105 protein-coding genes (2 of these 105 cut by a window edge) are annotated in these 113,279 nt (G+C 67.7%); 40 read left to right on the top strand and 65 right to left on the bottom strand.

The genetic code is table 11. From position 1 onward, the window contains the following. The 6 genes from hudA to LE197_RS30110 all read left to right on the top strand — a co-directional run. A protein-coding gene (gene hudA / locus LE197_RS30135) for a UbiD family decarboxylase HudA (RefSeq protein ID WP_057386691.1) crosses the window boundary here: on the top strand, positions 1–482 show its 3' portion. 1,009 nt of this gene lie to the left of the window's left edge; the window shows 482 of its 1,491 coding nt (coding positions 1,010–1,491); the start codon falls outside the window, past its left edge; its stop codon occupies positions 480–482. A 40-nt stretch (positions 483–522) separates the two neighbouring features. Beyond that, positions 523–999, top strand: a complete 477-nt coding sequence (locus LE197_RS30130) for a MarR family winged helix-turn-helix transcriptional regulator (protein ID WP_003121665.1) — start codon at positions 523–525, stop codon at positions 997–999. A gap of 91 nt (positions 1,000–1,090) precedes the next feature. Beyond that, the gene (locus tag LE197_RS30125; RefSeq protein ID WP_003123838.1) at positions 1,091–1,378 is read left to right on the top strand and encodes a hypothetical protein; all 288 of its coding nucleotides are present in this window, start codon (positions 1,091–1,093) and stop codon (positions 1,376–1,378) included. 264 nt (positions 1,379–1,642) lie between these two features. Beyond that, a complete protein-coding gene (locus LE197_RS30120; protein WP_003118118.1) occupies positions 1,643–2,284 on the top strand; it encodes a suppressor of fused domain protein in 642 nt (213 codons plus the stop codon). Positions 2,285–2,438: 154 nt separating this feature from the next. Next, positions 2,439–2,873, top strand: coding sequence for a CBS domain-containing protein (locus tag LE197_RS30115; protein WP_003112686.1), 435 nt, complete (start codon positions 2,439–2,441; stop codon positions 2,871–2,873). 77 nt (positions 2,874–2,950) lie between these two features. After that, the gene (locus LE197_RS30110; RefSeq protein ID WP_016852339.1) at positions 2,951–3,397 is read left to right on the top strand and encodes a GNAT family N-acetyltransferase; all 447 of its coding nucleotides are present in this window, start codon (positions 2,951–2,953) and stop codon (positions 3,395–3,397) included. Here LE197_RS30110 and LE197_RS30105 read toward each other — a convergent pair. Next, the gene (locus LE197_RS30105; RefSeq protein ID WP_031631629.1) at positions 3,394–4,260 is read right to left on the bottom strand and encodes a helix-turn-helix domain-containing protein; all 867 of its coding nucleotides are present in this window, start codon (positions 4,258–4,260) and stop codon (positions 3,394–3,396) included. The genes LE197_RS30110 and LE197_RS30105 overlap by 4 nt on opposite strands. 177 nt (positions 4,261–4,437) lie before the next feature. On the opposite strand from LE197_RS30105, the gene pobA reads away from it, so the two are divergent. From pobA to LE197_RS30085, 4 genes are all read left to right on the top strand, one after another. Beyond that, positions 4,438–5,622, top strand: a complete 1,185-nt coding sequence (pobA, locus tag LE197_RS30100; protein WP_003112685.1) for a 4-hydroxybenzoate 3-monooxygenase — start codon at positions 4,438–4,440, stop codon at positions 5,620–5,622. A 163-nt stretch (positions 5,623–5,785) separates the two neighbouring features. Further along, a complete protein-coding gene (locus LE197_RS30095) occupies positions 5,786–7,291 on the top strand; it encodes an MDR family MFS transporter (protein WP_023089560.1) in 1,506 nt (501 codons plus the stop codon). Between the two features lie 116 nt (positions 7,292–7,407). After that, the gene (gene aroQ / locus LE197_RS30090; RefSeq protein ID WP_003106162.1) at positions 7,408–7,854 is read left to right on the top strand and encodes a type II 3-dehydroquinate dehydratase; all 447 of its coding nucleotides are present in this window, start codon (positions 7,408–7,410) and stop codon (positions 7,852–7,854) included. Next, positions 7,851–8,705 carry a shikimate dehydrogenase gene (locus LE197_RS30085; protein ID WP_023089561.1) on the top strand — a complete coding sequence of 285 codons (855 nt, stop codon included), beginning with the start codon at positions 7,851–7,853 and terminating at the stop codon, positions 8,703–8,705. The genes aroQ and LE197_RS30085 overlap by 4 nt, the downstream gene beginning before the upstream one ends. 39 nt (positions 8,706–8,744) lie before the next feature. Here the strand turns inward: LE197_RS30085 and LE197_RS30080 are convergent, their stop codons facing one another. Further along, positions 8,745–9,413: a TetR/AcrR family transcriptional regulator gene (locus tag LE197_RS30080; RefSeq protein ID WP_003101858.1), complete on the bottom strand. Its 669-nt coding sequence runs from the start codon at positions 9,411–9,413 to the stop codon at positions 8,745–8,747. Between the two features lie 92 nt (positions 9,414–9,505). After that, positions 9,506–11,410, bottom strand: a complete 1,905-nt coding sequence (gene quiC, locus LE197_RS30075; protein WP_017148898.1) for a 3-dehydroshikimate dehydratase QuiC — start codon at positions 11,408–11,410, stop codon at positions 9,506–9,508. A 545-nt stretch (positions 11,411–11,955) separates the two neighbouring features. On the opposite strand from quiC, the gene LE197_RS30070 reads away from it, so the two are divergent. Together LE197_RS30070 and LE197_RS30065 are read left to right on the top strand one after the other, a co-directional pair. Beyond that, on the top strand, positions 11,956–13,278 hold the full coding sequence (locus LE197_RS30070) for an MFS transporter (protein WP_023086784.1): 1,323 nt from the start codon (positions 11,956–11,958) through the stop codon (positions 13,276–13,278). 65 nt (positions 13,279–13,343) lie between these two features. Then, entirely contained in the window at positions 13,344–14,594 is a 1,251-nt protein-coding gene (locus tag LE197_RS30065; RefSeq protein ID WP_023120047.1) for an OprD family porin, read from the top strand. A 25-nt stretch (positions 14,595–14,619) separates the two neighbouring features. Here LE197_RS30065 and LE197_RS30060 read toward each other — a convergent pair whose 3' ends face one another. From LE197_RS30060 to LE197_RS30045, 4 genes are all read right to left on the bottom strand, one after another. Next, a complete protein-coding gene (locus tag LE197_RS30060; protein WP_003101866.1) occupies positions 14,620–15,498 on the bottom strand; it encodes a DMT family transporter in 879 nt (292 codons plus the stop codon). Between the two features lie 149 nt (positions 15,499–15,647). Further along, positions 15,648–16,463: a sugar phosphate isomerase/epimerase family protein gene (locus tag LE197_RS30055; RefSeq protein ID WP_003084082.1), complete on the bottom strand. Its 816-nt coding sequence runs from the start codon at positions 16,461–16,463 to the stop codon at positions 15,648–15,650. A gap of 22 nt (positions 16,464–16,485) precedes the next feature. Then, positions 16,486–17,529, bottom strand: a complete 1,044-nt coding sequence (locus tag LE197_RS30050; RefSeq protein ID WP_079743183.1) for a Gfo/Idh/MocA family protein — start codon at positions 17,527–17,529, stop codon at positions 16,486–16,488. 242 nt (positions 17,530–17,771) lie between these two features. Further along, positions 17,772–18,551 (bottom strand): IclR family transcriptional regulator, encoded by a 780-nt coding sequence (locus tag LE197_RS30045; RefSeq protein ID WP_033944041.1) that lies wholly within the window; start codon positions 18,549–18,551, stop codon positions 17,772–17,774. Between the two features lie 305 nt (positions 18,552–18,856). Here LE197_RS30045 and LE197_RS30040 point away from each other — a divergent pair, with 305 nt between their 5' ends. After that, positions 18,857–20,203: a 4-hydroxybenzoate transporter PcaK gene (locus LE197_RS30040; protein ID WP_003101875.1), complete on the top strand. Its 1,347-nt coding sequence runs from the start codon at positions 18,857–18,859 to the stop codon at positions 20,201–20,203. 542 nt (positions 20,204–20,745) lie between these two features. Here LE197_RS30040 and LE197_RS30035 read toward each other — a convergent pair. From LE197_RS30035 to LE197_RS29990, 10 genes are all read right to left on the bottom strand, one after another. Beyond that, positions 20,746–21,579 (bottom strand): hypothetical protein, encoded by an 834-nt coding sequence (locus LE197_RS30035; protein ID WP_003101885.1) that lies wholly within the window; start codon positions 21,577–21,579, stop codon positions 20,746–20,748. Positions 21,580–21,769: 190 nt separating this feature from the next. Then, positions 21,770–22,711, bottom strand: a complete 942-nt coding sequence (locus tag LE197_RS30030; protein WP_003084073.1) for a LysR family transcriptional regulator — start codon at positions 22,709–22,711, stop codon at positions 21,770–21,772. 174 nt (positions 22,712–22,885) lie between these two features. Continuing rightward, on the bottom strand, positions 22,886–23,287 hold the full coding sequence (pcaC, locus tag LE197_RS30025) for a 4-carboxymuconolactone decarboxylase (protein ID WP_003084072.1): 402 nt from the start codon (positions 23,285–23,287) through the stop codon (positions 22,886–22,888). Between the two features lie 10 nt (positions 23,288–23,297). Further along, positions 23,298–24,089 carry a 3-oxoadipate enol-lactonase gene (gene pcaD / locus LE197_RS30020; RefSeq protein ID WP_003084070.1) on the bottom strand — a complete coding sequence of 264 codons (792 nt, stop codon included), beginning with the start codon at positions 24,087–24,089 and terminating at the stop codon, positions 23,298–23,300. A 14-nt stretch (positions 24,090–24,103) separates the two neighbouring features. Further along, the gene (locus LE197_RS30015; RefSeq protein ID WP_003112675.1) at positions 24,104–25,483 is read right to left on the bottom strand and encodes a 3-carboxy-cis,cis-muconate cycloisomerase; all 1,380 of its coding nucleotides are present in this window, start codon (positions 25,481–25,483) and stop codon (positions 24,104–24,106) included. A 22-nt stretch (positions 25,484–25,505) separates the two neighbouring features. Beyond that, on the bottom strand, positions 25,506–26,804 hold the full coding sequence (locus LE197_RS30010) for an MFS family transporter (protein WP_003101889.1): 1,299 nt from the start codon (positions 26,802–26,804) through the stop codon (positions 25,506–25,508). Positions 26,805–26,953: 149 nt separating this feature from the next. After that, positions 26,954–28,159 carry a 3-oxoadipyl-CoA thiolase gene (gene pcaF / locus LE197_RS30005; RefSeq protein WP_034009402.1) on the bottom strand — a complete coding sequence of 402 codons (1,206 nt, stop codon included), beginning with the start codon at positions 28,157–28,159 and terminating at the stop codon, positions 26,954–26,956. After that, complete coding sequence (locus LE197_RS30000) at positions 28,156–28,938, bottom strand: CoA-transferase subunit beta (protein ID WP_003084062.1); 783 nt, start codon at positions 28,936–28,938, stop codon at positions 28,156–28,158. The genes pcaF and LE197_RS30000 overlap by 4 nt, the downstream gene beginning before the upstream one ends. Then, entirely contained in the window at positions 28,935–29,786 is an 852-nt protein-coding gene (locus LE197_RS29995; protein WP_003084060.1) for a CoA transferase subunit A, read from the bottom strand. Before LE197_RS29995 ends, LE197_RS30000 begins: the two co-directional genes overlap by 4 nt. 150 nt (positions 29,787–29,936) lie before the next feature. Continuing rightward, complete coding sequence (locus LE197_RS29990; protein ID WP_003084057.1) at positions 29,937–30,476, bottom strand: helix-turn-helix domain-containing protein; 540 nt, start codon at positions 30,474–30,476, stop codon at positions 29,937–29,939. Positions 30,477–30,630: 154 nt separating this feature from the next. On the opposite strand from LE197_RS29990, the gene LE197_RS29985 reads away from it, so the two are divergent. Continuing rightward, complete coding sequence (locus tag LE197_RS29985) at positions 30,631–31,413, top strand: aldolase (RefSeq protein ID WP_003084054.1); 783 nt, start codon at positions 30,631–30,633, stop codon at positions 31,411–31,413. Between the two features lie 59 nt (positions 31,414–31,472). Beyond that, positions 31,473–32,354, top strand: coding sequence for a dihydrodipicolinate synthase family protein (locus tag LE197_RS29980; protein WP_003101895.1), 882 nt, complete (start codon positions 31,473–31,475; stop codon positions 32,352–32,354). A gap of 77 nt (positions 32,355–32,431) precedes the next feature. On the opposite strand, the gene LE197_RS29975 is transcribed toward LE197_RS29980, so the two are convergent. From LE197_RS29975 to LE197_RS29960, 4 genes are all read right to left on the bottom strand, one after another. Next, on the bottom strand, positions 32,432–33,490 hold the full coding sequence (locus LE197_RS29975; protein WP_003101898.1) for an ABC transporter substrate-binding protein: 1,059 nt from the start codon (positions 33,488–33,490) through the stop codon (positions 32,432–32,434). Positions 33,491–33,653: 163 nt separating this feature from the next. After that, positions 33,654–35,036 carry an aspartate aminotransferase family protein gene (locus LE197_RS29970; RefSeq protein ID WP_003112673.1) on the bottom strand — a complete coding sequence of 461 codons (1,383 nt, stop codon included), beginning with the start codon at positions 35,034–35,036 and terminating at the stop codon, positions 33,654–33,656. A 30-nt stretch (positions 35,037–35,066) separates the two neighbouring features. Beyond that, entirely contained in the window at positions 35,067–36,500 is a 1,434-nt protein-coding gene (locus LE197_RS29965; protein ID WP_003084045.1) for an APC family permease, read from the bottom strand. A 57-nt stretch (positions 36,501–36,557) separates the two neighbouring features. Beyond that, complete coding sequence (locus LE197_RS29960; RefSeq protein ID WP_003112672.1) at positions 36,558–38,048, bottom strand: aldehyde dehydrogenase; 1,491 nt, start codon at positions 38,046–38,048, stop codon at positions 36,558–36,560. Between the two features lie 350 nt (positions 38,049–38,398). On the opposite strand from LE197_RS29960, the gene LE197_RS29955 reads away from it, so the two are divergent. From LE197_RS29955 to LE197_RS29945, 3 genes are all read left to right on the top strand, one after another. Then, a complete protein-coding gene (locus LE197_RS29955; RefSeq protein ID WP_003084035.1) occupies positions 38,399–39,319 on the top strand; it encodes a LysR substrate-binding domain-containing protein in 921 nt (306 codons plus the stop codon). A gap of 191 nt (positions 39,320–39,510) precedes the next feature. Next, positions 39,511–39,948, top strand: coding sequence for a hypothetical protein (locus tag LE197_RS29950; RefSeq protein WP_003101914.1), 438 nt, complete (start codon positions 39,511–39,513; stop codon positions 39,946–39,948). Positions 39,949–40,135: 187 nt separating this feature from the next. Continuing rightward, positions 40,136–41,065, top strand: a complete 930-nt coding sequence (locus tag LE197_RS29945; RefSeq protein ID WP_003084019.1) for a LysR substrate-binding domain-containing protein — start codon at positions 40,136–40,138, stop codon at positions 41,063–41,065. 84 nt (positions 41,066–41,149) lie between these two features. Here LE197_RS29945 and madM read toward each other — a convergent pair whose 3' ends face one another. The 10 genes from madM to LE197_RS29895 form a co-directional block, all read right to left on the bottom strand. Next, positions 41,150–41,914, bottom strand: a complete 765-nt coding sequence (gene madM / locus LE197_RS29940; protein ID WP_003084016.1) for a malonate transporter subunit MadM — start codon at positions 41,912–41,914, stop codon at positions 41,150–41,152. Between the two features lie 5 nt (positions 41,915–41,919). Then, on the bottom strand, positions 41,920–42,324 hold the full coding sequence (madL, locus tag LE197_RS29935; RefSeq protein ID WP_003084010.1) for a malonate transporter subunit MadL: 405 nt from the start codon (positions 42,322–42,324) through the stop codon (positions 41,920–41,922). A gap of 56 nt (positions 42,325–42,380) precedes the next feature. Continuing rightward, entirely contained in the window at positions 42,381–43,313 is a 933-nt protein-coding gene (mdcH, locus tag LE197_RS29930) for a malonate decarboxylase subunit epsilon (protein ID WP_003112670.1), read from the bottom strand. Then, complete coding sequence (locus tag LE197_RS29925; RefSeq protein WP_003118606.1) at positions 43,310–44,002, bottom strand: malonate decarboxylase holo-ACP synthase; 693 nt, start codon at positions 44,000–44,002, stop codon at positions 43,310–43,312. Before LE197_RS29925 ends, mdcH begins: the two co-directional genes overlap by 4 nt. A gap of 15 nt (positions 44,003–44,017) precedes the next feature. Continuing rightward, on the bottom strand, positions 44,018–44,824 hold the full coding sequence (gene mdcE / locus LE197_RS29920) for a biotin-independent malonate decarboxylase subunit gamma (RefSeq protein ID WP_003112668.1): 807 nt from the start codon (positions 44,822–44,824) through the stop codon (positions 44,018–44,020). Then, positions 44,821–45,684: a biotin-independent malonate decarboxylase subunit beta gene (locus LE197_RS29915; protein WP_003084003.1), complete on the bottom strand. Its 864-nt coding sequence runs from the start codon at positions 45,682–45,684 to the stop codon at positions 44,821–44,823. Before LE197_RS29915 ends, mdcE begins: the two co-directional genes overlap by 4 nt. Then, the gene (locus LE197_RS29910; RefSeq protein ID WP_003084001.1) at positions 45,677–45,976 is read right to left on the bottom strand and encodes a malonate decarboxylase subunit delta; all 300 of its coding nucleotides are present in this window, start codon (positions 45,974–45,976) and stop codon (positions 45,677–45,679) included. The genes LE197_RS29915 and LE197_RS29910 overlap by 8 nt, the downstream gene beginning before the upstream one ends. Before the next feature lies 1 nt (position 45,977). Further along, entirely contained in the window at positions 45,978–46,859 is an 882-nt protein-coding gene (locus tag LE197_RS29905) for a triphosphoribosyl-dephospho-CoA synthase (RefSeq protein ID WP_003117235.1), read from the bottom strand. Continuing rightward, entirely contained in the window at positions 46,859–48,523 is a 1,665-nt protein-coding gene (gene mdcA / locus LE197_RS29900; protein WP_057386929.1) for a malonate decarboxylase subunit alpha, read from the bottom strand. The genes LE197_RS29905 and mdcA overlap by 1 nt, the downstream gene beginning before the upstream one ends. 110 nt (positions 48,524–48,633) lie before the next feature. Beyond that, positions 48,634–49,215 carry an alpha/beta hydrolase gene (locus LE197_RS29895; RefSeq protein ID WP_003106176.1) on the bottom strand — a complete coding sequence of 194 codons (582 nt, stop codon included), beginning with the start codon at positions 49,213–49,215 and terminating at the stop codon, positions 48,634–48,636. Positions 49,216–49,430: 215 nt separating this feature from the next. On the opposite strand from LE197_RS29895, the gene LE197_RS29890 reads away from it, so the two are divergent. Continuing rightward, entirely contained in the window at positions 49,431–49,643 is a 213-nt protein-coding gene (locus LE197_RS29890) for a DUF3079 domain-containing protein (RefSeq protein ID WP_003118603.1), read from the top strand. Between the two features lie 180 nt (positions 49,644–49,823). Here the strand turns inward: LE197_RS29890 and LE197_RS29885 are convergent, their stop codons facing one another. From LE197_RS29885 to LE197_RS29845, 9 genes are all read right to left on the bottom strand, one after another. Continuing rightward, a complete protein-coding gene (locus LE197_RS29885; RefSeq protein WP_003106175.1) occupies positions 49,824–50,225 on the bottom strand; it encodes an ExbD/TolR family protein in 402 nt (133 codons plus the stop codon). A gap of 1 nt (position 50,226) precedes the next feature. After that, a complete protein-coding gene (locus tag LE197_RS29880) occupies positions 50,227–50,946 on the bottom strand; it encodes a MotA/TolQ/ExbB proton channel family protein (RefSeq protein WP_003083979.1) in 720 nt (239 codons plus the stop codon). Positions 50,947–50,974: 28 nt separating this feature from the next. Continuing rightward, a complete protein-coding gene (locus tag LE197_RS29875; RefSeq protein ID WP_010793567.1) occupies positions 50,975–51,787 on the bottom strand; it encodes an energy transducer TonB in 813 nt (270 codons plus the stop codon). 342 nt (positions 51,788–52,129) lie between these two features. Next, positions 52,130–53,566 carry an NAD(P)(+) transhydrogenase (Re/Si-specific) subunit beta gene (locus LE197_RS29870; protein WP_003083975.1) on the bottom strand — a complete coding sequence of 479 codons (1,437 nt, stop codon included), beginning with the start codon at positions 53,564–53,566 and terminating at the stop codon, positions 52,130–52,132. Beyond that, the gene (locus LE197_RS29865) at positions 53,566–53,874 is read right to left on the bottom strand and encodes an NAD(P) transhydrogenase subunit alpha (RefSeq protein WP_003083974.1); all 309 of its coding nucleotides are present in this window, start codon (positions 53,872–53,874) and stop codon (positions 53,566–53,568) included. Before LE197_RS29865 ends, LE197_RS29870 begins: the two co-directional genes overlap by 1 nt. Positions 53,875–53,949: 75 nt before the next feature. Then, positions 53,950–55,068: a Re/Si-specific NAD(P)(+) transhydrogenase subunit alpha gene (locus tag LE197_RS29860; RefSeq protein WP_003083972.1), complete on the bottom strand. Its 1,119-nt coding sequence runs from the start codon at positions 55,066–55,068 to the stop codon at positions 53,950–53,952. A gap of 646 nt (positions 55,069–55,714) precedes the next feature. Next, positions 55,715–56,614: a TauD/TfdA dioxygenase family protein gene (locus tag LE197_RS29855; RefSeq protein ID WP_010793568.1), complete on the bottom strand. Its 900-nt coding sequence runs from the start codon at positions 56,612–56,614 to the stop codon at positions 55,715–55,717. Between the two features lie 67 nt (positions 56,615–56,681). Beyond that, the gene (locus LE197_RS29850) at positions 56,682–57,584 is read right to left on the bottom strand and encodes a TauD/TfdA dioxygenase family protein (RefSeq protein ID WP_003118597.1); all 903 of its coding nucleotides are present in this window, start codon (positions 57,582–57,584) and stop codon (positions 56,682–56,684) included. 39 nt (positions 57,585–57,623) lie between these two features. After that, a complete protein-coding gene (locus tag LE197_RS29845; protein ID WP_003158508.1) occupies positions 57,624–59,996 on the bottom strand; it encodes a TonB-dependent receptor in 2,373 nt (790 codons plus the stop codon). A 349-nt stretch (positions 59,997–60,345) separates the two neighbouring features. Here LE197_RS29845 and LE197_RS29840 point away from each other — a divergent pair, with 349 nt between their 5' ends. Further along, a complete protein-coding gene (locus LE197_RS29840) occupies positions 60,346–61,263 on the top strand; it encodes a LysR family transcriptional regulator (protein WP_003083964.1) in 918 nt (305 codons plus the stop codon). Between the two features lie 23 nt (positions 61,264–61,286). Here LE197_RS29840 and LE197_RS29835 read toward each other — a convergent pair whose 3' ends face one another. Then, positions 61,287–62,012 carry an acid phosphatase gene (locus tag LE197_RS29835; RefSeq protein ID WP_057386930.1) on the bottom strand — a complete coding sequence of 242 codons (726 nt, stop codon included), beginning with the start codon at positions 62,010–62,012 and terminating at the stop codon, positions 61,287–61,289. 247 nt (positions 62,013–62,259) lie between these two features. On the opposite strand from LE197_RS29835, the gene LE197_RS29830 reads away from it, so the two are divergent. After that, positions 62,260–63,618 (top strand): OprD family porin, encoded by a 1,359-nt coding sequence (locus LE197_RS29830; protein ID WP_003142446.1) that lies wholly within the window; start codon positions 62,260–62,262, stop codon positions 63,616–63,618. A gap of 37 nt (positions 63,619–63,655) precedes the next feature. Here LE197_RS29830 and LE197_RS29825 read toward each other — a convergent pair whose 3' ends face one another. The 3 genes from LE197_RS29825 to LE197_RS29815 all read right to left on the bottom strand — a co-directional run bounded on the left by LE197_RS29825 (position 63,656) and on the right by LE197_RS29815 (position 66,828). Beyond that, positions 63,656–64,537 carry an AEC family transporter gene (locus tag LE197_RS29825; RefSeq protein WP_003107192.1) on the bottom strand — a complete coding sequence of 294 codons (882 nt, stop codon included), beginning with the start codon at positions 64,535–64,537 and terminating at the stop codon, positions 63,656–63,658. Then, positions 64,534–65,349, bottom strand: a complete 816-nt coding sequence (locus tag LE197_RS29820) for a TauD/TfdA family dioxygenase (protein WP_003107194.1) — start codon at positions 65,347–65,349, stop codon at positions 64,534–64,536. The genes LE197_RS29825 and LE197_RS29820 overlap by 4 nt, the downstream gene beginning before the upstream one ends. 417 nt (positions 65,350–65,766) lie before the next feature. Further along, positions 65,767–66,828, bottom strand: a complete 1,062-nt coding sequence (locus LE197_RS29815; protein WP_003112655.1) for an ABC transporter substrate-binding protein — start codon at positions 66,826–66,828, stop codon at positions 65,767–65,769. Positions 66,829–67,094: 266 nt separating this feature from the next. Between LE197_RS29815 and LE197_RS29810 the strand changes: the two genes are divergently transcribed. The 3 genes from LE197_RS29810 (at position 67,095) to atsA (ending at position 71,245) form a co-directional block, all read left to right on the top strand. After that, positions 67,095–68,711: an ABC transporter permease gene (locus LE197_RS29810; protein WP_003106694.1), complete on the top strand. Its 1,617-nt coding sequence runs from the start codon at positions 67,095–67,097 to the stop codon at positions 68,709–68,711. After that, positions 68,708–69,547, top strand: coding sequence for an ABC transporter ATP-binding protein (locus tag LE197_RS29805; protein WP_034003121.1), 840 nt, complete (start codon positions 68,708–68,710; stop codon positions 69,545–69,547). The genes LE197_RS29810 and LE197_RS29805 overlap by 4 nt, the downstream gene beginning before the upstream one ends. An 87-nt stretch (positions 69,548–69,634) precedes the next feature. Beyond that, positions 69,635–71,245, top strand: a complete 1,611-nt coding sequence (gene atsA / locus LE197_RS29800) for an arylsulfatase AtsA (RefSeq protein ID WP_003106692.1) — start codon at positions 69,635–69,637, stop codon at positions 71,243–71,245. A gap of 99 nt (positions 71,246–71,344) precedes the next feature. On the opposite strand, the gene LE197_RS29795 is transcribed toward atsA, so the two are convergent. Beyond that, positions 71,345–72,097, bottom strand: coding sequence for a 3-oxoacyl-ACP reductase family protein (locus LE197_RS29795; protein ID WP_003106691.1), 753 nt, complete (start codon positions 72,095–72,097; stop codon positions 71,345–71,347). Positions 72,098–72,213: 116 nt separating this feature from the next. Here LE197_RS29795 and LE197_RS29790 point away from each other — a divergent pair, with 116 nt between their 5' ends. The 11 genes from LE197_RS29790 (at position 72,214) to siaB (ending at position 84,962) form a co-directional block, all read left to right on the top strand. After that, positions 72,214–73,146, top strand: a complete 933-nt coding sequence (locus tag LE197_RS29790; protein WP_003083951.1) for a LysR family transcriptional regulator — start codon at positions 72,214–72,216, stop codon at positions 73,144–73,146. A gap of 180 nt (positions 73,147–73,326) precedes the next feature. Beyond that, positions 73,327–74,511, top strand: a complete 1,185-nt coding sequence (cttP, locus tag LE197_RS29785) for a trichloroethylene chemotactic transducer CttP (RefSeq protein WP_009875676.1) — start codon at positions 73,327–73,329, stop codon at positions 74,509–74,511. Positions 74,512–74,708: 197 nt separating this feature from the next. Continuing rightward, positions 74,709–75,074 carry a response regulator gene (locus tag LE197_RS29780; protein ID WP_003083943.1) on the top strand — a complete coding sequence of 122 codons (366 nt, stop codon included), beginning with the start codon at positions 74,709–74,711 and terminating at the stop codon, positions 75,072–75,074. A gap of 27 nt (positions 75,075–75,101) precedes the next feature. Next, entirely contained in the window at positions 75,102–77,021 is a 1,920-nt protein-coding gene (locus LE197_RS29775; protein ID WP_023083869.1) for a chemotaxis protein CheA, read from the top strand. After that, positions 77,008–77,493, top strand: coding sequence for a chemotaxis protein CheW (locus LE197_RS29770; protein ID WP_003083938.1), 486 nt, complete (start codon positions 77,008–77,010; stop codon positions 77,491–77,493). Before LE197_RS29775 ends, LE197_RS29770 begins: the two co-directional genes overlap by 14 nt. 35 nt (positions 77,494–77,528) lie before the next feature. Next, positions 77,529–79,568, top strand: a complete 2,040-nt coding sequence (gene aer2 / locus LE197_RS29765) for an aerotaxis transducer Aer2 (RefSeq protein ID WP_003112650.1) — start codon at positions 77,529–77,531, stop codon at positions 79,566–79,568. Between the two features lie 69 nt (positions 79,569–79,637). After that, on the top strand, positions 79,638–80,480 hold the full coding sequence (locus LE197_RS29760) for a CheR family methyltransferase (protein WP_003102222.1): 843 nt from the start codon (positions 79,638–79,640) through the stop codon (positions 80,478–80,480). A gap of 5 nt (positions 80,481–80,485) precedes the next feature. Further along, a complete protein-coding gene (cheD, locus tag LE197_RS29755; RefSeq protein ID WP_003102220.1) occupies positions 80,486–81,088 on the top strand; it encodes a chemoreceptor glutamine deamidase CheD in 603 nt (200 codons plus the stop codon). Positions 81,089–81,107: 19 nt separating this feature from the next. Continuing rightward, positions 81,108–82,157, top strand: a complete 1,050-nt coding sequence (locus LE197_RS29750) for a protein-glutamate methylesterase/protein-glutamine glutaminase (protein ID WP_003083922.1) — start codon at positions 81,108–81,110, stop codon at positions 82,155–82,157. Between the two features lie 262 nt (positions 82,158–82,419). Further along, a complete protein-coding gene (gene siaA / locus LE197_RS29745) occupies positions 82,420–84,411 on the top strand; it encodes a biofilm regulation protein phosphatase SiaA (RefSeq protein ID WP_015647826.1) in 1,992 nt (663 codons plus the stop codon). Between the two features lie 8 nt (positions 84,412–84,419). Beyond that, positions 84,420–84,962 carry a biofilm formation regulator kinase SiaB gene (gene siaB / locus LE197_RS29740; protein ID WP_003083916.1) on the top strand — a complete coding sequence of 181 codons (543 nt, stop codon included), beginning with the start codon at positions 84,420–84,422 and terminating at the stop codon, positions 84,960–84,962. Between the two features lie 190 nt (positions 84,963–85,152). On the opposite strand, the gene LE197_RS29735 is transcribed toward siaB, so the two are convergent. Beyond that, positions 85,153–85,467, bottom strand: a complete 315-nt coding sequence (locus LE197_RS29735) for an ArsR/SmtB family transcription factor (RefSeq protein ID WP_008294929.1) — start codon at positions 85,465–85,467, stop codon at positions 85,153–85,155. 111 nt (positions 85,468–85,578) lie between these two features. Here LE197_RS29735 and LE197_RS29730 point away from each other — a divergent pair, with 111 nt between their 5' ends. The 4 genes from LE197_RS29730 to siaD all read left to right on the top strand — a co-directional run bounded on the left by LE197_RS29730 (position 85,579) and on the right by siaD (position 89,196). Further along, positions 85,579–86,613 carry a permease gene (locus tag LE197_RS29730; protein ID WP_000098298.1) on the top strand — a complete coding sequence of 345 codons (1,035 nt, stop codon included), beginning with the start codon at positions 85,579–85,581 and terminating at the stop codon, positions 86,611–86,613. Positions 86,614–86,625: 12 nt separating this feature from the next. Then, positions 86,626–87,903, top strand: a complete 1,278-nt coding sequence (locus tag LE197_RS29725) for an ISL3 family transposase (RefSeq protein ID WP_000610830.1) — start codon at positions 86,626–86,628, stop codon at positions 87,901–87,903. Between the two features lie 78 nt (positions 87,904–87,981). After that, positions 87,982–88,362 carry a biofilm formation regulator SiaD modulator protein SiaC gene (gene siaC, locus LE197_RS29720; protein WP_003102215.1) on the top strand — a complete coding sequence of 127 codons (381 nt, stop codon included), beginning with the start codon at positions 87,982–87,984 and terminating at the stop codon, positions 88,360–88,362. 6 nt (positions 88,363–88,368) lie between these two features. After that, entirely contained in the window at positions 88,369–89,196 is an 828-nt protein-coding gene (siaD, locus tag LE197_RS29715) for a biofilm formation regulator diguanylate cyclase SiaD (RefSeq protein ID WP_003083910.1), read from the top strand. Positions 89,197–89,202: 6 nt separating this feature from the next. Here the strand turns inward: siaD and LE197_RS29710 are convergent, their stop codons facing one another. From LE197_RS29710 to LE197_RS29690, 5 genes are all read right to left on the bottom strand, one after another. Next, positions 89,203–89,793 (bottom strand): IMPACT family protein, encoded by a 591-nt coding sequence (locus LE197_RS29710; protein WP_003117224.1) that lies wholly within the window; start codon positions 89,791–89,793, stop codon positions 89,203–89,205. Between the two features lie 5 nt (positions 89,794–89,798). Continuing rightward, a complete protein-coding gene (locus LE197_RS29705; RefSeq protein ID WP_003083903.1) occupies positions 89,799–90,464 on the bottom strand; it encodes a TetR/AcrR family transcriptional regulator in 666 nt (221 codons plus the stop codon). Positions 90,465–90,556: 92 nt separating this feature from the next. Continuing rightward, positions 90,557–91,963: a uracil-xanthine permease family protein gene (locus LE197_RS29700; protein WP_003162957.1), complete on the bottom strand. Its 1,407-nt coding sequence runs from the start codon at positions 91,961–91,963 to the stop codon at positions 90,557–90,559. 244 nt (positions 91,964–92,207) lie between these two features. Next, complete coding sequence (locus tag LE197_RS29695) at positions 92,208–93,044, bottom strand: outer membrane protein OmpK (RefSeq protein WP_003102209.1); 837 nt, start codon at positions 93,042–93,044, stop codon at positions 92,208–92,210. Positions 93,045–93,715: 671 nt separating this feature from the next. Beyond that, the gene (locus LE197_RS29690) at positions 93,716–95,332 is read right to left on the bottom strand and encodes a gamma-glutamyltransferase family protein (protein ID WP_003128380.1); all 1,617 of its coding nucleotides are present in this window, start codon (positions 95,330–95,332) and stop codon (positions 93,716–93,718) included. Between the two features lie 77 nt (positions 95,333–95,409). Between LE197_RS29690 and LE197_RS29685 the strand changes: the two genes are divergently transcribed. Further along, positions 95,410–96,207, top strand: a complete 798-nt coding sequence (locus LE197_RS29685; RefSeq protein ID WP_003083886.1) for an AraC family transcriptional regulator — start codon at positions 95,410–95,412, stop codon at positions 96,205–96,207. A gap of 28 nt (positions 96,208–96,235) precedes the next feature. On the opposite strand, the gene LE197_RS29680 is transcribed toward LE197_RS29685, so the two are convergent. The 14 genes from LE197_RS29680 to LE197_RS29615 form a co-directional block, all read right to left on the bottom strand. Then, a complete protein-coding gene (locus tag LE197_RS29680) occupies positions 96,236–97,570 on the bottom strand; it encodes an OprD family porin (protein ID WP_033940180.1) in 1,335 nt (444 codons plus the stop codon). A 586-nt stretch (positions 97,571–98,156) separates the two neighbouring features. Next, the gene (locus LE197_RS29675) at positions 98,157–98,342 is read right to left on the bottom strand and encodes a hypothetical protein (RefSeq protein WP_003083879.1); all 186 of its coding nucleotides are present in this window, start codon (positions 98,340–98,342) and stop codon (positions 98,157–98,159) included. Positions 98,343–98,457: 115 nt separating this feature from the next. Further along, positions 98,458–99,396, bottom strand: coding sequence for a LysR family transcriptional regulator (locus tag LE197_RS29670; RefSeq protein ID WP_003118585.1), 939 nt, complete (start codon positions 99,394–99,396; stop codon positions 98,458–98,460). 198 nt (positions 99,397–99,594) lie between these two features. After that, on the bottom strand, positions 99,595–102,642 hold the full coding sequence (triC, locus tag LE197_RS29665) for a triclosan efflux RND transporter permease subunit TriC (RefSeq protein ID WP_003102199.1): 3,048 nt from the start codon (positions 102,640–102,642) through the stop codon (positions 99,595–99,597). Continuing rightward, a complete protein-coding gene (gene triB / locus LE197_RS29660; protein ID WP_003161029.1) occupies positions 102,639–103,709 on the bottom strand; it encodes a triclosan efflux RND transporter adaptor protein TriB in 1,071 nt (356 codons plus the stop codon). The genes triC and triB overlap by 4 nt, the downstream gene beginning before the upstream one ends. Next, a complete protein-coding gene (triA, locus tag LE197_RS29655; protein ID WP_024946948.1) occupies positions 103,706–104,857 on the bottom strand; it encodes a triclosan efflux RND transporter adaptor protein TriA in 1,152 nt (383 codons plus the stop codon). Before triA ends, triB begins: the two co-directional genes overlap by 4 nt. A gap of 152 nt (positions 104,858–105,009) precedes the next feature. Beyond that, complete coding sequence (locus LE197_RS29650) at positions 105,010–105,849, bottom strand: IclR family transcriptional regulator C-terminal domain-containing protein (RefSeq protein WP_003083866.1); 840 nt, start codon at positions 105,847–105,849, stop codon at positions 105,010–105,012. A gap of 206 nt (positions 105,850–106,055) precedes the next feature. Further along, the gene (gene pcaG / locus LE197_RS29645) at positions 106,056–106,661 is read right to left on the bottom strand and encodes a protocatechuate 3,4-dioxygenase subunit alpha (protein ID WP_034054434.1); all 606 of its coding nucleotides are present in this window, start codon (positions 106,659–106,661) and stop codon (positions 106,056–106,058) included. Positions 106,662–106,671: 10 nt separating this feature from the next. Next, positions 106,672–107,391: a protocatechuate 3,4-dioxygenase subunit beta gene (gene pcaH, locus LE197_RS29640; RefSeq protein WP_003102187.1), complete on the bottom strand. Its 720-nt coding sequence runs from the start codon at positions 107,389–107,391 to the stop codon at positions 106,672–106,674. 134 nt (positions 107,392–107,525) lie between these two features. Further along, positions 107,526–108,443 carry a pca operon transcription factor PcaQ gene (gene pcaQ / locus LE197_RS29635; RefSeq protein ID WP_023114784.1) on the bottom strand — a complete coding sequence of 306 codons (918 nt, stop codon included), beginning with the start codon at positions 108,441–108,443 and terminating at the stop codon, positions 107,526–107,528. A gap of 286 nt (positions 108,444–108,729) precedes the next feature. Further along, positions 108,730–111,117, bottom strand: coding sequence for a TonB-dependent siderophore receptor (locus LE197_RS29630; protein WP_009314967.1), 2,388 nt, complete (start codon positions 111,115–111,117; stop codon positions 108,730–108,732). 147 nt (positions 111,118–111,264) lie between these two features. Further along, positions 111,265–112,260 carry a FecR family protein gene (locus LE197_RS29625; RefSeq protein ID WP_003112643.1) on the bottom strand — a complete coding sequence of 332 codons (996 nt, stop codon included), beginning with the start codon at positions 112,258–112,260 and terminating at the stop codon, positions 111,265–111,267. Further along, positions 112,257–112,802: an RNA polymerase sigma factor gene (locus LE197_RS29620; RefSeq protein ID WP_003112642.1), complete on the bottom strand. Its 546-nt coding sequence runs from the start codon at positions 112,800–112,802 to the stop codon at positions 112,257–112,259. Before LE197_RS29620 ends, LE197_RS29625 begins: the two co-directional genes overlap by 4 nt. A 196-nt stretch (positions 112,803–112,998) precedes the next feature. Continuing rightward, a protein-coding gene (locus LE197_RS29615; protein WP_003112641.1) for an adenosine deaminase crosses the window boundary here: on the bottom strand, positions 112,999–113,279 show its end. 670 nt of this gene lie beyond the right edge of the window; the window shows 281 of its 951 coding nt (coding positions 671–951); its start codon lies off the right edge, out of view; its stop codon occupies positions 112,999–113,001.

The raw sequence follows: 113,279 nt of genomic DNA, 5'->3' as shown, positions 1-113,279 counted from the left end.
CCGGACTGCCGGTGGACATGGTCTGGTGCTCCTACGAGGCGGCGACCTGCTGGGCCGTGCTGTCGATCGACGTGCAACGCCTGGCGGCCCTGGGCACCGACGCCGCGGCCTTCGCCGCACGGGTCGCCGAGACCGTCTTCGGCTCGCATGCCGGACACCTGGTGCCGAAGCTGATCCTGGTCGGCAACGACATCGACGTCACCGAGATCGACCAGGTGGTATGGGCGCTGGCGACCCGCGCGCATCCGCTGCACGACCATTTCGCCTTCCCGCAGATCCGTGACTTCCCGATGGTTCCCTACCTCGATGCCGAGGACAAGGCACGAGGCAGCGGCGGTCGGCTGGTGATCAACTGCCTGTACCCGGAACAGTTCGCCGGGCAAATGCGTGCCGCTACGGCGTCGTTCCGCCACGCCTATCCGACGGCGCTGCGCAGGCGAGTCGAAGAACGCTGGAGCGACTACGGATTCGGCGACGCCTGAGCGCTACAATCCCCGCCCTGGCGAAAGAGGATCGAGGAAGGTGACCGGGCCAATGACCGAGACGAACGCACTGGGGCTGCCCCAAGGCCCGCTGTACCTGATGACGGAGATCGTCCGCCAGCGCGAACGGCAACTCACCGCCCTGCTTGCCCCTCTCGAACTGGGGCTGCATGAATGGCGTGCGTTGCGGATCATCCACGCCTTCGACGGTGACGTGCCGATGAGCGTGCTCATCGAGCACTCACAGACCGACCGCACTGCGCTGGGCCGGACCATCGAACGGCTGGTGCGGCGCGGCTGGGTCAGCCGCCTGCCGGATCCGGACGACGGGCGCGCCGTGCTGGTGCGCCGCAGCCCCGCGGCACAGGCGGTGTTCGAGCAGGCCCTGGCACAGGTCGCAGGGCTCGACGAAAGGCTGCTGGCGGGTCTCGGCTCCGGCCCGGAAGAAGAGGCGCTGACCCTCGTCCTGGGCAAGTTGCTGCGGGCCTTCGACGGGCTTTCCCGCGTGAGGCAATAGCCTTTCGAGGGCATCTCCGGGTTTGCGAAGCAACTCTCATCCCGGTCATGGACTGTCCATCCGGCCCCCTATTTGCTGGCCGATTGATAGCATGGGCGGCCTTCGCAAGCCCATTCGACCTGCAATGCCACGACACCCGCACACCACCCTGCTCCTCTGCCTTTGCCTGACCCTGCCCGGTTGCGAGAGCGGCCGCAGCTACAGCCTTTCCGAAGGCGCGCCTGTCACAGGCATCCGCATCCAGCGCGACGACCGCTCGCCGTTGCAGCGCCTGCGGGACTGCGAACGCCAGGGTTGCAGCGAGCGGCAGAAGATCGACCCGTTCACCCCCGATCCTGACTACCTGCGCGCGGAAGGCCACTTCCCGCTGCCCTGGTAAGCTTCCCTCTTCGCCCGTTCCCGACGGGCTTTTTTCCGTTCCCGACAGATACCCTCAGCTGCCCTCAGCGCTTTCCTACGCACCAAGAAGGAAAGCCTCTCGCCTCTCTCGGAACGAGCCGATTTCTCGGCAGTCGCCGTTCGCATTCCATTGGTCACCCAACGGCAACCAGGATCAGCCATCACTGGTCTGCCCTCGCATGGAAACGGCCGCGCCCCCGGCGCCCCATGTCCGGCCCCACCCGCTAAGTCCAGAGGACCGAAGATGAACGACTACATCGCCCGGCTGCGCGAGAAATACGACGCCCATTTCGGTTGTGCGCCCGCCATGACCCTGGATTGCCGGGACTTCTGGAGACACTGCGTAGCGGCGCCGGAAATGGCGGTCTTCGCTTATCGCCTGGAAAGCACCCGGCGGCCGCACCATGTGGTGATCACCGCCGGGATGAGCCAGGCACCGATGCATTTCGCGCCCTACATGGGCAAGGCGCGCTGGTCCGCCGAGCTGATCTGCTATCTCGACGAACTGGGCGGCGATGACCTGCGCCACCTGCAATGGCTCGCCGGCCTGCCATTCCACGAGCGCCTCGCCCTGGGACATGGACATGCGGTGGCGTTCGGCTTCCCGCTCTACGAGCAGAGCCTGCTGCGGCACTTCCTTCTCCTCCCGGCGCCGCTGGAGGAGGATGCCTCCCTGTTCGACGGCTTCGCCCTGTCGGCGCATCCGGTCGACCTGCTGTGGGTCGTGCCGTTGACCGAGCAGGAATACCAGGTGAACGTCAAGGAACACCTCGAGGGCATCGCCAGGCTGCTGACCGACGCCGGCCACCCGCTCAGCCTCGACCGGCACCGCCATTGCTACGTCACCGGCCAGTCGCCGGAAGGGCTCGCACGGGTGCTGCACTAGCCCCGCAGGGAAAGACTAATAGCGCGGGCCCTACCTTCGTCGGGAAAGCGATGATGACGTTTTTCAATCGGTTCGATGCCGTTTTCCCCGCTTGCCGATCCGCTCGCCGTCTACGATTCTTGCTGGACGTGAGAACGGCTCCGGAGGGGCGCGTATGAAAACCGTGGCACAACTGTTGAACGCCAAGCAGAACCAGCAGGTGTACACCATCGGAGCGGACGAGATGGTGCTCGACGCCCTGCGCCTGATGGCGGAAAAGAACATCGGCGCGCTGCTGGTGGTGAACCATGGCGAGGTGGTCGGGGTGGTCAGCGAGCGCGACTATGCGCGCAAGATGGTCCTCAAGGGCCGTTCGTCCATCGGTACGCCGATCAGCGCGATTATGAGCGCGCCGGTGGTCAGCGTGGACTCGAAGCAGAGCGTCGACACCTGCATGAACCTGATGACCGATCGCCACCTGCGCCACCTGCCGGTCGTGGAAGACGGCCAGTTGCTCGGCCTGCTGTCCATCGGCGACCTGGTCAAGGCGGCGATCGCCGAGCAGGCCGAGCTGATCCAGCAACTGGAACAGTACATCCGCGGCGACTGAAGCGTACATGCCAGCCCTGCCCTTTTCCCGCCGGCTCACGCGATAATCCGCGGCTGTTCCCGTTGCGAGCCGCCGCCATGTCCTCTCCGCCGAAGATCCGCCGCTACATTCCCGCCGACCGCGATGCCACCCTGGCCATCTGGCTGGAGGCCTCGCGCGTCGGCCACGGTTTCCTCGGCGAAGCCGAGTTGCAGAAGCAGAAGGCACTGGTTCGCGATCATTATCTGGATGCCTCGGAAACCTGGCTGGCGCTGGACGGCGATACGCCGCTGGGCTTCATCGGCCTGCTCGATGCCTTCATCGGCGGCCTTTTCGTCGCTCCGGCGGCCCACGGGCGCGGGATCGGCCGGCAACTGGTGGAGCACGCGGCAACCCTGAAGGGCGCGCTGGAAGTCGAGGTCTACGCCGCCAACCGCGAGGCGCTGGGGTTCTACGCGCGCTGCGGCTTCGTCGAGAGCGGCCGACGCCCGCGTGATGATGAGGGACGCGCGCTGGAGATCGTCCAGTTGCGCCGCGAACACTAGTCGCCCTTGCGGAAAGCGCTCGGCGAGACGCCGCTCAGGCGCTTGAAGAAACGGGTGAAGTAGGCCGGCTCGCTGAAGCCGAGGCGGTCGGCGATCTCGTTCACCGTCATCGCCGTGTAGACCAGGTCGCGCTTGGCCTCCAGCAGCAGGCGCTGGTGCACGATGCCCAGTGCGGTCTGCCCGCTGAGGCGGCGCGCCACGCTGTTCAGGTGTGCCGGGGAGATGCCCAGGCGACGCGCGTACTCGTCGATTCCCAGGTGCTCGCGGAAATGCCGCTCGACCAGTTGCGAAAAGACCGATAGGTATTCCTGACCACGACCCGGCCGTGCCTCCGCCCGCCGGACCATCACCTGCCGCCCCAGCCACACCGCCAGCACGCCGATCAGCGACTGCAACAACAGCTCGCGCGCTGGCGCTGCGCCAGCATACTCACCGTCTATGGCGTCGAACAGCGTGTCGATATAGCGCCGGTCCGCGCCCACCGGGTACAACCCCGGCGCCTCCAGCGCCTGGCGCTGCGCGCCGAGGTGCGCCTGCAAGCGCGCCAGCAACGGTGCGGCGAGCGTCAGCACGTAGCCGTCGATGCGCTCGGAGAACTGGAAGCCATGGATGCACAACGGCGGTACGAACTGGATGGAAGGCTGCTCGACGCGAGTCGGCTCGCCCTCGACCTGGAGCTGCGCCCAGCCCTTGCGCACGTAGAGCAACTGAGCGAGATCGGCGTGCCGGTGCGGCTTGATCTCCCAGTCGTGCAGACGACTGCGGGCGGGGATCGACTCGCAGTGCAGCAGGTCCGGGGTCGGCCATTCGAGGGGAGCGCCGTAGAGCTTGAACACCGGGACGTCGCGGATGGAGTCCGTCATCGAGCCCTCCGAGCGAAATGGCCGATTGCCGAACAGACTTTATAAAAGTCCAGAAATAGATCGGCAATTTGCCTTCTATAGCACTCCATGGCAAACAAAAATACAGCCACCTCCAGACAAGATCAGCGCCGGCGCATGCGCCGCCGGCCAGCCATAACAGCGAGAGGGCTATCCGCAATGAAGACTCAAGTCGCCATCATCGGCGCCGGTCCGTCCGGCCTCCTGCTCGGCCAGTTGCTGCACAAGGCCGGCATCGACAACGTGATCCTCGAACGCCAGACCCCGGACTACGTGCTCGGCCGCATCCGCGCCGGCGTGCTGGAACAGGGTATGGTCGACCTGCTGCGCGAGGCCGGCGTCGACCGGCGCATGGCGCGCGACGGGCTGGTCCACGAAGGCGTGGAGATCGCCTTCGCCGGGCAGCGCCGGCGCATCGACCTGAAGCGCCTGAGCGGCGGCAAGACGGTGACGGTCTACGGCCAGACCGAGGTCACCCGCGACCTCATGGAGGCCCGCGAAGCCTGCGGCGCCACTACCGTCTACCAGGCCGCCGAGGTGCGCCTGCACGACCTGCAAGGTGAGCGCCCCTACGTGACCTTCGAACGCGACGGCGAACGGCTGCGCCTGGATTGCGACTACATCGCCGGCTGCGATGGCTTCCACGGCATCTCGCGGCAATCGATCCCGGCGGAGCGGCTGAAGGTCTTCGAGCGGGTCTATCCGTTCGGCTGGCTCGGCCTGCTCGCCGACACCCCGCCGGTGAGCCACGAACTGATCTACGCCAACCATCCGCGCGGCTTCGCCCTGTGCAGCCAGCGTTCGGCCACCCGCAGCCGCTACTACGTGCAGGTGCCATTGTCGGAGAAGGTCGAGGACTGGTCCGACGAGCGCTTCTGGACGGAACTGAAGGCGCGACTCCCGTCCGAGGTGGCGGAGAAACTGGTGACCGGACCTTCGCTGGAGAAGAGCATCGCGCCGCTGCGCAGCTTCGTGGTCGAGCCGATGCAGCATGGCCGGCTGTTCCTCGCCGGCGACGCCGCGCACATCGTGCCGCCCACCGGCGCCAAGGGACTGAACCTGGCCGCCAGCGACGTCAGCACGCTCTACCGGCTGCTGCTGAAGGCCTACCGCGAAGGGCGCGGCGAACTGCTGGAACGCTACTCGGCAATCTGCCTGCGGCGGATCTGGAAGGCCGAACGCTTCTCCTGGTGGATGACTTCGGTGCTGCATCGCTTCCCCGACACCGACGCGTTCAGCCAGCGCATCCAGCAGACCGAACTGGAGTACTACCTGGGCTCCGAGGCGGGCCTGGCGACCATCGCCGAGAACTATGTCGGCCTGCCCTACGAGGAAATCGAGTAGGCCGCGCCACCCCGGCGCACCTTTCCCAAGGCGGGACGCAACGTTGGCGCAGGCGGATATCGACGAAAGACGGCCCACGGATCGATTCTCCCCGGCACCTGTCCTACCCCAGGCGCAGTATGATGCCCGCTGCCTTCGCGTTCCGTCCGCCCCAGGTGCCGTCTTGTCCGATCTCGCCCAGAACCCGCCCGCCGTCCGTACCGTCCTCGCCGGCCTGATGCTGTCGATCTTCCTCAGCGCCCTCGACCAGACCATCGTCGCCGTCTCCCTGCCGGCGATCTCGGCCGACTACGCCGACCTCGACCTGCTGGCCTGGGTGATCTCGGCCTACATGGTGGCGATGACCGTGTCGATGCCGATCTACGGCAAGCTCGGCGACCTCTACGGCCGCCGCCGTCTGATGCTCTTCGCCATCGTCGTGTTCACCGCCGCCTCGCTGCTTTGCGGGCTCGCGCAGAGCATGGGCCAACTGGTGCTGGCGCGAGTGCTGCAAGGGGTCGGCGCGGGCGGGCTGATGGCGGTGAGCCAGGCGATCATCGGCGACATCGTCCCGCCGCGCGAGCGCGGCCGCTACCAGGGTTACTTCAGCAGCATGTACGCCATCGCCAGCGTCGCCGGCCCGGTGCTCGGGGGCCTGCTCACCGAGTACCTGTCGTGGCGCTGGGTATTCTGGATCAACCTGCCGATCGGCCTTCTCGCGCTGGCCATCTCGCGGCGAACCCTGGTCGGCCTGCCGGTGCCGCGCCGGCAACCGGTGATCGACTACCTGGGCATCGTGCTGATGGTGGTGGGCCTCACCGCGCTGCTCCTGGCCATCACCCAGATCGGCCAGGGCGCAGCCTGGAGCGACCCTGCGCTGCTCGGCCTGTTCGCCCTGGCGGCGCTCGCCCTGCTGCTGTTCGTCGCCCAGGAGCGGCGCTTCCGCGAACCGCTGGTGCCGATGCAACTGTTCGCCGTCCGCGCCGCCACCCTCAGTTGGCTGGTTGCGTTCTTCGCCAGCTTCCAGGCCATCTCGCTGACCGTGCTGGTACCGCTGCGCTACCAGAGCGTTACCGGCGCCGGCGCCGACAGCGCCGCGCTGCATCTGCTGCCGCTGGTCATGGGCCTGCCGCTGGGCGCGTACTGCTGCGGGCGGCTGACCGCCAGCCTGGGACGCTACAAGCCGCTGATCCTGCTCGGCGCCGTCCTGTTGCCCTGCGGCATCGCCGGCCTGGCCCTGGTCCCGGTCGGCGACCACTGGCTGTCCGGGCTGTGCATGCTGCTCACCGGGATCGCCATCGGTACCCAGTTCCCGACCAGCCTGGTGGCCGCGCAGAACGCCGTGGAGCAACGCCACATCGGCGTCGCCACCAGCAACGCGACGTTGTTCCGCTCCCTCGGCGGGGCAGTCGGGGTGGCGCTGATGTCGGCGATCCTGCTGGCCCTGCTCAAGCACCTGCGGATCGGCGGCGGGCTCGACCAGGGCTTTTCCGAGAGCGCCCTGCTGAGCAGCCTGGACGCCGCCAGCGGGCCGGCCCGGGTGATCCTCCAGCATGTCCTCGCGGATGCCTTCAAGGTGCTCTTCCTGGTCAACGCGGCGGTGGCGCTGCTCGGCCTGGCGGTGGCCTCGGCACTGCCCGACATGACCCTGCGCGGCCGCGGCGCGACGCAACCGACGGCAGGCGAGTGAGCGGACGCCGATAATCGAACGCTTTCGTCCCGTCGGCGACGGCGTCCGGTTTACAAAAGTAACCGTTCGGTACATTTTCCCGGCATCGATGACATCATTGCTGTGGAGGCTGCGCCATGACGCGCACGGTACTGGTCCTGAACGGCCCCAACCTGAATCTGCTCGGCACCCGCGAGCCACAGACCTACGGCCGGCGGACCCTGGGCGAAATCGCCGACGAATGCGCGGCCTTCGCCGAGACGCGCGGCTTCGCCGTGGACTTCCGCCAGACCAACCAGGAAGGCCAACTGCTCGACTGGATCCACCAGGCCCGCGGCCGGGTCGCCGGCATCGTCATCAACCCCGCCGCCTGGACCCACACCTCGGTGGCGCTGCGCGACGCCCTGGCCGCGGTGGAACTGCCGGTGGTCGAAGTGCACCTGTCCAACGTCCACCAGCGCGAAGCGTTCCGCCACCACTCCTACGTCTCGCCGGTGGCGCTGGGAGTGATCTGCGGATTCGGCAGCCTCGGCTACCGCCTGGCCCTGGAACATTTCGCCGAGCGTTTCGAGGCGGCCGCATGAGCGCGCCGCGATCGGTTCTCGCCGGCCTGATCGGTGCCGGCATCCAGGCCTCGCGGACCCCTGCCCTGCACGAGCGCGAGGGCGACGCCCAGGGCATCCGCTATCTGTACCGGCTGATCGATCTCGACCCGCTGGGCAAGTCGGCGGACGACCTGGAGTTCCTGCTCGCCGCCGCCAGCGACCTCGGCTTCACCGGGCTGAACGTCACCTTCCCCTGCAAGCAGGCGATCATCCCCCTGCTCGACGACCTCTCCGCCGAGGCACGCGGCATCGGCGCGGTGAACACCGTGGTGCTGCGCGATGGCCGGCGCATCGGCCACAACACCGACTGCCTGGGCTTCGCCGAGGGCTTTCGGCGCGGCCTGGCCGACGCGCCGCGCCAGCGCGTGGTGCAGATGGGCGCGGGCGGCGCCGGCGCGGCAGTGGCCCATGCGCTGCTCGCCGAGGGCGTCGAGCGGCTGGCCCTGTTCGACGTCGACCCGGCGCGGGCCCAGGCCCTCGCGGACAACCTCAACCAGCACTTCGGCGCGCCACGAGCGCTCGCCGGCAGCGACCTGGCCGGCGCCCTGGGCGACGCCCAGGGATTGGTCAACACCACCCCGGTGGGCATGGCCAAGCTGCCCGGCATGCCGGTGCCGGCGGAACTGTTGCGCGCCGACCTGTGGGTCGCCGAGGTGATCTACTTTCCGCTGGAAACCGAGCTGCTGCGCCAGGCCCGCGCCCTCGGCTGCCGCACACTGGACGGCGGCACCATGGCGGTGTTCCAGGCGGTGAAGGCATTCGAACTGTTCAGCGGAGTAGAGGCTGACGCCGCGCGCATGCAGGCGCACTTCGCCAGCCTGGGCGACTGAATGGCGCCCCTCTCCCGCCAAGGGGAGAGGGGACCGGAGTCAGGCACGGATGTAGCGCAATACCGCCTCGCCAATCATCCGCCGGTGCCGCTGGCGAACCTCGGCGTCGTGCAGGTCGGTGCGAAAGATCCGCGACACGGTGTAGCGATTGGACACCCGGTAGAAGCAGAACGAACTGATCAGCATGTGCACGTCGAGCGCCTCCAGCCCGGCGCGGAACACCCCTTCCGCTTCGCCGCGGCGGAGAATCTCGGCGATGCTCTGGACGATCGAGCTGTTGACGCTCTGCACCAGTTCGCTGCTGGCGATGTGCTCGCCCTTGTGGATGTTCTCGATGCTGATGATGCGCACGAAATCCACATGCCGGTCGTGGTAGTCGAAGCTGAACTCCACCAGCTTCTCCATCGCCTTGGCCGGCGGCAGCGCGCCCAGCCGCAGGGTGCCCTCGATACCGCGGATGTCGCTGTAGAGCTTCTCCAGCACGGCCTGGTAGAGCTGCTCCTTGCTGCCGAAGTAGTAATAGATCATCCGCTTCGAGGTATGCGTGCGCTCGGCGATGGCGTCCACCCGCGCACCCGAGAGGCCCTGGGCGACGAACTCGTCGATGGCGGCGCGGAGGATGTCCTGGCGGGTCTTCTCGGGATTGTTCTTGCGTCCCTTGCCGCGCGGAGCGGATTCCTCCACGACGGCGGGATCAGGCTTGGACATCGGTGACTCACTCGTGGCCGGCGGGAATTGCGGCCGATTATGCGGGGCCCGCCCGGCTGTAGGAAGAGCACCTGCCGGAGCCCCGACAATTCTCACAGCTTGACCCGGCGCACACCCCGCCGCGCTTGCGCCATCGCCGCCAGGCGCACCGGCACGTTGGCCGCGCCGTAGCCGGCGTAGCCGTGGCGGCGCTGGAGGATCTCGAAGAAGAAGCGCTCCTCGAACGGCTCGGTGAACACATGGAACAGCTCGCCGCCCTGGGCGTCGCGGTCGTAGAGGACGTTGTAGTAGGCCAGTTCGCTGAGGAACTCGTCGTCGAAGTCGAAGCGCGCGGCGAGGTCGTCGTAATAGTTCAGCGGGATTTCCAGCAGTGCGACCCCGGCCTCCTTGGCCTGGGCCACGGCAGCGAAGATGTCGGCGCAATCGAAGGCGATGTGGTGCACGCCGGAACCGCGATAGCTGGACAGCGAACGGGCGATGGCGGTGTTGCGGTCCTCGGAAATGTTCAGCGGCAGGCGCACGCTGCCGCAGGGGCTACGCACGGCGCGACTGGTGACCAGGCCATAGGGGTCGGGCAGCACCACCTCGTCATCGGCGCCGAAGTCGAACAGGCTCTTGTAGAACAGCACCCAGCTGTCCAGGCCTTCGGCGGGCAGCGCCAGGGCCACGTGGTCGACGCGCCGCAGGCCGAGGCCGGAGGTGTCGGCGTCGTTCGTCACGAAGTCGCTGTCGTAGATGCTGCGGCCCTCGGTGTGCCGCTCGACCAGATACAGCAGGCTGCCGTCGAGGGCGCGCACCGCCGGGATTTCCCGCTCGTTGGGGCCGAGCAGTCCGCGGTACGGCTGGCCTCCGTACGCACGAGCGCGCTCCAGCGCCTGGCCGGCGTCACGCACGCGCAGCGCGGTGGCGCACAAGGACGGTCCGTGGGCCTCGAAGAAACCGTGGGCGAAGGAATAGGGCTCGGCGTTCAGTACCAGGTTGATGTCGCCCTGGCGCAACAGGCTGACATTCTTCGAACGGTGCTCGCCGGCCCTGGCGAAGCCCAGTCGTTGCAACCACTGGCCAAGGCGCGCGCCGAGCGTCTCGTCGACGGCGAACTCGAGGAACTCGATGCCGTCGCAGAGGCTCGCCGGCGGCGGCGCGAACAGCTCGTCCACCGCCACGTGCGGCGTCTGGCGTTGCAGGCGCTCGCGGGTCTTCTCCTCGAGGTAGAGCAGCGAGCGCAGGCCGTCGACGGCGTTGGCGCGGGTCGGCGCGGCGCGGAAGCCGTCGTTGAAGACCTCCAGCGACAGCGGACCGCGATAGCCGGACGCGACGACCGGCGCGAGGAAGCCTGCCAGGTCGAAGCCGCCCTGACCCGGGAAGCAGCGGAAGTGCCGGCTCCATTCCAGCACGTCCATTGCCAGCAAGGGCGCGTCGGCCATCTGCACGAAGAAGATCTTTTCCCCCGGAAGATCGGCGATGCCGCGGGGATCGCCGTCCAGCGAGAGGGTGTGGAAGCTGTCGAGGATCAGCCCGAGGTTCGCCTGGTCGGCCCGCCGCACCAGGTCCCAGGCCTGCTCCCAGGTGTTCACCTGGCGCCCCCAGGCCAGCGCCTCGTAGCCGATGCGCAGGCCGCGGACGGCGGCGCGCTCGGCCAGCTGCCGGAGGTCATCGGCCAGCAGCGCCGGTTCGCCGAGGGCATCGGCAGCGACGTTGCTGCACACCAGCACCAGGTCGGTGCCGAGTTCCTGCATCAGGTCGAACTTGCGTTCGGCGCGCTCCAGATTTCGCCCCAGGCGTTCCCGGCGGCAGCCCTCGAAGTCGCGGAACGGCTGGAACAGCAGGATCTCCAGGCCCAGGTCGGCACACAGCCGGCGTACGTCGCGCGGGCTGCCGTCGTAATGAAGCAGGTCGTTCTCGAAGATTTCCACCCCGTCGAAACCGGCGGCGGCGATGGCCTCGAGCTTTTCCGGCAGGGTGCCGCTCAGGGATACGGTGGCGATCGAACGCTGCATGCTTCGACTCCTCAATGCGCCCTACGGCGCCTGGCGCCGCGCGAGGGCCGGCGGCGGAACGGCGGAGGCGCGGATAGCCCGCGCGGGATGCGCCGGGAAGCCACTTCGGGTCGCTGAGACCGCTCGCCCGGCAAGCCGATTATTGGTTTGCGCCAACTGCCGGGCAACGCAAAATGTACGAACTGGTTAGTATTCCGTTCGAATATCGAACGGAAGCACGATTATCGAATTGACGCTTTTTCGACCAATCGCGCACCATCGCTGCCACCCGTGCAGGCCGTCCCGATCTGCCGGAAGCGCTCCGCGCTTCTTTCCGGGCACCTGCGCAACCCACGCGACATAACAATTTCAAGAATCGGGTACCCGCTCATGTCCATCGCCGACCTCTCCGTCCGCCCTCCATCCCGTCCGCTGGCCGCTCGTCCGGCCCGACCGCCCCTGGCCCGCTGACACCGGCGCGGCCCCTGGCCCGCCCGCGTGCAACCCAGAACGACAAATCCAGGCCGGGCGCCCAGGCACCGGCCGCCGAAAGGATGGCCCCGTCAATGATCCACTCTTCCAGCTCTCGACTGCTCGCCGCCGACGCCCCGCGGGAATCCCGCGGCGGCAGGATCCGCAACGCCTTCGCCGTCGGCCGGACGCGCTGGGGCATGCTCGCCCTGGTGTTCTTCGCCACCACCCTGAACTACATCGATCGCGCCGCCCTCGGCGTGATGCAGCCGATCCTGGCCGAGAAGATGAGCTGGACGGCGATGGACTACGCCAACATCAACTTCTGGTTCCAGGTCGGCTACGCCATCGGCTTCATCCTCCAGGGCCGCTTCATCGACAAGGTCGGGGTCAAGCGCGCGTTCTTCCTCGCCGTGCTGCTCTGGAGCCTGGCCACCGGCGCCCACGGCCTGGCGACCTCGGCGGCGGGCTTCATGGTCTGTCGCTTCATCCTCGGCCTGACCGAGGCGGCCAACTACCCGGCCTGCGTGAAGACCACCCGCCTGTGGTTCCCCGCCGGGGAACGGGCGGTGGCCACCGGCATCTTCAACGCCGGCACCAATGTCGGCGCGATGGTCACCCCGGCCCTGTTGCCGCTGATCCTCAGCGTCTGGGGCTGGCAGGCGGCGTTCCTCTGCATGTCGGCACTGGGCCTGGTCTGGCTGGTGTTCTGGTGGCGCAACTACTACAACCCCGAGGAGCATCCGCGGGTGAAGCAGAGCGAGCTGGAATACATCCAGCAGCAGGAGCCGCCCGCCACCCGCGTGCCCTTCTCGCAGATTCTCCGCCGCCGCGGCACCTGGGCCTTCGCCCTGGCCTACTCGATCACCGCGCCGGTGTTCTGGTTCTACCTCTACTGGCTGCCGCCGTTCCTCAACCAGCAGTACGGCCTGGGCATCAGCGTGACGCAGATGGGCATCCCGCTGATCCTGATCTGGTTGACCGCCGACTTCGGCAGCGTCGGCGGCGGCATCCTTTCGTCCTGGCTGATCGGCCGCGGCATGCCGGCGATCCGCGCGCGCCTGCTGTCGATGCTGCTGTTCGCCTGCACCATCGTCGGCGTGGTGTTCGCCGCCAACGCCAGCGGCCTGTGGATCGCCGTGCTGGCCATCGCCCTGGCGGTCGGCGCGCACCAGGCGTGGACGGCGAACATCTGGAGCCTGGTGATGGACTACACGCCCAAGCACCTGATGAGCACGGTGTTCGGCTTCGGCGGCATGTGCGCGGCGCTGGGCGGGATGTTCATGACCCAGATCGTCGGCGGCGTACTGACCGCGACGAACAACAACTACGCGGTGCTCTTCACCATGATCCCGGCGATGTACTTCATCGCCCTGACCTGGCTGTACTTCATGGCTCCGCGCCGGATCGAAGCCTGAGTCCAAGCGCCCGGCGCTCGCCGGGCACCTCCCTGCCTAGAGAACAAGAACGAAGGGACACACCCATGTCGCACCCGAGCCACGTCCGCGCGCTCTGCGCTTCCCTCTGCCTGGGCGCCGGCCTGCCAGTCCATGCCGGGCAAGGTTTCCTCGAAGATGCCAAGGCCAGCCTCACCGCGCGCAATTTCCACCTGCACCGCAACTTCGTCGGCGATGCCAGCCAGGGCAAGGCCGAGGAGTGGACGCAGAGCTTCATCCTCGACGCCCGCTCCGGCTTCACCCAGGGCAGCGTCGGCTTCGGCCTCGATGTCCTCGGTCTCTACAGCCTGAAGCTGGATGGCGGCAAGGGAACGGCCGGCACCCAACTGCTGCCGATCCACGACGACGGCCGCCCGGCCGACGACTTCGGACGCCTGGCGGTGGCCGGCAAGCTGCGCGTCTCGAACAGCGAACTGAAGATCGGCGAATGGATGCCGGTGCTGCCGATCCTCCGCTCCGACGATGGCCGCTCGCTGCCGCAGACCTTCCGCGGCGGCCAGCTCAGCGCCAACGAGATCACCGGCCTGACCCTCTACGCCGGCCAGTTCCGCGGCAACAGCCCGCGCAACGACGCAAGCATGCAGGACATGTCGCTGTTCGGCCGGCCAGCCGCCACTTCCGACCGCTTCGATTTCGCCGGCGGCGAATATCGCTTCAATGGCGAACGCAGCCTGCTCGGCCTGTGGAACGCCGAGCTGAAGGACATCTACCGCCAACAGTACCTGCAACTGCAACACAGCCAGCCGCTCGGCGACTGGCTGCTGGGCGCCAACCTCGGCGGATTCCGTGGCCGCGACGCTGGCAGCGCGCGCGCCGGCAAGCTCGATAACCGCACCGTTTCCGCGCTGTTCTCCGCGCGCTACGGGCTGCATACCCTCTATCTCGGCCTGCAGAAGATCAGTGGCGACGACGGCTGGATGCGGGTCAACGGCACCAGCGGCGGAACCCTGGCCAACGACAGCTACAACGCCAGCTACGACAATCCCGGCGAGCGCTCCTGGCAACTGCGCTACGACTTCGACTTCGTTGGCCTCGGCCTACCCGGCCTGACCTTCATGACCCGCTACCTGCATGGCGACCATGTGCGCCTGGCCGGAGTCACCGACGACGGCAGCGAATGGGGACGCGAGAGCGAGCTGGGCTACACGCTGCAGAGCGGCGCCTTCAAGCGTCTCAACGTCCGCTGGCGCAACTCCAGCCAGCGCCGCGACTGGGGCAGCAATACCCGCTTCGACGAGAACCGGCTGATCGTCAGCTATCCGCTGAGCCTGTTGTGAAGCCTACGCGCCGACCCCGTTGCGTTCAGCGGCCACGGCGCCAGGCGACCACCAGGCCGCTGGCGCAGATGACGAGGATGCCGAGCAGCGCCCAGGCATCCGGCACGTGGCCGAACACCAGCAGGCCGAGCAGGCCGGCGAAGATGATCTGGCCATAGCTGAACGGCGCCAGGGTCGCCGGCGGCGCATGGCGGAAGGCCTGGGTCAGCAGCAGGTGGCCGCCCATGCCGCAACCGCCTAGGGCGATCATCATCAGGCCGTGGAGAAGACTTGGAGTCTGCCAGAAGAACGGCACCAGCAGGCTCATGATGAGCGTGTTGAAGATGCCGGCGAGGAAGTTGCTGGTGGTCGGGCTGTCGCTGTTGGCGAGCATCCGCGTGAGCAGTTGGTAGAGCCCGAAGCACAGCGCCGAGCCGAGCGGGAACAACGCCGCCGGGGTGAACAGCGCGCCACCGGGACGCACGATGAAGAGCACGCCGATGAAGCCGGTGAGCACCGCCAGCCATTGGCCGAGGCTGACCTTCTCCTTCAGCAGCGGCACGGATAACGCGGTCACCAGCAGCGGTGCCAGGAAGTTCACCGCGGTCGCCTCGGCCAAGGGCAGGTAGCGCAGGCCGGTGGTGAAGAACAGGCTGGTGCCGATCAGGCACAGCGCCCGCGCCAACTGCATGAGCGGACGGCGGCTGCGGATCACCGCGAGGCCGTTGCGCGGCACGAACACGGCGACCATCAACAGGGTGTGCACCAGGTAGCGGGCCCAGACCACCATGACGATCGGGTAGAAACCGGAAAGGAACTTGGACAACCCGTCGTGGCTGGCGAACAGGAACACCGCGGCACAGATCAGCAGGATGCCGCGCAGGGTCTGGTCGCTGGCGGGCAGCGGGGAGGTGGATGCGTTCATCGGAGGGTCCGGGCACCAGGGCAAATCGATAGCAGGCTATTTATTCTGACGGTACCCGCCATCGAGGAAAGAAACGATCGGCTTCAACGTTTGGAAACTATAGAACCCCGTTCCATTATGCAAACGGGCAACCTGCCTGCGCGGTGGCGCTACAGGCGGGCGAGCAGCGCCCGGGTCCGCTCGATCGCCAGCCGCGCCCGCTCCGCGCCATCCACGCCGCGCGCGAGCAGATCCAGCGCGGGCACCTCCAGGCTCAGCGGCAGGTTCTCCGGCAAGGCGCGCAGCAGCGCCAGCAGATCGAGCCCGCCATCGCCAGGGAAGCGCCGTTCCTCGCGGGCCTGGCGAAGGATTTCGTCCATCGACGTCGGACGCGGCCCGACGACATCGCAGAGTTGCGCGTAGCCCAGGCGCGCAGGCGGGATCGCCCGCAGGTCTTCCAGGCTGCTGGCCGAGCGGTCGAAATGGAAGGCGTCCAGCAACAGGCCGGCGTTATCCCGCGCCGCCGCCTCGACCACCCGCGCGGCCTGCCGCAGGTCGCGGATCCCGGTCCAGGGCATGAACTCCAGGTGCGGGTCGAGGCCGAGCGGCCGCGCCAGGTCGCACAACGCGGCGAAATTGTCCGCGCTGCGCCGTTCGTCGTCATCGTTGCCGGCCACCAGCACATAGCGCGCGCCGAACTCGGCGCCGACCTCCAGCACCGCGGCGAACTCGCCGACGCGGGTGTCCGGACGCAGGCGCAGGATCTCCACGTCCAGCGTGCGCACTCCGCTGTCGCGCAGCCGCGCCAGGGTCCGCCGGCGCAGGCCGGCATCGGCCAGCAGCGGATAGTGGTGCTCTTCCACGGTGGCCGGCACCAGGCGCAGGCCGACATGACTGTAGCCGGCGCGGGCGGCAGCCTCGACCATGTCCGGGGGCGACAGCTCGAGCACGGTGAGCGCCGCCAGGGAAAGAATCCTCGATTCCATGCACTACCTCATCGTCAGCGGTTCAGAAACTGGCCGGCGCGCAGGCCCAGCCACTGCGCGCGGCCTCGCGAACCGCCTCGACCAGCGCCAGGGTGCGAGCGGCGTCGGTGGCATCCATCAATGGCGCTTCCTCGCCCCGCGCGACCCGGACGAAGTGCTCTAGCTGGCGTTGCAGGGGATCGCCTGTCGCCACGGCCTCCTCGCTGGCCGCCAGCGGGTCGTGCCAGCCCTGCCGGGCCTCGGCGTAGCTCCAGCGGCGGAGCTGGGGAAGGCTCAGGGCACCCTCGGTGCCGGCCAGCAGGTAGCAGGGTTGCTCGGCCTGGCGCGGATAGACCGGGTTCTCCCCGGCTGCCAGCTCCCAGCTCCAGGGCGCCGCCGCAGCGTCGCAACCGGTCAGGCTGCCCAGGGCGCCATTGGCGAAGCGCAGGAGCAGCGCGATGTTGTCTTCGTTGGGCAGGCCACGGATAGCGTTGCCGGCCAGCGCCTGCACCTCCCGCACTTCCCCGCACAGGTGGCGGAGCAGGTCGAGGTCATGGATCAGGTTGGTCAGCAACATTCCCGCGCCGGGCTCGCGACGCCAGGCCACCTCGAAATAACTGTCGGGCTTCTTCAACTGCCAGAGCGCGGTGACCGACAGCAACCGACCGAGCGCGCCCTCGGCGATCAATTGGCGCGCCCGCACGACCAGCGGATTGTGCCGACGATGGTGACCGACCAGCAGCGGAACGCCAGATCGCCGGGCGACGGCCACCAGCTCGCTCACTTCGTCGAGCTGCACGCCGACCGGTTTTTCCAGCAGCAGCGGCACCCCGGCGGCGAGGCAGTCGAGGGCGGTGGCGACATGCAGGTTGTTCGGATTGGCGACGATCGCCGCTTGCGGCCGGGCTTCTTCCAGCAACCTCCGATGATCGCCGAACCAGGGCACGCCGGCGTCCGCGGCGAACGCCTGGCCCTGCGGATCGGCCACCGCACACAGGCGCGCACCGGCGATTCGCTGCAAGCGGTGGTAATGCTGGCGGCCCATATTGCCGGCGCCGATGAGGGCGATGCGAAGCGGTGCGTCCAAGGCGGTCCCCAATCGTTGTTTTCTTGTTCGCTTCATGATTCCAGAACGTCGTTCCAGATTTAGCGAGGGAGATTATTTGAACGAATGGCTGGCCCCGCGCAAGAGCGCTTCGAGACGGCACTACCGCCGGCGCATCCATGGAAGTGCGGAAAGGCCCGCCGCATGCGGGCTCGTGACAGGCAAGAAAGCGTTCGCTATTCGAACGCTGATGTCGGGAAAGGACTGGGGCCGGGCCGGATGGCTCAGCGGAACAGCTCGGACGCCTGGCTGGCGTGGGACAGGTCCTGCGCCGCGGCCAGGAGCAGGGGCACCAGTTCGTGCATGCGCGCCTCGCCGAAGCGTGCGCTCGGCCCGGCCACGCTGAGCACGCCGAGAGCCCGTCCGTCCTCGGGGTGGCGCACCAGTGCGGCCATCGCCGCCATGCCCGGCGCCGAGCATTCGATCTGCCAGGCATAGCCGTGCTCGCGGGCGCGCTTCAGGTAGCGCAGCAGCTCGCTCCTGGAGCGCGGCGCGTTGGGACCGAAGTCCCGCGCCGCCCCTACGCCCTGGCGCTCCACCAGCGCCAGCGCCGCCTTGTCGCTCAGGCTGGCCAGCCAGGCGTGCCCGGATGCGGTGTAGAACAGCGGCGCCTCGCGCCCCATGTCGGGGTCGTAGCGTAGCCCGGAGGTGGCGCCCTGGGACTTGGCGATCCAGGTCTGGCGATCGCCTTCGATCACCCCCAGGCGCACCAGTTCGCCGGTCTCCCGGGCGAGCCCGTCGAGCACCGGCTGGACCAGGTCGACCACCCCGCTGGAAGCGAGGAAGCGGAAGCCCAGCGCGGCCAGGCGGGTGCTGAGGCGGTAGCGGCTGGTGTCGTCGTCCTGGCGCACGTAGCCGAGCCGGATCAGCTCGGCGAGCATGCGGTGCGCGGCGCTCTTGGGGATATCCAGGCGGTCCGCCAGTTGTTGCAGGGGCAGGCCACGGGCATCGCTGGCGAGGAGTTCGAGCAAGCCGAGGGCGCGTTCGATGAGGCTACCGGCCATGGAGGGGCGTTCCTGAGTCGAGGAAAGGCAGGATTCTAGAATCTGGTTCCGGATTTTCACAGCCTGGCGAAGGTCGAGATTTCACAGGGTTTCGTTCGATCAGCGAACCGATAAACGATTATCGGATTGCCACTCCCCATGGCCCTCCGTAATGTGTCTGCACCCCGGCAGGCCGAGCGCCTCCGCTACAAAAACAACAGGGGAATCCCGACATGCCGCAGCACGCCTTGCCTTCCGCCGCCTGCACCTGAGCCACGCGTCCGACCCTCGTCCCACGCCCTCACTCTCGCCGCGGAACCCGTCCCATGAACAGCCCCAGCCTGCCCGCCGTCGAACGACTCGACGTGCAAGCCTTCATCAATGCCCAGCCGCTTTCGCCGTACCAATGGCGGATCGTCCTGCTGTGCTTCCTGATCGTCTTCCTCGATGGCCTCGACACCGCCGCGATGGGCTTCATCGCTCCGGCGCTGACCCAGGACTGGGGCATCGACCGCGCCAGCCTCGGGCCGGTGATGAGCGCCGCGCTGATCGGCATGGTCTTCGGCGCCCTCGGCTCCGGACCGCTGGCCGACCGCTACGGACGCAAGCTGGTATTGGTCGCGGCGGTCTTCCTCTTCGGCCTGTTCAGCCTGGCCTCGGCCTACAGCACCAACGTCGAGCAACTGCTGGCGCTGCGCTTCCTCACCGGCCTCGGCCTCGGCGCGGCGATGCCCAACGCCACCACCCTGCTTTCCGAATACACCCCCGAGCGCCTCAAGTCGCTGCTGGTGACCAGCATGTTCTGTGGCTTCAACCTGGGCATGGCCTGCGGCGGATTCGTCTCGGCGAAGCTGATCCCGCTGTTCGGCTGGCACAGCCTGCTGCTGCTCGGCGGCCTGCTACCGCTGGTCCTGGCGGTAGTCCTGCTGTTCCGCCTGCCGGAATCGGCGCGCTACCTGGTGGTGCGCAACCGCGGCAGCGAGCGGGTACGCCAGGTGCTGGCCCCCATCGCCCCGGCGCAGGTGGCGCTGGCACGGAGTTTCCACGTCCCCGAGCAGCAGACGGTGCAGGCCCGCAACGTGTTCGCGGTGATCTTTTCCGGTACCTACAGCGCCGGCACCCTGCTGCTCTGGCTGACCTACTTCATGGGCCTGGTGATCGTCTACCTGCTCACCAGCTGGCTGCCGACCCTGATGCGCGATAGCGGCGCGAGCCTGGAGCAGGCGGCGTTCATCGGCGCGCTGTTCCAGTTCGGCGGGGTGCTCAGCGCCGTAGCGGTGGGCTGGGCGATGGATCGCTTCAACCCGCACAAGGTGATCGGCCTGTTCTACCTGCTGGCGGGGGTGTTCGCCTGGTGCGTCGGCCAGAGCCTCGGCCAGGTCACCCTGCTGGCGACCCTGGTGCTGCTGGCCGGCATGTGCATCAACGGCGCGCAGTCGGCGATGCCGTCGCTGGCGGCGCGCTTCTATCCGACCCAGGGGCGGGCCACGGGGGTCTCCTGGATGCTCGGTATCGGCCGCTTCGGCGCCATCCTCGGCGCCTGGATCGGCGCCACCCTGCTGGGCCTGGGCTGGAACTTCGAACAGGTGCTGACCGCCCTGGTGCTGCCGGCTGCACTGGCCACCGCCGCGGTGCTGCTGAAGGGGTTGGTCAGTCACGCGGATGCGGGGTGAAACTGCCCCATCGCGTAGGACGCATAACCGCTTGCGGTTATCCGCCGCCGGGCTTCGGTGTATCGGCGGATAACGCCGGTGGCGTTATTCGCCCTACCCCAGGGGTCGGCATCGCGTAGGGCGTATAACCGCTTGCGGTTATCCGCCGTCGGGCTTCGGTGTATCGGCGGATAACGCCGGTGGCGTTATCCGCCCTACTCCAGGGGTCGGCATCGCGTAGGGCGTATAACCGCTCGCGGTTATCCGCCGCCGGGCTTCGGTGTATCGGCGGATAACGCCGATGGCATTATTCGCCCTACCCCAGGGGGCGGCATCGCGTAAGGCGAATAACCGCTCGCGGTTATCCGCCGCCGGGCTTCGGTGTATCGGCGGATAACGCCGGTGGCGTTATTCGCCCTACCCCAGGGGTCGGCATCGCGTAGGGCGCATAACCGCTTGCGGTTATCCGCCGTCGGGCTTCGGTGTATCGGCGGATAACGCCGATGGCGTTATCCGCCCCACCCCAGGGTTGGCGGCATCGCGTAGGGCGACGGCGCTTCGCTTCAGAAGGTGAATTCCATATTCAACGTCGGCGTCGAGGTGCGGCTGCCGGTGCCACCGTCGACGCCGAACTTGTTGTGCCAATACTCGTAGCCGACGCCGAGCCACAGGTTCGGCTGGCGCTTGTCGCCTGGCAGGGCGGCGACCATCAGGGCGGTGCGGACCAGGGTTTCCGCCGCGGTGTCCTTGTCGTTGTAGTCCTCGCCCTTCTCTCCCACGTAGTTGACGAAGCCCTGGAACTTCGCCGCATGGTTGCCGACCTTGAACGGCCGCATCCAGGTCAGGTTAAGCATGTAGGTGGTGTCGAAGGTGTGGTCGGGATGGCGCGCGCCGGGCACGCCGAAGTGGTTCTTCTCGCGGTAGTAGAGCAGGCTCAGGTCGAGCACGCCGGGACCGTTGAACTTGAGGGTCGGGCCGAACACCAGGGCGCGCTTCTTGGCCGAAGCCAGGTTGTTGTTGCGGCTGGCGTCGAAGCCCAGGGTGAAGGCGTAGTCCTTGACCAGGCCGGTGCCCAGCGGCCGGTCGAACACCCGCGAAGCGTAGAGCTGGTGGCGGTAGACCGCATAGACTTCGCTGCCACCATGGTCGGTGCCCTTGCGCGGGTCGCGGTTGTCGGAAAGGAACACATCGAGATTGAAGAAATTGCTGCCGTAGCGATAGCCGTCGGCGTGGGTGAAGCTGTAGATGCGCTTGGCGAACTTGTCCGGGTTGTTCGGGTTGGTGAATTGCTGGCCGTAACGGAAACCGACGCTGTTGCTCATCCATTCCAGCGCCATGCTCTCCCCGGCGCCGACGAGCGCGATCAGGGCGGCGGCGCCCTGCATCATCTTCTTCATGCTGTGTGTCCTGCTGGTTGCTTGTTGTTCTTGTGGCGACTCAGCCCCCGGTTTCGCGCCGGGGTCGCGGGGCAGTATCGGCACTTCGCCGCGCTGACCAAAGAACAGAATATCGAACATGCCGATGCCGAAACGGCATCAGCGGACGGGCAAGCTCGGGCAAGCCGTCTGGCATCGGCGCGAGCGCCGCTCAGGCCTCGTTCAGGCGCGCTTCCTCGCGTTCGCGCAGGCGCACTTCCTCGGCGATCTGCCGGGCCAGGGCGTCCACCGCCACCGGCAGGTAACGGCCGGTGCGCACGTAGAGGCCGAGGTCGCTGTGGATGCCGCCATTGTCTTTCAGCGGCAGGAAACGCAGCTCGCCCTGGGCGATGTCGGCCTCGATCCCCAGGCGGGTCTGGAAGGCGACGCCGAGCCCGCGCCGCGCCAGTTGTCGCGACAGCTCCAGGGAGCTGCTCTCCAGCACCGCCCGGCGCGGTTCGCGCAAACGGCGCTGGAGCGGCGCCAGCAGGTGATGGATGGACAGCTCGCTCTTGGCCATGATCAGGCCATGTTCGACGCAATCGGCGAAGGCGATGGCCTGGTGTCGCGCCAACGGGTGCTGCGGGGAGACGATGGCACCGAGGCGGAAATGGCCGACGCTGACCTGTTGCAGGTCGGCGCTGCGCGGCAGGGCGAAGGCCAGGCCGAGGTCGACCGCGCCACTGCTCACCGCCTCGGGTATCGCCTGGGAACCGAGCAGGGTGACGCCGACGGTGATGTCCGGGTAGCGTTCGCGCATCGCCTTGAGCACGCAGGGCAGCAGGTCGCTGGTCACCGCTTCGATGGTGGCGATCTCCACATGGCCGGTGCGCAGGCCTTGCAGCGCGTCCAGTTCGGAACGCACGCGCTCCATGTCCTGCAGGACCACGGTGACGTGGCGCGCGAAGATCTCCCCGGCTCCGGTCAGGCGCAGGCCGCCGGGCAGGCGGTCGAACAGCGGCGCACCGATCTCGTCCTCCAGCTTGAGGATCTGCCGGTTCACCGCCGACGAGGCGACGTTCAGGCGCCGCGCGGCTTCGCGGATCGAATGGCAGCGGCGAACCATGTCGAAGTAGTGGATCGCGGGCGCGTGGATATGCAGCTTGCGGCTCATGGCGGACCGAAGGGATGACGGAGCTGTCGACCTTCCGGGAAACGCCGGCGATTGGCAAGGGGAAGCGCCGCCTTGCCGACCCACGCGCAGGACGGATAACCGCCGTTGGCCCTCGGGGTATCGGCGGATAACGCCTGCGACGCCATTCGCCCTACCGCTAGCGCCGCCGGCGACCTACCGGGACGCCTGCTGCGACTCCACGCCAAGCTCGTCCCACACCGATTCGGCCAGGTGGAAGGTCGCGTTGGCCGCGGGAATACCGCAGTAGATGGCGCTCTGCATGATCACTTCCTTGATCTCGTCGCGGCTCACCCCGTTGTTCTTCGCCGCGCGCAGATGCAGCTTGAGTTCCTCGTTGCGGTTCATGCCGATCAGCATGGCGATGGTGACCAGGCTGCGGGTGTGTCGCGGCAGCCCCGGACGGGTCCAGATGTCGCCCCAGGCGTGGCGGGTGATCATCTCCTGGAACTCTTCGTTGAACGGCGTCAGGTTGGCCAGGCTGCGCTCGACATGGGCGTCGCCGAGCACCGCGCGGCGCACTTGCATGCCGGCTTCGTAGCGTTGTTTCTCGTCCATCGGCGGCTCCTCAGGCGGACAGCAGGAAATCGACCAGGCGGCGGCTGAAGGCGTCGCCCGCTTCGACGTTGGACAGGTGCGCGGCGGCGAACTCGACCAACTGCGCGTCGGCGATGCGCGCCTGCATGAAGCGGGCGTTGTCCGGAGTGGTCACGGCATCGTGGCTGCCGGCGACGATCAGCGTCGGCGCCTGGACCAGCCCGAGCTGCTCGCGGAAATCGGCGTCGCGTACCGCAGCGCAGTTGGCCGCGTAGCCCTGCGGCGAGGTGGCCGCGAGCATCGCGACGATGCGCTCGACCTGCGCCGGTTCGCGCTCGGCGAAGCCCGCGGTGAACCAGCGCGCCACCGAGGCGTCGCGCAGGTCACGCATGGCCTGCTCGCCGCCTTTCAGGACGGTATCGATGCGGGTGTTCCAGACCTCGTCGCTGGCAATCTTCGCCGCGGTGTTGCACAGCACCAGCCGGCCGAGCCGCTCGCCGGCGTGGATGCCCAGCCACTGGCCGATCAGGCCGCCCATGGACAGCCCGCAGAAATGCACGCGCGGCAGCTCGAGGGCATCGAGCAGGGCAAGCACGTCGGCGCCGAGCTGGCCGATGGCGTACGGTCCGGGGGTGACCAGCGAGGCGCCGTGGCCGCGGGTGTCGTAGCGCAGCACGCGGAAATGGGCGGTGAGTGCGGGGATCTGCGTGTCCCACATGCCCAGGTCGGTGCCCAGCGAGTTTGACAACAGCAGGACCGGCGCGCCGGCCGGTCCTTCCAGGGAGTAGTTCAGGTCGCCGTCGGCGAGGCGTACGGTTGGCACGAAGGGATCTCCAGTCAGGCGGGATGGGGTTCGAAGCCCAGGGCATGGTGTTCGGCGAGCGCGCGCTCGACCCAGGCGCGGGCCTGGCCGAGGTAATGGGCGGGATCGAGCAGGCGGTCCAGTTCGTCGCCGGACAACTCGGCGCTCACCCGCGCCTCTTCGCCGAGCACCGCGCGCAACTCGCGGCGCTGCTCGACGGCGCGGCGGCAGCACTGTTCCACCAGATGGTGCGCGGCTTCGCGGCCGATACGGCGGGCCAGGGCGATGCTCACCGCCTCGGCGAGCACCAGGCCGTGGGTCAGGCCAAGGTTGCGGCGCATCCGCTGGGCGTCCACCTCCAGGCCTTCGAGCAGGCCGATCGCCTGTTGCAGCGCGCCGGCAACCAGGCAACAGAGTTCCGGCAGGGTTTCCCACTCGGCGTGCCAGAGACCGAGGCTGCGCTCGTGTTCCTGCGGCATCGCCGCGAACAGGGTCGAGACCAGCCCCGGCGCACGGGTGGCGGCGGCGATCAGCACCGCGCTGCTCACCGGGTTGCGCTTGTGCGGCATGGTCGAGGAACCGCCGCGCCCGGCGCCGGCCGGCTCGAAGACCTCGCCGGCCTCGGTCTGCATCAGCAGGCTGACATCGCGACCGAACTTGCCGAGGCTACCGGCCACCAGGCCGAGCACGCTGGCGAATTCCACCAGGCGGTCGCGCTGGGTGTGCCAGGGTTGTTCGGGCAAAGCCAGGCCCAGCTCCTCGGCCAGCGCCGCGGCCACCGGCAGGGCCTGTTCGCCGAGCGCGGCGAGCGTCCCCGAGGCGCCGCCGAATTGCAGCACCAGCAGGCGCGGGCGCAACTCGCGCAGGCGCTGGCGGTGCCGGGTCAAGGCACCGAGCAGGCCGGCGAGCTTCATGCCCAGGGTCACCGGGGTGGCGTGCTGCAACCAGGTGCGCCCGGCCAGCGGCGTGTCGGCATGCCGTTCGGCCTGGTCCGCCAGGACCTCGGCAAGACGTTGCAGATCCTGCTCGAGCAAGGCCAGCGCACGGCGCAGTTGCAGCACCAGGCCGCTGTCCATGGCGTCCTGGCTGGTGGCGCCGAGATGCACGTAGCGCTCGGCCTCGGCGTCGCCAGCCGCCACCTGGCGGCCCAGCGCCTTGACCAGCGGGATCGCCGAGTTGCCGGCAGTGGCGACCGCCTCGGCCAGCGCCAGCGGGTCGTACAGTTCGGCGCGGCAGGCCGCCTCGATCGGCGCCACCGCCGTCGCGGGAACCACCCCGGTGCGCGCCTCGGCGCGGGCCAGGGCGGCCTCGAAGTCGAGCATGCCTTGCAGGCGGCCGCGGTCGGAGAACACCGCGCGCATCGGCGCCGCCATGAAATAGGCATCGAACAACTGGTTGGCGGGTACGTCGCTCATCGGTTTTCCTTTTCCCGGCCCGTCAGGGCTCGTCGTTCAGGTAGCTGACCTTGCGCAGGTCCGGCAGGCTCACGCAGACCAGCAGCGCCAGCAGGCACATGGCTGAAACATACCAGTAGAAGACGTTCTCCATCCCTACCGACTTCAGCCCCAGGGCGACGTACTCGGCCGAGCCGCCGAAGATCGCGTTGCCCACCGCGTAGGACACTCCGACGCCGAGGGCGCGCACCTCCGGCGGGAACATCTCGGCCTTGATCAGGCCGCTGATGGAGGTGTACAGGCTGACGATGGCCAGCGCCAGGATGATCAGGAAGAAGGCCATGTAGGGACTGCTCACGGTCTTCAGCGCGAGCAGGATCGGCAGGGTGCAGAGCGTGCCCAGGGTGCCGAACCAGAGCATCGAGGTCTTGCGCCCGATGCGATCGGAAAGCATGCCGAACAGCGGTTGCATCAGCATGTACGCCAGCAGGGCGAAGGTCATCACCGCGCTGGCGGTCTTGGCGCTCATCCCGGCGGTGTTGACCAGGTACTTCTGCATGTAGGTGGTGAAGGTGTAGAAGATCAGCGAGCCGCCGGCGGTGAAGCCGAGCACGGTGAAGAAGGCCCGCTTGTGCTTGAACAGCTCGGCGAAGGTGCCGGATTCCTTGCGCTCCAGGGTCGACTTCGAAGCGGTCTCGTTCAGCGAGCGCCGCAGCCAGAGGGCGATCACCGCGGTGATCGCGCCGATCACGAAGGGGATCCGCCAGCCCCAGGCGCGCAGTTCGTCCTCGCTCAGCAACTGCTGCAGGATCACCACCACCAGCACCGCCAGCAACTGTCCGCCGATCAGGGTGACGTACTGGAACGAGGCGAAGAAGCCGCGCTGGCCCTTGAGCGCCACCTCGCTCATGTAGGTCGCGCTGGTGCCGTACTCGCCGCCCACCGACAGGCCCTGGAACATCCGCGCCAGCAACAGCAGGGCCGGCGCCAGGGTGCCGATGCTGGCGTAGGTGGGCATGCAGGCGATCGCCAGGGAGCCGGCGCACATCATCACCACCGAGATCAGCATGGCGGTCTTGCGCCCGTGCTTGTCGGCGATGCGGCCGAACATCCAGCCGCCGATGGGGCGCATGAGGAAGCCGGCGGCGAAGACCCCGGCGGTGTTCAGCAACTGCACCGTGGGGTTGTCGGAGGGGAAGAAGGCCGGTGCGAAGTAGATCGCGCAGAAGGCGTAGACGTAGAAGTCGAACCATTCCACGAGGTTGCCGGAGGAGGCGCCGACGATGGCGAAGATGCGCTTGCGGCGTTCTTCGTTGCTGTACTGGTGAACAGGGGCAGTCATGCTGTTGTTCTCTCGACAGGGTCCGTTTCATCCTGACCGTGCGACGGAGCGTCCTGTTCCGCTGCACACGCGCCGCGCCGCCGCCGAAACATGGGCAGCGCCGCGCGACGCGCGCTCTTGATACCGGGCGGGCGACCCGGTTGTGCCAGTCAGACCCGCTCGATGGCCAGCGCCAGGCCTTGGCCGACGCCTACGCACATGGTCGCCAGGCCGCGCCGGCCGCCGCTCTTCTCAAGTTGATGGAGCGCGGTGAGGACCAGCCGCGCACCGCTCATCCCCAGCGGGTGGCCGAGGGCGATGGCACCGCCGTTCGGGTTGACCTCCTCACTGTCGTCGGCCACGCCCAGTTCGCGCAGGCAGGCCAGGCCCTGGCTGGCGAAGGCTTCGTTGAGTTCGATCACGTCGAAGGCGTCGATCGCCAGGTCCAGGCGCCGCAGCAGCTTGCGCACCGCCGGCACCGGGCCGATGCCCATGATCCGTGGGGCGACGCCGGCGCTGGCCATGCCCAGCACCCGCGCGCGCGGAGTCAGGCCGTGCTTCTCCACTGCCTCCGCGGAGGCCAGGACCAGCGCGGCGGCGCCGTCGTTGACCCCGGACGCGTTGCCGGCGGTGACGGTCCTCTCCGGCCCGTTGACCGGCTTGAGCCGGGCCAGCGCCTCCAGGGTGGTGTCGGGACGCGGATGCTCGTCGTGCTCGACCAGGGTGTCGCCCTTGCGCCCGCGAATCGTCACCGGGACGATTTCCTCGGCGAAGAAACCGGCCTCCTGCGCCCTGCCGGCGCGCTGCTGGCTGCGCAGGGCGAAGGCATCCTGGTCGGCACGCGACACGCGATAGTCGTCGGCGACGTTGTCGGCGGTCTGCGGCATCGGGTCGATGCCGTACTGCTCCTTCATCAGCGGATTGACGAAGCGCCAGCCGATGGTGGTGTCCTCGATCTTCTGGCCGCGCCCGAAGGCGCTATCGGCCTTGCCCATCACGTACGGCGCGCGCGACATCGACTCGACGCCGCCGGCGATGGCCAGCTCCATCTCGCCGCAGGCGATGGCGCGGAACGCCGTGCCGATGGCGTCCATCCCCGAGGCGCAGAGGCGGTTGAGGGTGACGCCGGGCACGCTCTCCGGCAAACCGGCCAGCAGCAGCGCCATGCGCGCCACGTTACGGTTGTCCTCGCCGGCCTGGTTGGCGCAGCCGAGGAACACCTCGTCCAACGCCGACCAGTCGACCCCCGGGTTGCGCTCGACCAGGGCCTTCAGCGGCACCGCCGCGAGGTCGTCGGCGCGCACCGCGGAAAGACTGCCGCCGAAACGGCCGATCGGCGTGCGCACGGCATCGCAGATGAATACCTCGCGGCTCATTCGTCGCTCCCCTTCTGTCCATGGGCGGCCGCGGTGCGCGCCTCGAGGTCGCGCAGCGCGGCGAGTTCGACCTCGCTCGGCGCGGGCGTCTCGGCGACCCGCTCGGCGAAGCGGATCGCCCAGCCGGTGGCCTCGACCACCTGCTCGCGGGTCACGCCCGGATGCAGCGAAGTGACCACGAACTCGTTGCTGCCGGCTTCCGGCTCCATGATGCACAGGTCGGTGATGATCGCCACCGGCCCCTTGCCCGGCAAGCCCAGGCGCTGGCGCGAGTCGCCGCCCTCGCCATGGCCGACCGAGGTGACGAAGGCCAGCTTGTCGACGAAGGTGCGGTGCGACTGCTTGAGGATGATCAGCACTTCCTTGGCGCTGCCGGCGATTTCCGGCGCGCCGCCGGCTCCCGGCAGGCGCACCTTGGGCTGGCGGTAGTCGCCGATCACGGTGGTGTTGATGTTGCCGAAGCGGTCGACCTGGGCCGCGCCGAGGAAGCCGACGTCGATCCGTCCGCCCTGCAGCCAGTAGCGGAAGATCTCGCCGGTGGGGACCACGGTATCGGCGGTCTCGGCCAACTCGCCGTCGCCGATGGACAGCGGCAGGACGCTGGGCTTGGCGCCGATCGGCCCGGACTCGTAGATCAGCACGACGTCCGGCGAGGAAGTCAGGCGCGCCAGGTTGGCGGCCTTCGACGGCAGGCCGATGCCGACGAAGCACACCGCGCCGTTGTGCAGGCGGCGGGCGGCGGCCACGGTCATCATCTCGTTGGTGCTGTAGCTGCTCATCGCTTGCCCTCCGCGAGCTTGGCCTGGAAGGCGCCGAAATCCTCGGTCCCCCGGATGTATTCGTCGATCCACGCGGTGAAGCTTTCGCGGTCGCGGGCGATCGGGTCCCAGTCCTGGTAGAAGCGGTTGTCGCGCTCGTAGTAGCCGTGGGCATAGGACGGATGCGCGCCGCCGGGCACCAGGCACACGGCGCTGAGCGCCCAGCTCGGCAGGACGCAGGCGTTCATCGGGGCGTCCAGTTCGTCGACGATCTCCTCGACGGTGACGATGCAGCGCTTCGCCGCCAGGGCCGCTTCCTTCTGCACGCCGAGGATGCCCCAGAGCAGAACGTTGCCCTTGCGGTCGGCCTTCTGCGCGTGGATCACGCTGACGTCCGGGCGCACCGAGGGCACCGCCGCCAGCACTTCGCCGGTGAACGGGCAGGTGACGCTGCGGATCAGCGGGTTGACCTTCGGCAGGTCGGAGCCGGCGTAGGCGCGCAGCACTGCGAAGGGCAGCCCGGAGGCGCCGGCGACATAGGCGTTGGCGAGGTCGGCGTGGCTGTGTTCCTCGATCTCCAGCGGTTGCGGCCAGCCCTTCTCCACCGCGTCGCGCAGGCGGTGCAGCGAACCGACGCCGGGGTTGCCGCCCCAGGAGAACACCAGCTTCTTCGCGCAGCCTGCACCGATCAGCAGGTCGTAGACCAGGTCGGGAGTCATGCGGATCAGCGTCAGGTCTTTCCTGCCCTGGCGGATCAGCTCGTGGCCGGCGGCCGTCGGGATCAGGTGAGTGAAGCCTTCGAGGGCGACGCTGTCGCCATCGTGGACGAAGCGTCGCACCGCTTCGCGCAGGGAGAGGATTTCAGCCATCGGTCGGGTCTCGTCTTGTTGTGCGCTGCCTGGACGGCACGTGACGAGAACCTTACGCCGGGGTCCGAGGGCTCACAATCCGATAATCGATTAACAGTTCGATAATCGAACAGAACGTTAGCAAGCATCCGATCGACCGAAGCCGTCGCCTCATTCGTCGCTGTGGATCACCACCAGCAATTCCGCCTGGGTCTCCCCCAGGGAGCGGATGCGGTGCGGCTTCTGTGCGTTGAAATGCAGGGCGTCGCCGCGCTCGAGGATGATCCGCTGGTTCATGAAGTCGACCTCGACCTGGCCCTCATGGACGAAGATGAACTCTTCGCCGAGGTGCTCCTTGAACGTCGAGTGACTGAAATCGCGCGGGGGGTGGACGATGAACGGCAACAGCGCGCGGGCGCCGATCTGCTGCGCGAGGGAGGCGTAGGCCGGGCCGTCGTCGCCGCTGGACAGCGACTTGCGCTGGTCGCGACGAACGATGCTGTAGCCGTCGACACCGTCGCTTTCCTCGGAGAACAGCTCCTCCACCTGCACGTTCAACGCCTTCGCCAGCTTCAGCGCGGCGGCAATGGACGGCGTGTTCAGCCCGCGCTCGACCTTGGACAGGTAGCTCTTGGTCAGGCCGGTCTTGTCGGCCAGGGTCTCCAGCGTGACCCCGAGTTTTTTTCTCAGCAATTTCAAGCGCATGGACATTGAGGACAGCCTTCTCCCGATGGCGATGAAACTTTTCTCTTGCTAATGACACTTTGTGTCATATAACTTGATCCGTGTCATTTACAGCCGGGTCGTTGCGTGGCGCGCAACTGCCTGGCGTTTCCCCCGACTCGCTCCGTCAAAGGAACCTCGCATGGCTACGACACTGGAATTACCCAAGGATCAACTGATCCAGCACGCGCTGAAGCAGATGAAAAGCAGCCTCGGCGATAATACGTGGACTGACCGGCAAAAGCTGGCCCTGACCTGCCGGATTCTCTTCGAGGCCGGCCACGACTCCGGGCTCGCCGGGCAGATCACCTCGCGCGGCCCGGAGGCGGGGACCTACTACACCCAGCAACTGGGCCTGGGCTTCGACGAGATCAGCGCCGGCAACCTGCTGCTGGTCGACGAAGACCTCAACGTCCTCCACGGGCACGGCATGGCGAATCCGGCCAATCGCTTCCACAGCTGGGTCTATCGCGCCCGCCCGGACGTCAACTGCATCATCCACACCCACCCGCTGCACATCGCCGCGCTGTCGACTCTGGAAGTACCGCTGCAGGTCTCGCACATGGACCTTTGCCCGCTATACGACGACTGCGCCTTCCTCAAGGACTGGCCGGGCGTGCCGGTAGGCAACGAGGAAGGCGAGATCATCTCCGCCGCCCTCGGCGACAAGCGCGCCATCCTGCTCTCCCACCACGGCCTGCTGGCCACCGGTGCGAGCATCGAGGAGGCCTGCGTGATCGCGGTGCTGCTCGAGCGCGCGGCGAAGATGCAGTTGCTGGCGATGGCCGCCGGGGAGATCAAGCCGATCCCGCCGGCCCTGGCGCGCGAGGCCCACGACTGGATCTCCACCCCGAAGCGCCACGGCGCCGCATTCAACTACTACGCCCGGCGCTGCCTGCCGCGCAACAGCGACTGCCTGAGCTGAACGACCTTTCCCACCAGGTCCGTCCTGGCATTTCCCACTCAATGTCACGGGTACATCCAATGTCCGCATCCATCCACGGCATCATCGGCTACACCATCACCCCCTTCGCCGCCGACGGAGGTCTCGACCTGCCGGCCCTCGGCCGCTCCATCGAGCGCCTGATCGACGGCGGCGTGCACGCCATCGCCCCGCTCGGCAGCACCGGCGAAGGCGCCTACCTGAGCGACCCGGAATGGGACGAGGTGGTCGACTTCACCCTGAAGACCGTCGCCCATCGCGTGCCGACCATCGTCAGCGTCTCCGACCTGACCACCGCCAAGACCGTGCGCCGCGCGCAGTTCGCCGAATCCCTCGGCGCCGAGGCGGTGATGGTCCTGCCGATCTCCTACTGGAAGCTCAACGAGGCGGAAGTGTTCCAGCACTACCGCGCGGTGGGCGAAGCCATCGGCGTGCCGGTGATGCTCTACAACAACCCGGGCACCAGCGGCATCGACATGTCGGTGGAACTGATCCTGCGCATCGTCCGCGAAGTGGACAACGTGACCATGGTCAAGGAGAGCACCGGCGACATCCAGCGCATGCACAAGCTGCGCCTGCTCGGCGAAGGCCGGGTGCCCTTCTACAACGGCTGCAACCCGCTGGCGCTGGAGGCCTTCGTGGCCGGCGCGAAAGGCTGGTGCAGCGCCGCGCCGAACCTGATCCCGACGCTCAACGGCCAGCTCTACCAGGCGGTGCTCGACGGCGACCTGGAGAAGGCCCGCGCGCTGTTCTACCGGCAGTTGCCGCTGCTCGACTTCATCCTCCGCCGGGGCCTGCCGACCACCATCAAGGCCGGCCTGGGCCTCTCCGGCCTGGAGGTGGGGGCGCCGCGCCTTCCGGTGCAGGCGCTGGATACCGAGGGCTGTCGGTATCTGCAGGGGTTGTTGGAAGAGCTGCGCTGATCACCCCGTCAGCGCTTTGACCCGACGGGCCCGGACGACTTGGGGCCCGTCGTTTTTTTTGCCGACGCGCAGCGCGCTCAGCGCGCCGCCCAGGCATTGAAACGCTGTTCCAGCTCCTCGCCGTGGTCCACCCAGAACTCGGCATCCACCGCCCGCGCGCCTTCGAGGTTGGCCGGCGCGGTCGGCAGCGCCTCCTGCACCGTCTTCGGCAGCAACGCCAGGGTGCCCTTGTGTACCGGCCCGTAGGGGATCTGCTCGGAGAACACCTTCTGCGTCTGCGGCTGGCTGGCGAAGGCGATGAATTTCTCCGCCAGCGCCTTGTTCGGCGTGCCCTTCACCACCGCCCAGTACTCCGGATCGTAGAGACTGCCGGGCCAGACGATGGCCAGTTTCACCCCCTCCTTCTGCGCAGCGGCGATGCGCCCGTTGTAGGCCGCGCTCATCACCACGTCGCCGGCCGCCAGCCATTGCGGCGGCTGGGCGCCGGCCTCCCACCACTGGATGTTCGGCTTGAGCTGGTCGAGCTTGGCGAAGGCGCGGCTGACCCCCTCCGGGGTGGCAAGTACCTTGTAGAGGTCCTCCGCCTTCACCCCGTCGGCCAGCAACGCCACTTCCAGGGTGTACTTGGCGCCCTTGCGCAGGCCACGCTTGCCGGGGAACTCGCGGACGTTCCAGAAATCCGCCCAGGACTGCGGCGCCCTGGCCAGCTTCGTCGAGTCGTAGGCCATCACCATCGACCAGACGTAGGTGGCCACCCCGCACTCGCTGAAAGTGCCGGGGACGAACTGCGCGGGGTCGCCGAAACGCGCCGGGTCGAGGCGTTCGAACAGCCCCTCGTCGCAGCCGCGGAGCAGTTCGGGGCTCTCCACCTCGACCACGTCCCAGCTGACCTTGCCGACGTCGACCATGGCCTTCACCTTGGCCATTTCGCCGTTGTATTCGCCGGCGACCACCTGCCCGCCGCCGCTTCGCTCGAAGGGTTTGAAATAGGCCTGTTCCTGGGCGGCCTTGGTCGCGCCGCCGAAGGAGATCACAGTCAGGCTCTGGCTCTGCGCCTGGGCCGCCGCGGCGAACGCCAGGCCGAACAGGGACAACCGGGAAAACACGTGTGCGTACTGGTGCAAGGACTTGAACATGGAACACTCCCACAGCCGATTGGCATTGTTGTGATGTTGCTGAGGCAGTTGCCGACCAGAGGCCGAAACGGTTCCGCGCGCGGTCGCCAGGCGCCGCATCGTCGTTATGGGGGGACGCTCCGTGTCGCAGGCGACCCGGCCGAGGCCGGGCCGCCGGGGCGCGTCAGAGCACGCCGATCTCGCGCGCGGTGCGATCCACCGCGATACGGGTCTTGTCGATCAGTTCGTCGATCTCGGCACGCCCGGCCACCAGCGCCGGGGCCATGATCATGCGGCCGAGGGTGGAGCGGATGATCACGCCCTCCTCGAAGCCGATGGTGCGGCAGCGCCAGGCCAGATCGTTCTCGTTGGCGAAGCGCTTGCGGGTCACCTTGTCCTCGGCGAACTGCAGCGCGGCGACGAAGCCGGCGCCCTGGACCTCGCCGACCAGCGGATGGTCGCCGAAGACCTCGCGCAGGCAGCGTTGCAGGTAGGGTCCAGTCTCCTCCCTGACCCGCGTGACCACGCCCTCGTCGCGCAGCGCCTTGAGGTTGGCGATGGCCACCGCCGCCGCCACCGGGTGGCCGGAATAGGTCAGGCCGTGGGCGAACACCCCGCCCTGCTCCACCAGCACCTCGGCGATGCGCTTGCCGAGTACCAGGCCGCCCATGGGGATGTAGCCGGACGTCAGGCCCTTGGCGATGGACAGGGTGTCCGGCTGGAAGCCGAAGTGTTCGTGGGCGAACCATTCGCCGGTGCGGCCGAAGCCGCCGATCACTTCGTCGGCGCACAGCAGCACGTCGTACTGCCGGCAGATGCGCTGGATCTCCGGCCAATAGCTTTGCGGCGGGAAGATCATGCCGCCGGCGCCCTGGAAGGGCTCGGCGACGAAGGCGGCGACGTTCTCCGCGCCCAGTTCGAGGATCTTCTCCTCCAGTTGCAGCGCCGCGCGGCGACCGAACTCGGCCGGGCTCAGCTCGCCGCCGTTGGCGTACCAGTAGGGTTCGTCGATGTGGGCGAAGTCCGGCAGCATGCCGCCCATCTCGTGCATGAACTTCATCCCGCCGAGCGCGGTGCTGCCCAGGGTCGAGCCGTGGTAGCCGTTCCAGCGGCCGATCATGATCTTCTTCTGCGGCTTGCCGAGGATCTGCCAGTAGCGCCGCACGGTACGGATCAGCACCTCGTTGGCCTCGGAGCCGGAGTTGGTGTAGATCGCGTGGCTGTAGTGGTCCGGCAGCAGGCTGAAGAGCATCTCGGAAAGCTCCACCACCGCCGGGTGGGTGGTGTGGAAGAACATGTTGTAGTACGGCAGTTGTTCCAGCTGGCGGCTGGCGGCGGCGGCGAGGTCCTGGCGGCCGTAGCCGAGGTTGGTGCACCAGAGGCCGGACATGCCGTCCAGGTAGCGCTTGCCGTCGTTGTCCCAGAGCTGCAGGCCATCGCCGCGGACCATCACCCGCGGGCCTTCGCGGTTCAGCGCCTTCTGGTCGAGGAAGGCGTGGATGTGGTGCGCGGCGTCCAGTTGCTGGTAGTCGCGGGTGTCGCGCTGCGGGTTGAGCTGAGCGGTCATCGTCTGTGTTCTCCTTGTTCCCTTGGCGCGTCAGGCCGAAGGGGATTGCAGGGGATCGAGGGCGACGGACTTGCCCTGGGCAGTCTCACCGGCCGTCTCGAGCGGTTCGGGTACGAAGAGGGGCTTGCGCATCACGCCCTTGATCCACACCACCGCCACCAGCGAGACCACGCCGAGCACCACGCCGGCGCTGGCGAAGATCCGTCCGGTCATTTCCGGGGTCGGCGAGACGTGGACCACCGCGTAGATCATCCCGGCGATGCCGAACAGTTGCGGCAGCGGGTAGAACGGCGTGCGGAACGGACGGGCGATGTGCGGATAGCGACGGCGCAGGGCCAGCACGTCGACGTGGGCGATGATGTAGGCCAGCAGCCAGGCCAGCGCGGCGGCGAGCAGCAGCAGGTTGATCGAGTCCGGGTCCTGGCCGAGGATCAGGATCGGCAGGCCGGTGATCGCGGCGACGAACAGCACCGCCACCCAGGGCGTGCGCGCCCGCCGGCTGAGCTGCTTGAATTGCGGGAAGGCCTGGCCGTTCTGCGCCATCCCGTAGAGCATCCGCGGGATCGCCGCCAGCGACGAGTTGAGGGTGCTGCAGGTGGCGGTGATCGCGGCGATCACCAGGAACAGCTGGCCGTACTCGCCGAACACGCGGTTGGCGAAGAGGAAGTGTGGCAGCGGGTCGCCGGCCAGTTCCGCCTGCGGGATGCACAGCAGCGCACCGAAGCAGTAGAGGGCGATGGTCAGGAAGATGATGCTCAGGCCGAGGATCATCGAACGCGGGATGTTGCGCTCCGGACGCCGCGTCTCCTCCACCAGCGGGCAGACGAACTCGGCGCCGACGAAGCCCCACACGGCCATCGCGGTGAGCGCCAGGGCGCTTACCCCGAGCGGGTTCCAGCCGCTCGCCAGGGCGGTCTGCGCGGAAGCGTGGTCGCTGCTCACCGCACCCAGGCCGAGCACCAGCAGGACGATCATCATCAGCAGCGCCAGCGCGCTCTGCAGGCGCGCGAAGATGTCGATGCCGAGCAGGTTGAGCAGGGTGAACAGGCCGAGCACGCCGTAGGCCACCAGCATCGGCGGCAGCGCGCCGGGGTAGACCTTGCCGATGATCAGGTCGAGCAGCAGCAGTTCCGCCGAGAGGGCGAACATCGCCACCACCACGTAGCCGGAAAAGGTCGCCAGGATCGCCGGGAAATGCCCGATGGCCACCTCGGTGTAGCTGCTCAGGCTACCGGCGCGGGGAATCATCAGGGCCAGCTCGGAAAAGGAAAAGGCGTAGCTCAGCGCCAGCAGGTAGGCCACTCCCAGCGGCACGATGAAGCCCAGGCCGGCCGTCCCGGCGCCTTGCAGCATCAGTACCATCACGCCCTGGGAAACCACCAGGCCGATGGCCACCGCCAGCAGCGGTCCCAGCCCGAGCACGCGGCGCAGGGCCGGCTCACGCACGTTCGGCGTGTCGTTCATTCGATCGTCCTCTTGTTGTCGTTATCGGCATCGAGTCGTGTCGCGTCCGTCGCGTCTTCAGCGCAACTGGAACCAGGTCGTCTTCAACTGGGTGTACTTGTCGAAGGAATGCAGCGACAGGTCGCGACCGAAGCCGGACTGCTTGCCGCCGCCGAAAGGCACCGCGACGTCCAGCGCGTCCACGGTATTCACCGACACCGTTCCGGCATTCAAGCGCCGCGCCACCCGGTGCGCACGGTGCAGGTCGTCGCTCCACAGCGAGGCGGCGAGGCCGTAGCGGCTGTCGTTGGCCAGGCGGATGGCCTCGTCCTCGGAGTCGAAGGCGCTGATCGCCAGCACCGGACCGAAGATTTCCTCGCGGGCCAGCTGCATGTCCGGGCGTACGTCGCCGAACAGGGTCGGTTCGATGAAGTTGTCCGAACCGTTGATCGTCAACTGGCGACCACCGCCGAGCAGGGTCGCGCCCTCGCCTTGCGCCCGCTCGATGGCGGCAAGGATCCCGGCGGTCTGCCGGCGGTCGACGATGGCGCCGGCGCGGCTGGCCGGGTCCAGCGGATCGCCCGGCTGCCAGTCGCGGGCCTTGGCCAGCAGGCGCTCGACGAACTCGTCGTGGATCGAACGCTCCACCAGCAAGCGCGAGTTCGCCGAACAGACCTCGCCCTGGTTGAAGAAGATGCCGAAGGCGGCCTTTTCCGCCGCCAGGTCAAGATCGCGGCAATCGGCGAACACCAGGTTCGGACTCTTGCCGCCGCACTCCAGCCAGACCTGCTTGAGGTTGGATTGCGCGGAATACTGCATGAAGTACTTGCCGACCTCGGTGGAGCCGGTGAACACCAGTGCGTCCACCTCCGGGTGCAAGCCGAGGGCCTTGCCGGCCTGCTCGCCGAGGCCCGGCACCACGTTCAGCACGCCTTCCGGCACCCCCGCCTCCAGGGCCAGCTCGGCCAGGCGCAGGGCGGAGAACGGCGACTGCTCGGCCGGCTTGAGCACCACCGAGTTGCCGGCGGCCAGGGCCGGGGCGAGCTTCCAGGCGGCCATGTCGAGCGGGAAGTTCCACGGCACCACCGCGCCGATCACCCCCAGCGGCACGCGGGTAATGGTGGCCAGGGTCTGCTGGGCGGTCGGCGCGACCTGGTCGTAGAGCTTGTCGAGGCTTTCCGCATACCAGGCGAAGACGTGGGCGGCGCCGGGTACATCGATGTTCCAGGCGTCCATCACCGGCTTGCCCATGTTCAGCGAGTCGAGCAGCGCCAGCTCTTCGCGATGGGCCAGCATCAGCTCGGCCAGGCGCAGCAGCACGCGCTTGCGCTCGACCGGGGCGAGACGCGCCCAGGGGCCTTCGTCGAAGGCGCGGCGGGCGGCGGCCACTGCCGCGTCGACGTCGGCCGCATCGCAGGCCGCGACCCGCGCCAGCAGGCGATTGCTCGCCGGATCGATGGCGTCGAAGGTAGCGCCGCTGGCGGCTGGACGCTGGCGGCCGCCGATCAGGGCCTGGTCGATGAAGCGCTGTGTCGCGGCGCGCCGTTGCCAATCGCTGAGTTCGAACACCCCACCTTCTCCTTGTTATCTCGCCGGTCTGCGCCGGTCGTGGTTCTGCACGCATGGCCCGGACCGCCGGGAGGCGGACCGCTGTCCATGGGGTCGATGGGGAAGGATGGTCGCGCAAGCCGCGGCGAAGGAAAATTATTAAAAATGTCCTCGGGACATAAGAAAAAGCTGGCCAGGCGTGCCCCGGCAAAGTGCGTCGTGCTGGGTTATCGTGCAGGCGGGCAATCGTCGTCGCGGCCAGCGCCGCGACGCCCGGCAGCGGCCTGCAACTTGCTTGCAGCGCGGCGGACACAACAATCGAGGCGCGCACGCCCGGCCCGGGGAGGATGATGCGCCGATGAGGTCTTGCAGTGGCGTCCTATACCTTGCGGCAACTCAAGTATTTCGTGACCACCGTGGAATGCGGCAGCGTGGCCGAGGCCTCGCGCAAGCTGTACATCGCCCAGCCGTCGATCTCCACGGCGGTGAAGGGTCTGGAGGAAAGCTTCGGCGTGCAGCTGTTCATCCGCCACCACGCCCAGGGCGTGTCGCTGACCCCCGCCGGCGCGCGCTTCTACCGCAAGGCCCAGGAACTGCTGCGGATGGCTCACGAGTTCGAGCAGAACGCCCTGGCCGATAACGACGTGATCGCCGGGCAGATCGACATCGGCTGCTTCGAGACGGTCGCCCCGCTCTACCTGCCGGGCCTGATCGCCGGCTTTCGCCAGGCCTATCCGGGGGTGGAGATCCGCATACGCGACGGCGAGCAGCAGGAACTGGTGCAAGGCCTCACCTCCGGGCGCTTCGACCTGGCCTTCCTCTACGAGCACGACCTCGACTCGACCATCGAGACCGAGCCGCTGATGCCGCCGCAACGACCCCACGCGCTGCTCCCCGAAGGGCACCGCTTCGCCGGGCAGGCGCAAGTGTCGCTGCGCGACCTGTGCCTGGAACCGATGATCCTGCTCGACGTGCAGCCCAGCCGCACCTATTTCGTCAGCCTGTTCGAGGAACTCGGCCTGACGCCGAACATCGCCTTCAGCTCGCCGTCCATCGAGATGGTGCGCGGCATGGTCGGCCAGGGCTTCGGCTTCTCCCTGCTGGTCACCCGCCCGCATTCGGAATGCACCTACGACGGCAAGAAGGTGGTCATGGTCGACCTCGCCGAGCCGGTGTCCACCTCCGGGCTCGCCGCCGCCTGGCTGAAACGCGCGCAACTGACCAAGCCGGCACGATTGTTCGTCGACTACTGCCGGGAGCAACTGGGCAAGCTTGCCGAGCGCCGGCACTGACCCTCAGCTTTCCGACATTCCAAGAGGAACTTTCTTTCTGACAAAGACGAATCCGATGACTGTGGCAAAAAGCCTCCGTTGCTAGGGTGGCCGGCGCTCCGGACCACCCCGGTCCGGCAGTCCGGCAGCGCCCAGGGATCGATGGACATTCGGGCCTGCCGCCTCATCGATGAATCATCATGGAGAGTCAGATGAAGAAGTTCCTGTTGCCCGCCCTGCTGTTCGCCGCGGCCTCGCTGACCGGCTGCGCCAGCTACAACGTCAGCCAGCCCATCGCCCCGGTGGCCGGCGCGGTGAAAACCGACCTCAAGGCCGACGTCGCCGTCGGCGAGCCGATCAGCGGAGACTCCTCGGTCAATATCCTGTTCGGCTTCCTCAAGTTCGGCGGCGACAGCCAGTTCGCCGACGGCGTCACCTACGGCGCAGAAAGCGGCTCGGGCCTGAGCCTCGGCGCCTTCGACCCGGTGTCCTCGGCCAAGGCCGCCGCCGCGTTCAAGGCGGTGAAGAACTCCAATGCCGACCTGATCGTGGCGCCGCGCTACGAGGTTTCGGTGAACGACTACTTCCTGTTCAAGAAGGTCGACGTCAAGGTCACCGGCAGCAAGGGCACCATCCGCTCCATCCGCTGAGTTCCGTTAGCCTATCGGCGGCTCAGGCTGCCGAAGCGGGATTCCATCCGGTCAGTGCAACTCCGCCTTCCCCAAGGCGTTTCCAGGCCGTCATGCTCCGCCACGCGCTAGGACATGACGGCCCTTTTTACCCCTCCCGCGCCGCCTCAGGCACAATCCCCCGACGCCACCGGCCAGGGGAACGCGGATGCTGATCGACGAAGAAATCACCCTCAAGAAGCTGGAAACCTTCCTCGCCTTCATGCGCACCGGCAACCTGGCGCGCGCGGCGGCGGAACTGGGCACCAGCAACGTCAGCGTGCACCGCGCCATCCACTCGCTGGAAAGCGCCCTGCGCTGCCCGCTGTTCAAGCACGAGGGACGCAACCTGACCCCGCTGGAAAGCGCCTACGTGCTCGAGGAGCGCGCGCAGAAGCTGGTCCAGGAGGTACTCGACACGGTGCGCCTGACCCGCGAGGCGGCCGGCTTCTCCGCCGAGCGTTTCAAGCTCGGCGCGCTCTATTCGCTGACGGTGAAGACCGTGCCGCAACTGATCATGGGCCTCAAGCTGCGACGCAGCGCGCTGAACATCGACCTGATCCTCGGCTCCAACGTCGATCTGTTCTACCAGCTGAAGAACATGGAGCTGGACGCCATCCTGGTGTCGCTCAACGACAGCGTCAGCGATCCCGACTGCGAGCACCTGCCGCTGTTCTCCGATGACATCTTCCTCGCCGTGCCGGTGGACTCGCCCTACGCCAGGCTCGCCGAGATCGATCTCAGCACCCTGCGCGACACGCCCTTCGTCACGCTCACCCAGGGCTTCGCCACCCATCAGGACGGCACCCGGGTGTTCCAGCAGGCCGGCTTCGAACCGCAGATCGCCATGCAGGTGAACGACATATTCACCCTCCTCAGCATGGTCAGCTCGGGGGTCGGCCATGCGCTGCTGCCCAAACGCATCGAGGCGGTCTACGAGAACCGCGTGCGGCTGATCCCGCTGCAACCGCGCTATCGCCTGCAGCAGCACATCGGCGTGGTGTTCCTCAAGGCCAAGGAGCGCGACCCGAACCTGCTGGCGTTGCTCGCGGAGTGCCGGATGTACAGCCTGCGCCTGGAGCAGGAGGCGGCGGGATAGCGGACGGAAGTCCACATTACCGCTGGCCCGCTGACCTCTCCCCAACCCTCGCCCTTCAGGAAGAGGGTGCCCGGACGAGCCCGCTCACCCAACCAGGCCGCGCACGCTGAAATACAGCAGCGACGGCCCCAGCAGGCAACCGATGGCGGTATAGAACGCCGCGGTCAGGCAACCGTAGGGCACCAGCTTCGGGTCGGTGGCGGCGAGGCCGCCGGCGACGCCGCTGGAGGTGCCCATGAGACCACCGAAGATCACCGCCGTACGTGGATTGTTCAGGCCGATGTAGGGCGCGACGAAAGGCGTCAGGACCATCACCAGGATCGCCTTCACCAGCCCGGCGGCGATGCTCAGCGCCATCACCTCGGAGCTGGCCCCCAGGGCGGCGCCGGTCACCGGTCCGACGATGTAGGTGACCGCGCCGGCGCCGATGGTGGTCAGGCTGACCGCATCGGTGTAGCCGAACGCCATGGCCACCGCGACCCCGGCGACGAACGACGAACCGACTCCGAGGAACAGCGACACCACCCCGGAAACCCCTGCCCGACGCAGTTCCTCGACATTCACCCCGAAGGCCGTGGCGACGATGGCGAAGTCGCGCAGCATGGCGCCGCCCAGCAGGCCGATACCGGACATCAGGGGCACGTCCACCAATCCTTTCTGCCCGCCGGTGGCGACGCCGCCGACGTAGGACAGCACCAGGCCGAGGAAGATCGCGATCGCCGAGCCGTGCAGGCGCCCGCGGGTGAGGCGCGCCGACAACCAGTAGGACACCGCCATGGTCACGCCGATGATGGCGAAGCCGCTGATCAGGCCGTAGCCATTGATGACTTTGTTCAGGGACTCGAACATGGCGCTCACCCCTGCACGCTGGTGCGCGGTTTCAATGGCGGGGCGCCTTCGGCTTTCTTCCGGCCGAAGCGGTCGAGCAGCGGGACCAGGGCGAAGGCCACGGCGACCGCGGCGATGCCGGCGAGGATAGCGGCCGGCCCGCCGCTCAGCGCGCCGAGGACATTCTGCTGGGCGGCCATGGCGACCACGATGGGAATGTAGACCGCGCTCCAGAACTCCACGCCCTGCTCGGTCTTCGCCGAGAGCAGGCCACGCTTGCCCAGGTAGCTGCCGACGAAGATCAGCAGCAGCATGGCGATGCCGACGCCACCGACGTTGGCCGGCACGCCGAGCAGCACGCCAAGGATCTCGCCGATGAACAGCCCGGCGAGGGTACACAGAGACAGCAGTGCGACACCGTAGATAATCATTATTGTTGTCCTCGGTTGCGGATCGATGTTGTTGTTTTTATGCCTCGAACGAACGCTTATCGGGTTCTCTTTTCCTCCTCGCGCAACAGCGCGTCCAGGGTATCCGCCCGGGAGCCTTCGAAGGCCGGCGTGGCGCAGCCGAACAGAGGCCGCGCCAGACCGCTGAGGACCCGTCCCGGCGGCAGCTCGAGATGCAGGCGGGCACCGCGCTCGTAGGCGCTGCGCAATGTCGCCAGCCACTCGACGCGGCGCGCCATGTTGCCGGCGAGATCGTCGGCCAGCGCGGCCGGTTCGGCGACCAGGCGCGCCCGGCTGCTGCTCAGGTAGGGCACGCGCGGCCGATGCAGGCGGATGCCGGCGAAGGCTTCGGCCAGGCGCGCGGCCGGTTCGTCGAGCAGCGCACAGTGCGACGGTACGCTCACCGCCAGGCGCTTCGCCGCGCTGGCGCCGGCGGCACGGGCGCGTTCGGCGAGGGCGGCCAGAGCCGCTTCGCTGCCGGCCACCACCAGTTGCCGCTCGGCGTTGACGTTGGCCAGGTAGAGCGGCGGGTGCTCGCGCCGCACCGCCAGGATCAGCGCTTCCAGTTGCGCCTGTTCGAGACCGAGGATGGCGCTCATCCCGTAGCCCTCGGGCCAGGCGGCCTGCATCAGTTCGCCACGCAGCGCCACCAGACGCAGCGCGTCGTCGAAGTCCAGCGCGCCGGCTACCACCGCCGCCGGATAGGCGCCGATGGACAGCCCGGCGACCAGCCCCGGCCGATGCCCGCGCGTCTCCAGCAGGCGGCTGGCGGCGACCCCGGCGATCAGCAGGCACAACTGCACCGCGCGGGTGCCGCGCAAGGCCTCGGCGCTCTCCAGTTCGGCCGGCGCCTGGCCGAGACAGTCCGCCGCCTGCTCCAGGCAGGCGCGCACCGGCGGTTCGTCGGGCAAGGCCGCGAGCATGCCGGGACGTTGGGCGCCCTGGCCGGGATAGGCGAACAGCACGCTCATGCCTCGACCTCCGCGATCCGCCAGGGGTCTTCCAGCAACAGCGGCGCCTCGCTGCCTTTCGCCAGCACCCGGGGCCGACCCTCGGCCCATTCGCGCAGGGCCACGCCGCCCGCCGGGGTCTGCAGTTGCAGGTCGATCCGGCAGGGACACTGCTCGAAGCACTGCAGCAGGCGCAGCGCGTCATCGCGCGGGAACGGGCGCGGGGTGCGCAGCAGCAGGTCGAGGTCGCTGTCCGGATGCAGCACGGCGACCCCGCTGGCCAGCTCGAAACCGGCGCCGCCGGTCACGCCCCAGGCCAGTCCCAGCGCGTTCAGCGGCGCACGCAGGTCGCGCAAGGCACGCCAGGCCGGCAGATCGCGCAGCATCGCCGGCTCGCGCTGGCCCAGCGCTTCCGGGCGCAAGCGCCGGGTGATTGCCGCCAACGGCATCCAGCCGGCCCAGCGCTGCTCCCGCGCCAGGCCGCGCACGCCGATGGCCACCCGCGCGGGATCTGCCGGCGCACGGCGCACCACCACCGGCCAGCCGGCCTTCAGTGCCGCGCAGACCCAGGCCGGAGCATTCTCCGGCAAATGCGCCGGCGCCATGCCCAGGAGCAAGTCATGGGGTTCCGGCCCTGCCCTGCGACGCATCGGATCAGGAGCGAGCCGTCGCCGGCTGGAGCCCCGCTGTGAGCTGTTCGCGATGACCACGGCTCGCTCCTGAATTCACCACTGCTCGCGCAGCAGCCGGCGCACCCGCGCCGACGCCTCGCGGTTGGCCGCGCCGAGGCGGCCGCCGAGGTCGCGCGGGCCGCCGAGGATATCGGCCAGGGCCTCGCCCAGGCAGGTGCGGACCCGCACCAGGTCCGCCGTCGACGGCACCTCGACGGTCTCCACCGGAAGGGTCCTCCAGAGCAGGCCGAGCGACGCGTAGCTGTCGATGTCGTAGGCCATCGGCGGCACCTTCGCCGCCAACGCCTCCAGTTCCTCGACGCTGCGCAGGGTGATCCGCGCGGCGGCGGCCTTGCCCATGGCGTGGACCATCACCCCCGGATCGTGCAAGGCGATCAGGCGGTTGGCCTGGTAGCCGTGGGCGAGGAACGCGCCGGACATCGCCTTGCCCACCAGCAGGCCGATCAGCGGATGCCCGGCGAGTCGGGCGCGGGCGTAGGCATCCACCGCCCCGGCCAGCGCCTGGTGGATACCCAGGGCCTCCTCGCGGCGGCCGTAGGCCTGGCTCGGCACGTCGACGATGGCCAGCAGCGCGCGCTTGCGTGGCGCCTCGCGGTCGGCCTCCAGCGCCTCGTCGACGGCGGCGGCCAGGCCCCAGCCCTCGAGCAGCCCGACCTCGCCCTGGCGAGCGCGCGGGAACGGATTGTCGGGATCGGGCACGACGGCCAGGAAACGCACCGGGTAGCCGTCCAGCTCGGCATCGGCGACGCGCAACGAAGCAGGATCGCCGGGACGCGGCGCGAGGCTACCGGCCAGCGCCTGGAACCAGGCCAGGCCACGGGAAGCGAACGGTTGGCTCATGTTGCATCTCCTTGGCCCAGCCCCTGGTACAGCCGGCGCACGCCGGCGGCATCCGGTTGCTCGGCGGTATCGAGGTCGCCCAGCCGCCGCAGGTAATCCTCGGCGCGGCGGCAGCGCGGCCGTGCCGGCAGGCCCTTGGCGAAATACGCGAGTACCGAGGTGCGTACCTCATCGAGGTCGTCGGCCAGGTAGGCGTCGGCGAGACCGCTGGCGAAGCGCTGCTCGCCGCCGGTGAGGCTCCAGATGAACGGCCGGTCGCGCGAGTCGTATTCAGCGATGCCGGCCTCCTGTTCGATCACCTGCGGACCGTTCAAGCCGAGGCGCGCCTCGCGGGTCACCAGCACGTAGCTGCACAGCCCGGCGGCGATGGACATGCCGCCGAAGCAGCCGACCGGCCCGGCAATCACCGCCACCACCGGCTGGTAGCGCTGCAGATCGACGATGGCCGCCTGGATCTCGGCGATCGCCGCCAGTCCGAGGTTGGCTTCCTGCAGGCGCACGCCACCGGTTTCCAGCAACAGCAGGGCCCGGGTCGGAACGCCGTTGCGATTGTCCTCGGCGGCCAGCTCCAGCGCGCCGGCGATCTTCGCTCCGCTGACTTCGCCAAGGCTGCCGCCCTGGAAAGCACCTTCGATGGCGGCGAGCACCGCCGGCTGGCCGTCGAGGAGGCCACGGGCGACCACTACCCCATCGTCGGCCTGGGGCACGATGCCCTGTCGTTCCAGCCAGGGCGACTGCACGCCGGCGAAGGGATCGAGCAACTCGCGGAAGCTGCCCGCGTCAAGCAGGGCACGGGCGCGTTGGCGCGCTCCCAGTTCGGTGAAGCTGCGCAGCGCCAGCAGGCGGGCGACGTCAGTCATGGCCAGCCTCCTCCAGTGCCTGCTCCAGGCGCAGGCGGACCACCCCGGGAGTGGCGCCGAAATCGTGGATGCGGATCGACGCGGCCGGCGCCGTGGACGCCGCGAAGACCCGCGCGAAGAGTTGTTGCCAGCGCGGGCCGCTGCCGTTTACCGAGGTCACCACCTGGATGCTCAGCGCGCCTCCGGCGGCCGGCTCGAGCAGCACCTCCAGGTCGCCGGAGCCGACGCAGCCGGCCAGGGCGCGACCGCGCGCCGGAGCGCCGGCGGGAAATTCGAAGGTCAGGGTTTCCATCTCAGAGACTCCCAGCCCACCCACCGGACACGGCGGGCAGGCGATCGAGGAAAAGACAGGCGGCCAGCAGGTCGGCGGCGCCGCCGGGCGAAGCGTTCAGCGCCAGCAGGCGGCGGTCCAGCTCGCACAGGCGGCGACGCCCGGCGAGACTGGCGCTGCCGCCGGCGGCGAGCACCGCGCGGGCGCCATCCTGCATCGCGGCGAGGCCGACGCGGCCGGCGCGGTGCAGCACGCAGGTATCGTCGAGGACGCTCATGATCGCCAGCAGCGCATCGAGCCTGGCGTTCTGCTCGCCAGCGCCGCCTTCGCGGCTGCGCCATAGCTGCGGCAGGCCGTGGCGCACTGCGCGGGGGAAGCCAAGACGCGCCTCCTCGCGGGCGCCGCCGACGCCGTAGCGCCGACGGACGCGCTCGCCGTGGCTGTCGCCGATGGCGGCCGCCGGATCGTCGAGCAGGGCGATGCGTCCTGCGCGCGCGGCCACTTCGCCGGCCTGCGTGCGGCGCGGTTCGAGAGCGGCGGCCGCGACCAGCAGGCCGAGCGCCCAGATCGCTCCGCGATGGGTGTTCACGCCTTCGGTGGTACGCAGCATCGCCGCCTCGCCGTCGCGCCCCAGTTGGCCAAGGACGCCGCGCAGGCGCGCATCGATGCGCCCATGCCGCTGTGCGGCGTCGGCCATTTCCTTGAAACACGGCCACAGGCTCAGCGCCGAGGCCTGCATCAGGCCCAGGTGCAGGTCGGCATGCGCGCCATTGCCGCGGCGGTCCACCAGGGCCGGCTTGGGCGACAGTTCGGCTTCGTCGATGAGGGCGTCCACCGCCAGGTCGGCCAGGCATTCGCCGAGGTCGGCGCACGGCGTCGCCGCGAGGTTAGCGATGGCGTTCATCACCAGCTCCTGAAACGCGCCGGCGGCTGGTACAGCCCGCCGGACCACTCGACCAGCTCGGCGATGCTCTTCGCCGCCAGCAGCTCGCGCGAGGCGTCGGTGCGGCGGATGCCGAGGTCCTCGGGCAGCGCGATCAGCCCTTCGCGGCGCATCCGCTGGGTCTCGCGCGGATCGTGGCGCAGGCCGATCGGACTGATCCCCGCCACCGCCGCGATCATCGCCTGGCGTTCCTCCAGGGAGCGCGCCTTGTACAGGTAGGCGATGCCTTCCTCGGTGAGCACATGGGTGACGTCGTCGCCATAGATCATCACCGGCGCCAGCGGCATGCCGGTCTGGCGCGCCACCTCCAGCGCGTCGAGGCGCTCGACGAAGGTCGGCTTGCCGCCGTCCTGGAAGGTCTCGACCATCTGCACCACCAGCTTCCTGCCGCGCTCCAGCAAGGCCTCGGGTTCGCCCCGCATGTCCAGCCAGGCCGGCGTCGAGTGGCGCCGGCCGCGCGGGTCGTGGCCCATGTTCGGGGCGCCGCCGAAGCCGGCCAGGCGTCCGCGGGTGACGGTGGAGGAATGGCCGTCGCCGTCGACCTGGAGGGTAGCGCCGATGAACAGGTCGACGGCGTATTGTCCTGCCAGTTGGCAGAACATCCGATTGGAACGCAGCGAGCCGTCGCGACCGGTGAAGAACACGTCGGGACGCTGGGCGATGTAGCCCTCCATGCCCAGCTCGGTGCCGAAGCAGTGCACGCTCTCGACCCAGCCGCTCTCGATGGCGGGGATAAGGGTCGGGTGCGGGTTGAGGGTCCAGTGTCGGCAGATCTTGCCCTTCAGGCCGAGGGACTCGCCGTAGGTCGGCAGGATCAGCTCGATGGCCGCGGTGTTGAAGCCGATGCCGTGGTTCAGCGACTGCAGGTTGTGCCGCTGGTAGATGCCGCGGATCGCCATCATCGCCATCAGCACGTGGACCGGCTTGATGTGGCGCGGGTCGCGGGTGAACAGCGGCTCGATGTAGAACGGCTGGTCGGCCTCGACCACGAAGTCCACCCAGGACGCCGGGATATCCACTCGCGGCAGGTCGCGCGGGTCGTCGACGATACGGTTGACCTGGACGATGACGATGCCGTCGCTGAACGCGGTGGGCTCCACCAGCGCCGGGGTGTCTTCCGTGCTCGGCCCGGTGTACACGTTGCCTTCGCGGTCGGCGACGAAACCGGCGACCAGCGCCACGTTGGGGATCAGGTCGACCACCAGCCGCGCGTACAGCTCGATGTAGGTGTGGATCGCGCCGATCTCCAGCAGGCCGTCTTCGAGCAACTGGCCGATGCGCAAGCTCTGCGGGCCGGAGAAGGAGAAGTCGAGCTTGCGCGCGATGCCCAGTTCGAACAGGTCGAGATGCTCCGGGCGGCCGACGCTGGGCATGATCATGTGCAGGTCGTGCAGCTTGCCGGGATCGACCCGCGCCAGCGAACGGGAGAGGAAATCCGCCTGCTTCTGGTTGTTGCCTTCCAGCACCACCCGATCGCCCGGCGCGATCAGCGCCTCCAGCGCGGCGACCAGGCGTTCGCGCGGCAGCACCGCGCCGTCAGCCAGGCCGCGCACGCGCTCGAGGCGCCGCTGCTTTTCCTGGCGGCGCCGCGACCACTGCGGCGGGGGAGAGATCGGTGTCGTCATGTCGGCTCCAGGTTTCACGCTGTCGTGAGGAGCCACGTTAGGCAGGCCGCCAGGCCTGTTCAATCAAGCCGGGCGACGAACCGTTACGCCAAGGTTAACGATCTGGAGGATCAGGCGCGGCGACGAGCCTGGCTGTCGATCAGGTACTGCAAGCGGAACAGGTGACGGTAGCCGGCCTCCCAGGCGCCGTGGCCGGACTTCACGTTGATGTGCCCGGCCTCGGGCAGGATCACCGTCTCCGCGCCCCAGGCGCGGGCCAGGTGCATGGCGCGCTGCGGGCTGCAGGCCTGGTCGTTGTCGGAACCCACCAGCACGCTGGGGAACGGCAACGGCTCGCGGCTGATCGGCGCGAAGTTGCGCAGCGCCTCGGCGCAGCTCTCGCGCTCGACGTCGGCCGGCGCCACCAGCAGGGCGCCGCGTACCTGGTCGCGCACCCGGCGCTCGGCCTGGGCCGCCCACAGCGCCACTGTCACACAACCCAGGCTGTGCGCGATCAGCACCACCGGCCCGGGCTGGCGGCGGATCTCGGCGTCCAGCTCGGCGATCCAGTCGGCGCGCAGCGGGGTGATCCAGTCCTGTTGCTCGACCCGTGAGGCATTGGGCAGCGCGCGCTGCCAGTGACTTTGCCAATGGGCGTCTTCCGAGCCGTACCAACCGGGCACCAACACATAACGGACGCGTTCGCTGTGCATGGAGAACCCTCCAGAAAAATTCATCACCAGGGAAGTGTAAGGGCGCAGCCTTTTTTCTCTAAGGAATAAAAAGCAATTTTAATATTCTATTAATACATATACGCCAATCGAGTTGATCCAGCGCAAGCCGAAGCCACTTTTCCGCGACAACGCCTGGGCGGCGCAAGCCATCGGCGGTATACCTGAGCGCAGGCATCAGGTATCGGGACAGGATCATGGCCAAGAAATTTCCTCTCCATCCCAGCCATCCGGAGCGCATCTGCTGGGGTTGCGACCGCTATTGCTCGGCGGAATCTATGGGCTGCGGCAACGGCGCCAGCCGCACCCAGCATCCCAGCGAACTGTTCGGCGAGGACTGGGCCGGTGAATGGGAAGTCGAAGGAACGGAGGACGCCAAGGAGCAGGATGCGCCGGCACGCCAGGCCTGAGCGCCCAGGCGTGGGACGTGCGAGCGCCGGACAGGGTGCGCGACGCATTCGCGAGCCCGGCCTCGGCGGACATGCCCGAGGAGCGTCCATCCGGAATAAAAAAGACCGCTCTCCCCTGCCCGGATCGGAGCGGTCGAAACCGTTGCCCGCCCGGCCTGCGCCGGACGGCGTGGATTCGCTTCAGCGTGCGGTGATCACCGCCAGCCTGGTGATCCCGGCGCGCTCGATGGAAGCCATGGCCTTCGCCACCTGGCCGTAGTTCACCCCTTCGTCGGCCTGCAACTGCACGCGGACCTCGGCGTCCTTCGCCTTGGCCGCGGCCAGGTTGCTCTCCAGCAGCTCCGGCTGGATCTCGTCCTTGTTGACGAACAGCTTGCCGGCGCCATCGATGCTCACCACCAGGGGATCCTTCTGCTCCGGCGGGGCCACCGATTCGGTCTTCGGCAGGTTGATCGGGATCGAGTTGGTCAGCAGCGGCGCGGTGACGATGAACACCACCAGCAGCACCAGCATCACGTCGACCAGCGGGGTGACGTTGATTTCGGAAAGGACTTCGTCGCTGTCCTGGGTCGAGAAGGCCATGTCAGGACGCCTCCTTCACGTTGCGCGAGGGGTTGCCGGCCTGGCGCGCGGCGGAGGGATGGACGATGACGCGGAACGCGCTCTTCTGCGCCAGGCTGTAGAAGTCGTGGGCGAAGTCGTCGAGGTCGGCGGCGGTCAGCTTCAGGCGCCGCAGGAAGTAGTTGTAGACCAGCACCGCCGGCACCGCGACGGCGATTCCCACGCCGGTGGCGATCAGCGCGCTGCCGATCGGCCCGGCCACGGTCTCCAGGCTCGCCGAGCCGGCCGCGCTGATCCCCTTGAGCGCCTCCATGATGCCCCAGACGGTGCCGAACAGACCGATGAAGGGCGAGGTCGAGCCGATCGAGGCGAGCACCGCCAGGCCCGACTCCAGGGAACGCCGCTCGCGCTGGATCTGCTGGCGCAGGGCGCGTTCGAGACGGTCCTGGTGGTTGATCGACTGGGCCAGGTCGGGCTGGCCGTTGTCCTGCACCTGGATCGCGGCGAAGCCGGCCTGGGCCACGCGGGCGCCGGCGCCCTGCTTGTCCTGCGCCTGCTCGCCGGCGGAGTCGAGGCTGGTGGCGCTCCAGAACTGCTTCTGGAACTGGCGGTCCTGGCGCTTCTGCCGGGCGAACTGCACGCCCTTGACCAGGGCCAGGCCCCAGGTGACCACGGAAAAGCCGACCAGCAGCCAGATGACGGCGCCTTCGACGGATTCGAGCGGGGTGGTTAACAGACTCATGACGGATGCTCCTCGTGACGCTGCAGATTCAGTTCAACTTGAAATCGATCGGTACGCTGACCCAGCCGTCCTCGGCCTTGTCGCCGCGCTTGGCGGGAACGAAGGACCAGCGCTTGACCGCTTTCACCGCGGCCTGGTCGAGGGCTTCGCGTCCGCTCGACTTCTGCACTTGGATCTCGCTCGGGCTGCCGCTGGCGAGGACATGCACCCGCAACAGCACGGTGCCCTCCCAGCCGCGGCGCATGGCCAGGGCGGGGTATTCCGGCGCCGGGTTGTGCAGGTAGCCGGCGTTCGCCGACGGCGGCGTCAGCGGCGCCGGGGCGGCGGCTGGCGCCGGCGGGGCGGGTGGCGCGGCGGGTTGCGGCGGCGCGGGCGGAGCCGGCTCGACGGCCTTCGGCGCCGGCTTGGGCCGGGGTTGCGGCTTGGGCTTGGGTTTCGGCTTTGGCACCGGCTTCGGCGGCGGCGGCTTCACCGCGTTCTCGTCGACCACCGGCGGTGGCGGTTCCTCGACCACCGGCGGCAACGGCTCGGGCGGCGGCGGTTCCACCACCGGCGGCGCCGAGGCGGTGAACTCGATGGTCATCGGCGGCACCTGTGGCGGCACCTCGGGCAGCGCCGGGGTTCTCTGCTGGCTCAGCCAATGGATCACCGCTCCGTGCAGGGTCAGGGCGAACAGGACCAGCAGGATCGTCTCGCGCCGGCTGAGCACCCGACCCTGTGCCGGGTTGTGGCGAACCAGGTGCAACGCCTGGCGAACCGGCCGACCGAGCGCCACCAGGTCGCCGCCGGGCGTCTCGCGCCAGGGCTGCGTGCGGGCATCGACGGGCTGGGGTGTTGCCATGAAAAGCTCCTTGCACTGACGAACTCGATGGCCGCTCAGGTCCGTGCTGGAGTCCTAGCGGCGCAGGGAGTTGCATGATTGGCAAGGAGGCTTAGCGCCTGAAGTAATTATTTTTGTTATGGAAATAACTTCTGGAGCTATGGGTTTCGCCCCTGTCGCCACAGGCCGCGTGGTTGGCGGGCTACAGCGATCCGACGAAAAACCCATGCCTTACGGGCATGAAAAATATTCCTGAAAGGCTGGTGTTTTCGCCGTTGGAAGCGGCGGAGAACGCTGCGCGGGCAACCCGCGAAAACGAAAAACCCCGGCCTGGGCCGGGGTTCTGGTGGACCCAGCGGGGAATCACTCCACCGCCTTGACCATGTCTTCGATGACTTTCTTGGCGTCGCCGAACACCATCATGGTCTTGTCCAGGTAGAACAGCTCGTTGTCCAGGCCGGCGTAGCCGCTGGCCATGGAGCGCTTGTTGACGATCACGGTCTTGGCCTTGTAGGCCTCGAGGATCGGCATGCCGGCGATGGGCGACTTCGGATCGTTCTTCGCCGCCGGGTTGACCACGTCGTTGGCACCGAGCACCAGGACCACGTCGGTCTGGCCGAACTCGGAGTTGATGTCCTCCATCTCGAACACCTGCTCGTAGGGCACCTCGGCCTCGGCCAGCAGCACGTTCATGTGCCCCGGCATGCGCCCGGCGACCGGGTGGATGGCGAACTTCACGGTGACCCCGCGATGGGTCAGCTTCTCCGCCAGTTCCATCAGCGCGTGCTGGGCGCGGGCCACCGCCAGGCCGTAGCCGGGGACGATGATCACGCTGTCGGCGTTGGTCAGCAGGAACGAGGCATCGTCGGCCGAACCGGACTTCACCGGACGCTGCTCCTTGGAGCCCGCCGGGCCGCCGGCGTCGGCTTCGGCGCCGAAGCCGCCGAGGATGACGTTGAAGAACGAGCGGTTCATCGCCTTGCACATGATGTAGGAGAGGATCGCGCCCGAGGAGCCGACCAGCGAGCCGGCGATGATCAGCATCGAGTTGTTCAGCGAGAAGCCGATACCCGCCGCGGCCCAGCCGGAATAGGAGTTGAGCATCGACACCACCACCGGCATGTCGGCGCCGCCGATGGGGATGATGATCAGCACGCCGAGGACGAAGGCCAGCGCCAGCATCACGGCGAAGGCGGTGAGGTTGCCGGTGAACATGAACACCAGGCCCAGGCCGAGGGTTGCCAGGCCGAGCACCAGGTTCAGCAGGTGCTGCCCGGAGAACTGCACCGGGGTGCCCTGGAACAGGCGGAACTTGTACTTGCCGGAGAGCTTGCCGAAGGCGATCACCGAACCGGAGAAGGTGATGGCGCCGATGGCCGCGCCGAGGAACAGCTCCAGGCGGTTGCCGGTGGGAATGGTGTCGCCCAGGTGCGCGACGATCCCCAGCGACTGCGGCTCGACCACCGCTGCGATGGCGATGAACACCGCGGCCAGGCCGATCATGCTGTGCATGAAGGCGACCAGCTCGGGCATCTTGGTCATCTCGACGCGCTTGGCCATGATCGAGCCGGCGGTACCGCCGACCAGCAGGCCGACGACGATGTAGCCGACGCCGGTGGTGGCGATCTCCGCGCCCAGCTTGAACACCAGGCCGACGGTGGTGGCCACGGCGATGGCCATGCCGACCATGCCGAAGAGGTTGCCGCGGCGCGAGGTGGTCGGGTGCGACAGGCCTTTCAGGGCCTGGATGAAGCAGACCGAGGCGATGAGGTACAGGAGGGTGACCAGGTTCATGCTCATCAGTGGCCCCCCGCCTTCGGCGCTTTCTTCTTGAACATTTCCAGCATGCGCCGGGTGACCAGGAAGCCACCGAACACATTGACCGCGGCCAGGGCCACGGCGAGGGTGCCCATGGCCTTGCCCAGCGGGGTCACGGTCAGGGCGGCAGCGAGCATGGCGCCGACGATGACGATCGCGGAAATCGCGTTGGTCACCGCCATCAGCGGGGTGTGCAAGGCAGGGGTGACGTTCCATACCACGTGGTAGCCGACGTACACGGCCAGCACGAAGATGATCAGGTTGTAGATCCCGTCAGAAATGATATCCATCGTTTTCACCGGTCTTCAGGGCGCAGGCGCGAGGCGTGCGCATTTATCGTTATCGAAGCATCCCGACGCAGCGGCTCAGCCGTTCTTGCGCACCGCCTGGCCGTCGCGGCACATCAGGCAGGCGGCGACGATGTCGTCCTCGAGGTTCACGCTGAAGCCTTCGGCGTTCAGGGTGAGCTTGAGGAAATCGAGGATGTTGCGCGCGTATAGCGCCGAGGCGTCCGCCGGTACCAGCGCGGCCAGGTTGCTGTGGCCGACGATGGTCACGCCGTGCCGGACCACGACCTGGTCGGCCTCGGTCAGCGGGCAGTTGCCGCCCTGGGCGGCGGCCAGGTCGATGACCACCGAGCCCGGCTTCATCTCCGCCACGGTCGCCTCGTGCAGCAGCGTCGGCGCCTTGCGGCCGGGGATCAGCGCGGTGGTGATGACGATGTCCGACTGCTTGGCGCGCTCGTGCACGGCCTTGGCCTGGCGCTCCATCCACGAGGCCGGCATCGGCCGCGCGTAGCCGCCGACGCCTTCGGCGCACTCGCGCTCTTCGTCGGTCTCGTAGGGCACGTCGACGAACTTGGCGCCGAGCGACTCGATCTGCTCCTTCACCGCCGGACGCACGTCGGAAGCCTCGATCACCGCGCCCAGGCGCTTGGCCGTGGCGATCGCCTGCAGGCCGGCGACGCCGGCGCCGAGGATCAGCACGCGGGCGGCCTTCACGGTGCCGGCGGCGGTCATCAGCATCGGCATGAAGCGCGGGTAGTGGTTGGCGGCGAGCATCACCGCCTTGTAGCCGGCGATGTTGGCCTGCGAGGAGAGCACGTCCAGGCTCTGCGCCCGCGAGGTACGCGGCGCGGCCTCGAGGGCGAAGGCGGTGATGCCGCGCTCGGCCATGCGGGCGATGTTCTCGTTGTCGAAGGGGTTGAGCATGCCGACCAGCACGGCACCGCTTTTCATCTGGGCCAGCTCGGCGGCGCTGGGCGCGACCACCTTCAGCACCAGGTCGGCGCCGAAGGCCTCGGCGGCGCTGCCGATCGTCGCGCCGGCGGCTTCATAGGCACTGTCCGGCTGGCTGGCGTTGACGCCGGCGCCGCTCTGGACGATCACCTGGTGGCCTTGGCCGATCAGCTTCTTGACGGTTTCCGGGGTGGCGGAAACCCGCGTCTCACCGGCATGGGTCTCGAGGGGGACACCGATCTGCACTCACGAATCTCCTGCGTGATTGTCGAGTAGTCCGGGGCACTGCGGATGGCGCACCGGCTGCGGAGGTCTAGCTCACATACCGCGATTCGCGAACGAACCTTGGCGCGGCATTGTGCAATCGAGCCGAAAAGCCTTCAACAAGTTCTGAAGGCATACGACAGAGAAACTACAAGTCATAAACCGACCAACAATTCCCGCCCATCACCGCCGGGCGCGTCCTGACTGGCGTGCAGCCTATCCGGGGAAGCCCGCGCGAGAATATGACATCCCTGCCGTGAATGACCGGCTATCAGGTCAAGCCGCTACGGTTTCGACGGGAAAATATCCTGCCAGCGCCGCGGAATTCCGGGGTAATTAATGTTTTTAATACGCTGTATCAGCAATCCCTGATGCCTGGCCAAAGTAGCAAAGCAAAACTTTGACTACAAAGTCAGAATCGCCTTTCCATGGGCGCTGCAGGCCAGCTCGTTAGACCAAAGGCGAATTGCCCTATGGGCAGGATAGACGCGGAGAAATGGCAGAACTGCGACAGCATGTCGCAGTTCTGCTAGCTATTCGCCGGAACGGAAGGGGCTCGCCAGAGCGGCGCGCAGCGACCTACGCCGGTCGGCAACGGAGGAGCCGGCGCACGCTGGGGGATGCCGGCTCAGAACGGACGGCTGCCCGCCAGGCTGATGCGCTTCAGGCGCCGCCGCTCGCTGGCCGGGAAGGCGTTGCGCGCATGCAGCACGGCCTGGTTGTCCCACCAGACGATGTCGCCCACCGACCAGGCGTGGCTGTAGCTCAGTTCCGGGCGCGCCAGATGTTCGCGCAGGCGACCGATCAGCGCCTGGCCCCGCGCGGGGTCGTAGCCGGGAATCTCCACCTCGGTGTGGGCGCTGAGGAACAGTACGCGCCGGCCGCTTTCCGGGTGGGTGCGTACCAGCGGGTGCTCGCTGCCCTGGATCGGTTCGATGTCCGGCGTGCGGTAGGTGGCGAAACCGCCGCCGTAGCCGCCCTCGCGCAGGCGGATGAAGGGGTTGTAGTTGATCAGGCGCAGGCCATCGATCTCGCGCCGGGTCGCCTCGTCGAGGCTCTCGTAGGCGCGCGTCAGGTTGGTGAAGCGCGTCTCGCCGCCACTGGACGGCACCTCCAGTGCGTAGAGGAACGAGCCGGAGGACGGCACCGGCGTCCATTGGTGGTCGATGTGTGCCGGCAGGGCGAAGTTGCCCAGTTCGCCGTCGCCGGTGTTGGCCACCTTGACGATGTCCGGCACCTTGCCGTCGCCACCCGAGGACAGCACCGGGATGTCCGCCGGCGGCTGGAACACCGAGCCGAACAGGGTGGCGAAGCGCAAGTACTGCTCATCGTCGAGGTGCTGCTGGCGGAACACCAGGATGTGGTGCTCGCGCAGCGCCTGCTTGAGCGCCAGGACCTGCTCCGGCGCCAGCGGCCGGCGCGCGTCGAGGCCACGGACTTCGGCGCCCAGCGGCGCCTCCAGGGGGGTGATGCGGAATGCCTCGGCGACCTCGGGTTCGGGTTGCCGGGCGGTGGCGGATTGGCTCATGTAAGGGGTCCTCGCGGGTTCGTTCTTCCTGTGGTCGCCCTCCCCGGCGAGGAGAGGGCCGGGTCCGTCATGCCTTCCGGATCGTCCGGCTGCGTTGCCCGTCGATGCCTACCGGCACGTCGCCGCCGAGGGTCACCCGGCGCACCACGCGCGGCTGGTCGCCGTAGTCGTCGATCGCGTAGTGCTGGGTCGCGCGGTTGTCCCAGATCGCCACGTCGCCGGCCTGCCAGCGCCAGCGCACGGTGTTCTCCAGGCGCGTGACGTGCCCCTGCAGCACCGCGAAGAGGTGCGCCGAGTCATGCTGCGAAAGACCCTTCAGGCGTTTCACGAAGTGGCCGAGGAGCAGCGTCCGCTCGCCGCTTTGCGGATGCACGCGGACCACCGGGTGCTCGGTCTCGTAGACGGTCGAGGTGAACACCTTGCGGTAGTTCTCCAACTGCTCCACCGAGGCGCTGGGCTTGACCCCGGCGTAGTCGTACTCGTTGCTGTGCACCGCCCAGAGCCGGTCGGCCAGCTCGCGCAGCTCCGCCGGCAGGTCGGCGTAGGCGCTCGCCGTGTTGGCCCAGACGGTGTCGCCGCCGGACTCCGGGGCCACCACGCTGCGCAGGATCGAGGCCTTCGGGTAGGCCTCGACGAAGGTCACGTCGGTATGCCAGGAATTGGCCCGGCGGCCTTCGGCGCCATCCAGCTCGAGGAGGAAGCGGGTGCCTTCGCGGGACGGCACGGTGGGGTGGGCGACCGGTTCGCCGAGCAAGTGGGCGAAGGCCTCCTGGGTCTGGTCGTCGAGATGGCTCTGGTCCCGGAAGAAGATCACCTTGTGGCGTACCAGGGCGGCCTGGATCGCCTCGACGGTGGCGGCGTCCAGTTCGCCGGACAGGGTCACACCGCGAATCTCCGCGCCGATCCGTCCGGCGACCGGCCGGACGTCGAGCCGTACCGGCGTGGCGAGGGCTTGTGCTGCATTGCTCATGTCATGTTCCTCATGCGTGGGTACTGCGTGGGTGAAGGCTCAGAAGTCGTAGCGCAGCGATACGCCGAGCGTGCGCGGCTGCCCCACCGATGCGGTGTAGGAGCCGTTGATGCTGGCGAAGGCGCTCAGGTAGTAGTCCTTGTCGAAGGCGTTCTTCAGCCATACCGAGGTGTCCAGTTGGCCGTCGCCGAGATCGCTGCGCAGACCGGCGGCGAGGTTCACCAGGGCGTAGCCGTCGATCTTCGAAAGGTCGGAGTTGTCCAGCGTGCCCTCGGCGGCGGAGCGGTAGGCGTAGCTGGCGCTGACGTAGGGTTGGAAGCGGTCGTCGAGGCGCCACTGGTATTCGCCATTGAGATTGGCGATCCATTTCGAGGCGCCGACCACGCGCTGCCCGGTGAGGTCGCAACTGCTCGGCGCGCCGGGCCGGGTGCTGACTTCCGCAGGGCACGGGGCATCCTTGAACGACAGGTAGGTGACGTCGTTATAGGAGCCGTTGAAGTTCAGGGTCAGGCCGCGCAACGGCAGCGCGGTGGCCTCGAACTCCAGACCACGCGAGCGCACGCTGCCGGCGTTGGCCAGCACCTGCACCAACTGGGTCGAGCCCGGCGCCTGGTACAGGGTGGTGGCCTGGTAGCCGTGGATGCCGGTCCAGAACAGGTTGGCGTTGAGCAGCAGGCGCCGGTCGAAGAGCGTGCTCTTCAGGCCCAGCTCGGCGTCGTTGGCGCGCTCCGGTCCGACCAGCAGCGAATCGGCGCCGGCGCTCGGTGCGCTGCCCACCGCCAGGTTGACCCCGCCGGACTTCTCGCCGTGGGACAGGCTGGCGTAGCCGAGCAGGTCGTCGCTGAACTGGTAGCTGAGGCTGAGCAACGCCGAAGGGGCGAAGTTGTACTGGCTGAGATCGCCGGAATCGTAGGCGCCGAGCTGGCCGTTGCGCACCGCCGCGCCGACCCCGCCAACCGCCGCGCCGCCCAGCGGAGCGAAGCGCTCGACCTTGGCGTTCTTCTCCTCGTAGGTACCACGCAGGCCGGCGGTGAAGTCCAGGCGTTCGGTGAGGTGCCAGGTGCCCTGGGCGAACAGCGCGAAGCTGTCGGTCTCGATCTTGCCGTTGGCCTTCGAGTAGGTGTCGTTCAGCGCGCCGAGATTGGCGCCGAGCAGGTACAGGTCGGCCAACGGTCCGTAGGAGGTGAAGGTCTTGTTGCCGAGGTTCTGCCTGAACGCGTAGGCGCCCACCACGTAGTCGAAGGCACCGCCGGTGGGCGAGGCCAGGCGGATCTCCTGGGAGAACTGCCGGTCGTGCACTTCCACCCCGGTGTCGTTGATCGCCGAGACGTTCAGTTGCTCGTCGTTGGCCGGGGTGAAGTGCCAGTAGCGGTAGGCGCTGATGGAGGTCAGGCGGTAACCGCCGGCGAGGTTCCAGTTGGCCTCCAGCGAGCTGCCACCCTGGTGCACGCTGACGTGCTGGCGGCCGTTGATGTTGACCTTCCTGCGCTGCGGATCGCGCAACGGCGAAGCGCCGACCAGCGCGGCGCGCTGCCAGAAACGCTCGGCGCCGCCGTAGACCACCATGCTGCCGTTGCTCGAATCCTCCTCGTTGTAGTCGGCGATCCAGCGCAGGCTGAAGTCCTCGTTCGGCTCGAACAGCAATTGCCCGCGCGCGCCCTGGCGCTCGCCGCCGTTGAGATAGTTGTCGTCGTGGATGTTCTTGATGTAGCCGTCGTCGCGGGTGCGATAGGCCGAGAGGCGTCCGGCGAGGGTTTCGCCGAGCGGCCCGGAAACCGTGCCGCGGCCCTGGAAGTAGCCATCCTGCCCGCCGGAGACCTCGACGGTACGCTCGGCAGTGAAGGTCGGCGCGCGGGTGCTGATGTTCAGCACCCCGGCGGTGGTGTTCTTGCCGAACAGGGTGCCCTGCGGACCGCGCAGCAGCTCCAGTTGCTCGATGTCCAGCAGGTCGAACACGGCCATTCCCGGACGTCCCAGGTAGACGTTGTCGAGGTAGATCCCGGCGCTGCCTTCCAGGCCGTCGCTGGCGGGGTTGTTGCCGATGCCGCGCACGGCGACGCTCGACTGCCGCGCATGGATGTAGGCGACATTGACGCTGGGCAGCACCTGCTGCAGGTCCTGCACCCGGGAGATGCGCTGGGCCTCGAGAGTCTCGCCGCCGAGCACGGTGATCGGCGTCGGTACCTTCTGCGAATCCTCCTCGCGGCGACGCGCGGTGACAGTGACCTTGCCCAGGGCCGTATCGGCCTTGTCCGGGACGCTGCTGGCCAGCGGCGGCGCTTCCTCGGCGGGCGCGGGAGCATCGGCGGCACTGGCCGGCAACGCACCGCCGAGGGCGAGCAGCAGGGCCAGGGCGTAGTCGGAGCCGCCGGGCGGCGTTCGGCGGAGCGGCAGGCGGTAGTGGTGCTTCATCGTGAATGTCCTCGGTTCCGGCGCAGCCGGACGCAGGCAGCAGGCGGCCATGCCGCGCAAGGCAGCGATCTGGCGAAAGGTTCGAAGGGGGCCGGCGGACGGCTCAGCCCCGGGCGACTGTCAGGGGCGACAGCCGCCGGCGACGCGGAAGGGCATTCGGAACGGCGGAGGTGGGGCGGCAAAGGCACGGTGGACCATGTTCAGCTCCTGGGGTCTATCTATGCTTATTACTAAATTGCATATTTTTCTAATTTGTTCTTTGTTGACGGAATAAGAGCTTGCATTTAAAACCAGCACATCCCGAACGGCAAATGCCTTTGTCCAATATTTCCAATGCCGGTAAAGCATCATGGATCTGCGCCAACTGCGTTACTTCATCGCCCTCGCCGAACACCGCAGTTTCGTCCGCGCGGCGGACGCCATGGGCATCACCCAGCCGGCCTTCAGCCGCAGCATCCAGGGCCTGGAGCAGGAGCTTGGCTGTCAGTTGGTGGACCGTGGCAGCAAGGACCTGCGCCCGACGCCGGAAGGCCAGGTGGTGCTGCAACACGCGCTGAGCCTGGTGCAGGGGTCGGCCAACCTGATCCACGAGATCGCCCAGTTGAACAAGCTGGATGCCGGCGAGCTGCGCTTCGGCAGCGGGCCGGCGCCGGCCCAGCAACTGGTGCCGGACGCGGTGGCCGACTTCATCAACCGCCACCCGCGGGTGCAGATCAGCCTGGACGTGGACAACTGGGAAAAGCTCAGCCGCGCCCTGCTCCGCGAAGAGATCGAATTCTTCGTCGCCGACATCCGCGACTTCGAGGCCGACCCGAACTTCCAGACGCGCCCGCTGACCCCGCGCCGCGGCCAGTTCTTCTGCCGTCCGCAACATCCGCTGCTGGGCAAAGACAGCCTGTCCACCAACGACCTGTTCAACTACCCGCTGGCCTCGACCCTGATTCCCCCGGGCATCCGCAAGCTGCTGGCGAACCTCAGCGGCAAGATCGACTTCGCCGCCAACATCCGCTGCGAGAACATGCACGCGCTGATCCGTATCGTCCGCCAGACCGACGCCATCGGCATCGCCAGCGACGAGACCCTGCGCCCCTACCTGCAGCGCGGCGAACTGCAACCGCTACAGTGGCGCAACCTGCCGCAGAACCTGGATAGCCTCAGCGCCCGCTGCGGCATCATCAGCCGCAGCGGCTACCGGCTTTCGGCAGCGGCGAAGGCGATGATCGAGACGCTGGTGGAACTGGACCAGGCGCAACACGCGGCGGCCTGAGCCGCCGCGCGCTTTCCCTTCCTCTACTGGAGTTTCGGCAACCCCAGCGCGCCGCGCAGCTCCTCGCGCACCGCGGCGAAGTCGGCGGCCACCGCCGGATCGGCCAGCAGGCTCGCCACCAGCGCCGCGGCGGCGGTCTGCCCGCCTTTCAGGTCGCTGGGGAAGTGCACGCCGGCCAGCACACGGCTCTGCGCATGCTCCTCGGCGCGGGCGAAGAACGCATCGTGATGCTCCGGCACCAGCATGCTCAGCAGCGAGGCCTTGAAGTAGCTGTCCATGGTGTGGCCGCTGGGATAGGACTCCCCCTCCGGCGGCGGCAGCACCGGCTTCACCTTCGGTGTCACTTCGTAGGGACGCGGGCGGGCGAAGTGCTTCTTCGCCGGCATCAGCACCTCGACCAGGTTTTCCTGGGCGCGGTTGAAGAAACTCCGGGTCAGCGGCAGGCGTTCCTTGTCGAACGAGGCGCCCAGCAGGTCGCCGGCGAAGGGGAAGACGTTGTCCTCCCACTGGTCGTGGGCGCGTACCCGGCGTACCTGTTCGGGCGTGCGCAGGCGTTGCGCCTCCAGCACCGCTCCGAGATCGGCGACGGCCGCAGCCGAGTCCGCCGCCGGCGGCGGCGGGAGGTAGTCGGCCAGGCGCGGTGGGTGGGCCAGCGGATAGGGCGCGGCGGCGGTCTCCCCGAGACAAGACAGCGGTGCAAGCAGCGAAAGGCAGAGCAAGAGCGAAGGGCATAGGGTCTTGTTGTTCATGAAGCGTATTCCCTGAGGCGAGGTTGCATCGGGAGCCTAGGCTCCCACCCACGGCCGTTGCGGATGACGGCCGACGCCACACTCTCCGTCGGTGACTTCCGAAATGCTTGACCCGGCCTGCCGTTGCACATGCCAGCCCCTGCCAATGGCAGGCCCCGGCAAAAGCCGAGGCAGGGAAACACAAGCGGCCTGCGGAGCGACTTCCGAGACTGCGCCCACCTGGCACTCAGGTGGGAGAAAACAATAAATGCAAAATCTCAGACGCGCTGTATTCGCCGGCCTGGTCGCCGGCACGCTTTCCGAAGGGGCGGCCGCGACGGCCGGGGATGGGGGCTTCGTCGAGGACAGCGAACTGCAGTTCCTCGCTCGCACCTACTACTTCAACCGCGACTACCGCGACAGCCCGAACAACGCCGGGCGCAACCGCTTCAAGCCCAGGAGCGAGCGCAACGGCTACCGCGAGGAAGCCACCCAGGGCCTGCGCCTCCAGTTCGCCTCCGGCTACACGCCGGGCAGCCTCGGCTTCGGCCTCGACGCCCATGCCATGCTCGGCCTGCAACTGGACAGCGGCGGCGGCCGCACCGGCACCGGCAACCTGCCGGTCGGCGCCGACGGCCATCCCGACCATCGCTACGGCAAGGTCGGTGGCGCCCTCAGGCTACGCCACGGCGAAACCCGCCTGAAGTACGGCCAGACCACCACCAGCGCGCCGGTGTTCGCCGCCAGCAGCAACCGCACGCTGGCCGGCATGGCCTACGGCCTGCTGCTGGAGGACCGCTCGTTCGACGGGCTGCTGCTCGAGGGCGGGCGCTTCACCGCCGCCTCCGGCCCCGGCGAATCCAAGGTCCGCGGCGACATCAGCACCGTCTACGGACGCCTCGGCGCCTATCCGGTGCGCCTCGACGCGGTCGGCTTCCTCGGCGGTCAATGGCAGGCCACGGAGCGGCTGCAACTGTCGCTCTACGCCTCGCGCTTCGACGACATCTGGCAGCAGGCCTATTTCGGCGCCAGCCATCGCCAGCCGCTGGGCGGGGAGCGCGCGCTGCGGGTCGACCTCGACGCCTACCGCACCCGCGACAGCGGCCAGAGCCGCTTCGGCCGTATCGACACCCTGGCCAGCTCCCTGGCCCTGGGCTACGAACAGGGGCCGCAGCGCATCACCCTGGCCTACCAGCGTGTCCATGGCGAGCAGCCGTTCGACTACATGGCCTTCGGCGACGGGCGCTCCAGCGCGTCCATGGTACTGGCCAACTCGGTGGGCTACTCCGACTTCAACGGACCGGGCGAGCGTTCCTGGCAATTACGCTATGACCTGGACCTCGGCGCGCTCGGCCTGCCTGGGCTCAGCCTGCATGCGCTGCATGCCCGCGGCCGTGCCGGGGCCAGCGCCAGCAGTGCCGCCGAGAGCATCTACGCCGGACTCTACGGGCGTGACGGGCGGCACCGGGAAAGCGACCTCGGCTTCGCCTATCGGGTCAAGGCGGGCCCCCTCGCCGGCCTCGCGCTGCGCGCCTCGCAGGCCTGGCACCGGGGCAACGCGAGCTATCTCGACGGCGACATCGACGAAACCCGGCTGGTCGTCGATTACTCCCGCTCGATCTGGTGACGCCCCGGGCCGCCCCGCGGGGCGGCCCGGGGCGTCTTCACGCGCGCGGCAGCAACTGGATGAACAAAGGCGTGGAGAGCAGCACCAGCAGCGTGGTGATCAGCACCATGCCTGCCACTTCGTTCACCGGTCCGTCGTAACGCTTGGCCAACAGGTAGGTGAGCACCGCGGTCGGCATCCCGCACTGGATGGCGAAGGTGCCCGCCGCCACCGCCTCCATGCCCAGGCCGGCAGCGATCCCATAGCCGACCGCGAAACCGCCCCAGACCCGCACCAGAGACAGCAGCAACGGCCGCCAGGTCTCGTGCAGGCGCAGACCGGCCAGCGACAGGCCGAGCATCACCAGCATCAGCGGCACGGTAATCCCGCCCAGCAGGCGGGTCACATCGCGCAACGGCGGCGGCAGGCTCCAGCCCAGGGCGATCAGGCCCAGCGCCACGGCCAGGGCATAGATCATCGGGTTGCGCAGGATGCTCGCCGGGGTGATATCGCCCGAAGCGAACCAGACGCCGAGCGTCGCGTGGCCCACCTGGATCAGGGTGGAGAACGCCACCGCATACACCAGCGCCTCCTCGCCGAAGGCCAGGTAGGCGATGGGGATGCCCATGTTCCCGGAGTTCGGCAGCATGATCGACGGCAGGTAGCGCCGCACCGGCATCCGCAGCAGGCGCAGGGCGACCAGGCCCAGCAGGGCGAACGCCAGCACCGCCAGCGCGGTGGCGAGGAACACCCCGGCCACCATGCCAATGGACAGGCCGGGGCGGTCCAGCGACGACAGCAGCAGGCAGGGAAAGCCGACGTTGGCCACCAGGAACACCAGCGCGCGGGTATCCACCGGCCCGGCGGAACGGCTCCAGGCGAAACCGATCCCGGTGCAGATCAGGATCGGCAGCACCACCGCGACGAACTGTGCGATCACAACCCCACCTTGAAGCCCAGTTCCAGCTCCGCCCGCAGGCGGCCGTGGCCGTCGAAGTTGAGCCGGCGCATCTCGCGCAGTTCGTTGGCGCAGAAGGCAGTGCGCCCGTGCAACACCGCGGTGTTGTCGAGCACCAGGATTTCCCCCGGCTCGAGCTTGATCCGCAGTTGGCAGGCCGGATCCTCGAGCGCCGCCACCAGTTCGGCGAAGGCCTCCACCGCCACAGGATGCTCGACCACCTCGGCCGCCCCGTCGTTCTGCCGGAACTTGATGCCCAGCGCCTCGCCGTTCAGGCGGAACACCGGCTGGGTGCTGCTCTGGTGCTTGCGCACGATGGTCAGGGCGTCGCCGCGCAGCAGGCCGAGATGCTTGGTCGGCATGCGCCGGCGCAGGCGCTCGAAGGCCAGTCCGGCGCTGGCCAGCAGGGTCTCCCCGCCCTCCCGGGCGTTGCGCACGCATTGCAGGCTGCACAATTGCTCCGGGGTGTCGAGGAAAGCGCCGTCGGTGTGCAGCTTGTGCTCCAGCGGCGTGGAGCCGAGGTAGCCGCTGACATACCGCGCATTGCTGATCGGCACGATGCCGTCGGCGTCGGCGCGCGGGTGGGGGGCGGCGCGGCCGAACAACTCCTTGAGCGCGAGAAGTTCCTGCCTGTCTTCGCCCTGTTCGCTGCGCAACAGCAGGAAACCAAACTCGTTGAGGGTCCGGATGATCGCCGATTGTTCCTGGCGGGATAACTTCACCAGCGTTCTCACCGAAACTTTCACGCGTTCGAGATCGAGTGTCGCGTCGAACAATTTGCTATCGAGATTCATATGACCGCTCTCCTCCGAAAGAAAATCAGGAATGCCGCCGACGCGCAGGGCGAGGCCCGGCGCTGGCGCCGCGCTGTCGTAGTGATGGGCAGGCTAGATGCGGGACGCGGCGGTTCGCCGCGAGATACTTGGAGTTGTTTCCGGGGAGGGTCGGGAGAATTGTCGGAAGGGAAAACTGGAAGAATTAGCAGTGCCGATTTTGTATCTGAATATATGGGGCGATTAACGAACGAAATGATCGCGGAATAACCTGCGGATTACCCGCGTGAAACTTTCATGACGCGATATACGCAGAATCCCCGACCAACGGCTGGATACTTCGCTCGATCCAGTCATTGGTTGGGTCGGTGCAAGAATCTCGAAACATATTACAAATTGCTACGAAACGGCGCCGCCTCGGCCGTCCCCGGCTCGGCGTCACTCCGCCGCCTGCGCCACGGCCTTGGCCTTCGCCAGCTTGCCGGCCGCCTCCAGCAGTTCCGGCGCGGCCCACTGCTCGGCGCTGAATTCGCGACGGATCAGGCCGAAACGCTTGGCCGCCTGGATCGAAGCATCCAGCCGGCCAAGGAAATCGGCGTCCAGGCGCGGCGACAGGGCGTCGCCCAGCTTGCGGCCACGGTACTCGCTCTGCAGGATCACCACCGGGTAGCTGGCCTGCTTCGACACCAGTTCGATGTAAGCGTCGCGGTTCTCCTCGCGGGCCAGCCAGTCCTGGGCCTGCAACTGCACCTTGAGCAGCCGCTCGGTGATGTCCGGATGGGCATCGACGAAGGCTCCGGAGCCGACCAGCAGCGCCTGCAGGGTGCCGGCGCCGTTCAGGTCGCGGGTGCTCAGCGGAATTTCCGCGAGCCCGCGGTCGCGCAGGGCGAACAGTCCGGCCAGGCCCCAGGTGGCATCGATCTGCCTGGCTGCGAGGGCGGACAGGGCGGCGCTGAAATCGAGGTTGATCACCTTCAGGTCCTTCTCGCTGAGACCGACGCTGGCCAGGGCATTGTCGAACGACAACTGGCTGGCGGTGCCACGGAAGATGCCTACGCGCTTGCCCTTGAGATCCTCCAGGGTCTTGATCCCGGAGCCCGGCTGCACGCCGAGATAGTGGTTGACCCCTCGCGCGGTAGCGGCCAGCAGGCGGCTGTCCAGGCCTCCGGACTTGCCGATGATCGCCGCCAGGTCGCCGAGGTAGGCGAAGTCCACCTGGCCGTTGGCGAACGCTTCGTTGACCACCGGGCCGGCGCCCTTGAAGAAGCTCCATTTCACCGCGATGCCGTCGTTGGCGAACTCCTTCTCCAGCAACTGGCGGGTGTAGAGCACGTCGACCACGCCGCCGCCCGAGTGCGAACTGCCGGCGCTGACGTCCGGCACCGCGATGCGGATTTCCTTCGGCGGAGCGGCGCTCGCCAGCGGCACGTAGGCACCGAGCAGGCCGGCGAGCACAGGCGCGGCGAACAGACCGAGCAGGGAAGACGTAAGCGCTTTCATGGGGCGGCTCCTTGGAACGGGAAGAGAGGGATTCCCGCCGGGAGCGGGTGTGCGGCTAGCTATGCACAGCGGCGCCTCGAAAATAAATAATAAAAATTCATTTTTTTATAACCACAAGCAGTATGACAGGCCGCACGGGCCTCTCCGCGTCATATGCAGCCAGAGCATGGAAAATATTCTCCAAATGCATTTGCCGCTGCCTGGTGCCTTTCTTTAAATGGCCCTTCTTAGCGAAAAAATGCATTGATTCGGCGATTTATATTCCCATGAAGAATATCGATAAAACCCTTTCGCCCGCCTGGAGCCGGCCCCTGCCGCGCCTGGCGCCGCCGCCCTCCGCGGCTTTCGCCCGGCGCCTGGGGGACGGCCTGCTGCCCTGGTTGCTGCCGCTCGGGCTGGCGCTGCTGTGGTGGGTCGCCAGCCATCGCCACTGGATGTCGGCCCAGGTGCTGCCAACTCCCGAGCTGGTCTGGCAGAGCGCCCGCGAGTTGCTCGCCGGCGAACTCTGGAGCGAATTGGCGATCAGCCTGCGGCGCCTGGCCTGGGGCCTGCTCGCCGGGGTCGCCAGCGGCGCCGCGCTAGGCGCCTGGCTAGGCTTCAGTCCGCGTGCCGAGCGCCTGGTCTTCCCCACCTTCAGCGCCCTCGCGCAAATCCCCACGCTGGCCTGGATCCCGCTGTTCATGCTGTTCTTCGGCATCGGCGAACTGCTCAAGCTGGTGGTGCTGGTGAAAGCGGTCGTGGTGCCGGTGACCATCCATACCCTGGTCGGCGTGCGCGACGCCCAGCCCAAGCTGCGCGAAGCCGCCGCAGTACTGCGCCTGCCGCCACGCCTGCTGGTCTGGCGGCTGATCCTGCCGGCGGCGCTGCCGGCCTTCCTCACCGGGCTGCGCCTGGCCCTGGCGCAGGGCTGGACCTCGCTGCTGGCGGTCGAGTTGCTGGCTTCCAGCGAGGGTATCGGCTACCTGATGGTGCAGGGCCGGCAACTGTTCATGCTCGACATCGTGTTCGTCTGCATCCTCATCATCGGCCTGGTCGGGGTGGGCATGGACCGCGCCATCCAGTGGCTCGACCGCCGCCTGCTGCACTGGCCGCAAGCCGCCACCGGCGAATTCCGCCGGCGCCCGCCGGGACGCGGCTGGCAGCGCCTGCAGGTGTGGCTGCCGCCGCTGGCGCTGCTGCTCCTGTGGCAGTCGGCGAGCAGCGCCGAATGGGTCGATCCGGCGATCCTCGCCAGCCCTCTGGAAGTGGCGCGGGCGACCTGGAGCGGAGCGCTCGACGGCAGCCTCCCAGGCGCCCTGTTCGACAGCCTGAAGCGCACGCTCGGCGGGCTCCTGCTGGGCGGCGGCCTGGGTTTCCTCGGCGGCCTGCTGCTCGGCCTGTGGCGCCCGGCGGAACGCTTCTTCGGCCCCACTTTCGCGGCACTGCGGCAGGTGGCGATCTTCGCCTGGGTACCGCTGCTCACCGCCTGGTTCGGCCTGGGCGAACCGGCCAAGCTGACGTTCGTCGCAATCGCCGCCTTCTTCCCGCTGCTGCTGGCCACCCAGCGCGGCATCGCCAGCCTGCCGCCGAGCCTCGGCGAGGCGGCCCGGGTGCTGCGCCTGGGTCCCTGGCGACGGCTGCTCCGGCTGGTCCTGCCGGGTGCCGCCCCGTCGGTGTTCGCCGGCCTGCGCCTGGCGCTGATCTACGCCTGGCTGGGAACCATCGGCGCCGAGTACTTCATGCCCTCCGACGGCGGCATCGGCAGCCTGATGATCGGCGCCCAGCAATTGTTCCGCATGGACCTGATCGGCGCCGGCATGCTCCTGGTCGGCCTCACCGGCGCCCTGCTCAATGCCCTCGGCCAACGCATCGAAGCGCGCGCCACGCGCTGGAGACACGCATGAACGCATTCACCGCGCCCGCCACGGACACCCCGCTGGTCAGCTTCCGCCAGGTGCGCAAGCACTTCGCCGTGGACGGCCGGCGACTGGAAGCGATCCAGCAGTTCGACCTGGAGATCGGCGAGGGCGAGTTCATCGCCATCGTCGGCGCCAGTGGCTGCGGCAAGTCGACCCTGCTGCGCCTGCTGATCGGCCTGGACCGCGACTACGACGGCGAGATCCGCGTCGACGGCCGGCCAATCGCCGGCATCGGCGGCGAACGCGGCATCGTGTTCCAGGAGCACCGCCTGTTCCCCTGGCTGACGGTGCAGCAGAACGTCGCCCTCGGCCTGGTCAACGAAGCCCTTAGCGAAACCGACAAGGCGGCGCGGATCGACGAATACATCCGCCTGGTCGGCCTGCACGGCTTCGAGCGTGCCTACCCGCACCAGTTGTCCGGCGGCATGGCCCAGCGCGTGGCGATCGCCCGTGGCCTGGTGGCCAGCCCGCGCCTGCTGCTGCTCGACGAGCCGTTCAGCGCCCTCGACGCACTGACCCGCCAGCAGTTGCAGGAAGAGTTGCTGGCGATCCGTCGGCGCACCCGCATCACCACCCTGCTGGTCACCCACGACGTCGAGGAGGCGCTCTACCTGGCCGACCGGGTGGTGGTGATGGAGCCGCGCCCGGGGCGGATCAGGCGGGTGGTCGAGGTGGACCTGGCGCACCCGCGCGAGCGCGGTGGCTTCGACTTCCTGCGCCAGCGCGAAGCGCTGCTGCACGAACTGACCGCCGACGGCGAGTACGTCGCGCCACCGCCGCGACGGGTGGAAAACCTGCCCTTCGAATTCCTCGCTTGCTGAAAAGCCCCTTGCCCTGGCCCTTTCCCCCTGCGGGAAGGGCGGGGGCGAGGGCCCCACCTTCTCCTCCCATCCAGACGAGACCCGCGCATGAGCAAACGCCCCAACTTCCTGGTGATCGTCGCCGACGACCTGGGCTTCTCCGATATCGGCGCCTTCGGCGGCGAGATCGCCACGCCGAACCTCGACGCCCTGGCCATCGCCGGCCTGCGCCTGACCGACTTCCACACCGCCTCGACCTGCTCGCCGACCCGCTCGATGCTGCTCACCGGCACCGACCACCACATCGCCGGGATCGGCACCATGGCCGAGGCGCTGACCCCGGAACTGGAAGGCAAGCCGGGTTACGAAGGGCATCTCAACGAGCGCGTGGTGGCGCTGCCGGAGCTGCTCCGCGAGGCCGGCTACCAGACCCTCATGGCCGGCAAGTGGCACCTCGGCCTGAAGCCGGAACAGACGCCCCATGCACGCGGTTTCGAGCGTTCCTTCTCGCTGCTGCCGGGCGCCGCCAACCACTATGGTTTCGAGCCGCCCTACGACGAAAGCACTCCGCGCATCCTCAAGGGTACGCCAGCGCTCTACGTGGAAGACGAGCGCTACCTCGACACGCTGCCGGAGGGCTTCTATTCCTCCGACGCCTTCGGCGACAAGCTGCTGCAATACCTCAAGGAGCGCGACCAGAGCCGGCCGTTCTTCGCCTACCTGCCGTTCTCCGCGCCGCACTGGCCGCTGCAAGCGCCGCGGGAGATCGTCGAGAAGTACCGCGGTCGCTACGACGCCGGTCCAGAAGCGCTGCGCCAGGAACGCCTGGCCCGGCTCAAGGAGCTGGGCCTGGTGGAAGCGGACGTCGAAGCCCATCCGGTGCTCGCCCTGACCCGCGAGTGGGAGGCCCTGGAGGACGAGGAACGGGCTAAGTCGGCGCGGGCGATGGAGGTCTATGCGGCGATGGTCGAGCGCATGGACTGGAACATCGGCAGGGTCGTGGACTACCTGCGCCGGCAGGGCGAGCTGGACAACACCTTCGTCCTGTTCATGTCCGACAACGGCGCCGAAGGCGCCCTGCTGGAGGCGTTCCCGAAATTCGGCCCGGACCTGCTGGGCTTTCTCGACCGGCACTACGACAACAGCCTGGAAAACATCGGCCGCGCCAATTCCTACGTCTGGTATGGCCCGCGCTGGGCCCAGGCGGCCACCGCACCATCGCGCCTGTACAAGGCATTCACCACCCAGGGCGGGATTCGCGTGCCAGCGCTGGTGCGCTACCCGCGGCTAAGCCGGCAGGGTGCGATCAGCCATGCCTTCGCCACGGTGATGGACGTCACCCCGACCCTCCTCGACCTCGCCGGTGTCCGCCACCCAGGCAAGCGCTGGCGCGGCCGCGAGATCGCCGAGCCGCGCGGCAGGTCGTGGCTGGGCTGGCTTTCCGGCGAGACCGAGGCGGCCCACGACGAGAACACCGTGACCGGCTGGGAGCTGTTCGGCATGCGTGCGATCCGCCAGGGCGACTGGAAGGCGGTGTACCTGCCGGCCCCGGTGGGCCCGGCCACCTGGCAGCTCTACGACCTGGCCCGCGACCCGGGCGAGATCCACGACCTCGCTGACAGCCAGCCGGGCAAGCTGGCGGAGCTGATCGAGCATTGGAAGCGATACGTCAGCGAGACCGGTGTCGTAGAGGGGGCTTCGCCTTTCCTGGTGCGATAAGCGGAACCTCTCCCCTCGCCCTCTCCCTTCAGGAGGGAACGTCTGGCCAGAAGGTCGGGGAGAGGGGCTACTTCGCCGGGTGGAACGAGGCGACCCGGGTCAGGCCGAGAAACCGCCATCGATGGTCAGGCTGGCCCCGGTGATGTAGGCCGCTTCCGGCCCGGCCAGGTAGGCGACGAAGCTGGCGATTTCCTCGCTGCGGGCGTAGCGCGGCAGCGCCATCAGGCCCTTGAGGGCCTCGGCGAAGTCGCCGTCGTCCGGGTTCATGTCGGTATCCACCGGACCCGGCTGCACGTTGTTCACCGTGATCCCGCGCGGGCCGAGGTCGCGGGCCAGGCCCTTGGTCAGGCCGACCAGCGCCGACTTGCTCATCGCGTAGGTGGCGCCGCCGGCGAACGGCATGCGCTCGGCATTGGTGCTGCCGATGCTGATCACCCGCCCGCCGTCGCCCATGTGCTTGACCGCCGCCTGGGTGGCGACGAAGACGCTGCGCACGTTGATCGCCAGGGTCCGCTCGAAGTCGGCCAGCGGCAGCTCTTCCACCGAACCGAGGGCGAGGACGGCGGCGTTGTTGACCAGGATGTCGATGCGTCCGAAGCGAGCCGCCGCTTCGTCGACGGCGGCGACGAGCGCGGCCGCGTCGGCGCTATCGGCATGCAGGGCCAGGATGCTGGCTCCGGCGCCTTCGAGTTCGGCCGCCAGGGCCCGGGACTTGTCCGCCGAGCTGACGTAGGTGAAGGCGACGCTGGCGCCTTCGGCGGCCAGCCGGCGAACGATGGCGGCGCCGATGCCGCGGGAACCGCCCTGGACGAAGGCGACTTTGCCGGCGAGGGATGCAGAGGATACGGACATGGAAATCTCCATCGGAGTGGATAGACAGGCCCCGAGTTTCCGTCGTCCATTGCAGACCTGGTAGCGGGTAATCGCTATATTCAGCCGATACCAATGGTTTATGCGGGCCCTTTCCCATGGAAACCCTCAGCAACATCCAGTGCTTCGTCCGCAGCGCCGAGGCCGGTAGCTTCGCCGAGGCCGCCAGGCGCCTGGGCCTGACGCCGGCCGGGGTGGGCAAGAACGTCGCCCGCCTGGAAAGCAACCTCGGCGTGCGCCTGTTCCAGCGCAGCACCCGGCGCCTGACCCTGACCGAAGCCGGGGAGCGTTTCCTGCAAGAGGTCGGCGGCAGCCTGGAGGGCATCCAGACCGCTCTCGCCAACGTCTCCAGCGTCGGCAACCAACCCAGCGGCACGTTGAAGGTCAGCATGGGGCTGGCCTTCGGCCGCGACTACATCCTGCCGCTGCTCGGCGAGTTCCTCGAACGCTATCCCGACATCGTGCCCGACTGGCATTTCGACAATCGCCAGGTCGACCTCATCGGCGAAGGCTTCGACGCCGCCATCGGCGGCGGTTTCGAACTGCCTCCCGGGGTGGTGGCGCGCAACCTGACGCCGGGCCACCTGATCCTCCTCGCCTCGCCCGCCTACCTCCGCGACAAGCCGCCAATCCGCCATCCAGGCGACCTGGGCGGCTTCGACGGGATCCGCATCCGCTCGCCGCAGACCGGCCGCGTGCGCTCCTGGCCGCTGCGCCGGCGCAACGGCGAGGAGGCGCCGATCGAGCTGCGCGAACGCATGACCATGAGCGACCCGGAAGCCACCTGCGAGGTCGCCGCCATGGGCCTGGGCATCACCCTGGTATGCATGCAGCACGCCTATGCCTACCTGGAGTCCGGCGCCCTGGTGCGGGTCCTGCCGGACTGGTACGTCGACGCCGGCAACACCAGCCTCTACTACGCGGCGAACAAGCTGCTACCGGCCAAGACCCGGGTCTTCGTCGACTTCGTCGTCGACTACTTCCGCCGCCAGGACCTGGCCCGGCGCTTCTCCGCCTTCCCAACCGGCTAGCGCCAGCCATCCGTCGCCTCGGCAAACGGGAAAAGGCCCTGGCACCGGCCTCGCCGGAAAAACGGCAGTTTGACATTACCGATTGGGACTCTAGTTTTAGAAAACGCCGCCGACGAGCTTGGAAGGCGTCTTCCGCACGGTCCCGAGGGACCGCCTGGAAGCCCTGCTCCGATCCGGCACATGGAGTGCAGCATGCGCGAGTCCCTCGGTGTTTCGTTACCATCCCGGCCCCTGCTGCTGAAGCTGGGCCTGCTTTCCCTACCCTGGGCGTTGTGCGCCGGGCTGCATGCCGTCGGCCTCGGCGTCTGGCTGGTCCTGGCGCTCGGTTGGTTCGCCAGCCTGGCCATGCTCGTCCTCCTCCTGCGCGCCCCTCGGCAAGCGGTAGCGAATGCCAACCCGCAGGCGGATGCCGCTTCGCCGGCCTGGAGCGCGGCGCAACGGGCGCTCGCCGACGAAACCGCGCAACTGGACGGTCACGCCCGGCAGATCGACGAACTGCTGCATTCGGCGATCCGCCAGCTCAGCGACAGCTTCCACGGCCTCGCCGAACGCATCGATACCCAGCGCGGCCTGTCCCATTCGCTGATCGAGCGCTACGACGGGCGCGGCCAGGTCGACGAAGGCATCAACTTCCAGGACTTCGTCAGGACCACCCAGCAGACCCTCAGCCTGTTCGTCGAGGCTACCCTGGAAACCAGCCGGACCTCGCAGCAACTGGTGGAACGCATGGACCAGGTGCGGCTGAAGATCACCGAGATCCTGCAGTCGACCCAGGACATGGACGCCATCGCCAAGCAGACCAACCTGCTCGCCCTCAACGCCGCCATCGAGGCCGCCCGAGCCGGCGAGAGCGGCCGCGGCTTCGCCGTGGTCGCCGATGAAGTGCGCGCGCTGTCGACCCGCTCCACGGAGTTTTCCGCCGCCATCCGCAAGCACGTCGACGTGGTCCACCACGAGATCCAGGACGCCGAGAGCGCGATCTCGCAACTGGCCGACAAGGACATGTCCTTCGCCCTCGATTCCAAGCACAAGATCCAGGGCATGCTCGATGACCTGGAGGCGATGAACCGGCACACCCTGAAGGTCATCCACGAACTGGACCGGCTCTCGCTGGAAGTCGGCCAGGGCGTCGACGCGGCGGTCACCGCCCTGCAATTCCAGGACATGGGCAGCCAGTTGCTCGGCCAGATGCGCAAGCACCATGCGCGTCTTGGCGCCTTCGCCCTCGGCCTCGGCGCGCTGGAGGCGCGGCCGCGCCAGGAATGGCCCGAACGGGTCGCGCGGGAGGTCGAGGAACTACGCCGGCCCTTGCCCAGCCCGGTGAGCCAGAACAGCGTCAACGTGGGCGAAGTGGAATTGTTCTGAGGGGTATCGATAGCCAATCCGTCTAACCGGATAACTATCCGACGAGAAACCGGCGCCAATAATTGAAATCCACCGGACATTGTCTTTACTGGAACTAGCAAAGGGCCATCAGAGCCCTCCGTCACAGCCACCTGGCACACACCACCTTCGCCGCCGAGCTTGGCGCTGCGGTAGGGACACCGTGAGGACGCAAGACCATGGGCAAACCGATTCTGATCGTCGACGACTCGGCGTCTATCCGCCAGATGCTGAGCTTCACCCTGAAGTCCGCCGGCTACGAGGTGGACGAGGCCGCGGACGGCAAGGAAGGCCTCGGCAAGGCCCAGAGCAAGAGCTACAGCCTGGTGTTCACCGACCAGAACATGCCGAACATGGACGGCCTGTCGCTGATCCGCAGCCTGCGTAACCTGGCCGGCTACCGCAGCGTGCCGATCCTCATGCTGACCACCGAATCGAGCGACGCGATGAAGCAGCAGGGGCGTAGCGCCGGCGCCACCGGCTGGCTGGTGAAGCCGTTCGACCCGCCGAAACTGCTCGAAGTGACGCGCAAGGTCCTGCCCTGATTCCCGTTCCCCCGCGGGGGAGGTCCCATGCCCCAGGATATGAGCCAGTTTCTCCAGGTGTTCTTCGAGGAAACCGAGGAACACCTGGCCACCCTCGAACTCCTCCTGATCGGTCTCGACCTGGACCGGCCGGACAGCGAGACGCTGCACGGCATCTTCCGCGCCGCGCATTCGATCAAGGGTTCCAGCGGAATGTTCGGTTTCGACGACATCACCGCCGTCACCCACGAACTGGAGACCCTGCTCGACCGCATCCGCTGTGGCCAGATGCACCTGCGGCCGGACATGATCAGTTCCTTCCTCGAAGCCCGCGACGTGTTGCAGCGCCTGCTCGACGCCCATCGCAGCGGCAGTCCCGACCCCGGGGTGCCGTTGCTGGAGACGGTCGAGCGGCTGCGCGGCTGGCTGCGGGTGCCGGAACAGGAAGCGGCGGAGGAAGGCTTCGGCCTGTTCGACGACGCGCCCGCCAGGGAAACCGCGGACGACGATGCCTTCGGCTTCTTCGACGAAGGCCCGGGCGCTCCGGAACGAGCGGCCGCGCCGGAAGCGTTCGGGCTCTTCGACGAGGCGCCCGGCGCACCGGCCGCGAGCGAAGCGTTCGGCCTCTTCGATGAGGCACCGGGTTCCCCACCTACGGAGGAACGCGCCTTCGGCCTGTTCGACGGCGCCCCCGGCAGCCCCGCCGCGCCCAGTGCGCCCGCGCAAGCCGTCGCCGCGACGGCCAGGGGCGCAGTCGCGCCCGTGCGTGGTGACGGCGAGTCCGGCTCGATCCGGGTCAGCGTGGAAAAGATCGACAGCCTGATCAACCTGGTCGGCGAACTGGTGATCACCCAGGCCATGCTCGGCCAGCTCGGCGAGCAGCTCGACCCGAGCCGCCACGAGCGCCTGCAGCACGCCCTGGCCCAGCTCGAACACAACACCCGCGACCTGCAGGAATCGGTGATGTCGATCCGCATGCTGCCGATCAACTTCATCTTCAGCCGCTTCCCCAGGCTGGTGCGCGACACCGCCACGCGCCTGGGCAAGCAGGTCGAGCTGCACCTGCACGGCGAGCACACCGAACTGGACAAGAGCGTGATCGAGAAACTCAGCGATCCGCTCACCCACATCGTCCGCAACAGCATCGACCACGGCATCGAAACGCCCGCCGAACGCCTCGCCGCCGGCAAGCCGGCGAGCGGCACGGTGAAGCTCGCCGCCAGCCACCAGGGCGGCAGCGTGGTGGTGGAGGTTTCCGACGACGGTCGCGGCCTGTCGCGTCCACGCATCCTCGCCAAGGCCCGCGAGCGCAACCTGCCGGTGCATGACGGGATGAGCGACGCCGAGGTCTGGCAACTGGTGTTCATGCCCGGCTTCTCCACCGCCGAGACGGTCACCGAGCTGTCCGGACGCGGCGTCGGCATGGACGTGGTGAAGCGCAACATCGGTGCCATGGGCGGGCGCATCGACATCGACTCGGCGCCCGGCATGGGCACTCGCATCGGCATCCGCCTGCCGCTGACCCTGGCGATCCTCGACGGCCTGATCGTCGCCGTCGAAGCGGTCAACTACGTGATTCCGCTGACCTACATCGTCGAGTCGCTGCAGGCGCGCAGCGACGACGTGCGCGGCCTCGGCGGCGAAGACAACGCGATGATCCGCGTACGCGGCGAGTACCTGCCGCTGTTCAGCCTGCACGAGCTGTTGCGCATCGGCGGCGAAGCGCCGGCGCCGGAGCAGGGCATCGTGGTGATCCTCGAGTCCGAGGGGCGCAGCTTCGCCCTGCAGGTGGACGAACTGGTCGGCCAGCAGCAGGTGGTGATCAAGAGCCTGGAACAGAATTTCCGCCGAGTGGAGGGTATCGCCGGCGCCACCATCATGGGCGACGGCAGCGTCGCCCTGATTCTCGACGTCGATGCGCTGCCACGCCTGGCGGCGCGGGAGGACACCGCCGATGAACGGCACTGAGGCAAGCCAGGCGAACGGCCCGGCGCAGGAATACCTGACCTTCACCCTGGGCCGCGAGGAGTACGCCATCGACATCCTCCGCGTGCAGGAGATCCGCGGCTACGACCAGGTCACCGCGATCGCCAACGCGCCGCCCTTCATCAAGGGCGTGATCAACCTGCGCGGGGCGATCGTGCCGATCGTCGACCTGCGCATCAAGTTCCACCTCGCCGAGGTCACCTACGACCCGTTCACCGTGGTGATCATCCTCAACATCGGCCGGCGCATCGTCGGCGTGGTGGTGGACTCGGTATCCGACGTGATCGCACTGGGCGGCGACGCGATCAGGCCGCCGCCGGAGTTCGGCGCCAGCTTCGACACCGAATACCTGCTCGGCCTGGCCACCGCGGGCGAGCGCATGTTGATCCTGGTGGACATCGAGAGACTGATGACCAGCCGCGAAATGGCGCTGGTCGACGAAGCCGCGGCCTGAGCGGCGCCAACGAGGGATAGGCAGGGGATATCGAAATGGGTCTGTTCAATGCACATGCGGTGGCGCAGCAACGCGCCGACCGGATCGCCACGCTCCTCCAGTCGTTCGCCGACGGCCAGCTCGACACCGCCGTCGGCGAGGCCCCGGCGCCCGGCTACGAGCGTCTCTACGACAGCCTGCGGGCGCTGCAGCGGCAACTGCGCGAACAACGCGCCGAACTCCAGCAGGTGGAAAGCCTGGAGGCGGGGCTGGCGGAGATGAGCCGCCAGCACGAAGCCGGCTGGATCGACCAGACGATTCCCGCCGAACGCCTGGAAGGTCGCGCGGCGCGCATCGCCAAGGGCGTCAACGAACTGGTGGCCGCGCACATCGCGGTGAAGATGAAGGTGGTCAGCGTGGTCACCGCCTACGGCCAGGGCAACTTCGAGCCGCTGATGGACCGCCTGCCGGGCAAGAAGGCGCAGATCACCGAAGCCATCGACGGCGTTCGCGAACGCCTGCGCGGGGCCGCCGAGGCGACCTCGGCGCAACTGGCCACGGCGGCCTACAACGCGCGGATCAAGAGCGCGCTGGACAACGTCTCGGCCAACGTGATGATCGCCGACAACGATCTCAACATCATCTACATGAACCGCACCGTCAGCGAGATGCTCGGTCGCGCCGAAGCGGATATCCGCAAGCAACTGCCGAACTTCGACGCCGGCCGCCTGATGGGCGCCAACATCGACGTGTTCCACAAGAATCCGGCGCACCAGCGGCACCTGCTGGCCAACCTCACCGGCGTGCACAAGGCCGAGCTCAACCTCGGCGGCCGGCGCTTCTCCCTCGACGTGGTGCCAGTGTTCAACGACGCCAACGAACGCCTCGGCTCCGCCGTGCAATGGACCGACCGCACCGAGGAACACCGCGCCGAGCAGGAAGTCTCGCAACTGGTGCAGGCGGCGGCCGCCGGCGACTTCAGCAAGCGCGTCGAGGAGGCCGGCAAGGAAGGCTTCTTCCTCAGGCTGGCGAAGGACCTGAACAGCCTGGTGGATACCGCCGACCGCGGCTTGCGCGACGTCTCGCGGATGCTCGGGGCGCTGGCCCAGGGCGACCTCACCCAGCGCATCGAGGCCGACTACCAGGGCACCTTCGGCCAGCTCAAGGATTTCTCCAACGACACCGCACAAAGCCTGTCGCGGATGCTCGGGCAGATTCGCGAGGCCGCCGACACCATCAACACCGCCGCCAGCGAGATCGCCAGCGGCAACGCCGAACTGTCGGCGCGCACCGAGCAGCAGGCGTCGAGCCTGGAGGAAACCGCCTCGAGCATGGAAGAACTGACCAGTACGGTGAAGCTCAACGCCGAGAATGCCCGCCAGGCCAACTCGCTGGCGGCCAATGCCTCGGAAGTGGCGACCCAGGGCGGCACCGTGGTGCAGAAGGTGGTCAGCACCATGTCCTCGATCAACGAGTCGGCGCGCAAGATCGCCGACATCATCGGGGTGATCGACGGCATCGCCTTCCAGACCAACATCCTCGCCCTCAACGCCGCGGTCGAGGCAGCCCGCGCCGGCGAGCAGGGCCGCGGCTTCGCGGTGGTCGCCGGGGAAGTGCGCACCCTCGCCCAGCGTTCCGCCGCCGCGGCCAAGGAGATCAAGACGCTGATCTCCGACTCGGTGGACAAGGTGGAGAACGGCAACACCCTGGTGGCCCAGGCCGGACAGACCATGAGCGACATCGTGGTAGCGATCCGCCGGGTCACCGACATCATGTCGGAGATCGCCGCCGCCTCCGCCGAGCAGAGCACCGGCATCGAAGAGGTGAACAGCGCGGTCTCGCAGATGGACGACATGACCCAGCAGAACGCCGCGCTGGTGGAGGAAGCCGCGGCCGCGGCCGAGGCCATGCAGGAGCAGGCGGGCCTGCTCAACCAGTCGGTGGCGGTGTTCAGGCTGGACACTCCGCCGAGCGTGGTCCAGCTCGCCAGCGCGCGGCCGTCCGCGCCACGCCCCAGCGCGCCGGCGCCGCTGGCCCGCAGCGGCATGGCGCGGGCCAGCAAGGCGCGCAAGGAAGACGGCTGGGAAGAATTCTGAGACCACGCCGCGCCTCCGCCAGGCGGAGGGCGGCAAGCCCTTAGGGTCGACCAGGGAAACCCGACGCCAATGCCCACCTCCACGCCTTCGCCGGTGTTCGGCAACCAGGAGTTCCACTACACCCGCGAGGACTTCCAGCAAGTACGCGAGCGGCTCTACCGGCTGACCGGCATCAGCCTGGCCGAGAGCAAGGCGCAACTGGTCTATAGCCGCCTCTCGCGGCGCCTGCGCCTGTTGCGGCTCGGCAGCTTCGCCGAATATTTCACCCACCTCGACCGCGAGCCGGGCGAGCAGCAGTTGTTCGTCAACGCGCTGACCACCAACCTCACCGCATTCTTCCGCGAACGCCACCACTTCCCCCTGCTCGCCGACCTCGCCCGCCGCCAGTTGCAGCGGCATCGCCCGCTGCGCATCTGGTCGGCGGCGGCGAGTACCGGCGAGGAACCCTATTCGATCGCCATCACCCTGGTGGAGGCGCTGGGCAGCTTCGATCCGCCGGTGAAGATCGTCGCCTCGGACATCGATACCGGGGTGCTCGACTGCGCCCGCCAGGGCGTCTATCCGCTGGAGCGCCTGGAGCAGATGCCGGCGCCGCTGAAGAAACGCTTCTTCCTCCGCGGCACCGGGCCCAACGCCGGCAAGGCGCGGGTGGTGGAGGAACTGCGGCAACTGGTGGAGTTCCGCCAGATCAACCTGCTGGAGGCAGACTGGTCGATCGCCGGGGAACTCGACGCGATCTTCTGCCGCAACGTGATGATCTACTTCGACAAGCCGACCCAGACCCGCCTGCTGGAACGCATGGTGGCCCTGCTGCGGCCGGAGGGCCTGTTCTTCGCCGGGCATTCGGAGAACTTCGTCCACGCCAGCCACCTGGTGCGCTCCGTCGGCCAGACCGTCTACAGCCCGGCCTGATCGCGATGAATCTCCAGGCCCGGGAAGGCGCGCCGCTGAACCGCTACTACGATCCGTACTTCGCCTGCGATGCGGTGAAGCTGTTGCCCGGCGAATACTTCGCCAGCGGCGAAGACCTGGTGATCGTCACCGTGCTCGGCTCCTGCGTCTCGGTGTGCCTGCGCGACCCGCTCAACGGCATCGCCGGGATGAACCACTTCATGCTCCCCGAGCGCGGCCTCGGCGGCGACCCGGCCTCGCCGTCGGCGCGCTACGGCAGCCACGCCATGGAACTGCTGATCAACCGCATGCTGGCCCTCGGCGCCAGCCGCGAGCGCCTGCAGGCCAAGGTCTTCGGCGGCGGCTCGGTACTGCGCCAGATCAGCGCCGCCATCGGCCAGCGCAACGTCGAGTTCACCCTCGACTACCTGGCCACCGAGCGTATCCCGCTGCTCGCCAGCGACGTGCTGGAGGCCTTCCCGCGCAAGATCTACTTCTTCCCGCGCAATGGCCGGGTCCTGGTGAAGTCCCTGGTGGAGCTGAAGAACGACACCGTGCTGCAGCGTGAACGCGACTACCGCCGCCGTATCGACCGCAACGCGGACGGCGGCCCCATCGACCTGTTCTGACTCTCCGGGAGAGCTCGCCATGCCCATCAGTGTCCTGGTCGTCGACGATTCCGCCCTGATCCGCAGCCTGCTCAAGGAGATCATCCAGGCCGACCCGGAGCTGCGCCTGGTCGGCTGCGCGCCGGACGCCTTCGTCGCCCGCGACCTGATCAAGCAGCACGCGCCGGACGTGATCAGCCTCGACGTGGAAATGCCGCGAATGGACGGCCTGACCTTCCTCGACAAGCTGATGAAGGCGCGGCCGACCCCGGTGCTGATGATCTCCTCGCTCACCGAGCGCGGTTCCGAAGCCACCCTGCGCGCGCTGGAACTGGGCGCGGTGGACTTCATCGCCAAGCCCCGGCTGGGCATCGCCGAAGGCATGCAGGCCTATGCCGAGGAAATCCGCGCCAAGCTCAAGACCGTCGCCCGCGCCCGCCTGCGCCGCCGTGCGGCGGACGCGCCGGCGCCGCCGGAAAGCGCGGCGCCGCTGCTCAGCACCGAGAAGATCATCGCCCTCGGCGCCTCCACCGGCGGCACCGAGGCGCTCAAGGAAGTGCTGCTCGGCCTGCCGGCGCACAGTCCCGGGGTGGTCATCACCCAGCACATGCCTCCCGGCTTCACCCGCAGCTTCGCCGAGCGCCTGGATCGCCTGACCCGGCTCAGCGTCAGCGAAGCGCGCGACGGCGACCGCATACTGCCCGGCCACGCCCTGGTCGCGCCGGGCGACCACCACATGGAGGTGCAGCGCTCCGGCGCCAACTACGTGGTGCGTTTGAACCGCCAGGCGCAGGTCAACGGCCACCGCCCGGCAGTGGACGTGATGTTCGAATCGCTGGCTCGCTGCGCCGGGCGCAACCTGCTCGCCGGCCTGCTCACCGGCATGGGCAAGGACGGCGCGCGCGGGCTCCTGGCGATCCGCCAGGCCGGCGGCTACACCCTGGCCCAGGACGAGGCTACCTGCGTGGTCTACGGCATGCCCCGCGAAGCGGTGGAACTGGGCGCCGCGGAAGACGTGCTGCCGCTCGAACGGATCGCCGCCGCGCTGCTCCAGCAAGCCGCCCGGCGCGGCAGCGGCAACCGCCTCTGAGCGGGATTCTGGCCGGCCCGCTGCGCTTTTTCGCCGCCCCCCGCAACCTCCCCCGCCGAGACCCCGCCGACGACAGGCCCGAACCACGGGCCTTTGCCTGCTCGCCATCATTGTGACGTCAAATTAATGGCGAAATAAAACCAAATTACGTTGCCTGAAATAATGCACATCTGCACAATTGGCCCTTTCGCCAAAAGTTCGACACACGCTTTCGATCCATGATTTCGGCCGCGGGCCGGGCGAGAAACTGATAGGGATAGCCATGGCGGCGAACTGGGGGTTGCGCGGCAAATCGGTGGTGGCGCTGTTGCTGGCCTGTGCCCTGGCACTGGTCCCGGCGGTGCTGCTGGGCTGGCGCGCGATGGACGACATCCGTACGCACTTCGGCCTGGCCTACGCGAAGAACTTCACCCTGCTGCACCGGCAGAAGATCCTCGCCCCGGTCTCCCGCGAACTGGCGTTGTCGCGCCGTTTCGCCGAATCGGTGGTGACCCGCGACTGGCTGCTGAAGGAAGACGACCCGGCGCGCCGCGCGCTGTTCTTCCGCGAGGCCGAGGGCTACCGCGGCGACTTCCGCGACCACGCCTACTTCATCATCGCCAGCGGCTCCCACCACTACTACTTCAACGACGGCCGCCAACCCTACAGCGAACGGCCGCGCTACACCCTGGAGGCCGGCGACCTGGAAGACGCCTGGTACTTCAATACCCTGCGCAACAGCGCCGCCTACAACATCAACGTCAATGTCGACAGCAAGCTGAACCTGACCAAGGTCTGGTTCAACCTGGTGATCCGCGACCAGGGCCGGCCCATCGGCCTGGCCGGCAGCGGCCTGGACCTGAGCGGCTTCCTCGACGACTTCATCATCGCCCGCGAGCCGGGCGTGACGCCGATGATCGTCGGCGACGACGGCGCCATCCAGGCCCACCCGGACCGCCGCCTGATCGCCTACAGCTCCGCCGCCGGCGGCGCCAGCGAACGCCACCGGGTGTTCGACCTGCTCGACCAGCCGGAACAGCGCGACGCCCTGCGCGAGGCCATGCGCCTGGCCCGCGCCAAGGCCGGCTCGGTGCACTGCCTGTGGGCCGGCCTCGACGGCCGCAAGCAACTCTTCGCCGTGGCCTACATTCCCCAACTGCGCTGGTACGTGCTCACCGCCGTCGACCTGCACGCCGCCCAGGTCCTCGACAACCGCTGGCTTTGGCCGCTGGCGGGCACGTTCCTGCTGTTGCTGGTGGCCCTGCTGCTGGGCTTCGCCTATGCCGTCGAGCGCCTGCTGTTGCGCCCCCTGCGCAGCCTCAAGCGCTCGGCCAAGGCGATCGCCGCCGGGCGCTACGACACGCCGCTGCCGCTGGCGCGCCAGGACGAGATCGGCTCGCTGTCGAAGGCCTTCGCCAGCATGGCCGACCAGGTCCGCCGGCACACCGCCGAGCTGGAAGACAAGGTCCAGGAGCGCACCCAGGCGCTGGAGGAAGCCAACCGCGAGATGGCCGCCGCGCAGAAGAAGATCGGCGACAGCCTCGACTATGCCAGCCTGATCCAGCGCGCGATCCTCCCCGACCGCCAGCTCAGCGCCACCCTCGGCGAGCATCACTTCATCCTGTGGAAACCGCGCGACGTGGTCGGCGGCGACTTCTACGTGTACCGCGAGCAGGCCGACGGCTACCTGATCGGCGTGGTCGACTGCGCCGGTCACGGCGTGCCCGGCGCGCTGATGACCATGCTCGCCCGCGCCGCCATCGACCACGCCATCGAGGCGGTGGGCAGCCGCGACCCGGCGGCGATCCTCGGCGAGACCGACCAGGCGATGCGCAGCATGCTCAGCCAGGAGCAGATCCCCCAGGCGCTGGCCACCAACATGGATGCCGGGCTGGTCTGGGTCGACCGCCGGCGCCGCCAGCTGGCCTTCGCCGGGGCGAAGATCTCGCTGTACGCCAGCGACGGCGAGGAGGTCCAGGAACTCAAGGGCGCGCGCCGGGCGATCGGCGACAAGCGCCGTGGCGACTACCGCAACATCGAGGTACCGCTGGCGCCGGGCTGGACCTTCTACCTGAGCACCGACGGTTTCCTCGACCAGGCCGGCGGCGAACACGGCTTCGGCTTCGGCAGCCGGCGCTTCGCCGACATGCTCCGCGACCACGCGCGGCAGCCGCTCCCCGAGCAGGCCGAGGCCTTCGTGGCGACGCTCGCCGAGTACCAGGGCGAGCACCCGCAACGCGACGACATCACCATCCTGTCCTTCCGATTCGACTAGGGGCACCCATGGAAACGCTAGACCTGCTGGCCATGCGTGAAAGCTACACCCGCCAACGCATCCTGCTCTGCTTCAACGGACCGATCTCGCGCAGCCTGATCGAGGAGATAGGCCACGCGCTGCGCAACTACCTGCACGCCGAACAGGCCAAGCCGAGCGAAGCGATGGACGTCTTCGCGGTGTACATCGAGATGACCCAGAACATCCGCCACTACGCCAATCTCAAGGGCTACGGCGAACACGAGGCGGCGGCCACGGTAGCCATCGCCCGCAACGAGGACGGCCACTACGTGGTGTCCGCCGGCAACCTGGTGGAACGCGACGACGGCCAGAGCCTGGTGCGCAGCATCCAGGCCATCGCCAACCTCGACAAGGCCGCCCTCAAGGCCGCCTACAAGGAGCAGCTACGCCGCCCGCGCGACAGCGGCTGCGCCAGCGGAGCCGGTCTCGGCCTGCTGGACATCGCCCGCAAGTCCAGCGAACCACTGGCCGCATCGCTGAAGGAACAGCCCGACGGGCGCGCCTTCTTCAGCCTGCGCGCCGTGATCTGACCCCGTGTTTTAGGGGGTATCCGGAATTTCTGGTTGATAAAATGCCAAAGATGTAAAGAAGAAAATCTTTCTCAGCGGATTATCTGATTGATCCTCTTCAGCCTACTCTACTGCCAATTTTCTGTTTCCACCTTCGCCTGAGTCTTCATAGCGATGCTGACTAGGGAGGACAGCGAGAGCTGGGCAAGCGTCAAAGCGGTTCTGGTTCATGCGCAATCCGGACACCTGCACAACATTCCTCTTGTAAGAAACCGATCAAATTCTCTAGGTGCCCATACTCGGATATACAGACAATCGTGCGGCTATGTTTCTCCTGCCGGATCAGCCCTACCTTGGCCATGCGCGCAAGGTGATGTGATAGCGTCGAAGCAGGAATACCCAGCCCCTTCTGGATATCTCCGACCGAAGCCCCATCATGGCCAGCTTTGACCAGAAAGCGGAACACGGACAGTCGGTGACTATTCCCTAGCTCAGCTAAGCTGGCTGCAACCTTTTCGTGATCCATAGCACGCCCCAATAATTCGATGTTTCTAGAATTATAGTTGACAGGTCGGATAAACGCAAGTAGGCTGCGTACATCATTTCGACAATACTAGAAATATAGGAGTAATATTGAATGTCATCTCAACTCCAAGACGCTCTAGGCATGTTCGCCTTTCTCGCTATCGAGCTATCGGTTTTATTCATTGGCATTAGCTTGCTGGTCGGAGTTCTTCAACGTCACATCCCACCATCCAAGGTGGAAGCGTTACTGACTTCCAGTGGGAAGCGAGGCTATTTTCTTGCTGCTGGTTTAGGAGCTATAACGCCCTTCTGTAGTTGCTCGACTATCCCCATGTTGAAAGGGTTGATTCGGGCACGGGCCGGTTTTGGGCCGATGATGGTGTTTCTTTTCTCATCTCCGTTGCTGAATCCTATCGTCGTCGGCCTGCTGGTTGCCACGTTTGGATGGACACTTACTGCTATCTATGTGCTCGCCGCTTTGGTGGTCGCGGTAGGTGCCGGATGGCTGCTTCACACGCTTGGCTTCGAGCGTTATGTGCGCCGGACGGCGACACAAGAGAGCAGTGGATGTAGTTCATCAGCAAGCCCGTGCAGTGCTACATCGACCGCATCGAGTTGCGGCACCAACAGCTGCGACACCACTCCGAAGACGGCTTCTTGCGGGGCTGATAGGAAGACAACAGTCTCTACGTCTAGCGAATGCTGTGACAGTCAACCCACTGTCACGGTTAAGAAAGAAGGGAAGTACAGTGGTGTGTGGCGGGAAGCTTGGTCGGACTTTATCGATGTGTTGCCTTACCTGCTCATCGGTATTGCGATTGGCAGCGTGATCTATGGTTTCATGCCCACTGACTTATTGGAGCAGTATGCAGGCCCAGATAATCCCTTTGCCATTCCAGTTGCCGCTGTCATCGGCGTGCCGTTGTATATTCGCGCTGAAGCCGTCATACCTCTGGCAGCGGCTCTGATGGCCAAAGGCGTGGGTGCCGGGACGGTGCTAGCGTTGATCATCGGCAGTGCCGGAGCCAGCCTGACTGAGCTCATTCTGTTGCGCTCTTTGTTCACGCTGAAGCTTTTAGCGGCGTTTTTAGCAGTCATTTTTGCTATGGCGATGATTGCCGGTTACGCCACCTACCTGTTTTTCTGATCAAGGCGGGAGATGATTAATTCGTTAAGCCTTCCTGGGTACCAGTTGGTGGATTCTGATGAGCAGAATGAAGACATACATTTTCGGCTTGAAGCACCTACACCAGTAGCCTGCGAGGGGTGCGGCGTGCAGGGTGAGTTCGTGCGGTTCGGCAAGCGTGACGTTCCCTATCGTGATCTGCCCATCCACGGCAAGCGGGTCACTCTCTGGGTGGTCCGCCGCCGATACACCTGCCGGGCCTGCAAGACAACATTCAGGCCCCAGCTACCGGAGATGGTGGACGGATTCCGTATGACACTGCGGCTGCATGAGTACGTGGAGAAGGAATCCTTCAACCACCCCTACACCTTTGTGGCGGCACAGACCGGCCTGGACGAGAAGACGGTGCGCGACATCTTCAACGCCCGCGCCGAGTTCCTGGGGCGCTGGCACCGCTTCGAGACGCCCCGCATCCTGGGCATTGACGAGCTATACCTGAACAAGCGCTACCGCTGCATTCTGACCAACATTGAGGAGCGAACCCTGCTCGACCTGCTGGCCACCCGCCGCCAGGACGTGGTGACCAACTACCTGATGAAGCTGAAAGACCGGCAGAAGGTCGAGATCGTCAGCATGGACATGTGGAACCCCTACCGGGCAGCGGTCAAGGCTGTGCTGCCCCAGGCCCGTATCGTGGTCGATAAGTTCCATGTGGTGCGCATGGCCAACGATGCCCTAGAGAGAGTGCGCAAGGGCCTCAGAAAGGAGCTGAAACCGTCCCAGAGCCGGACTCTCAAGGGAGACCGGAAAATCCTGCTGAAACGCGCTCACGAAGTCTCAGACCGGGAGCGCCTCATCATGGAGACCTGGACAGGCGCGTTCCCGCAACTGCTGGCCGCCTACGAGCACAAGGAGCGCTTCTACGGCATCTGGGACGCCACCACACGGCTCCAGGCAGAAGCCGCCCTGGACGAGTGGATAGCCACCATCCCGAAGGGCCAAAAGGAAGTCTGGAGCGATCTGGTCAGGGCAGTGGGAAACTGGCGCGAAGAGACCATGACCTACTTCGAGACGGACATGCCCGTCACCAACGCTTACACGGAGTCCATCAACCGACTGGCCAAGGACAAGAACCGTGAAGGGCGCGGTTACTCCTTCGAGGTGATGCGGGCACGAATGCTCTACACCACGAAGCACAAGAAGAAGGCACCGACTGCGAAGGTCTCTCCTTTCTACAAGAAAACCATCGGTTACGGACTGCCGGACTTCGCAGAGGAACTCAACTACGGAGTCGATCTATCAACCATCTGATAATGGTATCAGGTTGGTGGGGTAAAGGTGCCCCATCAACCATTAAATCCGTATACCCGTTTTAGGAAGAACACCATCATGAGTGACCTGCACATACCCGGCACCCAGTCCACGCCCGCCATCCAGGGCGACTGGCAGGCCGGACGCCTGTCCATGCAAGGCGATTCCTACCCGGAAAACTCCTATGAACTGTTCGGCCAGGTGATCGACTGGGTCGAGCGCTTCCTCGCCGCCGGGCAGCGGCCGCTGGAACTGGACCTGCGCCTGCTGTACCTGAACACCAGTTCGATCAAGGCCATGATGGACATCCTCGACCTGCTCGAAGAGGCCCACCAGGGCGGTCGCCCGGTCAGCCTGCGCTGGCACTACGACCGGCGCAACGAACGGGTCGCCGAGCTGGCCGAGGAGTTCCGCGAGGACTGCAGCTTCCCCTTCGCCATCCAGGCCCACGACGAGTAGCCGACGATGAGCCGCGAACGCGAACTGGACGCCTGGATCGACGGCCTGCTGGCCGATCCGCAGTTCCACGGGCATCCGCTGCACCAGGCGCTGGCCCGCCTGCGCCAGCAATCGCTGGAGCAACTGGTGCGGCTGGAGCGCATCGCCCGGATCTCCGACGGATTCCAGTCGATGGCGCGGGAGCAGAACCTGTCGCTGTCCGAGCGCTACCACAAGCAGCTGCGGCGCCTGGAAAAGGTGGCGCGGATCTCCGACCGCTACCAGCAGATGATGCGCGACCTCAACCTGGCGCTGAAGGAAGCCTCGATCCGCGACCCGCTGACCGGCCTGCCCAACCGACGCATGCTGCTGGAGCGCCTCAGGGAGGAGAACGAACGCTCCCAGCGCCACGGCCAGAGCTACGTGCTGGCAATGCTCGATGTGGACTTCTTCAAGCAGGTCAACGATACCTGGGGCCACGACAGCGGTGACCGGGTGCTGGTGGAAATCGCCCGGGCCATGGAGTCCGAGCTACGCGAATACGACCTCTGCGGCCGCTGGGGCGGCGAGGAATTCCTCCTGCTGCTGCCACAGACCCGCCTGCAGGACGCCGGCCCGGTACTCGAGCGGGTGCGCGACAGCGTACGGACCCTGGCGGTACGCGTCGGCACCGAGGCGCTGAGCGTCACCGCCAGCGTCGGCGTTACCGAACACCGCATCGGCGAAACCTATTCGCAGACCGTCAATCGCGCCGACGCCGCACTGCTCGACGCCAAGCGCAGCGGCCGCGACAAATGCGTGTTCGCCGCGCTCCCGCCGCTTCCTGCCCCTTCCCGCCCGGCTCCAGCGCGCTGAGCCTCCTCAGGCGTCCAGCCGCTGCAGCCGCACCTGGCCTCGGCTGAGGTCCACCAGCAGCGCCTGAAGCGCCTCGAAGCGCGCCACCGGCAACTCCAGGGTCAGGACGACGCCGTCGGCGCCGTAGTCTTCGGCCGCCACGCTGGCGCCCAGCGCCAGGCTGCGCGCCTTGAGCAGCGCGTGGTCGGCGAAGGCACAGGCGAAGCGCACCCGACAGCGCTCGACCAGCTCGCTGCGCGGCGCCTGCTGCAGGCACTTGGCCGCGCCGCCGCCATAGGCGCGGGCGAGGCCGCCGGTGCCGAGCTTGATGCCACCGAACCAGCGGCTGACCAGCACCGCCACGCAGTCCATGTCCTGTCCCTCGATGGCCGCCAGGATCGGCCGCCCGGCGCTGCCGCCGGGTTCGCCGTCGTCGCTGAAGCGGTACTGCGCGCCGCACTTCCAGGCCCAGCAGTTGTGTCCGGCGGAAGCGTCGCGGTGGGCGGCGATGAACGCCTGCGCCTCGTCCTCGTCGGCCACCGGCGCGGCGATGGTGTGGAAGCGGCTCTTGCGGATTTCCTCGCGGTATTCGGCGAGGCCTTGCAGGGTGCTCGGCATCGCGTTCAGGCCGCCGGCGGGGTCAGTCCGCAGCCCTTGAGGATGATCCGCACCAGGTTGTCGGCGGCGGCGGCGAAGTCCTGCCTGGACATGCGCTTGCGGCCGGTGACCAGGCCGATCTGGCTGGCGAAGTCGGCGTAGTGCTGGGTGCTGCCCCAGAGCAGGAAGATCAGGTGCACGGGATCCACCGGGTCCATCCGGCCGGCGGCGATCCAGGCCTCGAATACCGCGGCGCGGCCGCGGAACCAGCTGCGGTAGTCCTGGTTGAAATGCGCGGTGAGGCACTCGCCGCCGCTGATGATCTCCATGGCGAAGATCCGCGAGGCCAGCGGGTAGCGGCGGGAGAACTCCATCTTGGCGCGGATGTAGCGGGCCAGCGCCTCGGCCGGATCGTCGTCGACGCCGAGGGTGTTGAAGGTACTGTCCCAGAGTTCGAGGATGTTGCTCAGCACCGCCGTGTAGAGGCCCAGCTTGTTGCCGAAGTAGTAGTGCAGGTTGGCCTTGGGCAGGCCGACGTTCTGCGCGATGGTGTTCATGCTGGTGCCCTTGAAGCCGTGGCGGGCGAACTCCTCCTCGGCCGCGGCGAGGATCGCCTCCTCGTTCTTCTGGCGGATGCGCCCGGCCGGCTTGTCGCGGGCGGCCGGGTCGTGGGCGGGCACTGTCAGGGTCATGCGCAGGTTTCCATCGGCGTGATCCCCGCGTTGATACCCCAGCCCGGCCGCGGGACACAAGCCAGGCGCGGAAAAATTTGCAAACGCCCGTATCAACCCAGCGGCTTGCGCCAGCGCGCCAGGGCGCCGCCCTTCGCGCTGGCCTGCGCCGCTTCGGCAACGCGCTCCTCGGGCAGCAGCAGGTTGAGCAGGATGGCGGTGATGCCGCCGCTGGTGATCGCCGAGTCGAACAGGGTCTTCACCACCGCCGGCATCTGGTCGAGCAGGGTCGGCTGCGCGGCCACGCCGAGGCCGACGCCGAACGAGGCGGCGATGATCAGCACGCTGCGGCGGTCCATCGGGGTCTGGCCGAGAATGCGGATGCCGGCGGCGGCGACGCTGCCGAACATCACCAGGGTGGCGCCACCGAGCACCGGCTTGGGGATCTGCTGGAGGATCGCGCCGACCCAGGGGAACAGGCCGAGCGCCAGCAACACGCCGCCGATATAGATCCCGACGTGCCGGCTGGCCACCCCGGTGAGCTGGATCACCCCGTTGTTCTGCGCGAAGGTGGTGTTCGGGAAGGCGCTGAAGGTGGCTGCCAGCAGGCAACTGACGCCGTCGCCGAGCACCCCGCCGCGCAACCGCTGCAGGTACGCCGGTCCCTCCAGGGGCTGCCGCGAGAGCATGCAGTTGGCGGTCAGATCGCCGACCGTCTCGATGCTGCTGATCAGGTAGATCAGCGCCACCGGCAGGAAGGCCATCCAGTCGAAGGCGAAGCCGAAGCGGAACGGCTGCGGCAGGCTGACCAGCGGCAGCTCGGGCAACGCCCGCGGAACGAACAGGCCGGTCGCCCAGGCCGCCAGGGTACCCAGCGCCAGGCCGATGACGATGGCGGCCAGGCGCAGCCAGGGCAGGCGCGAGCGGTTCAGCAGGACGATGCTCAGCAGCACCAGCGCGCCCAGCGCGAGATTGGCCGGTGCGCCGAAGTCCGTGGCCCCGGCTCCGCCGCCGAGGTCGGTGATGCCGACCTTGATCAGGCTGACGCCGATCAGGGTGATGACGATGCCGGTGACCAGCGGCGTGATCACCCGGCGAAGATGGCCGAGGAAACGACTGAGGACGATCTGCACGAAGGCGCCGAAGAAGCACACGCCGAAGATCATCGCGAGGATCTCCTCGGGACCGCCGCCGCGCTGCTTCACCAGCATCCCGGCGGCCAGCACGGCGCCGAGGAAGGCGAAGCTGGTGCCTTGCAGGCAGATCATCCCGGCGCCGATGCCGAACGGCCGGCGCGCCTGGATCAGGGTGCCGGCGCCGGAAACCATCAGCGCCATGCTGATCAGGTACGGCAGGTGCTCGCCGAGGCCGAGCAGCGAGCCGATCACCAGCGGCGGAGTGACGATGCCGACGAAGCTGGCCAGCACGTGCTGTAGCGCGGCAAGGAAGGCGGGAAGCGGGCGCGGCCGGTCGTCGAGGCCGTAGATTAGGTCGTTGGGGCGTTGGTCTTCGCTGTGCATCGGGGCCGTCTCAGGGTGGCGCTCCTCGGGCGGCGAGGAGGATGCACGGCTTCTGCAAAAAGCTGTCCAGGTGATCAGCTTATTCCTGCCGCTCAGGCTGCAAGGCGCGCCCGGCGTGGGTCGAGCGGACAACGGGAGGCAAACGCAAGGACGAAGAAGGCGACCGTCGCGCACCGTGCCGATGCACGGCGCGCAATGACGGGGCGCGCTGGCGGGGCCCGGCCGGCAGCCCCGCGCGACGGACTCAGAAGTGGTACTTGACCAGGAAGCTTGCGGTGTTCTGGTCGGTGGTGAAGTACTGCGAGTCCTTCACACCGTACTTGTCGGACCAGTAGTCGTACTCCAGGCCCACGTACAGGTGCTTAGGCTCGTAGCCGAGGGCCTTGCCCAGGTCGTACTTGACCTGTGGGTTGAAGTGCAGGTTGGCGTGATAGTCGCTCTGGTTGCGGCGGCTGGTGCTGGCGCTCTTGTTGTTGATCACCCAGTCCATGTAGCCGTCGATGAGGATGTCGGAGTTGCCCACCGGAATGGTGTAGGACCACACCGGGGTGATCTGCCAGGCGCCGGCGCGCACGCGGTTGCCGTCGGGCTTGCGGTAGTAGAAGTTGAGCTGGAAGTAGTCGAAGCCGGGGATCGCCAGGTCGAAGCCCGGGCCGAGCAGGTAGGCCTCGGTGTCGCCTTCGCCGAACTCGTAGGTGCCGGCCAGCAGCACGTCCTTCACCGGGCCGAAGGAGAGGTCCGCTCCGGTGAGCTTGCCGAAGCTCAGGCGCGGAGTGATCTCGCCGTAGTAGGTGTTCTTGCCGTTGCTGGCGTCTTCCTTGCCGTTGTAGTTGATCTGGTCGAAGAAGATGAACAGGTCGCCCCAGGTCCAGCCGCTGGCATGTTCCAGGGTGAAGGTCTGCTGGATCGGCGGGTTGATCTTGAAGTTCTTGCCGTAGAGGTAGGTCAGGCTCTCGTTGTGCCAGAGCAGCGGCCCCGAGTCGGTCTCGTGGGTCGGCGTCATGTCATGGTCTTCGGCGACAGCCTGGCCTGCGGCCAGTAGCCCCCCGGCTAGCATCACGGTGGCGAGTGTGCGGCTCATTGAAACGCTCCTGGAGTGAATAGCTTTTCTTCTAGTGGGCGAACCTGTCCGAGCGGTCAGGCCTCGCCATGGATAGCAAGAACGAAGCCAAGACGGCGCGGGCGCTTCGCCGGGTTTCCTGCGGCGAAGGGAACGCCTGTTTTTTCAGTGTTTTGGACAAAGGCGGCGAAATGCCTCCAACCTCTCTACGACGGCAAAAACCTGACCCCAAGGACAGTTTTTGCCTTGCACTGGTGCGTGGTCGGGAGGGGCGTGCTCGACTTTGGGTTGGCAGCGCGAAGAAAACTGGATACACAAAAACGATTTGTGACAAAAAGAATCAGCAGACTTTTGTACACAAAACAGTGCGTGGTCTTTCTACACATTACCGCCCCGGCGTTCGGGCGAGAAGCGGCGCGGATGATGCCAGAGACGGCGGGCGGAATTCATCCCCGAATGGGGTTTTTCGTCGGGTTTCAGGACGCCCGGACGTAAATTCGCCAGGGCCTGGGAGACTCCGGTGGCATGACATCCAGAAGGCGCTCTCGATGTTGCGTAGCGGAGCGCGCTCGAGTACGGGTCGCCTGGCAGCCTATGCCTGCCGGGTCTTCTTGCTTCGCCATCCGCAGGGTGGATACGCCTTGGGCATTATCCGCCGGACAGGTCTCCCCGCCTCACCCACATGGGTCCCCTCACCACACCGCGATCTGCGAATCGGTGCGCGGCTCGGTGCCGCCACAGAGCACGCCGCTGGCCGGGTCGCGCAGGACGATCTGGCCGCGCCCGTAGCTGGTCGAGTCGTAGGCGATCTCCACCTGGTGCCCACGCTGCGCCAGCTCCGCCGCCAGCGCGCGCGGCGCGGCATGTTCGATGCCGACACGCAGCCCGCCCAGCCACTGCCAGCGCGGCGCGTCGAGGGCAGCCTGGGGGTTGAGGCCGAAGTCCACCAGGTTCATCACCATCTGCACGTGGCCCTGCGGCTGCATATAGGCGCCCATCACGCCGAACGGGCCGAGCGGCACGCCGTCCTTGCTGAGGAAACCGGGAATGATGGTGTGGAAGGTCTGCTTGCCCGGCTCCAGGCAATTCACGTGGTCCGGATCGAGGCTGAACTCGGCGCCGCGGTTCTGCAAGGCGATGCCGGTGCCGGGCACCACCACGCCGGAGCCGAAGCCGTGGTAGTTGCTCTGGATGAACGAGACCAGGTTGCCCTCCTCGTCGCCACAGGCCAGGTACACCGTGCCGCCCGGCCTCGGCTGGCCGGGGCTGGGATCGAGCGCGCGCTCGCCGATCAGCGCACGGCGGCTGGCGGCGTAGTCCTCGTGCAGCAGTTCCTCGACCGAGACCCGCATCGACTGCGGCTGGCTGATGTAGTGCAGCCCGTCGACGTACGCCAGCTTCATCGCCTCCAGTTGGCGATGCCAGGTCCGCGCGCAGTCGCGCTCGCCGAATTCGAAGCCCTTGAGGATGTTCAGGGTCATCAGGGCGATCAGGCCCTGGCCGCTCGGCGGAATCTCCCAGACGTCATAGCCACGGTAGTTCAGTGAGATCGGTTCGACCCACTTCGCCTGGTAGCCGGCCAGGTCCTCCGCGCGCAGGTAGCCGCCGCTGCGCTCGGCGTGGCCGACGATGGCCCTGGCCAGCTCGCCGCGATAGAAGCTTTCGCACTGGCTGCGCGCCAGCTCGTCCAGGGTGTCGGCCTGGCCCGGCTGGCGGAACACCTCGCCGGCGCGCGGCGCCCGGCCGTCGATGAGGAACTCGTCGAACCAGGCCCGCAGCTCGGGCCGCTGCGGCAACGCCGCGCGGAACTTGTCCAGGCCGCTTTGCCACAGGCGGGCGATCACCGGCGAGACCGGGAAGCCATCGCGGGCCAGCTCGATCGCCGGCCGCAGCAGTTGTTCGAACGGCAATTTGCCGAAGCGCCGCGACAGTTCGGCCCAGGCCGCCGGACAGCCCGGCACGGTGACCGGCGTCCAGCCGTACAGCGGCATCCGCTCGTGGCCGGCGGCGCGCACCCGCTCGCGATCGAGCAGGCCCGGCGCGCGCCCGCTGGCGTCCAGGCCGTGCAGGCGGCCGCGGGTCCAGACCAGGGCGAAGGCGTCGCCGCCGATCCCGCAGCCGGTCGGCTCGACCACCGTCAGCGCGGCGGCGGTGGCGATCGCCGCGTCGATGGCGTTGCCGCCACGGCGCAATATCTCCAACCCGACCTGCGCCGCCTGCGGCTGCGAGGTGGCGACCATGCCGCGGCGGGCATGGACCGGCGAACGTTGCGAGGCGTAGGGAAGCGCGTGGGCGGAGAAGTCGAGCATCGGCGTGGGCTCCGGGAAACTTGAGGCGGCAGGTTAGCCCTGCCAGACTCTGCCGACTAGCGACACGACGCCAAGTCATGACGATGAACGGACAGCCTGCGGAACTGCACCGCCCGATTCCCACCCTCGCCCGCCTGCCACGGCCGGTCTACGCGCGCGCCGAAAGCCTGCGCGCCGGCTCCTGGACCTCGCGCCACCGGCACGCCTGGGTGCAGCTTTCCTACGCCATCAGCGGCGTGCTCGGCGTGCATACCGCCGAGGGCAGCTTCTTCGCCCCGCCGCAGCGGGCGATCTGGATTCCGGCGCAACTGGAACACGAGGTGGTCACCTCCACCCGCGCCGAGATGCGCAGCCTGTACATCCGTGGCGACGCCTGCGCCTGGGCGCCGACGCGTTGCCGGGTGCTGGAGGTGACGCCGCTGGCGCGCGAGCTGATCAAGAGTTTCTGCGAGTTGCCGGTGGACTACCCGGAGGGCGACAGCGCCGAATCGCGGCTGGTGCAGGTGCTGCTGGACCAGTTGCGGCTGCTGCCGGAGGTCGCCTTCTCCCTGCCGATGCCGCGCGAGCCGCGCCTGCTGCGGCTGTGCCAGGCACTGATCGACGAACCGACCCAGAGCCTGACCATGGGCGACTGGGCGCAGCGCCTGGGCACCTCGGAAAAGACCCTGTCGCGCCTGTTCCAGCGCGAGACCGGGATGAACTACCGGCTCTGGCGCCAACGCCAGCGCCTGCTCGCCTCGCTCAACGCGCTGGAAGCCGGCGACAGCGTCACCGGCGCCGCCCTGGACAGCGGCTACGACTCGACCTCGGCCTACATCGCCGCCTTCAAGGGACTCTTCGGCTTCACTCCCGGCGAACTGTTCCGCCAGCGCTGAGCCCGGCGAAGGGCCCAGCGCGCGGGGCTCAGAGCACGTCGATGGGATAGTCGACGATCACCCGGTATTCGTCGATGTCGTTGTCCACCGCGCTGTAGCCGCCGGTGCCGCGGTGGGTGGCCCAGCGCAGGCGCAGCGAGAGGTCCTTGGCCGGACCGCCCTGGACCACGTACTGCAGGTCGAGGTCGCGTTCCCAGTGCTTGGCGTTCTTGCCGTCGGCGCTGTACCAGCCGCCGTAGCCGGGGCTGTCCGGATCGACCCGGGTCAGGTCCAGCTTGCCGCGCGAGTACGAGGCCGAGGCGCTCAGGCCGGGTAGGCCGAGGGCGACGAAGTCGTAGTCGTATTGCAGCTTCCAGGACTTCTCGTTGGGACCGTTGAAGTCGGAATACTGCTGCGAGTTGTCGAGGAAGATGCTGTCGCCCTGGTTGATGTAGTCGAACGGCGTGTTGCCGTTGACCTTCTGCAGCACCGCGGTGACGGTGTGCTGCCTGTAGCCGACCGCGAAATGCAGGCTGTAGGTGTTGTTGTCGATCCGGCCGAGCAACGAGTCGCCGCTGTCGACGGTCTTGTAGTAGTGCGCGCCGGGGTTCAGCGACCAGTTGTCGTCGATCTCGTAGGTGTAGTCGACGTCGCCGTAGTACTGCTTCCAGACGTTCTGCAGTTCGGCGGCGTACAGGCTGCTGGTGAAGCCCTCGATGCCGCCCCAGGTGCCGCCCAGCCAGCTGAGATGATGGCTGTCGCGGTCGCCCGGCAGTTCGCCGTAGTACGAGCCGAGGCGACGGTGGCCACTCTGGTTGTAGTACTTGGTGAAACTGACCTGGCCAGCCGTGAGGGTCAGGTCCTCGAAACTGTTGTTGGTCAGGCTCACACCGCGGAAGGTCTGCGGCAGCATGCGCGACTCGCCGCCGGCGACCACCGGGTTGCTGAGGAACTGGTCGCCCAGCTTCAGCTCGGTGTCGAAGGCGCGGATCTTCAGCGCCGCCCCGCCACTGGAGAACTCATCGGGCGCCTTGCCGGATTCGTAGCCTTCCTTGCTCGGCGCGGTGATCGGCAGGATGCTGGTGCCGCCGGTACCGCCGCCGCCGTCGAGCTTCAGCCCGAGCATGCCGTAGGCGTCGACGCCGAAGCCGACCACGCCGGGCGTGTAGCCGGACTGAAAGGTGGCGATGAAGCCTTGCGCCCATTCCTTGCTGTCGTGCCCGGAAGCGTGCCGGCGGTCATGGTTGAAGTAGTAGTTGCGGGTCAGCAATTGGAGGCTGGAGCCTTCGATGAAGCCTTCTTTGGCTTCCCCCTCATCGGCCCAGGCGGCGGACGCGGTGCACAGCGCCAGCGCCATCGGCGTCAAGGCGAACAGATTCCTCATTGCGGTTGCTCCTTCTTACAGCGTGGTGAAATCCGGCAAGGCCGGAAAGCGTGTTGTGGTGTCGTTCCCGGCGACGCTTCTGCTGGCGTCGCGCGGGCGATCGCTCCCATGGGGCGCCCAGCCGGGCGCAACCCGAAAAAAAAGGCCGCTGGTATCAGCGGCCTTGAGAAGACGTCGAATAGGAGCAATCAAAGTTCGGCGTCGGGAAGTCTTGCCAGTGTATTTCCGGACACTGGAAACCGGCTGGAACGCAGTCGGACTCTTCTATTGAAAGTCTCTTCGACTCATCAGGCTTTAGGCTTTCCACGTCCCGCTCTTGCATGGCGAGATCGATGAAGACAGAACGAATATCGTCGACAGCCAGCGACAATTATCCATTGAGCTGGCGCGATTATATTTTTTTGCCACTATCGGAAAAACCCGATATCCAACGAAAGTCTTTTACATATTCTGCAAGAATTGTCCGAACGGTCAGGAAGGCAAAAAAAACGCCGCATATCATATGCGGCGCAAGGACAGGGTACCCAGGCTCACGCTTCCCGAGTACCCGGGGGAAGCCATGGCGCGGCTGGCGCCATGCGCTAGATCAGGAGTCGCTGCGGGCCCCGGCCTGCGCGGCGGAGGCGGAAAGTTCCTGCTGGTGCTCGATGGCCTGCTGGTTGGCGTCGACCATGCGGTTGGTCATCAGCGAGGACTCTTCGGCGAAACCGGCCTGGGAAAATGCGAGGGAAAACAAACTGAGTATGGCGGCAGCAAGGATCTGGCGATTCATGGCGGGTCTCCGATGACACCCTGTTCACTTGGGACAGGCGCCATATTAGTTAACCGCCATGCTCGGAAAAATAGCCAAACAGACGAGAGAGTATTACCTCAATAACAACAATCCTTCACTGTGCCCAGTAACTTGAACTTTGCATGGTAGTTTCGTCGCGGGCGAATGCCTGGGGAAGTTCCTGTTGCAACAGATCGACCCAGGTGCGGATCTTCGCGTCCAGGTAACGCCGCGAGGGATACAGCGCATAGATGGTCCGCTGGTGCATGGCATGGCCGGGCAACACTCGTAGCAGCTCGCCGTTGCGCAGCGCCGCGGCCGCCACGTAGCTGGGCAGCAGGGCGATGCCGAGGTCGGCCTTGGCCGCCTGGGCCATGACCTCGGCGACATTGACCATGAAGGTGTTCTGCGGGCTGACGGTGCGCTCGCCCTGCTCGTCGGCGAAGATCCAGCCCTCCGGGTAGGCCGGGTCCTGCAGGCGCAGGCAGACGTGGCGCTCCAGGTCGTCCACCGAGCGTGGCACGCCGCGCTGCTGCAGGTAGCCGGGACTGGCGCAGAGCACGCTGTGGATGCTGCCCAGGCGCTGGGCGACGAACTCCGAGTCGGGCAACTGGCGCTCGCCGGTGATCAGCACGTCCTGGCCTTCCTCGAGCATGTCCGGGTTGCGCTGGGACAGGGTCAGCTCGATCACCACGTCGGGGAACAGTGCGCCGTAGCGGGCGATCATCGGCACCAGGTGATGCTGGCCCATGCCCATCAGCGACTGCACGCGCAAGCGGCCGCAGGGGCGGATGTGCGCGCCGGCGGCTTCGGCCTCGGCGACCTCGATGTCCTCGAGGATCCCGCGGCACCGCTCCAGGTAGCGCTCGCCGGCCTCGGTCAGGGCCAGGCGCCGGGTGGTGCGGTGCAGCAGGCGCGTCTGCAGGTGCGCCTCCAGGTCGGAGATCAGCCGCGATACCTGCGCGGTGGACAGGTCCAGGGCCTGGGCGGCGGAAGTGAAGCTGCCGCTGTCCACCACCCTGGCGAACACGCGCATGCCTTGCAATGTGTCCACTATTACCTCGGTTGCAAAACAGATTCGTAAATTGGTCGGATTTTCCCTGGCGCCGGGCTGCCTATACTGGCCGCCGTCGCCGTAGCAACGCCGGGCATACCCTGCCCGGCGTCGGGGCGGATGGCCCACCCGCCGTCCGCTCTCCTTCCCCCCGCACAGACTCTGCTACGGCGGCGCCCCCTTCCCCTTACGCCGCGCTCAGCGTCCCGGTTCCGGAATCCGGTACCAGGCGACGTACAGCGCCGGCAGGAAGATCAGCGTGAGCAGCGTGGCGGCGACGATGCCGCCGATCATCGCATAGGCCATCGGCCCCCAGAACACTTCGCGGGCGATGGGGATCATCCCCAGGCTGGCCGCCGCCGCCGTCAGCAGGATCGGCCGGGTGCGGTGGTGGGTGGCTTCCAGCACGGCTTCCCAGGGCGTCTTGCCGTCTTTCTCGAAGGCATCGATCTGGGTCACCAGGATCACCGAGTTGCGGATGATGATGCCGATCAGCGCGAGAATCCCGAGGATCGCCACGAAGCCCATCGGCGTGCCGGTCGGCAGCAACGCCGCGACCACCCCGATCAGCCCCAGCGGCGCGACGCTGGCCACCAGGAACAGCTTCTGCACGCTCTGCAACTGGATCATCAGGAAGGTCGCCATGAGGAACAGCATCAGCGGCACCACCTTGGCGATCGGGCCCTCGGCCTTGCCGCTCTCCTCCACCGTGCCGCCCACTTCGATCCGGTAGTTCGCCGGCAGGCCGTCGGCGAAGCGCTTGACCTCCGGCGCCAGCCGGGCGACCAGGTCGGTGGGCTGGATCTCGCCGCGCAGCGACGCCTTCACCGTGATCGTCGGCTTGCGGTCGCGGCGCCACACCAGCGGCTGCTCCAGCTCGTAGCTGACCTTGGCGAACGCCTTGAGCGGGATCGAGGTGCCGCTGGGCGTGACGATCTGCAGGCTCTCCAGGGTCTCCAGCGAGCCGCGCTCGCTATCCTCGGCGCGGCCGATGACGTTCACCAGGTAGATGTCGTCGCGCACCTGGGTCACCGCGCTGCCGGTCACCACGCTGTTCATGATCTGCGCCACGTCCTCGGAGGAAAGCCCGAGCTGGCGCGCCTTGTCCTGGGCGATGTCGATCTTGAGCATCTTCCCGGGCTCGTTCCAGTCGTAGACGATATCGCCGATGTTCGGGTTGCCGTCGAGCACGCCGGCCAGGCCCATGGCGTACTCGCGGACCTTGTCGATCTGCGGTCCGCTGACCCGGTACTGGATCGGCCGTCCCACCGGCGGCCCCATCTCCAGCGGCTGCACGTAGGTGCTGATGCCGACGTAGTCCTTGCGCAAGCGATCGCGCAGGCGTGCGGCGACGCGCTCGCGGGCCTCCAGGTCCTTGGTGACGATCACCAGCTGGCCATAGAAGTTGTTCTGCAACTGCTGGTCCAGCGGCAGGTAGAAGCGGATCGCGCCTTCGCCGACGTAGGCGCTCCAGTGGTCGATGTCCTCGTCGTCCTTCAGCGTCGCTTCCAGGCGGTCCATCACCGCCCTGGTCTCGTGGATGCTGCTGTTCTGCGGCAGGTTGAGGTCGACCAGCAGTTCCGGACGGTCGGAAGACGGGAAGAACTGGTGCTGGACGAACTTCATCAGGAACAGCGACACGCCGAACAGCAGCGCGGTGAGGAAGATGGTCGTCCAGCGCCGGCGCATCGCCAGGTGCAGCAGGCTGTCGAAACGCTCGGCGATGCGGCCCTTCTTCTGCTCCGACTTGTGCTTGAGAGTCTTCGGCAGGATGTGCACGGCGATCACCGGGGCGAACAGCACCGCGACGATCCATGACAGCAGCAGCGCCACGGCGATCACTGCGAACAGGGTGAAGGTGTACTCGCCGGCGGAGCTGGCGTTGAGCCCGATGGGCACGAAGCCGGCCACCGTCACCAGGGTCCCGGTGAGCATCGGGAAGGCCGTCGAGGTGTAGGCGTAGGTCGCCGAGTCGTGCAGCGAGTCGCCCAGTTCGAGGCGCGTGATCATCATCTCCACGGTGATCATGGCATCGTCCACCAGCAGGCCGAGGGCGATGATCAGCGCGCCGAGGGAAACCCGCTGCATGGTGATGTCGGTGTATTCCATGAACACGAAGACCATCGCCAGCACCAGCGGGATCGAGCAGGCCACCACCAGCCCGGCGCGCAGGCCGAGGCTGACGAAGCTGACGATGAGGACGATCACCACCGCCTCGAACAGCGCCCGGGTGAAACCGCCGACCGCCTTCTTCACCACCTGGGCCTGGTTCGACACCTGGTGCACGCCGACACCAACCGGCAGTTCGCCGGTGATCTCCTGCATGCGCGCATTGAGCGCCTCGCCGAACTCGAGGATATTGCCGCCCTCCTTCATCGCCACCGCCAGGCCGATGGCCGGCTCGCCCTTGTAGCGGAACAGCGAGGTCGGCGGGTCGACGAAATCGCGGCTGATGCTGGCCAGGTCGGACAGCCGGTAGAAACGATCGTTGACCCGCAGGTTGACCGCCTGCAGGTCCTTTTCCGAACGGAAGTTGCCGGAGGTGCGCACCGAGATGCGCTCGGGGCCGGCCTCGACCACGCCCGACGGGGTCACCGCGTTCTGCGCCTGCAGGCTCTGCACGACCTGGCGCTGGTCGAGACCGAGGGCGGCCAGCTTGCGGGTAGAGAAGTTGAGGTAGATGACCTCGTTCTGCGCACCGATCATCTGCACCTTGCCCAGGTCTTTCACCGAGCGGATGTCCAGGCGCACCTTCTCCACGTAGTCGCGCAGCTGGCGGAAGTCCAGGCCATCGGCGGTGAAGGCGTAGACGCTGCCGAACACGTCGCCGAACTCGTCGTTGAAACCCGGTCCCTGGATGCCTTGGGGGAATTCGCCCTGGATGTCGGATATCTTCTTGCGCACCTGGTACCAGATATCCGGGATGTCGCCGGCCTTGGTGGTGTCCTTGAGGTAGACGAAGACCGTCGATTCGCCGGGTCGCGTGTAGCTCTTCACGTAATCCAGCGAGTCCAGCTCCTCGAGCTTCTTCTCGATGCGGTCGGTGACCTGCTCCAGGGTGTCGTCCACCGTGGCGCCCGGCCAGCGGGTCTGGATGACCATGGTCTTGATGGCGAACGAGGGATCCTCCTCGCGCCCCAGGTTGAGGTAGGAGAACACGCCCATCACCAGCGATACCGCCATCAGGTACCAGACCAGGGACTGGTGGCGCAGGGCCCAGTCCGACAGGTTGAAACCGCCCTTCATCGCGCATCCTCGTCGAGTTTGATCTTCTGGCCGGGCTTGAGGCTGTTGACTCCGGCGCGGACCACCCGGTCGCCGTCGGCCAGGCCCTGTCCGATCACCACCTGGCGTTCGTCGCGGCTGAGCACCTGTACCTCGCGCAGGGCCACGCTGGACTGTTTCCCATCGACGACCCAGACCTGGGTCTTGCCGTCGCGCTCCAGCAGCACGCTGGCCGGCAGCACGCTGCGCACGCTACCGGCGCTGCTCAGCTGGACCTGGATGGTCGAACCGAGGCGAAACGCCTCCGGCGTCTGCGCCAGGCTCAGGCGCACGCGACGGGTGCGGGTCGAGGCGTCAGCCTGCGGACCCAGCTCGCGGATGCTGCCGGTGGTCCTGGCCTGCGGGTCGAGCTGGGCGCTGACCAGGAAGCGCGCGTCGGCCGGCAGGCTCTCGGCGACCTCGGTGGGCAGGTCGAAGACCGCCTCGCGCACTTCGGGCCGGGCCAGGGTGACCACCGCCTGGCCGGCGCTGACCACTTGCCCGGCCTCGGCGTGCCAGGTGGTGATGACGCCGTCGAAATCGGTCACCAGGCGCGTGTAGGAAAGCTGGTCCCTGGCCTGCTGCACCGCCGCTTTGGCCTGGTCGAAGCTGGCCTGGCTGGTCTTCAGGCGGGTCCGCGCATCGTCCAGGCGCGCCTGGGCGGTGACGCTGCGGGCGAACAGTTCTTCCTGGCGCCGGGCATTGGCCTGGGCGTCGATCAACTGTGCCTCGGCGCTGGCCAGGTCGCCCTGGCTGGCGCGCAACTGGTTCTGCTGGTCGGTGGGGTCGAGGGTCGCCAGCAGCGCGCCCTTGCCGACGAAGTCACCGACGTCGAACAGGCGCGAGGCGATCCGTCCGTTGGTGCGGAAGCCGAGCACGCTCTCGTAGCGCGCCTGGATGCTCCCGGCGAAGCGACCGAGGTCGTCGTTCTTCAGGGTCTTCACGGTCACCGTCAGCACCGGCCGCGGCGGTGCCGGCTGCGGCTCGTCGCCGCAGCCGGAGAGGAGCAGGGCGAAGCCGAACAGGCCGGCGAGGGAAAACGGCTTCATGGCTGGCCTCCGCCCACGGCGTCGCGGCTGGCGGTGCTCTGGGTCGGCTGCGGCGGCTGGGCCACCTCGACCACCTGGCCCGGATGGAGCAGTTGGCCGCCCACCGTGACCACCGTCTGGCCCGCCTCCAGGCCACCGTCGATGACCACCTTCTCGCTGGCGTAGCGTGCCACCCGCACCGGTTGCAGACGCGCCTTGCCTTGCTGGTCGAGCAACCAGACCGCCGGCTGCTCGCCGACCTTGGACAGCGCCGACCAGGGCAGCACCACGCTGTGCTCGGCCGGCGCGGCGACGCTGGCGTTGACCACGCTGCCGAGGCTCATTTCCGCCGGCACCGAGTCGAGGCCGACCTTGACCTTCAGCGTACCGCTGCGCTCGTCCACCGTCGGGGTGATCTCGCGGACCTTGCCGCTGGCGGTGACTTCCGGCTTGCCGAGCAGGCTGACGGTGATCCGCTGGCCGTCGACATCGTGGCTGAACAACGACTCGTAGACGTTGAACACCGCGTCGCGCTCGCCATCGCGGGCCAGGGTGAAGATCGGCACGGTGGCCTGCACCACCTGGCCGACCTCGGCCTGGCGGGCGGTGATGACCCCGGCGTCGGAGGCACGCAGCTCGGTATAGGAAAGCAGGTCGCGGGCGTTGGCCAACTGCGCCTGGGCGGCCTTCAGCGAACTCTGCGCGCTGCGCACCGAGGCCAGCGCCTGGTCGTACTCGCTCTGGCTGGTGTAGCCCTTGGGCAGCAGCGCCTTCTGCCGCTGGTAGTTGAGGTCGGCGAGCTTCGACTGCGCCTGCTGCGCGGCGACCGCCGCCTGGGCGTTCTCCACGTTGCTGCGCTGGTCCTGCGGGTCGAGCCGCGCCAGCACCTGGCCAGCCGCGACGTGGTCGCCGACATCGACCAGGCGCTCGACGATCTTGCCGCCGACACGGAACGACTGGTCGGCCTGTACCCGTGCCTGGATGTCGCCGGTGATCGAGGTGGCCGAGGCGAACTCGGCCATCTTCACCGTCTGCGCCAGCACACGGACGTGTTCCTCGGCGGGCGGCTCAGCGCCGCAACCGACAAGCAGGCTGGCGCACAGGATGGCGGGCAGCGCCATCCGCGACCAGCGACCTTTGGAATGAAAAGCGCCTCTGGCGTCTGACATGCCTTCCCCTTCGCGATCCATACAGATACCGGCCGATACGGCCGGAAACTCCCAGAATTGGCAGGGATTCTAGCCGCGTCCCCAAGGATTGCGACTATCAGATGGAAGCGGGGGTTCCTTTTCCAAACTTGTGGAGGGGATCGCCTCCGGCGTCAGGTGAACAGGCGCGCGCTCAGCTCGCGGCTGGCCTCCAGCAGCAACGGCAGGAAACGGCTTTCCAGTTCGGCGCGGGAGACCCGCCCGGCATGGGTGCCGACGTTCAGCGCGGCGAGCACATGGCCGGCGGAGTCGCGTACCGGCACCGCCAGCGAGCGCAGGCCGACTTCCAGCTCCTGGTCGACGATGCACCAGCCCTGGCGACGAATCTCCACCAGGCACGGCAGCAGGGTCTCGGGGGTATACAGGGTACGGCTGGTCTTGGCCTGCATCTCCACTCCGCCGAAGTAGGCGTGCAGCGCGTCGTCGTCCAGCGCGGCGAGGAGGATGCGGCCCATCGAGGTGCAATAGGCGGGCAGCCGGCTGCCGACGTTGAGGTCCACCGAAATCAGCCGCTGGGGAGTGGCCGAACGGGCGATGTAGAGCACGTCATCGCCCTCCAGGGTGGCCATCGAGCAGGCTTCGTGGAGCTGTTCGCTGAGGCGGTCGAGGATCGGCTGCGCGGTGATCGCCAGCGGCGTCGACGACAGGTAGGCGTGGCCGAGGGTGAGCACCTTCGGCAACAGCGAGTAGGTGCGCCCGTCGGTGGTGGCGTAGCCAAGCTGCATCAGCGTGTGCAGGCAGCGACGCACGGCGGCGCGGGGTATCTCGGTGCGGTGGCTGATCTGGGCGATGGTCAGGTGCCGCTTGCGCTCCTGGAACGCATGGATCACCGCCAGGCCACGGGCCAGCGAGGTCATGAAGTTGGGATCGCCGGTGAAGGCCTCGATGCGCTTGGCCGGCGAAAGGACGGTCGGCGGCGCCAGGGTGGCGGGGTGTTCCGGGAGTTCGCTCATGGACGTTCGGGCTCGGGTCACGGAAAGGCTCGCCGATTATCGGACACTCGTTCGATCATCGCAATTGACCGGAGCGCCTCCGACTGTAGTACTGTCGGGGCTACCCATCGCCCTCCGGGAGTAATGTCAGGTACCCATCGGCGGGTTCTGGGTACGCCCTTGCCGCTCCGGCAAGGGCGCCCTTCCTTCCCGCGCGATCGATGCGCCTAGAAGTCAAAGAACACCGTCTCGTTGTCGCCCTGGATGCGGATGTCGAAACGGTAGGCGAGCTGTCCGTCCACTTCGCAGCGCCGCGCGAGCAGGGTGTCGCGACGCGGCGCCTGCTCGATCAGGTTGAGCACCGGACAGGCGGCGTTGGCCTCGGTCTCGTCATCGAAGTACAGCCGGGTCTGCAAGTGGATGTTGATGCCGCGGGCGAACAGCGAGACGTTGATGTGCGGCGCCATCGGCACGCCCTGGGCGTTACGCACCCCCCCCGGCTTGACCGTGTGCAGGGTCCACTCGCCGGCATCGAAGGTGGTGGCGGTGCGGCCGAAGCTGTTGAACGGTCGCTCCGGATCGTAGCGCTCCTGGTAGCGGCCTTCGCTGTCGGCCTGCCAGAACTCCAGGAACGAGTCGCGCACCAGGTGGCCGTTGCCGTCGTAGACGTGGCCGAGCAGGAGGATGTGCTGGCCCGGCGCGTCTTCGCGGGCCATGCGGTTCCAGATCTCCAGGTCACGGGTCGGGTTGCCGGCGGCGGCCAGCGCCAGGCCGATGTGGACATAGGGACCGGCGGTCTGGGAAGGGGTTTCCCGCAGCAGTTCGTGGCTCATGGTCGGCTCCTCAGGCGTTCTCGAAGAAGGTCTTGCGCTGCCCGCGCAGGACGATGTCGAAGCGGTAGGCCAGGCAATCCATCGGGTTGGCCATGCTCATGTCGAGCCGGCCGATCAGGCTCTGCGCCGCCTCCGGGTCGGCAAGGGTGCGGATGATCGGGCACTTGGGGATCAGCGGGTCGCCCTCGAAGTACATCTGGGTGACCAGCCGCGCGGCGATCGCCGGGCCGCTGACAGACACGTGGATGTGCGCCGGGCGCCAGTCGTTGGGGCCGTTGCGCCAGGGATAGGGCCCGGGCTTGATGGTGCGGAAGTAATAGTGGCCCTCGCTGTCGGTGAGGGTCCGGCCGACGCCGCCGAAGTTCGGGTCGAGCGGCGCCAGGTAGCGGTCGTTCTTGTGCCGGTAGCGCCCGCCGGCGTTGGCCTGCCACATCTCCACCAGGGTGTGCGGGACCGGCTTGCCGTACTGGTCGAAGACCCGGCCGAACATGATGATGCGCTCGCCCTGGGGCAGGCCGCCGTGGTCGAAGTTGAGCAGCAGGTCGTTGTCGTGGCGGCCGAGCCTGAGGTGGGAGAAGTCCGGCCCGCTGGTTTCCGAGAGCGATTGCGGGATGCTCACCAGCGCCTGGCTCGGCGAGCGCGGCACGGAGGTCTTGTAGTCGGGGGTCAAGGCTTTGGGGTGCCAGTTTCGGTCACGGATGACGAAACGACGGCTTTCGGCGTCGTGCATGTCGGGCTCCTGTTATTCGCGTTATCGGTCGCCAGGCTTGTGGATTCAGGCATGGAAAACGAAGTCTTGCGCAGGAGGCGGGACGGGGACAGTGAATTATCCGGCCCCATACATAACCATTTGGTTATGCTTTATCAGTGCAACTCGGCGGCCACCTCGCGCAACACCGCGCTGAACCATTGCGCCCCCAGCGGCAACGGCAAGGCCGCGTTGTGGCACAGCCCGACCGAACCGCCCGGTTCGCGGATACCCAGGTCCAGCTCGGCCAGCTCGCCGTTGCCGACGTCCAGGCGCACGGCATCGCGCGGCGCCACCCAGATCGCCTCGCTGCGCAACACATAGCTGCGGCTGAGGGTCGGCGAGAGGGTTTCCAGGCGCTGTCCGGCGAGCGCGATGCCCCACTGCACGAACAGGCTGTCGGCGTGGCGGCGGATGGTGGTGCCGGCCAGCGGCAGCACCAGTGGGAATTCGGCCAGCCGCTGCGGGTCGCCGAGGGGCGCGGCGAGCAAGGGGTGGCCGGGACGCACCACCAGCATCATCGACTCGCTGTACAGGTGCTCGAAGGTCAGGCCCTGGATGTCCGGGCTATCGGTCATCCGCCCGACCACCAGGTCCAGCTCGCCGACCTTCAGTTGCGCCAGCAGGTAGGCGCTGGGTCCGGTGGCGACGCTGACCACCAGCGCACCGTGGCGCCGGTGCAGGCGCCGGATCACCTCGGGCACCACCAGGCTCTCCACCGTCGACAGCACGCCGACCCGCACCGTCTCGACCTGCGCCTCGTGGCCGCGCAGGGTGTTCACCCCGTCGCGCAGGGCCTGCACGCAGGGGCCGGCATAGCGCAGGAAGGTCACGCCCGCCTCGGTCAGCTCGGCGCCGGCCTTGCTCCGTTCGAACAGGCGCGCGCCGAGGATTTCCTCCAGTTCCTTGAGGGTCTTGGAGATCGCCGGCTGCGACACCGCCACGGCATCCGCCGCCTTGGCGAAGCTGCGCTGGCGGGCGACTTCGAGGAAGCAGGCGAGGTGGCGGAACTTGATGCGGTTGTCGAGGTTCATGGGGCGGCCGTGGCGGCGAGTGGTGCGGGCATGGTACCCAACGGGCGGGTTGGGAACGAGGTGTGGCGTGCGGCGAGGTCGTGCCAGGCGGTTCTCCGCCTTCCTTTCCCCAAAGGGAGAAGGCACTGGATGGCGGAACGACTCACGCGCCGGGCAATCCCTTCCCTGGGGGAAGAAGGAACCGGATGGAGCATGGTCGGGCAGCATCGCGCCGACCCTTCGCCCTTCAGGGGGGCCTCCACGTCCAGGAGGACGCCGGGGAACCCCACCTGGAGCGAGCGCCGACTCAGAACTCCACCGTCGTCGACACCTGGAACTGCCGGGGCTCGCCCATCGCCACGTACAGTCGATTGGCACTGGACGGGTAGTAGGTGCGGTCGAACAGGTTCTTCACGTTGAGCTGGAACTTCACGCCGTGTCCGCCGAAGCGGGTGTCGTAGCTGGCAAAGGCATCGGCCACGGTGTAGGACGGCAGGTCGAAGGAATTGGCCGGGTCGCCCGGGCGCTTGCCGACGTAGCGCGCGCCGCCGCCCAGGCGCAGGCGGTCGCCGCCGAAGAGCTGGCCGAGTTCGTAGACCGCCGACAGCGACGCGGTGTTGCGCGCCACGTTCTGCAGGCGCTTGCCCTCCAGGGTCGGGTCCTCGGTGACTTCCGCGGCGAGCCAGGCGTAGCTGCCGATCAGGCTCCAGCGTTCGCTGAGCTGGCCGGTGAGGTCCAGCTCCAGGCCGCGCGAGCGGACCCGGCCGGCGGCGCGCACGCTGCTGTTGCCAGCACCGTCGAGTTCGTTGACCAGCACGTTCTTCTTGCGAATGTCGAACAGCGCCAGGGTGCCGCTGAGACGCCCCGGCACATCCAGCTTGGCGCCCAGCTCCCAGGAGGTCGCCTCCTCCGGCAGGATCGCCGAATCGATGGTCTCGCCGGTGCTCAGCGGGGCGATGGTCGAGTTCGGCTTGAACGAGCGCGTGTAGCTGCCGTACAGCGAAACCTCGTCGCTCAGGCGGTAGACCAGGCCGCCGCGCGGCACCCATTTCTGCCCGTTGATATCGGTGTTGGCGTTGAACGGCCGGCCGCGCCCGGCGAGCTGGTCGTAGATCTGGTAGCGCGCGCCGCCGACCAGGATCCAGCGTTCGTCCAGGTGGATCGAGTCCTGGAAGTACAGCGAGTCGCTGCGCAGCTTGTCGGTCTGGTCGCTGTCGCCGGCGACCACCCGGGTCGACGGCACCACCTGGCCATAGACCGGGTCGAGGTAGTCGAAGCGGCTGGTCTTGCTGTCGCGCAGCAGGTCGGCGCGGAAGATCTTGCGCTTCTCGTGGTCCATGCCGAATTGCAGGTCATGTTGCATCCCGGCCAGTTGCAGCGTTCCGCTCAGGCCGAGGGTGGCGAAGCTGTCGCTGCTGACCGCGCCGTGGGTGCCGTCCATGCGCCGGGTCAGGGTGCCGTCGGCATTCACGGCCATCACCCGGGCCTGGTTGTCGTCGTAGGTCTCGCGACTGTAGCCGTAGCCGAAGTGGGCCTTCCAGGTGTCGTCGAGCTGCCGTTCGAGATCCAGGCGGGTCAGCTCGGAACGGCCCTCGGTGATGTTGAAGGGCTCGTCCAGGCGCCGGCTGCGCGGGATGTCCAGCGGGCGGTTGGTACGCGGATCGATGGCCGTGCCACGGTCGAACGGCGTGGTGAACTCGCGGTGCTCGTAGCTCAGGTTGACCGTCGTGTCCTCGCCGTACCAGGCCAGCGAGGGCGCCACCAGCGTCTCGCGGCTCTTGCCGAAGTCGCGCCAGTAATCCTCGTCCTCATGATCGAGGATCATCCGGTAGGCCAGTCCGCTGTCGCCCAGCGGGCCGGTGGAGTCGAGCTGGCCGCCGCTGCCGTTGCGCCCGTGGGCGTAGGCCGAGCCACGCAGGGTCAGGGCGTTGGCTTGTTGCAGTTGCGGCTTCTTGCTCACCACGTTGACCACCCCGCCCGGGTCCTGGATGCCATAGAGCAGGGATGCAGGCCCCTTCAGCACCTCGACGTGGTCGGCGGTGGCGGTGAAATTGCGGCCCTGCACCGAGGGCATGCCGTCACGCATGATCGAGCCGTCGCGGTTGTCGCCGAAGCCGCGCTTCATCACCGCGTCCTGGGTACCGCCAAGGGTGTTGGCCTGGGTGATGCCGCTGATGTTGCCCAGCGCGTCGTCAAGGTTGCGCGGGCGCTGGTCCTGCAGCGCCTGTGCCGGGACCACGCTGATCGCCTGGGGGATATCCAGTAGCGGCGCATCGCCGCGGCTGATCGAGGCGTTGGCCGCCGGCCGGTAGCCCTGCGCCGGGGCGGCGGCGGAGACCGTCGTGGCATCGAGGTCGAGCGCGCCGCTGGCGGGGATCGGTTCCAGGGTCAGGGTGCGCTCGTCGATCCGCCGCGCGCGCAGGCCGCTGCCCTGCAGCAGGCGTTGCAGCGCCTCCTCCGCGTCCAGCGAACCGTGCAATGCCGGGGCGGTCGCCTGCGGCGGCAGCTCGGCGGTGTAGAGCAGCGTCTGCCCGCTGGCCCGGCTGAACGCGTTGAGCGCCTGGGCCAGCGGCGCGGCAGCCTGGCTGAAGCGGTAGCGAACCGCCTCGGCGGCCTGCGCGGTGGCGGCGAGACAGCCGAGGCTGAGGAACAGGGCGGGGAGAGTACGCAGGGCGAAGCGCGGGAAGGGGGTCATGGGTTGCTCGTGTCGGTCGCTTTTCTAATGCGAATCAATCGCGGTCATGAGCACTACACGAAGCGGCGCCGGATTTACCTCACCCCGCAGGGCAAAAAAATTCTTCGCCGGGAAAGATTCCTGCGGCCAAACGGACCGGGGCCACCGTCAGCGAATCACCACCAGGCGTCCGAACAGGATCTGCTGGCGATAGCCGAGCACCGCCTGCAGCGACTTCAGCGCGGCTTCGGGATCATCGCTGCGGAAGCTGCCGCTGACCGGCTGGCGACCGAGCGCGTCGTCGAGCAGGAGAATGCGTCCGGGGTAGTAGCGAGCGAGTTCGTCGAGCACTTCCGCCAGCGGCCGCCGGTAGAAGCTCAGCCAACCCTGGCGCCAGGCCAGCGCGGCGGCGGCGTCGATGGCCACGGGCCGGCCCAGCTTGCCGTCGGCGAAGCCGACCTGCTGGCCGGCGCCCAGCACTTCCTCGGCGGCGCCCGCACCGGTGCCGGCGCTCACCGCGACCCGCCCTTGCAACACGGTGACGCGGGTCGCCCCGGCGCCGCGACGGACCTCGAACTCGGTGCCCAGTACCCGCGCCCGACCTTCGCCGGCCTCGACCACGAATGGCAGCGCGTCGCGCTTCACCCGCAACGCGGCGGCGCCGCGCAGCAGTTCGACCCGCCGCTGGCCGCCGTCGATACGCACGCGCACCGCGCTGCCGGCGTCCAGGCTCAGGTAGGAGCCATCGGCCAGCTTCCATTCGGCGACCTGTCCCGGCGCGGCGACATAGTCGGCACGCCAGTCCTGCAGCCAGTCGCCGGGCTGCCACCAGCCGCCCAGCCAGAGCATCGCCAGCAGGCAGGCGACGCTGGCCAGCGGGTAGGCCCAGCGCCGCGGGTTGCGCGACGCTCGGCGCGGCCGCAGGTAGGCTTCCAGGGCATCGGCCTCTTCGATGGCCAGGCGGCTCGCCGGTATTTCCGTCAGGCGCCAGAGCGCCTCGGCGCGGGCATAGGCCTCGGCATGCGCCGGCCGCTGCGCCAGCCAGTCCTCGAAGGCCCGCCGGGTCGCCGCATCCGGCGTACCGCGCAGGCGCACCAGCCAGGCCTGGGCGGTCTGCTCGAGGACGGGCTCGTAGGGCGCGGCGTCGCTATCGGGTCGGGTCATGGCTGGGCGCTCCTTGCCTGCTCGCCGGCCGGGCCGGCCAGGCTCGCCTTGCAGGCGTCGAGGGCGCGCATCATATGTTTTTCCACGGCGCTTTGGGAAAGCTGCATGGCCTGGGCGATCTCCGCGTAGGTGCGGCCGTGGATGCGATTGAGCAGGAAAATCCGCCGGGTGCGCTCGGGCAGGCCGCGCAAGGCGGCCTCGACCCGGCGCCACTGGTCGCCGGCCTCGAGCGCCTGCTCGGGACCGACCGGCTCGCCCTGGCGCTGCTCCGGCAGCCAGTCGTCCAGTTGCCGTTGCCGCGATCCTTCGCCACGCAAGTGGTCGATGGCCAGGTTGCGCGCGCTGCGCAGGAGGTAGCTGCCAAGCTCCTCCACCGGGGCGGCCGGGCGCCGCCAGAAACGCAGGAACAGCTCCTGGACCAGGTCGGCGGCGGTCGCCCGGCAGCCGACCCAGCGGCTGACCAGGCTTTCCATGCGCTGGCGCTGGGCCAGGAAGGCCTTGAGGAGATCCGCGCGGCGCGCCGCCTCGCCGTCTGCCGGCAAGGCATCCGGGCGCGGGCCGGGAGGTAGGTCGCGGTCGGGCATCGGTGAGGACGGCTGCACGAAAGCCGGCGCCGGGGCGGCGCCATGGGAATGCTGAGCAGGCCTTCAAATGATAATGCTTATCATCAATACCGAGAAGCCAGCGACGACGAAACGCCTTGCGGGTCGCGCGCCGGGCTATCCGGCACGCCGCCCCTCACTTCACCAGGCGCGCATCCAGGCTGTTCTGCGCCAGGCGCCTGGCCTGCTCCTCGGTCATTCCCAGGCTCTGCTGCAAGGCATGGAAGTTCTCGGTGACATAGCCGCCGAAGTAGGCCGGGTCATCGGAGTTCACCGTCACCTTCACGCCGCGTTCGAGCATGTCGAGGATGGTGTGCTGGCTCATGTCGTCGAACACGCAGAGCTTGGTGTTGGACAGCGGGCAGACGGTCAGCGGGATCTGTTCGTCGATCAGCCGCCGCATCAGCCGCTCGTCCT

Origin of the sequence: Pseudomonas sp. PS1(2021), assembly GCF_020405165.1 — a bacterium.
Taxonomy (GTDB): Bacteria; Pseudomonadota; Gammaproteobacteria; order Pseudomonadales; family Pseudomonadaceae; genus Pseudomonas; species Pseudomonas aeruginosa.
The sequence above is the reverse complement of the archived record's forward strand: the minus strand, read 5'-3'. Positions and strand labels throughout refer to the sequence as shown.

Bases quoted from the DNA above. Each gene is read 5' to 3' on its own strand.
- LE197_RS29950 (WP_003101914.1), top strand. From the start codon at position 39,511: ATGAAGAAGTTCCTGTTGCCCGCCCTGCTGTTCGCCGCGGCCTCGCTG.
- LE197_RS30110 (WP_016852339.1), top strand. From the start codon at position 2,951: ATGTCCTCTCCGCCGAAGATCCGCCGCTACATTCCCGCCGACCGCGAT.
- LE197_RS29685 (WP_003083886.1), top strand. From the start codon at position 95,410: ATGACGATGAACGGACAGCCTGCGGAACTGCACCGCCCGATTCCCACC.
- atsA (WP_003106692.1), top strand. From the start codon at position 69,635: ATGAGCAAACGCCCCAACTTCCTGGTGATCGTCGCCGACGACCTGGGC.
- aer2 (WP_003112650.1), top strand. From the start codon at position 77,529: ATGGGTCTGTTCAATGCACATGCGGTGGCGCAGCAACGCGCCGACCGG.
- pobA (WP_003112685.1), top strand. From the start codon at position 4,438: ATGAAGACTCAAGTCGCCATCATCGGCGCCGGTCCGTCCGGCCTCCTG.
- LE197_RS29995 (WP_003084060.1), bottom strand. From the start codon at position 29,786: ATGGCTGAAATCCTCTCCCTGCGCGAAGCGGTGCGACGCTTCGTCCAC.
- mdcA (WP_057386929.1), bottom strand. From the start codon at position 48,523: ATGACGACACCGATCTCTCCCCCGCCGCAGTGGTCGCGGCGCCGCCAG.
- LE197_RS29885 (WP_003106175.1), bottom strand. From the start codon at position 50,225: ATGGCCTTCTCGACCCAGGACAGCGACGAAGTCCTTTCCGAAATCAAC.
- LE197_RS29820 (WP_003107194.1), bottom strand. From the start codon at position 65,349: ATGAATCTCGATAGCAAATTGTTCGACGCGACACTCGATCTCGAACGC.
- LE197_RS29810 (WP_003106694.1), top strand. From the start codon at position 67,095: ATGAAGAATATCGATAAAACCCTTTCGCCCGCCTGGAGCCGGCCCCTG.
- LE197_RS30060 (WP_003101866.1), bottom strand. From the start codon at position 15,498: ATGAACGCATCCACCTCCCCGCTGCCCGCCAGCGACCAGACCCTGCGC.
- LE197_RS29850 (WP_003118597.1), bottom strand. From the start codon at position 57,584: ATGAGCAATGCAGCACAAGCCCTCGCCACGCCGGTACGGCTCGACGTC.
- pcaF (WP_034009402.1), bottom strand. From the start codon at position 28,159: ATGAGCCGCGAGGTATTCATCTGCGATGCCGTGCGCACGCCGATCGGC.
- LE197_RS30040 (WP_003101875.1), top strand. From the start codon at position 18,857: ATGAACAGCCCCAGCCTGCCCGCCGTCGAACGACTCGACGTGCAAGCC.
- LE197_RS29775 (WP_023083869.1), top strand. From the start codon at position 75,102: ATGCCCCAGGATATGAGCCAGTTTCTCCAGGTGTTCTTCGAGGAAACC.
- LE197_RS29915 (WP_003084003.1), bottom strand. From the start codon at position 45,684: ATGACTGACGTCGCCCGCCTGCTGGCGCTGCGCAGCTTCACCGAACTG.
- LE197_RS29690 (WP_003128380.1), bottom strand. From the start codon at position 95,332: ATGCTCGACTTCTCCGCCCACGCGCTTCCCTACGCCTCGCAACGTTCG.
- triC (WP_003102199.1), bottom strand. From the start codon at position 102,642: ATGAAGGGCGGTTTCAACCTGTCGGACTGGGCCCTGCGCCACCAGTCC.
- LE197_RS29875 (WP_010793567.1), bottom strand. From the start codon at position 51,787: ATGGCAACACCCCAGCCCGTCGATGCCCGCACGCAGCCCTGGCGCGAG.
- LE197_RS29625 (WP_003112643.1), bottom strand. From the start codon at position 112,260: ATGACCCGACCCGATAGCGACGCCGCGCCCTACGAGCCCGTCCTCGAG.
- LE197_RS29980 (WP_003101895.1), top strand. From the start codon at position 31,473: ATGTCCGCATCCATCCACGGCATCATCGGCTACACCATCACCCCCTTC.
- LE197_RS30045 (WP_033944041.1), bottom strand. From the start codon at position 18,551: ATGGCCGGTAGCCTCATCGAACGCGCCCTCGGCTTGCTCGAACTCCTC.
- LE197_RS29970 (WP_003112673.1), bottom strand. From the start codon at position 35,036: ATGACCGCTCAGCTCAACCCGCAGCGCGACACCCGCGACTACCAGCAA.
- LE197_RS29835 (WP_057386930.1), bottom strand. From the start codon at position 62,012: ATGAACAACAAGACCCTATGCCCTTCGCTCTTGCTCTGCCTTTCGCTG.
- LE197_RS29910 (WP_003084001.1), bottom strand. From the start codon at position 45,976: ATGGAAACCCTGACCTTCGAATTTCCCGCCGGCGCTCCGGCGCGCGGT.
- LE197_RS30105 (WP_031631629.1), bottom strand. From the start codon at position 4,260: ATGACGGACTCCATCCGCGACGTCCCGGTGTTCAAGCTCTACGGCGCT.
- LE197_RS29870 (WP_003083975.1), bottom strand. From the start codon at position 53,566: ATGAGCATGAACCTGGTCACCCTCCTGTACCTCATCGCCTCGGTCTGC.
- LE197_RS29795 (WP_003106691.1), bottom strand. From the start codon at position 72,097: ATGTCCGTATCCTCTGCATCCCTCGCCGGCAAAGTCGCCTTCGTCCAG.
- LE197_RS29680 (WP_033940180.1), bottom strand. From the start codon at position 97,570: ATGAGGAATCTGTTCGCCTTGACGCCGATGGCGCTGGCGCTGTGCACC.
- LE197_RS29750 (WP_003083922.1), top strand. From the start codon at position 81,108: ATGCCCATCAGTGTCCTGGTCGTCGACGATTCCGCCCTGATCCGCAGC.
- LE197_RS29650 (WP_003083866.1), bottom strand. From the start codon at position 105,849: ATGAGCGAACTCCCGGAACACCCCGCCACCCTGGCGCCGCCGACCGTC.
- LE197_RS29805 (WP_034003121.1), top strand. From the start codon at position 68,708: ATGAACGCATTCACCGCGCCCGCCACGGACACCCCGCTGGTCAGCTTC.
- LE197_RS29945 (WP_003084019.1), top strand. From the start codon at position 40,136: ATGCTGATCGACGAAGAAATCACCCTCAAGAAGCTGGAAACCTTCCTC.
- siaB (WP_003083916.1), top strand. From the start codon at position 84,420: ATGGAAACGCTAGACCTGCTGGCCATGCGTGAAAGCTACACCCGCCAA.
- mdcE (WP_003112668.1), bottom strand. From the start codon at position 44,824: ATGAGCCAACCGTTCGCTTCCCGTGGCCTGGCCTGGTTCCAGGCGCTG.
- LE197_RS30030 (WP_003084073.1), bottom strand. From the start codon at position 22,711: ATGAGCCGCAAGCTGCATATCCACGCGCCCGCGATCCACTACTTCGAC.
- pcaH (WP_003102187.1), bottom strand. From the start codon at position 107,391: ATGCACGACGCCGAAAGCCGTCGTTTCGTCATCCGTGACCGAAACTGG.
- mdcH (WP_003112670.1), bottom strand. From the start codon at position 43,313: ATGAGCGTGCTGTTCGCCTATCCCGGCCAGGGCGCCCAACGTCCCGGC.
- LE197_RS29710 (WP_003117224.1), bottom strand. From the start codon at position 89,793: ATGCCGAGCACCCTGCAAGGCCTCGCCGAATACCGCGAGGAAATCCGC.
- LE197_RS29975 (WP_003101898.1), bottom strand. From the start codon at position 33,490: ATGTTCAAGTCCTTGCACCAGTACGCACACGTGTTTTCCCGGTTGTCC.
- LE197_RS30055 (WP_003084082.1), bottom strand. From the start codon at position 16,463: ATGGAATCGAGGATTCTTTCCCTGGCGGCGCTCACCGTGCTCGAGCTG.
- LE197_RS30080 (WP_003101858.1), bottom strand. From the start codon at position 9,413: ATGTCCAAGCCTGATCCCGCCGTCGTGGAGGAATCCGCTCCGCGCGGC.
- LE197_RS29770 (WP_003083938.1), top strand. From the start codon at position 77,008: ATGAACGGCACTGAGGCAAGCCAGGCGAACGGCCCGGCGCAGGAATAC.
- siaD (WP_003083910.1), top strand. From the start codon at position 88,369: ATGAGCCGCGAACGCGAACTGGACGCCTGGATCGACGGCCTGCTGGCC.
- LE197_RS30085 (WP_023089561.1), top strand. From the start codon at position 7,851: ATGAGCGCGCCGCGATCGGTTCTCGCCGGCCTGATCGGTGCCGGCATC.
- madM (WP_003084016.1), bottom strand. From the start codon at position 41,914: ATGTTCGAGTCCCTGAACAAAGTCATCAATGGCTACGGCCTGATCAGC.
- LE197_RS29965 (WP_003084045.1), bottom strand. From the start codon at position 36,500: ATGAACGACACGCCGAACGTGCGTGAGCCGGCCCTGCGCCGCGTGCTC.
- LE197_RS29985 (WP_003084054.1), top strand. From the start codon at position 30,631: ATGGCTACGACACTGGAATTACCCAAGGATCAACTGATCCAGCACGCG.
- cheD (WP_003102220.1), top strand. From the start codon at position 80,486: ATGAATCTCCAGGCCCGGGAAGGCGCGCCGCTGAACCGCTACTACGAT.
- aroQ (WP_003106162.1), top strand. From the start codon at position 7,408: ATGACGCGCACGGTACTGGTCCTGAACGGCCCCAACCTGAATCTGCTC.
- LE197_RS29735 (WP_008294929.1), bottom strand. From the start codon at position 85,467: ATGGATCACGAAAAGGTTGCAGCCAGCTTAGCTGAGCTAGGGAATAGT.
- LE197_RS29830 (WP_003142446.1), top strand. From the start codon at position 62,260: ATGCAAAATCTCAGACGCGCTGTATTCGCCGGCCTGGTCGCCGGCACG.
- siaC (WP_003102215.1), top strand. From the start codon at position 87,982: ATGAGTGACCTGCACATACCCGGCACCCAGTCCACGCCCGCCATCCAG.
- LE197_RS29760 (WP_003102222.1), top strand. From the start codon at position 79,638: ATGCCCACCTCCACGCCTTCGCCGGTGTTCGGCAACCAGGAGTTCCAC.
- LE197_RS29890 (WP_003118603.1), top strand. From the start codon at position 49,431: ATGGCCAAGAAATTTCCTCTCCATCCCAGCCATCCGGAGCGCATCTGC.
- LE197_RS30035 (WP_003101885.1), bottom strand. From the start codon at position 21,579: ATGAAGAAGATGATGCAGGGCGCCGCCGCCCTGATCGCGCTCGTCGGC.
- LE197_RS30120 (WP_003118118.1), top strand. From the start codon at position 1,643: ATGAACGACTACATCGCCCGGCTGCGCGAGAAATACGACGCCCATTTC.
- LE197_RS30070 (WP_023086784.1), top strand. From the start codon at position 11,956: ATGATCCACTCTTCCAGCTCTCGACTGCTCGCCGCCGACGCCCCGCGG.
- LE197_RS29990 (WP_003084057.1), bottom strand. From the start codon at position 30,476: ATGTCCATGCGCTTGAAATTGCTGAGAAAAAAACTCGGGGTCACGCTG.
- LE197_RS29705 (WP_003083903.1), bottom strand. From the start codon at position 90,464: ATGACCCTGACAGTGCCCGCCCACGACCCGGCCGCCCGCGACAAGCCG.
- pcaC (WP_003084072.1), bottom strand. From the start codon at position 23,287: ATGGACGAGAAACAACGCTACGAAGCCGGCATGCAAGTGCGCCGCGCG.
- LE197_RS29700 (WP_003162957.1), bottom strand. From the start codon at position 91,963: ATGCACAGCGAAGACCAACGCCCCAACGACCTAATCTACGGCCTCGAC.
- LE197_RS29855 (WP_010793568.1), bottom strand. From the start codon at position 56,614: ATGAGCCAATCCGCCACCGCCCGGCAACCCGAACCCGAGGTCGCCGAG.
- pcaQ (WP_023114784.1), bottom strand. From the start codon at position 108,443: ATGAACCTCGACAACCGCATCAAGTTCCGCCACCTCGCCTGCTTCCTC.
- LE197_RS29675 (WP_003083879.1), bottom strand. From the start codon at position 98,342: ATGAATCGCCAGATCCTTGCTGCCGCCATACTCAGTTTGTTTTCCCTC.
- LE197_RS30000 (WP_003084062.1), bottom strand. From the start codon at position 28,938: ATGAGCAGCTACAGCACCAACGAGATGATGACCGTGGCCGCCGCCCGC.
- LE197_RS29905 (WP_003117235.1), bottom strand. From the start codon at position 46,859: ATGAACGCCATCGCTAACCTCGCGGCGACGCCGTGCGCCGACCTCGGC.
- LE197_RS29730 (WP_000098298.1), top strand. From the start codon at position 85,579: ATGTCATCTCAACTCCAAGACGCTCTAGGCATGTTCGCCTTTCTCGCT.
- triB (WP_003161029.1), bottom strand. From the start codon at position 103,709: ATGAAGCCGTTTTCCCTCGCCGGCCTGTTCGGCTTCGCCCTGCTCCTC.
- pcaG (WP_034054434.1), bottom strand. From the start codon at position 106,661: ATGAGCCACGAACTGCTGCGGGAAACCCCTTCCCAGACCGCCGGTCCC.
- triA (WP_024946948.1), bottom strand. From the start codon at position 104,857: ATGTCAGACGCCAGAGGCGCTTTTCATTCCAAAGGTCGCTGGTCGCGG.
- LE197_RS29840 (WP_003083964.1), top strand. From the start codon at position 60,346: ATGGATCTGCGCCAACTGCGTTACTTCATCGCCCTCGCCGAACACCGC.
- LE197_RS29815 (WP_003112655.1), bottom strand. From the start codon at position 66,828: ATGAAAGCGCTTACGTCTTCCCTGCTCGGTCTGTTCGCCGCGCCTGTG.
- LE197_RS29880 (WP_003083979.1), bottom strand. From the start codon at position 50,946: ATGAGTCTGTTAACCACCCCGCTCGAATCCGTCGAAGGCGCCGTCATC.
- LE197_RS29695 (WP_003102209.1), bottom strand. From the start codon at position 93,044: ATGAGCCGCACACTCGCCACCGTGATGCTAGCCGGGGGGCTACTGGCC.
- LE197_RS30015 (WP_003112675.1), bottom strand. From the start codon at position 25,483: ATGAGCGACGTACCCGCCAACCAGTTGTTCGATGCCTATTTCATGGCG.
- LE197_RS29630 (WP_009314967.1), bottom strand. From the start codon at position 111,117: ATGACCCCCTTCCCGCGCTTCGCCCTGCGTACTCTCCCCGCCCTGTTC.
- LE197_RS29845 (WP_003158508.1), bottom strand. From the start codon at position 59,996: ATGAAGCACCACTACCGCCTGCCGCTCCGCCGAACGCCGCCCGGCGGC.
- LE197_RS30010 (WP_003101889.1), bottom strand. From the start codon at position 26,804: ATGACTGCCCCTGTTCACCAGTACAGCAACGAAGAACGCCGCAAGCGC.
- quiC (WP_017148898.1), bottom strand. From the start codon at position 11,410: ATGCAGCGTTCGATCGCCACCGTATCCCTGAGCGGCACCCTGCCGGAA.
- LE197_RS29725 (WP_000610830.1), top strand. From the start codon at position 86,626: ATGATTAATTCGTTAAGCCTTCCTGGGTACCAGTTGGTGGATTCTGAT.
- LE197_RS30125 (WP_003123838.1), top strand. From the start codon at position 1,091: ATGGGCGGCCTTCGCAAGCCCATTCGACCTGCAATGCCACGACACCCG.
- LE197_RS29780 (WP_003083943.1), top strand. From the start codon at position 74,709: ATGGGCAAACCGATTCTGATCGTCGACGACTCGGCGTCTATCCGCCAG.
- LE197_RS29790 (WP_003083951.1), top strand. From the start codon at position 72,214: ATGGAAACCCTCAGCAACATCCAGTGCTTCGTCCGCAGCGCCGAGGCC.
- LE197_RS30115 (WP_003112686.1), top strand. From the start codon at position 2,439: ATGAAAACCGTGGCACAACTGTTGAACGCCAAGCAGAACCAGCAGGTG.
- madL (WP_003084010.1), bottom strand. From the start codon at position 42,324: ATGATTATCTACGGTGTCGCACTGCTGTCTCTGTGTACCCTCGCCGGG.
- LE197_RS29865 (WP_003083974.1), bottom strand. From the start codon at position 53,874: ATGGATATCATTTCTGACGGGATCTACAACCTGATCATCTTCGTGCTG.
- LE197_RS30065 (WP_023120047.1), top strand. From the start codon at position 13,344: ATGTCGCACCCGAGCCACGTCCGCGCGCTCTGCGCTTCCCTCTGCCTG.
- siaA (WP_015647826.1), top strand. From the start codon at position 82,420: ATGGCGGCGAACTGGGGGTTGCGCGGCAAATCGGTGGTGGCGCTGTTG.
- LE197_RS29895 (WP_003106176.1), bottom strand. From the start codon at position 49,215: ATGCACAGCGAACGCGTCCGTTATGTGTTGGTGCCCGGTTGGTACGGC.
- cttP (WP_009875676.1), top strand. From the start codon at position 73,327: ATGGAGTGCAGCATGCGCGAGTCCCTCGGTGTTTCGTTACCATCCCGG.